The organism is Rhizobium sp. YS-1r, from assembly GCF_000757525.1.
In the GTDB taxonomy this organism is placed as follows: Bacteria; Pseudomonadota; Alphaproteobacteria; order Rhizobiales; family Rhizobiaceae; genus Neorhizobium; species Neorhizobium petrolearium.
Map to the genome: position 1 here is coordinate 57,115 of NZ_JPYQ01000012.1, position 104,545 is coordinate 161,659.

The 104,545-nt window shown below is 59.7% G+C and carries 106 protein-coding genes, 3 tRNA genes and 3 pseudogenes (1 of these 112 cut by a window edge); 47 read left to right on the forward strand and 65 right to left on the reverse strand.

Translation table 11 applies throughout. The features are described from left to right. The 6 genes from JL39_RS11415 to aat all read left to right on the forward strand — a co-directional run. Positions 1-2,123, forward strand: partial view of a ribonuclease E/G gene (locus JL39_RS11415; protein WP_037150076.1) — the 3' portion only. 781 nt of this gene lie to the left of the window's left edge; 2,123 of the gene's 2,904 nt are visible here — the last part of the coding sequence; the start codon falls outside the window, past its left edge; its stop codon occupies positions 2,121-2,123. Between the two features lie 323 nt (positions 2,124-2,446). Then, on the forward strand, positions 2,447-3,208 hold the full coding sequence (locus JL39_RS11420) for a DsbA family protein (RefSeq protein WP_037150078.1): 762 nt from the start codon (positions 2,447-2,449) through the stop codon (positions 3,206-3,208). 130 nt (positions 3,209-3,338) lie between these two features. Then, positions 3,339-3,779: a type II 3-dehydroquinate dehydratase gene (aroQ, locus tag JL39_RS11425; RefSeq protein WP_037150081.1), complete on the forward strand. Its 441-nt coding sequence runs from the start codon at positions 3,339-3,341 to the stop codon at positions 3,777-3,779. 28 nt (positions 3,780-3,807) lie between these two features. After that, the gene (gene accB / locus JL39_RS11430) at positions 3,808-4,275 is read left to right on the forward strand and encodes an acetyl-CoA carboxylase biotin carboxyl carrier protein (protein WP_037150083.1); all 468 of its coding nucleotides are present in this window, start codon (positions 3,808-3,810) and stop codon (positions 4,273-4,275) included. Between the two features lie 5 nt (positions 4,276-4,280). Further along, positions 4,281-5,627, forward strand: coding sequence for an acetyl-CoA carboxylase biotin carboxylase subunit (gene accC / locus JL39_RS11435; protein WP_037150085.1), 1,347 nt, complete (start codon positions 4,281-4,283; stop codon positions 5,625-5,627). A 245-nt stretch (positions 5,628-5,872) separates the two neighbouring features. Beyond that, positions 5,873-6,490, forward strand: a complete 618-nt coding sequence (gene aat, locus JL39_RS11440) for a leucyl/phenylalanyl-tRNA--protein transferase (protein ID WP_037150087.1) — start codon at positions 5,873-5,875, stop codon at positions 6,488-6,490. A 3-nt stretch (positions 6,491-6,493) separates the two neighbouring features. On the opposite strand, the gene JL39_RS11445 is transcribed toward aat, so the two are convergent. The 6 genes from JL39_RS11445 to JL39_RS11470 form a co-directional block, all read right to left on the reverse strand. After that, on the reverse strand, positions 6,494-6,922 hold the full coding sequence (locus tag JL39_RS11445) for a DUF2155 domain-containing protein (protein WP_152601113.1): 429 nt from the start codon (positions 6,920-6,922) through the stop codon (positions 6,494-6,496). A gap of 66 nt (positions 6,923-6,988) precedes the next feature. Then, the gene (locus tag JL39_RS11450) at positions 6,989-7,387 is read right to left on the reverse strand and encodes an NADH:ubiquinone oxidoreductase subunit NDUFA12 (RefSeq protein ID WP_037150089.1); all 399 of its coding nucleotides are present in this window, start codon (positions 7,385-7,387) and stop codon (positions 6,989-6,991) included. Positions 7,388-7,489: 102 nt separating this feature from the next. Continuing rightward, complete coding sequence (locus JL39_RS11455) at positions 7,490-7,951, reverse strand: GNAT family N-acetyltransferase (protein WP_037150091.1); 462 nt, start codon at positions 7,949-7,951, stop codon at positions 7,490-7,492. A 25-nt stretch (positions 7,952-7,976) separates the two neighbouring features. Then, complete coding sequence (locus JL39_RS11460) at positions 7,977-8,483, reverse strand: GNAT family N-acetyltransferase (protein ID WP_037150093.1); 507 nt, start codon at positions 8,481-8,483, stop codon at positions 7,977-7,979. A 60-nt stretch (positions 8,484-8,543) separates the two neighbouring features. Further along, positions 8,544-10,046 carry an Asp-tRNA(Asn)/Glu-tRNA(Gln) amidotransferase subunit GatB gene (gene gatB, locus JL39_RS11465; RefSeq protein ID WP_037150095.1) on the reverse strand — a complete coding sequence of 501 codons (1,503 nt, stop codon included), beginning with the start codon at positions 10,044-10,046 and terminating at the stop codon, positions 8,544-8,546. A 76-nt stretch (positions 10,047-10,122) separates the two neighbouring features. After that, positions 10,123-10,632, reverse strand: coding sequence for a GNAT family N-acetyltransferase (locus JL39_RS11470; RefSeq protein ID WP_037150097.1), 510 nt, complete (start codon positions 10,630-10,632; stop codon positions 10,123-10,125). A gap of 309 nt (positions 10,633-10,941) precedes the next feature. Between JL39_RS11470 and JL39_RS11475 the strand changes: the two genes are divergently transcribed. Continuing rightward, positions 10,942-11,199: a YjhX family toxin gene (locus JL39_RS11475; RefSeq protein ID WP_037150099.1), complete on the forward strand. Its 258-nt coding sequence runs from the start codon at positions 10,942-10,944 to the stop codon at positions 11,197-11,199. 48 nt (positions 11,200-11,247) lie between these two features. Here the strand turns inward: JL39_RS11475 and JL39_RS11480 are convergent, their stop codons facing one another. From JL39_RS11480 to JL39_RS11500, 5 genes are all read right to left on the reverse strand, one after another. Continuing rightward, on the reverse strand, positions 11,248-11,523 hold the full coding sequence (locus tag JL39_RS11480; RefSeq protein ID WP_037150101.1) for a hypothetical protein: 276 nt from the start codon (positions 11,521-11,523) through the stop codon (positions 11,248-11,250). Between the two features lie 26 nt (positions 11,524-11,549). Continuing rightward, positions 11,550-12,020: a GNAT family N-acetyltransferase gene (locus tag JL39_RS11485; protein WP_200883943.1), complete on the reverse strand. Its 471-nt coding sequence runs from the start codon at positions 12,018-12,020 to the stop codon at positions 11,550-11,552. Positions 12,021-12,040: 20 nt separating this feature from the next. Continuing rightward, positions 12,041-13,522, reverse strand: a complete 1,482-nt coding sequence (gatA, locus tag JL39_RS11490) for an Asp-tRNA(Asn)/Glu-tRNA(Gln) amidotransferase subunit GatA (protein WP_037150103.1) — start codon at positions 13,520-13,522, stop codon at positions 12,041-12,043. A 55-nt stretch (positions 13,523-13,577) separates the two neighbouring features. Further along, the gene (gatC, locus tag JL39_RS11495) at positions 13,578-13,865 is read right to left on the reverse strand and encodes an Asp-tRNA(Asn)/Glu-tRNA(Gln) amidotransferase subunit GatC (protein ID WP_037150105.1); all 288 of its coding nucleotides are present in this window, start codon (positions 13,863-13,865) and stop codon (positions 13,578-13,580) included. A gap of 109 nt (positions 13,866-13,974) precedes the next feature. Continuing rightward, positions 13,975-14,676 (reverse strand): metal-dependent hydrolase, encoded by a 702-nt coding sequence (locus JL39_RS11500; RefSeq protein ID WP_037150107.1) that lies wholly within the window; start codon positions 14,674-14,676, stop codon positions 13,975-13,977. A gap of 126 nt (positions 14,677-14,802) precedes the next feature. On the opposite strand from JL39_RS11500, the gene ruvX reads away from it, so the two are divergent. Beyond that, entirely contained in the window at positions 14,803-15,300 is a 498-nt protein-coding gene (gene ruvX / locus JL39_RS11505; RefSeq protein WP_037150109.1) for a Holliday junction resolvase RuvX, read from the forward strand. On the opposite strand, the gene JL39_RS11510 is transcribed toward ruvX, so the two are convergent. From JL39_RS11510 to JL39_RS11520, 3 genes are all read right to left on the reverse strand, one after another. Continuing rightward, the gene (locus JL39_RS11510) at positions 15,234-15,569 is read right to left on the reverse strand and encodes a DUF6105 family protein (RefSeq protein WP_037150111.1); all 336 of its coding nucleotides are present in this window, start codon (positions 15,567-15,569) and stop codon (positions 15,234-15,236) included. The two genes, ruvX and JL39_RS11510, sit on opposite strands and share 67 nt — an antisense overlap. Continuing rightward, on the reverse strand, positions 15,566-15,736 hold the full coding sequence (locus JL39_RS32125; protein WP_037150112.1) for a hypothetical protein: 171 nt from the start codon (positions 15,734-15,736) through the stop codon (positions 15,566-15,568). Before JL39_RS32125 ends, JL39_RS11510 begins: the two co-directional genes overlap by 4 nt. 123 nt (positions 15,737-15,859) lie before the next feature. After that, positions 15,860-16,504: a TetR/AcrR family transcriptional regulator gene (locus JL39_RS11520; RefSeq protein WP_037150113.1), complete on the reverse strand. Its 645-nt coding sequence runs from the start codon at positions 16,502-16,504 to the stop codon at positions 15,860-15,862. Positions 16,505-16,684: 180 nt separating this feature from the next. Between JL39_RS11520 and JL39_RS11525 the strand changes: the two genes are divergently transcribed. After that, positions 16,685-17,620 (forward strand): AEC family transporter, encoded by a 936-nt coding sequence (locus JL39_RS11525; RefSeq protein ID WP_037150114.1) that lies wholly within the window; start codon positions 16,685-16,687, stop codon positions 17,618-17,620. Here the strand turns inward: JL39_RS11525 and JL39_RS11530 are convergent. Continuing rightward, positions 17,602-19,254, reverse strand: a complete 1,653-nt coding sequence (locus JL39_RS11530; protein WP_037150115.1) for an acyl-CoA dehydrogenase family protein — start codon at positions 19,252-19,254, stop codon at positions 17,602-17,604. The genes JL39_RS11525 and JL39_RS11530 overlap by 19 nt on opposite strands. 202 nt (positions 19,255-19,456) lie before the next feature. Here JL39_RS11530 and JL39_RS11535 point away from each other — a divergent pair, with 202 nt between their 5' ends. The 4 genes and pseudogenes from JL39_RS11535 to JL39_RS32485 form a co-directional block, all read left to right on the forward strand. Continuing rightward, positions 19,457-20,398: an aspartate carbamoyltransferase catalytic subunit gene (locus tag JL39_RS11535; RefSeq protein WP_037150116.1), complete on the forward strand. Its 942-nt coding sequence runs from the start codon at positions 19,457-19,459 to the stop codon at positions 20,396-20,398. An 11-nt stretch (positions 20,399-20,409) separates the two neighbouring features. Further along, positions 20,410-21,696 (forward strand): dihydroorotase, encoded by a 1,287-nt coding sequence (locus JL39_RS11540; RefSeq protein WP_037150294.1) that lies wholly within the window; start codon positions 20,410-20,412, stop codon positions 21,694-21,696. Between the two features lie 12 nt (positions 21,697-21,708). Then, positions 21,709-22,326, forward strand: a complete 618-nt coding sequence (plsY, locus tag JL39_RS11545; protein ID WP_037150118.1) for a glycerol-3-phosphate 1-O-acyltransferase PlsY — start codon at positions 21,709-21,711, stop codon at positions 22,324-22,326. Positions 22,327-22,390: 64 nt separating this feature from the next. Beyond that, positions 22,391-22,704 (forward strand): annotated as a pseudogene (locus JL39_RS32485) (DNA-processing protein DprA); the annotation flags it as partial. Between the two features lie 496 nt (positions 22,705-23,200). On the opposite strand, the gene JL39_RS11555 reads toward JL39_RS32485, so the two are convergent. Both JL39_RS11555 and JL39_RS11560 read right to left on the reverse strand, forming a co-directional pair. Next, positions 23,201-24,430, reverse strand: a complete 1,230-nt coding sequence (locus JL39_RS11555) for a type II toxin-antitoxin system HipA family toxin (protein WP_037150121.1) — start codon at positions 24,428-24,430, stop codon at positions 23,201-23,203. Then, positions 24,427-24,666 carry an XRE family transcriptional regulator gene (locus JL39_RS11560; protein ID WP_200883944.1) on the reverse strand — a complete coding sequence of 80 codons (240 nt, stop codon included), beginning with the start codon at positions 24,664-24,666 and terminating at the stop codon, positions 24,427-24,429. Before JL39_RS11560 ends, JL39_RS11555 begins: the two co-directional genes overlap by 4 nt. Before the next feature lie 371 nt (positions 24,667-25,037). Here JL39_RS11560 and JL39_RS32490 point away from each other — a divergent pair, with 371 nt between their 5' ends. The 7 genes from JL39_RS32490 to rpmG all read left to right on the forward strand — a co-directional run bounded on the left by JL39_RS32490 (position 25,038) and on the right by rpmG (position 33,174). Further along, positions 25,038-25,298, forward strand: coding sequence for a hypothetical protein (locus tag JL39_RS32490; protein ID WP_227702556.1), 261 nt, complete (start codon positions 25,038-25,040; stop codon positions 25,296-25,298). Positions 25,299-25,552: 254 nt separating this feature from the next. After that, positions 25,553-28,219 carry a type I DNA topoisomerase gene (topA, locus tag JL39_RS11565; protein ID WP_037150123.1) on the forward strand — a complete coding sequence of 889 codons (2,667 nt, stop codon included), beginning with the start codon at positions 25,553-25,555 and terminating at the stop codon, positions 28,217-28,219. 71 nt (positions 28,220-28,290) lie between these two features. Continuing rightward, positions 28,291-30,582 (forward strand): ribonuclease R, encoded by a 2,292-nt coding sequence (gene rnr, locus JL39_RS11570; protein WP_081952800.1) that lies wholly within the window; start codon positions 28,291-28,293, stop codon positions 30,580-30,582. A 2-nt stretch (positions 30,583-30,584) separates the two neighbouring features. Beyond that, positions 30,585-31,037, forward strand: a complete 453-nt coding sequence (locus JL39_RS11575; RefSeq protein WP_037150129.1) for a DUF983 domain-containing protein — start codon at positions 30,585-30,587, stop codon at positions 31,035-31,037. A 32-nt stretch (positions 31,038-31,069) separates the two neighbouring features. After that, complete coding sequence (locus tag JL39_RS11580; protein WP_227705107.1) at positions 31,070-31,720, forward strand: NUDIX hydrolase; 651 nt, start codon at positions 31,070-31,072, stop codon at positions 31,718-31,720. Positions 31,721-31,730: 10 nt separating this feature from the next. Then, the gene (locus JL39_RS11585) at positions 31,731-32,915 is read left to right on the forward strand and encodes an MFS transporter (RefSeq protein ID WP_037150131.1); all 1,185 of its coding nucleotides are present in this window, start codon (positions 31,731-31,733) and stop codon (positions 32,913-32,915) included. Positions 32,916-33,006: 91 nt separating this feature from the next. After that, positions 33,007-33,174, forward strand: a complete 168-nt coding sequence (gene rpmG / locus JL39_RS11590; protein ID WP_003547442.1) for a 50S ribosomal protein L33 — start codon at positions 33,007-33,009, stop codon at positions 33,172-33,174. Between the two features lie 784 nt (positions 33,175-33,958). Here the strand turns inward: rpmG and JL39_RS11595 are convergent. Then, the gene (locus JL39_RS11595) at positions 33,959-35,329 is read right to left on the reverse strand and encodes a PleD family two-component system response regulator (protein WP_037150132.1); all 1,371 of its coding nucleotides are present in this window, start codon (positions 35,327-35,329) and stop codon (positions 33,959-33,961) included. Positions 35,330-35,345: 16 nt separating this feature from the next. After that, positions 35,346-35,717, reverse strand: a complete 372-nt coding sequence (locus tag JL39_RS11600; protein ID WP_007765577.1) for a response regulator — start codon at positions 35,715-35,717, stop codon at positions 35,346-35,348. A 124-nt stretch (positions 35,718-35,841) separates the two neighbouring features. Here JL39_RS11600 and JL39_RS11605 point away from each other — a divergent pair, with 124 nt between their 5' ends. Further along, positions 35,842-36,150 (forward strand): DUF3572 domain-containing protein, encoded by a 309-nt coding sequence (locus JL39_RS11605; protein ID WP_037150304.1) that lies wholly within the window; start codon positions 35,842-35,844, stop codon positions 36,148-36,150. 1 nt (position 36,151) lies between these two features. Next, complete coding sequence (locus JL39_RS11610; RefSeq protein ID WP_037150134.1) at positions 36,152-36,814, forward strand: hypothetical protein; 663 nt, start codon at positions 36,152-36,154, stop codon at positions 36,812-36,814. Position 36,815: 1 nt separating this feature from the next. On the opposite strand, the gene JL39_RS11615 is transcribed toward JL39_RS11610, so the two are convergent. Next, positions 36,816-37,394: a GNAT family N-acetyltransferase gene (locus JL39_RS11615; RefSeq protein WP_037150137.1), complete on the reverse strand. Its 579-nt coding sequence runs from the start codon at positions 37,392-37,394 to the stop codon at positions 36,816-36,818. Positions 37,395-37,466: 72 nt separating this feature from the next. On the opposite strand from JL39_RS11615, the gene JL39_RS11620 reads away from it, so the two are divergent. After that, positions 37,467-38,759 (forward strand): DNA polymerase IV, encoded by a 1,293-nt coding sequence (locus JL39_RS11620; protein ID WP_037150139.1) that lies wholly within the window; start codon positions 37,467-37,469, stop codon positions 38,757-38,759. A gap of 107 nt (positions 38,760-38,866) precedes the next feature. Continuing rightward, positions 38,867-40,228, forward strand: a complete 1,362-nt coding sequence (locus tag JL39_RS11625) for a L,D-transpeptidase family protein (RefSeq protein WP_081952802.1) — start codon at positions 38,867-38,869, stop codon at positions 40,226-40,228. A gap of 35 nt (positions 40,229-40,263) precedes the next feature. On the opposite strand, the gene dnaE is transcribed toward JL39_RS11625, so the two are convergent. Beyond that, the gene (dnaE, locus tag JL39_RS11630; protein ID WP_037150142.1) at positions 40,264-43,761 is read right to left on the reverse strand and encodes a DNA polymerase III subunit alpha; all 3,498 of its coding nucleotides are present in this window, start codon (positions 43,759-43,761) and stop codon (positions 40,264-40,266) included. A 386-nt stretch (positions 43,762-44,147) separates the two neighbouring features. Between dnaE and JL39_RS11635 the strand changes: the two genes are divergently transcribed. Beyond that, complete coding sequence (locus JL39_RS11635) at positions 44,148-44,711, forward strand: FG-GAP repeat protein (RefSeq protein WP_037150146.1); 564 nt, start codon at positions 44,148-44,150, stop codon at positions 44,709-44,711. 311 nt (positions 44,712-45,022) lie between these two features. On the opposite strand, the gene JL39_RS11640 is transcribed toward JL39_RS11635, so the two are convergent. The 27 genes from JL39_RS11640 to JL39_RS11765 all read right to left on the reverse strand — a co-directional run bounded on the left by JL39_RS11640 (position 45,023) and on the right by JL39_RS11765 (position 69,782). After that, positions 45,023-45,706 (reverse strand): ABC transporter ATP-binding protein, encoded by a 684-nt coding sequence (locus JL39_RS11640; protein WP_037150148.1) that lies wholly within the window; start codon positions 45,704-45,706, stop codon positions 45,023-45,025. A 13-nt stretch (positions 45,707-45,719) separates the two neighbouring features. After that, positions 45,720-47,027 (reverse strand): lipoprotein-releasing ABC transporter permease subunit, encoded by a 1,308-nt coding sequence (locus JL39_RS11645; protein WP_037150151.1) that lies wholly within the window; start codon positions 47,025-47,027, stop codon positions 45,720-45,722. A 61-nt stretch (positions 47,028-47,088) separates the two neighbouring features. Then, positions 47,089-48,414, reverse strand: a complete 1,326-nt coding sequence (gene proS / locus JL39_RS11650; protein WP_037150154.1) for a proline--tRNA ligase — start codon at positions 48,412-48,414, stop codon at positions 47,089-47,091. 529 nt (positions 48,415-48,943) lie between these two features. Continuing rightward, positions 48,944-49,213, reverse strand: coding sequence for a DUF1467 family protein (locus JL39_RS11655; RefSeq protein ID WP_037150156.1), 270 nt, complete (start codon positions 49,211-49,213; stop codon positions 48,944-48,946). A gap of 122 nt (positions 49,214-49,335) precedes the next feature. Continuing rightward, the gene (locus JL39_RS11660; protein ID WP_037150159.1) at positions 49,336-49,719 is read right to left on the reverse strand and encodes a PAS domain-containing protein; all 384 of its coding nucleotides are present in this window, start codon (positions 49,717-49,719) and stop codon (positions 49,336-49,338) included. Between the two features lie 105 nt (positions 49,720-49,824). Further along, positions 49,825-50,229 carry a methylmalonyl-CoA epimerase gene (mce, locus tag JL39_RS11665; protein ID WP_037150161.1) on the reverse strand — a complete coding sequence of 135 codons (405 nt, stop codon included), beginning with the start codon at positions 50,227-50,229 and terminating at the stop codon, positions 49,825-49,827. Between the two features lie 153 nt (positions 50,230-50,382). Further along, a complete protein-coding gene (locus JL39_RS11670; RefSeq protein ID WP_037150163.1) occupies positions 50,383-52,050 on the reverse strand; it encodes a ribonuclease J in 1,668 nt (555 codons plus the stop codon). Positions 52,051-52,058: 8 nt separating this feature from the next. Beyond that, positions 52,059-52,829 (reverse strand): biotin--[acetyl-CoA-carboxylase] ligase, encoded by a 771-nt coding sequence (locus tag JL39_RS11675; protein ID WP_037150166.1) that lies wholly within the window; start codon positions 52,827-52,829, stop codon positions 52,059-52,061. 2 nt (positions 52,830-52,831) lie between these two features. Beyond that, a complete protein-coding gene (gene nuoN, locus JL39_RS11680; protein ID WP_037150169.1) occupies positions 52,832-54,274 on the reverse strand; it encodes an NADH-quinone oxidoreductase subunit NuoN in 1,443 nt (480 codons plus the stop codon). An 18-nt stretch (positions 54,275-54,292) separates the two neighbouring features. Beyond that, entirely contained in the window at positions 54,293-55,804 is a 1,512-nt protein-coding gene (locus tag JL39_RS11685; RefSeq protein ID WP_037150171.1) for an NADH-quinone oxidoreductase subunit M, read from the reverse strand. After that, positions 55,804-57,804: an NADH-quinone oxidoreductase subunit L gene (nuoL, locus tag JL39_RS11690; protein WP_037150174.1), complete on the reverse strand. Its 2,001-nt coding sequence runs from the start codon at positions 57,802-57,804 to the stop codon at positions 55,804-55,806. Before nuoL ends, JL39_RS11685 begins: the two co-directional genes overlap by 1 nt. 7 nt (positions 57,805-57,811) lie before the next feature. Further along, the gene (nuoK, locus tag JL39_RS11695; RefSeq protein WP_037150176.1) at positions 57,812-58,120 is read right to left on the reverse strand and encodes an NADH-quinone oxidoreductase subunit NuoK; all 309 of its coding nucleotides are present in this window, start codon (positions 58,118-58,120) and stop codon (positions 57,812-57,814) included. A 20-nt stretch (positions 58,121-58,140) separates the two neighbouring features. Further along, entirely contained in the window at positions 58,141-58,755 is a 615-nt protein-coding gene (locus JL39_RS11700; RefSeq protein WP_037150178.1) for an NADH-quinone oxidoreductase subunit J, read from the reverse strand. 147 nt (positions 58,756-58,902) lie between these two features. Beyond that, the gene (gene nuoI, locus JL39_RS11705) at positions 58,903-59,394 is read right to left on the reverse strand and encodes an NADH-quinone oxidoreductase subunit NuoI (protein ID WP_037150180.1); all 492 of its coding nucleotides are present in this window, start codon (positions 59,392-59,394) and stop codon (positions 58,903-58,905) included. A 40-nt stretch (positions 59,395-59,434) separates the two neighbouring features. After that, positions 59,435-60,478 carry an NADH-quinone oxidoreductase subunit NuoH gene (nuoH, locus tag JL39_RS11710; RefSeq protein WP_037150183.1) on the reverse strand — a complete coding sequence of 348 codons (1,044 nt, stop codon included), beginning with the start codon at positions 60,476-60,478 and terminating at the stop codon, positions 59,435-59,437. A 7-nt stretch (positions 60,479-60,485) separates the two neighbouring features. Then, complete coding sequence (nuoG, locus tag JL39_RS11715) at positions 60,486-62,567, reverse strand: NADH-quinone oxidoreductase subunit NuoG (protein WP_037150186.1); 2,082 nt, start codon at positions 62,565-62,567, stop codon at positions 60,486-60,488. 57 nt (positions 62,568-62,624) lie between these two features. Further along, positions 62,625-63,323 carry a hypothetical protein gene (locus JL39_RS11720; RefSeq protein WP_052182823.1) on the reverse strand — a complete coding sequence of 233 codons (699 nt, stop codon included), beginning with the start codon at positions 63,321-63,323 and terminating at the stop codon, positions 62,625-62,627. Between the two features lie 4 nt (positions 63,324-63,327). After that, complete coding sequence (gene nuoF / locus JL39_RS11725; protein WP_037150193.1) at positions 63,328-64,632, reverse strand: NADH-quinone oxidoreductase subunit NuoF; 1,305 nt, start codon at positions 64,630-64,632, stop codon at positions 63,328-63,330. Between the two features lie 10 nt (positions 64,633-64,642). Beyond that, positions 64,643-65,791, reverse strand: a complete 1,149-nt coding sequence (locus JL39_RS11730) for an NADH-quinone oxidoreductase subunit E (protein WP_037150196.1) — start codon at positions 65,789-65,791, stop codon at positions 64,643-64,645. A gap of 16 nt (positions 65,792-65,807) precedes the next feature. Next, positions 65,808-66,071, reverse strand: coding sequence for a hypothetical protein (locus tag JL39_RS11735; RefSeq protein ID WP_052182824.1), 264 nt, complete (start codon positions 66,069-66,071; stop codon positions 65,808-65,810). Beyond that, positions 66,071-67,261, reverse strand: coding sequence for an NADH-quinone oxidoreductase subunit D (locus tag JL39_RS11740; protein WP_037150199.1), 1,191 nt, complete (start codon positions 67,259-67,261; stop codon positions 66,071-66,073). Before JL39_RS11740 ends, JL39_RS11735 begins: the two co-directional genes overlap by 1 nt. A gap of 149 nt (positions 67,262-67,410) precedes the next feature. Beyond that, positions 67,411-67,533, reverse strand: coding sequence for a four helix bundle protein (locus JL39_RS32495; RefSeq protein WP_244446875.1), 123 nt, complete (start codon positions 67,531-67,533; stop codon positions 67,411-67,413). Between the two features lie 194 nt (positions 67,534-67,727). Beyond that, positions 67,728-68,330 carry an NADH-quinone oxidoreductase subunit C gene (locus tag JL39_RS11745; protein WP_037150201.1) on the reverse strand — a complete coding sequence of 201 codons (603 nt, stop codon included), beginning with the start codon at positions 68,328-68,330 and terminating at the stop codon, positions 67,728-67,730. 18 nt (positions 68,331-68,348) lie between these two features. Then, entirely contained in the window at positions 68,349-68,930 is a 582-nt protein-coding gene (locus tag JL39_RS11750) for an NADH-quinone oxidoreductase subunit B (protein WP_037150203.1), read from the reverse strand. Beyond that, positions 68,921-69,286: an NADH-quinone oxidoreductase subunit A gene (locus tag JL39_RS11755; RefSeq protein WP_037150205.1), complete on the reverse strand. Its 366-nt coding sequence runs from the start codon at positions 69,284-69,286 to the stop codon at positions 68,921-68,923. Before JL39_RS11755 ends, JL39_RS11750 begins: the two co-directional genes overlap by 10 nt. Before the next feature lie 267 nt (positions 69,287-69,553). Continuing rightward, positions 69,554-69,630: transfer RNA gene (locus JL39_RS11760), tRNA-Asp, on the reverse strand. A 75-nt stretch (positions 69,631-69,705) separates the two neighbouring features. Next, a tRNA-Asp gene (locus tag JL39_RS11765) sits at positions 69,706-69,782 on the reverse strand. A 263-nt stretch (positions 69,783-70,045) separates the two neighbouring features. Here JL39_RS11765 and JL39_RS11770 point away from each other — a divergent pair. The 3 genes from JL39_RS11770 to JL39_RS11780 all read left to right on the forward strand — a co-directional run bounded on the left by JL39_RS11770 (position 70,046) and on the right by JL39_RS11780 (position 72,296). Beyond that, positions 70,046-70,121, forward strand: a tRNA-Val gene (locus JL39_RS11770). A 694-nt stretch (positions 70,122-70,815) separates the two neighbouring features. After that, positions 70,816-71,541 carry a LuxR family transcriptional regulator gene (locus JL39_RS11775; RefSeq protein ID WP_037150207.1) on the forward strand — a complete coding sequence of 242 codons (726 nt, stop codon included), beginning with the start codon at positions 70,816-70,818 and terminating at the stop codon, positions 71,539-71,541. 71 nt (positions 71,542-71,612) lie between these two features. Beyond that, positions 71,613-72,296, forward strand: coding sequence for an acyl-homoserine-lactone synthase (locus JL39_RS11780; protein ID WP_081952803.1), 684 nt, complete (start codon positions 71,613-71,615; stop codon positions 72,294-72,296). A gap of 263 nt (positions 72,297-72,559) precedes the next feature. Here the strand turns inward: JL39_RS11780 and JL39_RS11785 are convergent, their stop codons facing one another. Continuing rightward, positions 72,560-73,072 carry a helix-turn-helix domain-containing protein gene (locus tag JL39_RS11785; protein WP_227702540.1) on the reverse strand — a complete coding sequence of 171 codons (513 nt, stop codon included), beginning with the start codon at positions 73,070-73,072 and terminating at the stop codon, positions 72,560-72,562. A 76-nt stretch (positions 73,073-73,148) separates the two neighbouring features. On the opposite strand from JL39_RS11785, the gene JL39_RS11790 reads away from it, so the two are divergent. After that, positions 73,149-73,451: a hypothetical protein gene (locus JL39_RS11790; protein ID WP_037150210.1), complete on the forward strand. Its 303-nt coding sequence runs from the start codon at positions 73,149-73,151 to the stop codon at positions 73,449-73,451. Positions 73,452-73,634: 183 nt separating this feature from the next. Here JL39_RS11790 and JL39_RS11795 read toward each other — a convergent pair whose 3' ends face one another. After that, on the reverse strand, positions 73,635-74,243 hold the full coding sequence (locus JL39_RS11795) for a hypothetical protein (protein WP_037150212.1): 609 nt from the start codon (positions 74,241-74,243) through the stop codon (positions 73,635-73,637). 151 nt (positions 74,244-74,394) lie between these two features. Here JL39_RS11795 and JL39_RS30950 point away from each other — a divergent pair, with 151 nt between their 5' ends. The 12 genes and pseudogenes from JL39_RS30950 to JL39_RS11855 all read left to right on the forward strand — a co-directional run. Beyond that, the gene (locus tag JL39_RS30950) at positions 74,395-75,351 is read left to right on the forward strand and encodes a lytic transglycosylase domain-containing protein (RefSeq protein WP_081952810.1); all 957 of its coding nucleotides are present in this window, start codon (positions 74,395-74,397) and stop codon (positions 75,349-75,351) included. A gap of 12 nt (positions 75,352-75,363) precedes the next feature. Next, the gene (locus tag JL39_RS11805; protein WP_037150214.1) at positions 75,364-75,705 is read left to right on the forward strand and encodes a TrbC/VirB2 family protein; all 342 of its coding nucleotides are present in this window, start codon (positions 75,364-75,366) and stop codon (positions 75,703-75,705) included. A 3-nt stretch (positions 75,706-75,708) separates the two neighbouring features. After that, entirely contained in the window at positions 75,709-76,008 is a 300-nt protein-coding gene (locus tag JL39_RS11810) for a VirB3 family type IV secretion system protein (RefSeq protein WP_081952804.1), read from the forward strand. A gap of 2 nt (positions 76,009-76,010) precedes the next feature. Continuing rightward, entirely contained in the window at positions 76,011-78,470 is a 2,460-nt protein-coding gene (locus tag JL39_RS11815) for a VirB4 family type IV secretion/conjugal transfer ATPase (protein ID WP_037150215.1), read from the forward strand. Positions 78,471-78,736: 266 nt separating this feature from the next. Beyond that, positions 78,737-79,438 (forward strand): type IV secretion system protein, encoded by a 702-nt coding sequence (locus tag JL39_RS11820; RefSeq protein WP_037150217.1) that lies wholly within the window; start codon positions 78,737-78,739, stop codon positions 79,436-79,438. Between the two features lie 6 nt (positions 79,439-79,444). After that, positions 79,445-79,657, forward strand: a complete 213-nt coding sequence (locus tag JL39_RS11825; RefSeq protein ID WP_037150219.1) for a hypothetical protein — start codon at positions 79,445-79,447, stop codon at positions 79,655-79,657. Between the two features lie 15 nt (positions 79,658-79,672). After that, the gene (locus JL39_RS11830) at positions 79,673-80,701 is read left to right on the forward strand and encodes a type IV secretion system protein (protein WP_037150222.1); all 1,029 of its coding nucleotides are present in this window, start codon (positions 79,673-79,675) and stop codon (positions 80,699-80,701) included. Positions 80,702-80,741: 40 nt separating this feature from the next. Beyond that, positions 80,742-81,440, forward strand: coding sequence for a type IV secretion system protein (locus tag JL39_RS11835; protein ID WP_037150224.1), 699 nt, complete (start codon positions 80,742-80,744; stop codon positions 81,438-81,440). Next, positions 81,437-82,240, forward strand: coding sequence for a TrbG/VirB9 family P-type conjugative transfer protein (locus JL39_RS11840; RefSeq protein ID WP_037150226.1), 804 nt, complete (start codon positions 81,437-81,439; stop codon positions 82,238-82,240). The genes JL39_RS11835 and JL39_RS11840 overlap by 4 nt, the downstream gene beginning before the upstream one ends. Further along, entirely contained in the window at positions 82,240-83,448 is a 1,209-nt protein-coding gene (gene virB10 / locus JL39_RS11845; protein WP_037150228.1) for a type IV secretion system protein VirB10, read from the forward strand. Before JL39_RS11840 ends, virB10 begins: the two co-directional genes overlap by 1 nt. Then, the gene (virB11, locus tag JL39_RS11850) at positions 83,429-84,457 is read left to right on the forward strand and encodes a P-type DNA transfer ATPase VirB11 (protein ID WP_037150231.1); all 1,029 of its coding nucleotides are present in this window, start codon (positions 83,429-83,431) and stop codon (positions 84,455-84,457) included. Before virB10 ends, virB11 begins: the two co-directional genes overlap by 20 nt. Then, positions 84,454-86,130 (forward strand): annotated as a pseudogene (locus JL39_RS11855) (type IV secretory system conjugative DNA transfer family protein); the annotation flags it as partial. The gene virB11 and the pseudogene JL39_RS11855, both read left to right, overlap by 4 nt. 25 nt (positions 86,131-86,155) lie before the next feature. Here JL39_RS11855 and JL39_RS31935 read toward each other — a convergent pair. From JL39_RS31935 to JL39_RS11915, 12 genes are all read right to left on the reverse strand, one after another. Next, a complete protein-coding gene (locus tag JL39_RS31935) occupies positions 86,156-86,305 on the reverse strand; it encodes a hypothetical protein (RefSeq protein ID WP_161784756.1) in 150 nt (49 codons plus the stop codon). A 128-nt stretch (positions 86,306-86,433) separates the two neighbouring features. Then, positions 86,434-87,609, reverse strand: a complete 1,176-nt coding sequence (locus JL39_RS11865; protein ID WP_037150235.1) for a M20 aminoacylase family protein — start codon at positions 87,607-87,609, stop codon at positions 86,434-86,436. After that, a complete protein-coding gene (locus JL39_RS11870; RefSeq protein WP_081952805.1) occupies positions 87,606-88,217 on the reverse strand; it encodes a carbon monoxide dehydrogenase subunit G in 612 nt (203 codons plus the stop codon). Before JL39_RS11870 ends, JL39_RS11865 begins: the two co-directional genes overlap by 4 nt. Before the next feature lie 9 nt (positions 88,218-88,226). Further along, positions 88,227-89,120, reverse strand: coding sequence for an NAD(P)-dependent oxidoreductase (locus JL39_RS11875; RefSeq protein WP_037150237.1), 894 nt, complete (start codon positions 89,118-89,120; stop codon positions 88,227-88,229). Positions 89,121-89,149: 29 nt separating this feature from the next. Beyond that, on the reverse strand, positions 89,150-91,498 hold the full coding sequence (locus tag JL39_RS11880) for a xanthine dehydrogenase family protein molybdopterin-binding subunit (RefSeq protein WP_244446878.1): 2,349 nt from the start codon (positions 91,496-91,498) through the stop codon (positions 89,150-89,152). 5 nt (positions 91,499-91,503) lie between these two features. Beyond that, positions 91,504-91,986, reverse strand: a complete 483-nt coding sequence (locus tag JL39_RS11885; protein WP_037150241.1) for a (2Fe-2S)-binding protein — start codon at positions 91,984-91,986, stop codon at positions 91,504-91,506. Beyond that, complete coding sequence (locus JL39_RS11890; RefSeq protein WP_037150244.1) at positions 91,983-92,861, reverse strand: FAD binding domain-containing protein; 879 nt, start codon at positions 92,859-92,861, stop codon at positions 91,983-91,985. Before JL39_RS11890 ends, JL39_RS11885 begins: the two co-directional genes overlap by 4 nt. A gap of 4 nt (positions 92,862-92,865) precedes the next feature. Continuing rightward, complete coding sequence (locus JL39_RS11895) at positions 92,866-93,963, reverse strand: ABC transporter ATP-binding protein (protein ID WP_037150249.1); 1,098 nt, start codon at positions 93,961-93,963, stop codon at positions 92,866-92,868. A 14-nt stretch (positions 93,964-93,977) separates the two neighbouring features. Then, positions 93,978-94,970, reverse strand: coding sequence for a carbohydrate ABC transporter permease (locus JL39_RS11900; protein ID WP_081952806.1), 993 nt, complete (start codon positions 94,968-94,970; stop codon positions 93,978-93,980). Continuing rightward, complete coding sequence (locus tag JL39_RS11905; protein ID WP_210165750.1) at positions 94,971-95,885, reverse strand: sugar ABC transporter permease; 915 nt, start codon at positions 95,883-95,885, stop codon at positions 94,971-94,973. 163 nt (positions 95,886-96,048) lie between these two features. Beyond that, positions 96,049-97,377, reverse strand: coding sequence for an extracellular solute-binding protein (locus JL39_RS11910; protein WP_037150252.1), 1,329 nt, complete (start codon positions 97,375-97,377; stop codon positions 96,049-96,051). 157 nt (positions 97,378-97,534) lie between these two features. Beyond that, the gene (locus JL39_RS11915) at positions 97,535-98,230 is read right to left on the reverse strand and encodes a TetR/AcrR family transcriptional regulator (RefSeq protein ID WP_200883945.1); all 696 of its coding nucleotides are present in this window, start codon (positions 98,228-98,230) and stop codon (positions 97,535-97,537) included. Positions 98,231-98,413: 183 nt separating this feature from the next. Here JL39_RS11915 and JL39_RS11920 point away from each other — a divergent pair, with 183 nt between their 5' ends. Next, on the forward strand, positions 98,414-98,725 hold the full coding sequence (locus JL39_RS11920) for an NIPSNAP family protein (RefSeq protein WP_037150255.1): 312 nt from the start codon (positions 98,414-98,416) through the stop codon (positions 98,723-98,725). Positions 98,726-99,434: 709 nt separating this feature from the next. Here JL39_RS11920 and JL39_RS31545 read toward each other — a convergent pair. Next, entirely contained in the window at positions 99,435-99,629 is a 195-nt protein-coding gene (locus JL39_RS31545) for an aldo/keto reductase (protein ID WP_348270564.1), read from the reverse strand. Between JL39_RS31545 and JL39_RS31550 the strand changes: the two are divergent. The 5 genes and pseudogenes from JL39_RS31550 to JL39_RS32135 all read left to right on the forward strand — a co-directional run. Beyond that, positions 99,615-100,475 (forward strand): annotated as a pseudogene (locus JL39_RS31550) (metallochaperone AztD); the annotation flags it as partial. The gene JL39_RS31545 and the pseudogene JL39_RS31550 overlap by 15 nt on opposite strands. Before the next feature lie 75 nt (positions 100,476-100,550). Continuing rightward, on the forward strand, positions 100,551-100,964 hold the full coding sequence (locus tag JL39_RS11930) for a Fur family transcriptional regulator (protein WP_037150258.1): 414 nt from the start codon (positions 100,551-100,553) through the stop codon (positions 100,962-100,964). Position 100,965: 1 nt separating this feature from the next. Then, on the forward strand, positions 100,966-101,334 hold the full coding sequence (locus JL39_RS32130) for a TRAP transporter large permease subunit (protein ID WP_200883946.1): 369 nt from the start codon (positions 100,966-100,968) through the stop codon (positions 101,332-101,334). A gap of 4 nt (positions 101,335-101,338) precedes the next feature. Continuing rightward, positions 101,339-101,464 carry a hypothetical protein gene (locus JL39_RS32795; RefSeq protein ID WP_265105673.1) on the forward strand — a complete coding sequence of 42 codons (126 nt, stop codon included), beginning with the start codon at positions 101,339-101,341 and terminating at the stop codon, positions 101,462-101,464. After that, positions 101,464-102,090 carry a TRAP transporter large permease subunit gene (locus JL39_RS32135; protein WP_200883947.1) on the forward strand — a complete coding sequence of 209 codons (627 nt, stop codon included), beginning with the start codon at positions 101,464-101,466 and terminating at the stop codon, positions 102,088-102,090. The genes JL39_RS32795 and JL39_RS32135 overlap by 1 nt, the downstream gene beginning before the upstream one ends. Here JL39_RS32135 and JL39_RS11940 read toward each other — a convergent pair. Together JL39_RS11940 and JL39_RS11945 are read right to left on the reverse strand one after the other, a co-directional pair. After that, positions 102,074-103,111: a zinc-dependent alcohol dehydrogenase family protein gene (locus JL39_RS11940; RefSeq protein WP_037150262.1), complete on the reverse strand. Its 1,038-nt coding sequence runs from the start codon at positions 103,109-103,111 to the stop codon at positions 102,074-102,076. The genes JL39_RS32135 and JL39_RS11940 overlap by 17 nt on opposite strands. Before the next feature lie 272 nt (positions 103,112-103,383). Next, positions 103,384-104,545 (reverse strand): helix-turn-helix domain-containing protein (locus JL39_RS11945; protein WP_210165751.1); only part of this gene is annotated, 1,162 nt, incomplete at its 5' end.

Here is a 104,545-nt window from a genome sequence, read left to right on the forward strand (position 1 = left end):
TCATCAAGCGCCGCCAGATCCTGCTCGTCCAGGTTGCCAAGGAGGAACGCGGCAACAAGGGCGCAGCGCTCACCACCTACCTCTCGCTTGCCGGCCGATATTCCGTACTGATGCCGAACACGGCACGCGGCGGCGGCATTTCCCGCAAGATCACCAGCCCGCAGGATCGCAAGCGCCTGAAGGAAATCGCCCGCGAGCTCGACGTGCCGCAAGGCATGGGCGTCATCCTGCGTACCGCCGGTGCCAACCGTACCCGCGTCGAGATCAAGCGCGACTTCGAATACCTGATGCGTCTGTGGGAAAACGTCCGTACGCTGACGCTCAATTCGACCGCCCCATGCCTTGTCTACGAGGAAGGTTCGCTGATCAAGCGGTCGATCCGCGATCTCTACAACAAGGATATTTCCGAGATCATCGTTTCCGGCGAGGAAGGCTATCGTGAAGCAAAAGACTTCATGAAGATGCTGATGCCGAGCCATGCCAAGGTGGTCCAGCCCTATCGCGACCTGCATCCGATCTTCTCGCGCTCCGGCATCGAAGCACAGCTCGACCGAATGCTGCAGCCGCAGGTGACGCTGAAGTCCGGCGGCTACCTCATCATGAACCAGACCGAAGCGCTCGTCGCCATCGACGTCAACTCCGGCCGCTCGACCCGCGAACATTCGATCGAGGAGACCGCGCTCCAGACGAACCTGGAAGCGGCGGAAGAAGTGGCACGCCAGCTTCGCCTGCGCGACCTTGCCGGCCTCATCGTCATCGACTTCATCGATATGGAGGAGAAGCGCAACAATCGCGCCGTCGAAAAGAAGCTCAAGGATTGCCTGAAGAACGATCGCGCCCGCATCCAGGTCGGTCGTATCTCGCATTTCGGCCTGCTCGAAATGTCGCGCCAGCGCATTCGCGCTTCCGTGCTTGAATCGACGACGCAGATCTGCACGCATTGCGGCGGCACCGGCCATGTGCGCTCACAGTCGTCCGTCGCGCTGCATGTGCTTCGCGGTGTCGAGGAATATCTGCTCAAAAATACCACGCATGACATCAACGTCCGCACTACGCCGGATATCGCGCTCTACCTGCTGAACCAGAAGCGCGCGACAGTGACCGATTACGAGAAACGTTTCGGCGTCTCGATCTTCATCGAATCGGACATCAGCATCGGCTCGAGCCATTTCGCCATCGACCGAGGCGAACCGGTGGAAAACCCGGTCAAGATCGAAAGCCTGATGCAGCTTGCGGCACTTCCCGTCGAAGATGAGGATGACTACGTCATCGAGTCGGACGAGGAAGAGGATGAAGATGAAGAGGTAATCGAAGCACAGGCAGCTTCTCCTCAGGATCGCGCCCAGTCGGGTGAAGAACAGAGTGGACGCAAGCGCAAGCGCCGGCGCCGGCGCCGCGGCCGCAACGGTGACCGTGGCGGCGAGGCCCAGGCCGCACCGACCGGCTCCGAGGACGACGCCATCACCGACGAGGACGAAGGCGACGACGGTGAGGACGATTTGCCCGAAACCACAGCAACGTCGGACGACCAGGGGGACGAAGGCTCACAGCGCAAGCGCCGCCGCCGCGGCAAGCGTGGTGGCCGCCGCAATCGTAACGGCGACGAAATCCCTGAACTGAACGGTTCCGACGAAGGTGCGGAAGCCGATGGATCAGAGGAAGGTGAAACCGTGGGGGCAATGGAAGCTCCCGAGGAAGTCGCTGTGGAAGCCGTGCAGGCATCCCCCGAGACGGAAGAGGCTCCGGCCAGCAAAACCACCGCCAAGCCACGTCGCTCCCGTCGCGGCAAGGCCTCAGCCACGGCAGACACGGAGGCATCCCCTATGGAGGAGGCAACCGCTATGGAGGAGGCAACCGCTCCGGTGGAGGTTGTCGTCGAGCAGGTCGAGGCTGCATTGGGCATGGAGCCTGAAGCTGCCGCTGAAGCGACGGCCGAAGAATCCCCTCTGTCGGAAGTCGAACAGGCCGATGCCGGCGATGCGAAGCCGAACCGCGCCAACCGCGCCTCGAACATCTCTTCCTCGGCCGAGGCCGTCGTGAAAAGTTCCGAGGCGGCAACCTCGAACGGCGAGCCGACAAAGCCCAAGAAAGCCGGCTGGTGGCAGCGCCGCGGCTTCTTCTAAGCCGCGCCCATCGGGTCGGATAGCACAAAACGGTCGCTCGTGAGCGGCCGTTTTTCATTTGGCCTGCCGCCTCTCCCTCGAGGTGAGAAATCGATTCAACGGCCTGCCAGAGAGATTCCGGAAACACCGCCAACTGCTTGAATACGAATCCAATTCAGAGGCATCCAGCGGCTGCAGATCGAACCCGCATACGCAGTTGTGAAGCGCCCGAAACCGCTTGGCAACGATTTTGCAGTTTCTTGAAAGGCCCGACTGGCTTACTTTCAGCGCAAACCGAAACAATGGTGCGCCGGATTCGTGTGCCCCGACCGATGAGGATATGGATGACCCGCCTGTTCAAGACGCTTGCTGCCGGTTCGATGGCGGCCCTGGCATTTTCCACCGCCGTGCCCGCCCTCGCGCTGGATGACCAGCAGAAAAAGGAGATGGGCGAATTCATCCGGGAATATCTGACCCAGAATCCCGAGGTCCTGATCGAAGCACAGAACGCACTGGAGGCCAAGCAGCAGGCCCAGCGCGTCGCACAGTCCACCCAAGCCATCGAGGGAAACAAGACGGAAATATTCTCCTCGCCGGCCGATATCACCCTCGGCAATCCGAAGGGCGACGTCACGATCGTCGAGTTCTTCGATTACAATTGCGGCTATTGCAAGCGGGCGCTCTCCGACATGGACGAGATCCTGGCCAAGGATAAGAATATCCGTTTCATTCTGAAAGAATTCCCGATTCTCGGGCCGGACTCGCTAGCCGCACACCGGGTTGCAAACGCCATCCGCCTGCTTGCACCGCACAAATATGCCGAATTCCATCGAGCGCTCCTCGGCGAGCAGGCGCACGCCTCTGAAGAGACAGCTATCGCCGTGGCAACCTCTCTCGGCATCGACGAGGCGGCGATCCGAAAGTCGATGGTGGAAAACCCGAATGACGACCTGGTGCGGCAGGCCTACCAGCTTGCCAACAGCATTGGCATCACCGGAACGCCTACGTATATCGTCGGCAATGAGGCGGTCTTCGGCGCTGTCGGTCTCGATGTGATAGAGGCGAAGGTCGCCAATGTCCGCGCCTGCGGCAAGGCGACCTGCTGAGGCGGCTTTCGACCCTCCGGTCTTTCGTTGCAGTGGACGCACCGGCTTTCGGCAAGCCGGGGGCTTTTCCTTGCCGTCTCACCGGTCTATAGGTGGCCGCTGAATTTCTGGATGGAACAATAGATTACTGATGAGCAAAACGGTCTTCGTCCTCAACGGCCCCAACCTCAACATGCTGGGAAAGCGCGAACCCGGCATCTATGGCGGAAGCACGCTGAAGGACATAGAGAGCGATTGCATCGCAGCCGGCAGGGAACTGGGCTTCGAGGTCGATTTCCGCCAGAGCAATCACGAAGGTGTCCTGGTCGATTGGATCCATGAGGCCGGCGACAAGGCTGTCGTCGGCATCGCCATCAATGCCGGCGCCTACACCCACACCTCCATCGCACTGCATGACGCCATCCGCGCGATTTCCGTGCCGGTGGTCGAACTCCATATCTCGAATGTCCATGCGCGGGAGGAGTTCCGCCACCATTCGATGATCGCACCGGCCGTGAAGGGCGTGATCTGCGGTTTTGGCACCGCGAGCTACGTACTCGCGCTGCACGCCTTGAAATCCATAACCGCGTGACAAGATAAACAGAACAATAGGGTTTGCCATGTCTGAGAAGAAGAACGGGATCGACAAGGGACTGATCCGCGACCTCGCGAACATCCTCAACGATACCGACCTCACCGAGATCGAAGTCGAACAGGACGATCTGCGCATCCGCGTGTCCCGCGCCGGTGCGATGCAATACGTTCAGGCGCCGATTGCGGCGGGACCTGCCTTCGCTCAGGCACCCGCTCCGGCCGCGGTTGCTGCGCCGGTTGTCGCCGCTCCTCCGGACAACAAGAACGCCGTCACGGCGCCGATGGTCGGCACCGTCTACCTCTCGCCGGCACCGGGTGCCCGGCCGTTCGTAGAGGTTGGCGCAACCGTGAAGGAAGGCCAAACTCTCCTCATTATCGAGGCAATGAAGACGATGAACCAGATTCCGTCGCCGCGATCCGGCAAGGTCACGGAGATCCTGGTCAACGACGCTCAGCCGGTCGAGTATGGCCAGTCACTCGTCGTCATCGAGTAAGCCCCATGATTTCCAAGATCCTCATAGCCAACCGCGGTGAAATCGCACTTCGCGTGCTGCGTGCCTGCAAGGAACTCGGAATTGCGACCGTCGCGGTCCATTCCACGGCAGATGCCGATGCCATGCATGTGCGGCTTGCCGACGAGAGCGTCTGCATCGGCCCGCCGCCGTCGCGCGAAAGCTATCTGAACATCCATCAGATCGTCGCAGCCTGCGAGATCACCGGCGCCGACGCGGTTCATCCCGGTTACGGCTTCCTGTCGGAAAATGCCAAGTTCGCCGAAATCCTCGAAGCGCATGGCATTACCTTCATCGGTCCGACCGCCGAGCACATCCGGCTGATGGGCGACAAGATCACGGCCAAGCAGACGGCAATGGAGCTTGGCATTCCCGTGGTTCCCGGCTCGGACGGCGAAGTCAAGCCGGAAGACGCGCTGGAGACCGCCAGGCTGATCGGTTTTCCCGTTCTCATCAAAGCGACGGCCGGCGGCGGGGGGCGCGGCATGAAGGTCGCGAAGACCGAGGACGACCTTGATGAAGCGGTGAGTACCGCCCGTTCGGAAGCCGCGGCGGCCTTCGGCAACCCTGCCGTCTACATGGAGAAATATCTCGAAAAGCCGCGCCATATCGAAATCCAGGTGGTCGGCGATGGCGAAGGCAACGCCATCCACCTCGGCGAGCGCGATTGCTCGCTGCAGCGCCGTCACCAGAAGGTTTGGGAAGAGGCGACCTCCCCCGCCCTCAATGTCGAGCAGCGCATGAAGATCGGCCAGACTTGCGCCGATGCCATGAAGAAGCTGAAATATCGCGGTGCCGGCACGATCGAATTCCTCTACGAGAATGGCGAGTTCTATTTCATCGAAATGAATACCCGCCTGCAGGTGGAGCATCCGGTCACCGAAGCGATTACCGGCATCGACCTCGTGCATGAGCAGATTCGCGTCGCATCCGGCGGCGGGCTTTCCGTCAAGCAGGAAGACGTGACCTTCCAGGGTCACGCCATCGAATGCCGAATCAACGCGGAAGACCCGCGCACCTTCGTACCCTCGCCCGGCACGATCACGCTCTTCCATGCGCCCGGCGGTCTTGGTGTGCGCGTCGATTCCGGCGCCTATGCGGGCTATCGCATCCCTCCCTATTATGACAGCCTGATCGGCAAGCTGATCGTGCACGGCCGCACCCGCGTCGAATGCATGATGCGGCTTCGCCGCGTGCTCGACGAATTCGTCGTGGACGGCATCAAGACGACGTTGCCGCTCTTCCAGGATCTCGTCTCGAACCCGGATATCGCCAACGGCGACTACGATATTCATTGGCTGGAACACTATCTGGCCGGTGAGCCCACACACTAGGGCGTCTGGACAGTCCCAGGTTTCAGGCCGTCCGGGCGCGCAATCCTCCCCGAAAATGCCGGAGCATTTTCGGGGCTGCGCACGGGAACTGGCTGAATTACCCATACCGCGCGGCTCAAATCCTGATTGTCCACAAGGCCTGACCAGCCGTTTTTTACGGCAGAACAGATGGTTAGTGTTTAATCCCATTTTCAGGCGCAAGATCGGCCACCAATTTTGCCGAGGAATGCTAGAGAAGGGTCTGAATGGCAGGGCGGCGCGGCAGATATTATCCGGCGATTACTCCCCAAACCCTGTTGCGTGCCTATTCCATCGGCCTTTTCCCGATGGCTGAATCCGCTGAGGATCCGGAAATCTTCTGGGTTGAGCCGGAAATGCGCGGCATTCTGCCACTCGACGGTTTCCACGTCTCGAGAAGCCTCGCCAAGGCTATCCGCAGACAACCTTTCGACATCCGCTTCGACACGGCCTTCGAGCAGGTGATTGCGCTTTGTGCGGAACCGGCCGAGGACCGGCCGAGTACCTGGATCAACGATACCATCCGCAAACTGTACAGCGACCTTCACCGCATGGGCCACGCCCACAGCGTCGAGGCATGGGAAGGCGATCAGCTCGTCGGCGGGCTCTATGGCGTGTCGCTTGGCGCGGCCTTCTTCGGCGAGAGCATGTTTTCAAGGCGCACGAACGCCTCGAAGATCTGCCTCGTTCATCTCGTGGAGCGTCTGAAGGCCAAAGGCTTCATCCTTCTCGACGCGCAGTTCACCACCGAGCACCTGAAGACATTCGGAGCCATCGACATTCCAAAGGACGATTATCTCAGGCTGCTCAGGACCGCGGTGGATCTGCCGCACAAGGAATTCTGAAACTCAGTTCGTCGCTTTCGGCGGTGGAACGTCGGAGTTCCCTTTGCATCCCGTCAGCCAGACGTCATAGATCGGATGCTCCACGGCATTGAGGCCGGGGCTGTCAGCGAACATCCAGCCGGTGAAGATACGGCGGATCTTGCGGTCGAGCGTGATCTCGTCCACCTCGACAAAGCCATCGACCTTCTGGGCTTCCGTCTCGTCGCGCGAGTAGCAGACCTTCGGCGTCACCTGCAGAGCGCCATATTGCACGGTTTCGTCGACATAGACGTCGAATGTCGTAATCCTGCCGGTGATCTTGTCGATACCCTTGAAGACGGCGACGGGATTGGAAATCCGCGCGGCCGACACGCCATCCGCCACAAGCACAGCCGCCAGCGCGATCAGGCCACCGACAAACTGCTTGCGTGGAAAAACCGTCATCAATCCCATCATGCTTCCCGCCTCGACAACCCGTAAGAATCGAGACCTAGAGTGCGATTATGGCCAAAACAGGTGTCAGTTGCCGGGCGTCCAGGCGTCATAGTCGCCGGTCACGCGAGGGCGCTCGCCGGTTGCAGCCAGAGAGCCCTTCGGACGATAAGCGAAGGGCGTACCGGTCAGGTTCAGCTTGTGCGGCTTCTGCCATTCGCGCGGCTTGTAGTCTTCCTTCGTCGGCGGAACGTCGGTGCGGTAATGCATCCAGCCGTGCCAGCTCACCGGTATAGCTGAGGCTTCGGCATAACCGTTGTAGATTACCCAACGCCTCGGCTTGCCCCAGGAGGTCATCGGGCCTTCGTAGTAGACGTTGCCCAGTTCGTCTTCGCCGACTTTCTTGCCATGGCGCCAGGTGAAGAACCGCGTGCCCATGGTCTGTCCATTCCACCAGGTGAAGATCTGCAACAGGAGGTTTTTCATGAGCTTTCCGTCGACTTGGCAAACAGGATAGCGGAATTCGCTATATGACCGCTTATGCAATCTGTCGTGCCTGATGTCCAGTGATTCCCGTTGCCGCACCCGTCATTTGAGCTTCATCTTGAAGCCAAAATGGCTTTTGACAAACCCCAGTCGCTCGTAAAAGCGGTGCGCATCCGTGCGGGCCATGTTGGAGGTGAGCTGGACGAGCCGGCAGTCGCGACGTTTCGCCTCCTCGATCGCATAGGCGATCATCTGGGCGCCAATACCTCTGCCGCGCATGTCGGTGCGTGTCTGGACCGCTTCGATGATCATTGACAAGGAGCCGCGCGCCGTCAGCGTGCGGTTGAAGACGATCTGGAAGGTGCCGACCACCTCGCCGCCGAACTCCGCTACGAAAAGCTGCTCGTTCTGAGAGGCGTCGATCACATAGAAGGCTCGAAGGTAGTCCTCGAAGGCCCCCTCGTCGGTCGTATCGCCATGACCACCGATATCGTCTGCCGCAAAAATCGCGATCAGTTGATGAAGATCCGCGTCCCTTGCCCTGCGGATCGTAACGTCAGCCATGTGCCCCCTCTTCCTGATGCCACCTTCAATGCGGCAGCAATCTCTTCTCCATGATGATTGCCGGCAGACCGGAATTAGGTGCGCCCCACTCCTCCATGCGGTCGACTTCTGAAAAGCCGAGCCTTTCATAAAAGGAAAGCGCGCGAGTATTTTTTAACGCCACTTCGACCCGCATGATCTCTGCGTCTGGAAAGCAGGTCTCAAGTTCGGCGAAGATGTCTCGTCCAATACCTTCACCCTGGCAGGACGGCCTGACGTAGAGCTGGTGGAGCATCGCGGTCTTGGCCATCTTCGGATACATGGCGGCATAACCTATGCCGCCGATATCCTTGCCGTTGTCGGCCACCAGGAACTCACCGCCCCTCTTCAGGATACGCGAGCGGATCGCTGCTGGTGAATTCCAAGCATCGACCATCCGCTGCACCTGAACCGCTCCATAAAATGGATCGTAGGTGGCGTGAAACGTCTCTCCGAGCAGAGCGTGGACCTGCTCGACATCCCTCTCGCTCGCAGTGCGGACGAAATAGACCATGGCATTTTCCCTGCAGTCCCGCCTCATCAGAACCGTTCTTTGCAGCTTGATCGAGGATTTTTACTCCTCGATCCCCAGCTTCGTCTTGACGAGTGCCTGGACAGCCTGCGGGTTGGCCTTGCCGCCGGTCGCCTTCATCACCTGGCCGACAAACCAGCCCGCGAGCGTCGGCTTCGCCTTCACCTTGGCGACCTGTTCCGGATTTGCGGCAATGATCTCGTCGACGGCCTTTTCGATCGCGCCGGTGTCTGTCACCTGCTTCATGCCGCGCTTCTCGACGATTTCGGCCGGATCTCCGCCCTCGTTCCAGACGATCTCGAAAAGGTCCTTGGCAATCTTGCCGGAAATCGTCTCGGCCTTGATCAGGTCGATGATGCCGCCGAGCTGAGCGGGAGAAACCGGAGTCTCTTCAATATCTTTGCCGGTTCTGTTCAAGGCACCCAGTAAGTCGTTGATGACCCAGTTGGCGGCCGTCTTGCCGTCGCGGCCTTCGGCGACGGCCTCGAAATAATCGGCAATCGCCTTTTCCGATACGAGAACGGACGCGTCGTAAACGGAAAGGCCGAGTTCGCGCACGAAACGAGCCTTCTTGTCGTCGGGCAGCTCCGGCAGGTCCTTCTTCAGCTCTTCGACAAAGGCGTCGTCGAATTCGAGCGGCAAAAGATCCGGATCAGGGAAATAGCGATAGTCATGCGCTTCCTCCTTGGAACGCATGGAGCGGGTTTCGCCCTTGCCCGGATCGAAGAGACGGGTTTCCTGGTCGATCGTACCGCCTTCCTCCAGAATGCCGATCTGGCGGCGTGCCTCGTATTCGATCGCCTGGCCGATGAAGCGGATGGAGTTGACGTTCTTGATCTCGCAGCGCGTTCCGAAGGGCCCGCCCGGACGGCGCACGGAGACGTTCACGTCGGCCCGCATCGAGCCTTCGTCCATATTGCCGTCACAGGTGCCGAGATAGCGCACGATCGAGCGCAACTTGGTCATGTAGGCCTTGGCCTCGTCGGACGAGCGCATGTCGGGCTTGGAGACGATCTCCATCAGCGCCACGCCGGAACGGTTCAGGTCCACATAGGACATGGTCGGATGCTGGTCGTGCATCGACTTGCCGGCATCCTGTTCCAGGTGCAGGCGCTCGATACCGATCTCGATATCCTCGAACTGACCCTGACGATCCGGACCGAGCGAGATGACGATCTTGCCCTCGCCGATGATCGGATCCTTGTACTGGGAAATCTGGTAGCCCTGCGGCAGGTCTGGATAGAAATAGTTCTTGCGGTCGAAGACAGAGCGCTTGTTGATGTCAGCCTTCAGGCCAAGGCCGGTGCGAACCGCCTGCTTGATACATTCCTCGTTGATGACCGGCAGCATGCCCGGCATCGCAGCATCGACGAGCGAGACGTTGGAATTCGCCGGTTTGCCGAATTCGGTCGAAGCGCCGGAAAAGAGCTTGGAATTGGAGAGAACCTGGGCGTGCACCTCCATGCCGATGATGACTTCCCAATCGCCGGTGGCGCCGGGAATCAAGCGTTTCGGATCAGGCGTGCGGACGTCGACAATGGTCATCGGATGCTCGTGAATGGTCTTGATTGAGTTTTCTGGAGGTAGAGCAAATGGCGGTGCGGTGCAAGCTTAAAGGGGGTCAGAAGCCCGGGCCGTAGGTATCCGGCGCTTCCGCCACGAGCCGCTTCGACAGTCCGACCGACTGGACGTCGCGATCGATCTTCGGGGAATAGACGACCGAGAGCCAGTTGATCGAATAGCCCTGCTTCTCGAAAAAGCCGACGGCCTCCGCATTCTGGGCATGGGTCTCCACCCGGGCAACCTCGAATCCCTGATGGACGATCTCGCCTTCGACCTCCTCCAGCAAAGCCTTGCCGAGCCCGTGGCCCTGGAAGACCGGATCGATCCAGAAATCGGAGATCAGTTCATCGAGGTTTTCGCGCGCGGCCCAACCGGCCACAGTCCCGACCTGTTCGATAACCGTGATGGTGAGCCATGAGGAGCGCGTGAAATGCTGGAATGCCGCCCGTGCGCTCAAGCGCATGTCGGTCATCTCGCCGATGGAGTTCATGGCCTTTTCCCAAGCGCGGAAGCCGATTTCCGCCAGGATATCCACCTCGTCTTCACGCGCATTACGAATAGTGGCCATGTTTTCCCCTGTTGTACGGCAAGTAGAGCACTGAGTCTGCGCTTTTACCAGCACAACCTGTCATCCATCGCCTTGTGGCGCTTGACGCCTGGGGAAAACGGGCTTAGCTGCGATTCCGCAACGAAGCCGCCTCCGCATTTGGGCGATATGCTTCATGGAGTTTTGATGTTCTCTTCGAAAGAGACCCGGTAAGGGGCCGGCCGCCCGAACAGGCGCACCGGCCCAGACAAAAACAAGAGTTCCGACGCCTTTCAGGCGCCGGCATGTTTTTGTGTGCCCTTGAGGGCACTTATCCGGACATCAAAACTCATGGATATTTCCCGCGCCGAACAGCGCATTCTCCATCTGCTCGCCCAGGGCGGCAGGATCGAAATCAGCCGCGACGAGAACCGCAAGATCGAGAAACTTCAGCTCTTCACCCGCGAAGGCTGGGTGTTCTCCGGTATCGACCTCACGACCTTCCGCAAGCTCAAGCAGAAGAAGGCAATCAGATCGGTTGGCGGCAAGCCCTATCGCATCACCGAACGGGGGTTGGTGCTGGTGAGAGCCGAGCAGGACAATCGATGATAGAGGCGGTCGGCCGCGCGTCGTGATCGGCGCGCGGCCGGATATTTATCAGATGAGAGCCGAAAGCTCTGCCTTCATCGCCGACCATTCTTCGGCCACTGTGCCTGCGGCGCGCCTTTTGCCGGCACGGCGGTACCAATAGTCGGCATTCCGGTCGTCGCCTTCGATGCGGTGACAAAGGGCATGGCCCCAATCAAACAACGGTTCGCCTTCGTGGGCCTGGCAGATTTCGTGGACGGCCTGCCATTCCGCACCCATAACGAAACCATTGGCCGCGAGGCTACCGAACGCCTGGACCAATTGTGCGAGATCGTCATTTGCCATGAAACGCCCTCCTCCTCGGCTCCTGCCTATCCGCTGATCAGCGTCTTTTCCAGATGCACCTTTTCGAGCTCGACGCCCATGCTCTTGGAATATTCGCGACCACGCCAGATAATGACGAAGCCGCAGCGCTCGTAAAGCCGGATAGCTCCGGTATTCCGGGCATGCGTATCGAGCCGCGCCGACACCACGCTTTCGGTCACCATCAATTCGCACAGGTGGAGGAGCAACGCCCTGCCGATGCCCTTGCCCTGATGGTCCGGATGCACCCAAAGATCGGAGACATAGTCCGGTGCATTTTCACGCGCCGTCCAACCGACAATCTCGCCGCTCGTCTCCGCGACAAAGATTTCCCCCTCGACCTCAGACGGAAAGATCGCGAACTCGTGTCTGACACGGGCGACCACTTCGGGATCGAGATAGCTATCCTCGAACGCATCGCTCGCGGACCAGGCTGCGAAGCCGACTTCGCCGACCATTTTATGGTCGGCGGCGGCCATCTTTCGGATCGTGAAACCCGTTACCACCACTGGGCCGGCGTGTATTTTCCGGCGGCCTGCTCGATGACATGGGCGGTACGGAAGAGCGTCTCTTCCTCGAACGGCCTGCCGATCAACTGCAGACCGAGCGGCAGGCCCTTGTGGTCGAGACCGGCGGGGACGGCGATGCCCGGCAGGCCCGCCATGTTCACCGTCACCGTGAAGATGTCGTTCAGGTACATCTTGACCGGATCGGAGGCGAGGTTTTCGTCGGCGACGCCGAAGGCCGACGACGGGGTGGCGGGCGTCAGGATCGCATCGACACCGGCTTCGAAGACCTGCTCGAAATCACGCTTGATCAGCGTGCGGACCTTCTGCGCTCTCAGATAATAGGCGTCATAGTAGCCGGCCGAAAGCACATAGGTGCCGATCATGATGCGGCGCTTGACCTCCTGGCCGAAACCGGCGGCGCGGGTCTTCTCGTACATGTCGATGATGTCCTTGCCGTCGACACGCAGGCCGTAGCGCACGCCGTCGTAGCGGGCGAGGTTCGAGGAGGCTTCCGCCGGCGCCACGATGTAGTAGGCCGGCAGCGCGTATTTGGTGTGCGGCAGGGTGATATCGACGATCTCGGCGCCGGCATCCTTCAGCCAGGCAATCCCTTGGCTCCAAAGCGCCTCGATCTCTTCCGGCATACCGTCGACACGATATTCCTTCGGAATGCCGATCTTCATGCCCTTGAGCGACTGTCCGAGAGAGGCCTCGTAGTCCGGCACGGGCAGATCGACGGAGGTCGTGTCCTTCAGATCGACGCTCGCCATCGACTTCAGCATGATCGCAGCGTCGCGCACGTCGCGGGCGATCGGGCCGGCCTGATCGAGCGAAGAAGCAAAAGCGACGATGCCCCAGCGCGAGCAGCGGCCATAGGTCGGCTTGATGCCGACGGTGCCGGTAAACGCGGCCGGCTGGCGGATCGACCCGCCCGTATCGGTGGCGGTGGCGCCGGCGCACAGATGCGCGGCGACGGCCGCAGCCGAACCGCCCGAGGAACCGCCCGGTACGAGCTGCTGGTTGGAGCCCTTGGCGCGCCACGGGTTGATCACCGCACCGTAATGCGAGGTCTCGTTGGAGGAGCCCATGGCGAACTCGTCCATGTTGAGCTTGCCGAGCATGACGGCGCCGTCGTCCCAGAGGTTCTGGGAAACGGTCGATTCATATTTCGGCTGGAAGCCGTCGAGGATATGGCTGCAGGCCTGGGTGTGAACGTCGCGGGTGGCGAAGAGATCCTTGATGCCAAGCGGAATGCCTTCCAGCGCGCCGATCTTGCCTGCGGCGCGGCGCGCGTCAGAGGCCTTCGCCATCTCCAGCGCCTTTTCGGGCGTCACGGCGATATAGGCATTCAGAACCCCATTGGCGGCGTCGATCGCGTCGAGATAGGCCTTTGTCAGTTCGACGGAGGTGAATTCCTTGGCCTTCAGCTTTTCGCGGGCTTCGGCAATGGTGAGGCTGGTGAGTTCGGTCATGGTCTCTTCAGAAGGTTCGAATGCATGGAAAGGGTTCGACAGCGCTATTCAGCGCTCACTCGACGACCTTCGGCACCAGGAAGAAATTGTGGTCGGTGGCCGGCGCATTGGCGACGATATCGGCGGCCTTGTCGCCGTCAGTCACGTTGTCGGTCCGCTTGCGCATCTCCATCGGGGTCACGGAGGTCATCGGCTCGACACCCGTCACGTCGACCCCGGAAAGCTGCTCGACGAAGCCGAGAATGCCGTTCAGTTCGCCAACCATGCGATTGGCATCTTCCTCGGAGACCGCAATGCGGGCAAGGCGCGCGACGCGTTTTACGGTAGCGAGATCGACGGACATGGCATAACTCCGATGGGAAATTTTCCCTCCGCTATAATGGCCATGCCCGCCCTTCGCAACAGGTAGCGCGTCTCTATTTCAAGACGTGTCCGCCGATCGGCGGTGAATATCAATAGCTGAGGCTGCCGCCCGGAGCCGGCGTCTCCACGCGGGTGCGGGCGCCTTCCATGCCCTTGACGAATTTTTCCGGCGTCTGATCGACACCCGGGAGGCCGTAGTGGCAGGGAATGGCGTGCTTGAAATCGAAGAAGCGCTGGCAGGCGAGTGCCGCCACCGCGCCACCCATGGTGAAGCGGTCGCCGATCGGCACGATGCCGATATCCGGCTGGTGCAACTCGTTGATCAGGCCCATGTCGGTGAAGATATCCGTGTCGCCCATATGGAAGACAGATGGCTCGTCATCAAAATGCAGCATCAGGCCGTTGGGATTGCCGAGCGCATGGGAAACACCGTCCTCGGTGATCTGTGCCGAGGAATGCAGCGCCTGCGTGAAAGTGGCGGTGAAGCCGCCGAGATCGATCGTACCGCCGGGATTGCCCATCTCCAGCTTCTCGACGCCCTTCTTCGCCAGCCAGACGCCGAGGTCGTAATTGGCAAGGACGGTCGCGCCGGTTTCCTTGGCGATACGCACCGTGTCGCCCACATGGTCGCCATGGCCATGGGTAAGCAGGATGTGCGTCAGACCTTCGGCCGCGGCCTTGGGATCCTGGCCGGCAAATGCCGGGTTACCGGTCAGGAACGGGTCGATCAGGATCTTCGCCTTGGCGGTTTCAATGCGGAAGGCGGAATGGGCGAGCCAGGTGATCTTCATGGATGGTTCCTCCGATACGGTGTGAAGGTTTTGAGGATGATAAGGACAGATAGCCGATATGAGGCTAAAGGAAAGTGGGACAGAAGGTAGGACAAAACCTATCTCGCTCCAAGGAATGAAGAACACATGACAGTGATGACGATCGAGGAATTGGCCGCGCACCTCCAACCCGGGCAGGCCATTGCAGGCCTGGACCTCGGCACGAAGACGATCGGGCTTGCGATGTCGGATCTCGGCCGGCGCTTTGCGTCTCCGCGTCCGGTCATCAAGCGAATCAAGTTCACCAAGGATGCGGAGGTCCTGCTTACCTTCGCCAAAAAGGAGAAAGTCGCAGCCTTTGTCATCGGCCTGCCGATGAACATGGACGGCTCGGCCGGCCCGCGCGTCCAGGCGACGCGCGCCTTCGTGCGCTCCATGGGTGAAAAGACCGCCCTTCCCTTCGTCTTTTGGGACGAGCGGCTTTCGACGGTCGCAGCCGAGCGGGCGCTTCTGGAAATGGACGTCTCGCGGGCGAAGCGGGCCGAGCGGATCGATTCCGCCGCGGCGAGCTTCATTCTTCAGGGAGCGCTCGACAGGCTCTCGTCGCTCGGCAGCGAAGCGGCGTCGACGGGCCGGGACGACTGACGCCGACGCCACCAGGCGGCAATTGCCTTTCGCTTGCGGAAGCCGATGATCGCGAACACGATCATGCTGTCGAAGGCGATCGCACGAGCGACCAGCGGCGGGATTGTTTCCGGCGGGATGCCGAGTACATGGCCATAGATCTGGAAGACCAGGTCATGTGTGTGGCGGGTCAGCATGAAGAAGCCGAAGCTCATGTCGTAGTAGGAGAGTCCGTACCAGCTCGTCAGCAGCAGGACAGGCCCCGCCCATAAAATCAAAAACCACTTCATGCGGTCTTCCCCCTCGGTTCTGTCGGATAGATCTCCGACGACACGAGCCATCTCGATAGCGCCATGATGCTCAGGACCAAGGCCGGAACGGCGATGTTGAGCGCCAGCACTGCGAAGATCGTCGTCATGACGATCAGCAATGCCGTATCCCTGATTGGGGTTCCCATCTGGAGCGTGTCCGGCCAATTCGTGGTTAACAATGCGTTAATGTCAAATTTAGACGGCCAGGGAATTGCCGCAACGGAAACCGGTCGGCATGGTTAATGAGAGGAGACGGCCTGTGGAAAAGATCAGCCGTAAATCGCGCGGACGAGGCGGCGGATGGCGCTGCCGACCTTGTCCCAGTCCTTGTTCGTGCGCAATGCCACGCCGGCGAACTGACCACTGACGGCGGCGGAGATTACCAGATGCTGGATCGCGGCGAAGAGCACCGCGTTGGTGGTCGCCGCATCGACGCCTTTCGGCGGCGTCAGCGATCCGCGCATCTTTTCCAGCCACTTGCCGAGCGCCTTGGTGCGGGCTTCGGAAAGACGCCGGACCTGCGGCGTATCTTGGGAAACCTCCCAGGCGACGATCTTGCAGACGAGCGGATCGTCGCGCAGCGCTTCCATGAAATAGATCGAGAGCTTCTCCATCAGATCGCCGTAGGTCAGCAGAAACATGCCACCCGTATCCTCCGGGATACGATCCTTGACCCAGGTGCCGAGATCCGCGCCGATCGCCTCGATCAGGCCGTCGAGCCCGCCGTAATAGCGATAGATGAGCTGTTTATCGCAGCCGGCGCGGCGCGCCACGGCATTGATGCCGAACCCTTGAAAACCTTGCTCCGCCAGAAGGTCACGCGCCGCGACGAAAATCGCCCGCTCGGTACCGGCACGGTTACGCACCTTCGCGACCGGACCTTCATGCGCCGTGATTTCGGAGATTTGCAGCATTTTTCGCCTGTATCGATCAAGTTGCCGATTCCGCGATAATGCGAGCAAGGAGGCCCCGCAAGCGGCTTAAAGAATCATGCACAGGAATGCGCGCAGCTCCATTGAATTGACGGACACTCCCTTGCAGTATCGGCATGGGAGGAATAACGAGGTCACACCCTCCAGCCAGATCCCTCTCTGATGCTCGTTGTTTTCCAAAGTATCCTTCCCATTTTCCTGCTCGTTCTTCTTGGCGTGGCATTGAAACGCGCACCCATTATCAATGCCGACTTTTGGGTTGGGCTTGAACAGTGCAGCTATTGGGTGCTGTTCCCTGCCCTGCTTTTTGTAACGATGGTAAAGGCGGATTTCTCGAATACCGAGGATTTGGCGGTCAGTTCGGCAGCGATCATCTCTGTCATCGTCATGTCGGGCGGGCTGCTACTCGCCTGGCCCCTCTTTCACAAATTGCGCGTCGGATCTCCTGCCTTCACCTCGCTGTTTCAGACAGCGACGCGTTGGAACGCCTTCATGGCGCTGGCTATCGCGGCCAAGACCTTTGGTCAGCAAGGACTGACGACGGTCGGCCTTGTCATGGCGGCAATTACCATCCCGCTCAACCTCATCAATGTGACGGTGCTTCTTTGGTTCTCGGGTCGCGAGCGCAATTACAAGGTTCTCGTCTATCGCATCGTCACCAACCCGCTCATCCTTTCGACGGCGCTCGGCATTCTCGTCAACATCGTTGACATTCCGATCTATGAGCCGGTCATGACGGCAGTAGAGTTGTTGTCGCAGGCGTCGCTCAGCCTCGGGCTGATCACCGTTGGCGCGGGGTTGAGGATCATGGATGCGCTGAAGCCGCAACCGATCACACTGCTTGCCGTGTTCCTGAAGCTGATCTTTTTTCCGCTGGTTGCAGTTGGCGTAGGATTGCTCACCGGTATCGAAGGCAATGGCCTTGTTCTGCTGGCGCTCAGCGCCTCCGTGCCGACCGCCATGAACGGCTACCTGCTGGCCAAGCAGTTGAACGGCGACGCAGACCTTTACGCCGCTGCAGCGACCCTGCAGGTCGCAGGCTCGTTCTTCAGCATACCGGTGATCATGACGCTCGTCGCTTACGCCGCGGCGGGATAAAGCAGATCGACGATATAGCGCGCATCGAACCGGGCATCGAGCATGCCGTAGGTCGAGCGCCAACCGCCCGCCAGCCGCGTTTCCAGGAAAGCGTCGGCAATCTTGCCGGCACCGAGTCGCATCAGTTCCGACGCCCCGGCGGCAAGCGCGAGCTGTTCGACCAGGAGCCGGGCGGCCCCCTCGTCCGATTCGCAAAGCGCCATGGCGGCGCGCAGAACCTCGACCGTCTTCCTTCCGGATGCGCCGAGATCGCGTTCGAAGCCGGCAAGCACCGTATTGAACAGGTCTTTGCCACGCGACAGAACCCGCAGCACGTCCAGAGCCATCACGTTGCCAGAGCCCTCCCAGATCGCATTGACGGGTGCCTCGCGATAGTGCCGGGCGATCGGCCGCTCCTCGACGTAACCGTTGCCACCGAGGCACTCCATCGCCTCGTAGATCAGCGAGGGGGCGATCTTGCAGTTCCAGTATTTCACGACCGGGGTCATGACCCGCGCAAAGGCGGCATCGGTCTGGCTTGCCGCGGCACGATCGAAGGCATCGGCAAGCCGAAAGCCGAGAGCGGTCGAAGCCGCGACATCGAGCGCCATATCGGCAAGCACGCGCGTCATCAAAGGTTGGTCAATCAGCTTTTGACCGAAGACGCTGCGACCGCGGCAATGATGCACGGCTTCCGCAAGCGAAGCACGCATGATGCCGGCCGATGCGAGCGCGCAGTCAAGCCGTGTCAGCGTCACCATGTCGAGAATGGTGCGGATGCCCGCGCCGGGATCGCCAAGCAGGTAGCCGAACGCATCGGTGAACTCGACTTCCGAGGACGCATTCGAACGGTTGCCGAGCTTGTCCTTGAGGCGCTGGAACTGCAGGCCGTTCGCGGTGCCGTCTTCCAGCAGGCGCGGCACGAGGAAGCAGCCGATCCCCTCATTGGTCTTGGCGAGCATGACGAAACCGTCGCTCATCGGCGCCGACATGAACCACTTGTGGCCCGACAGGCGATAGATGCCCTCGCCCACGCGCTCCGCCGTCGAGCGGTTGGCGCGCACATCCGTGCCGCCCTGCTTTTCGGTCATGCCCATGCCGAGCGTGACGGCCGTTTTCTGCAGCGCCGGGCGATTGGTGGAATCGTATTTGCGCGAGAGTATTTTTGGCGCCCATTCCTTCTGGACGCGCGGCGAAGCCATCAGCGCGGCGATCGAGGCGCTGGTCATGGTGAGCGGGCACAGATGCCCGCATTCGAGCTGGGCCGTCAGATAAAAGCGTGTCGCGCGCGCCTTGTGCTCATGCCCCTTGGCTTCCGGGATGCTTTCCCAGACGGAGGAATGCAGGCCCGTCTGCATCGAGCGGCGCATCAGCGCATGCCAGGCGGGATGGAATTCGACGACATCCAGACGCTCGCCGCGCGGCCCATGGGTCTTGAGCTTCGGCGGGTTCTCGTTCGCCATGCGCGCCAGTTCCTGGGCCTCCGGAGAGGTCACGTAACGGCCGAGCTGGTCGTATTCCTCGCGGATTGTGCGGGTGAGCCCGCTCGTCAAATCGACGATCAAGGGGTCGGAACGATAGGCATTGATGCCGGACCAGGGTTTGGGCTGGTTCAGCTCGGCAAATTTATCTTCGGCACGCGACATCTGGTTCATGACGCGGTTCTAGCGGAGTTTACCTGGCCTGGGAACGGCGGGAAAAGAGGAATTCGACCATTCTCAACAAAAGGCCGCACCCCCTTCTGGAAAACCATCTCAGCCAAGGACCGGCAAAACAAGCGGCGAGATAGCGTCATGACCGCTTGCGGTGACTTCCGCTAGACCTTATAGACCGCCGAACGCAAGCGGAGACGTTTCCATGGTCTTCTTTCCCCATCGCCATCTCCTCGGCATCAAAGGCCTTACCGAACAGGACATCACCTATCTTCTCGACAAGGCCGACGAGGCCGTGAAGATCTCCCGACAGCGGGAGAAGAAGACGTCCACGTTGCGTGGCCTGACCCAGATCAACCTGTTCTTCGAAGCCTCGACCCGCACGCAATCCTCCTTCGAACTCGCCGGAAAACGGCTTGGCGCCGACGTGATGAACATGTCGGTCGGCAATTCCTCGGTGAAGAAGGGCGAGACGCTGATCGATACGGCGATGACGTTGAACGCCATGCGGCCGGACGTGCTGGTGCTTCGCCACTCCTCCGCCGGCGCGGCCGCACTCCTGGCCCAGAAGGTCGCCTGCTCGGTCATCAATGCCGGCGACGGGCAGCACGAACACCCGACCCAAGCTTTGCTCGACGCCCTGACCATCCGCCGTGCAAAAGGCAAGCTTTCACGCATCATCGTGGCGATCTGCGGCGATGTGCTGCATTCGCGCGTCGCCCGTTCCAACATCCTTCTCTTGAACGCCATGGGGGCAAGGGTGCGTGTCGTCGCGCCATCGACCCTGCTTCCCACCGGCATCCGCGAGATGGGCGTCGAGGTCTTCCACTCCATGGCGGAAGGGCTCAAGGACGCCGACGTGGTGATGATGCTGCGGCTGCAGCGAGAGCGCATGGCCGGCTCCTTCGTGCCTTCGGTGCGCGAATATTTCCGCTTCTACGGGCTCGACGCCGAAAAGCTGAAGGCCGCGAAGGACGATGCGCTCGTCATGCATCCCGGTCCGATGAATCGCGGCGTCGAAATCGCCTCCGAGGTGGCCGACGGGCCGCAAAGCGTCATCGAACAGCAGGTGGAAATGGGAGTCGCCGTGCGCATGGCGGTCATGGAGTCGCTGCTTGTCTCGCATAACCAGGGAGAGCGCGCATGACTGCCGGACATATGACCGCGACCGTCCTCAAGAACCTCCGCATCATCGATCCCTCGCGCCATCTCGACGAGACCGGCACGATCGTCATCGGTGACGACGGCCGTATCCTCGACGCCGGCAAGCAAGCGCAAAACCAGGGCGCTCCGGAAGGCGCCACCATCAAGGATTGCAAGGGCCTCGTCGCCACACCGGGCTTGATCGACGCGCGCGTCTACCTCGGCGAACCGGGTGCGGAACACCGCGAGACGATTGAATCGGCCAGTCGCGCCGCGGCGGCGGGCGGCATCACCTCCTTCATCATGATGCCCGATACCGATCCGGTGCTGGACGACATCGCGCTCATCGAGTTCGTTCAAAAGACCGCCCGCGACAAGGCGGTCGTCAACGTGCATCCGGCGGCGGCGCTCACCAGGGGGCTTGCCGGCGAGGAGATGACCGAGATCGGCCTGCTGCAACAATCGGGCGCCGTCGCTTTGACCAACGGCCGCCGCGCGCTCTCCGATACGCTGCTTCTGCGCCGGATCATGACCTATGCGCGTGAGTTCGACGCGGTAATCTCACTGGAGCTGCGTGAAAAATACCTCGGTAATGGCGTGATGAACGAAGGCCTGTTTGCGAGCTGGCTCGGCCTGTCCGGCGTTCCCAAGGAAGCCGAGATCATCCCGCTCGAACGGGATCTCAGGATCGCCGGCCTGACGGGCGCGAAATACCATGCGGCCAAGATCTCCGTGGCGGAATCGGCCGAGGCCATGCGGGTGGCGCGCTCCCGTGGAGCCAATGCCACCTGCGGCGTATCGATCAACCACCTGTCGCTCAATGAGAACGACATCGGCGAGTATCGCACCTTCTTCAAGCTGTCGCCGCCGCTACGCGCCGAAGACGACCGCGTGGCGATGGCCGATGCGGTTGCCGACGGTACCATCGACATCATCGTCTCCTCGCATGACCCGCAGGACGTCGATACCAAGCGCCTGCCGTTTGCAGATGCCGCCGACGGCGCGATCGGGCTCGAGACCATGCTTGCTGCGGCGCTGCGCCTGCATCACGACGGCCGCGTGCCGCTGATGCGACTGATCGACGCGATGTCGACCCGGCCCGCGCAGATCTTCGGCCTCGATGCCGGCACGCTGAAACCCGGTGCAAAAGCCGATATCACGCTGATCGATCTCGATGAACCTTGGATCATCGCCAAGGATATGCTTCTGTCCCGCTCGAAGAACACGCCGTTCGAGGACGCGCGTTTCTCGGGTCGGGCCGTCGCGACCTACGTGGCGGGCAAGTGCGTTCATTCGCTTTGATGGGGAAAAGGCGTGAGTGAGCTTTTCAACTGGCAGATCACCCTGCCCATCGCGCTTGCCGCGCTCGTCTTCGGCTACCTGCTCGGCTCGATCCCCTTCGGGCTCCTCCTCACCCGTGCTGCAGGGCTCGGCGACATCCGCTCGATCGGTTCAGGCAATATCGGCGCAACCAATGTGCTGAGGACCGGCAACAAAAAGCTCGCCGCTGCGACCCTGCTGCTCGACGCGTTGAAGGCCACCGCCGCGGCGCTGATTGCCTGGTACTTACTCGGCAAAGAAGCGGGATTGCTTGCCGGCTTCGCCGCATTTCTCGGCCATCTCTTTCCGGTCTGGCTCGGCTTCAAGGGCGGCAAGGGTGTGGCGACCTATATCGGCACGCTTCTGGGTATCGCCCCATGGATGGTCCTTATCTTCGCGGTCCTCTGGCTGTCAGTTGCCAAGCTCAGCAAATACTCATCCCTCTCCGCTCTGGTTGCAACTCTTGTCATACCGGTTGTGCTGTGGTTCATAGGTGAACCAAAGATCGCGCTCGTGATGGCGATCATGACCTTGATCTCCTGGTACAAGCACAAGACCAACATCGAACGGCTGATCGCGGGCACGGAAAGCAAGATCGGTCAAAAGGGGTAGAGGACCAACCGACATGCCGGACGACAGCGCAAGACGGATGGGAATTGTGTTGAAATGACAAAGGATCGCCTGGTTGAGGCTGATCCGTTCCGACAATGTCGAACCTGCAACCTTGCGTGATCTTACCAATCATTGCGGCTCGGCCGAAAATGCGCTCGCCAAGCTGCCGGAACTGTCCGCCCGCAGCGGCGCCACGCGCACGATCCGAGCAACACCTCGATCGCTGGCGCCAAATTTGCGGCGACGATGGCCCGGGAGTGCGGCCGCGCCGGCTATACGGTCACCTCCGGCCTTGCCCGGGGGATCGATACCGCCGCCCATCGCGCCAGCCCGGAGACGGGCACGATCGCCGTGCTCGCGGGCAGCCGCGACCGACCGAACAGTTCCGTCTGGCAGTGCGCCACCTATTCGAATGGCAAGGAATGGCGCGTCAGCACTAAAACCGACAGCCTGTCCCAGGCGAAGGAGTTTGCCGAGGATTGGTATTTCGAACTCAGGGGCAAGAGCCGGGCTGGTCAGTTGAAGAAGGAACGGACCTTCGCCGGCGCCGCCAAACAGTTCTTTCTGGAATACGAGTCGATTACCAACGGCGAGCGGAACCCCCGCTATGTGAAGGACCACGAGGCGCGGCTGACAAATCACCTCATTCCCTACTTCGACGACAAGGGCCTGAGCGCCGTGACCGCAGGCATGGTGCAGGAGTATCGCGTGATGCGGCTGCGCGCCAACCCGGACACCGGTAAGGTGCCGTCGCGCAGCACGCTGCACCATGAAACCGTCACCCTCCGCCAAGTGATGAAAACCGCCCTGCGGGAGGCCGTTGGCGGGGATGAGTTATAGAACAACATCCTATAACTCACCCAGTTGCTGCGGCTCAGGCTATCGCCTTGCCGATTTGCTGGATGGTCATCTTGCCGACCCCATGCTCCCGCGCCAATTCGGGCCACCGCGCCAGGGCCTGACGCGTCCGTTCAACCGTGTCGGCGACCGCCTTCTTGTTCAGCTTGGCGGCCGCGCCCAGCTTCAGCAGGTGTTCGGCGGCGGGGCTGCGCCCTTCCCCCATGACCATGGTGCTTTGTTCCCCGCGTGGCCCATTGGAGAACGTAAGGTCATAGGCCGGTGACAATCGCCACTGGCCGGTCTCGTCCATCAGGAACGAGAAATTCTTGCTGTGATCGTCGCGGTTATGGGCCAGCACGTTAAACACGGCCAGCCGGAACATCTTTTCGATTTCCCGGACATCTTTCGTCAGCAGGCCCGTCAGGGCAATCAAGTCCTCGTAATCGAGCGCCGGAACGCGGAAATCAGAGTGCAGCAGGCCGCACGCGGTGTGCATATGCAACCGTTTCTCCCCCTCCCGGTCGAACCGTTTGGTTGCGAAATACCCCGCACTCCTCAGGGCTGGAAAGAGATGGACATCAGGCACTTCCACACCGGCTTGCCGCGCCATGAGGGCGTAAACATATTCGACCGCCCCGGCATCGCTGCCATCCTGCGAATTGGCGAACTTCACCAGCCAGTGCTCAAATCCGTCCGGCAACCGGGCCACGCCGTGCGAGATGCGCCGGCGCCCGGCATTCACGCCGATCAACGCCTTGGGACGCGCCCCGGCGGAGGAGCCGTTCAGGAGCAACAGTTCCTTAAGAACTCCTTCCGACGCCCCTTCCAACACCTCCTGCGCCTGCCGGGCCAGTTCGTCGAGGTTAATGGCGTGTTCCGCATCCTCGGCGCTGTAATCCGGTTCGTAGACCAGGGCACCCATGCCGGTGCGACCGACATGCGCCAACCTGTCCAGAGGGGTAAGCGTCTCCGGCGCAACGCCCTGGGAGCGCGCAAAGCGGTCGAATAATAGCCGTCCCCAGCCGTCGGGGAGGCTGTCGCTGAAAACGCCCGGCAGGCCCTCGAACAGCATGCTGTCAAAGCTCATAAGCCCAGGCTTCAGGGGCAGCCGGAGCGGGGAAATCTCTAATCCCTTCCGGATAAACGAGGCATCGTACTGGAAATAGACCCGGCGCTCGCGGGTCGCCAGCCTGCCGACCGGGATGACTTTGCCGTCGAAATCTAGACCCACCCTGATTTCCGTTGCGGACGGGTGGTTTTTCATGAGCGACGACCCCGTTTGCGGATAACCTTGTTACCGTCGGCCTTGAGGACATCGTCGATGGAGGCAAAGGATGTCTCTTGCAGTGCCACAGCTTGCACGACCTCTTCCATCCCGCCGACAACCATGAGAAGCTTCAGGAAAGCCTCCAGCGAGATTATGCCGGTCTGCTCGAATTTGCGGAGGCTCGGCAAAGGCACACCCGAACGCCGGGAAAGCCCTTCCTGTGTCAATTCCATGGCCAGTCGCCGGGCACGGACGTGCCCAGCCAGCCTCCGCTGGGCATGAGACGACGTTATAAGTAATACCATAATGTTATTAATATCCATATTTATGTTATTTCTAACACTATAGTGTTAATAATAGAGGTGGCAAGCTGCATCAATCAGCCCGCTTTCGTCGTATCTCAAAGCCGTCCTCCGAATGTCTCCTTGAAAACGATCAACGCAAGCGTTTAGGAATGCGTACCGCGTACCTACGCATCGCCCAAAGCGGACACATTGAGCTATGGGCGATACTCTGCGAGGTTTCCTGACCGGCCGCACGGCGTCCGGAGAAACCGCTAGGTGCGCCAGGCCCCCTGGACCCCGTGCGTGCCGAGGAGAGGCTGGTGGCCATCTACCACCTCAATGTTAAAAACATCAGCCGGGGTGACGGGCGTTCCGTTGTCACCGCTGCGGGCTACCGCGCCTGGGAAACGCTGCCGAACGAAGCCGAGGAACGAATGTCAGACTTTGCCGTCAGCAAAATGTCCCCTGCGGATCGCCGCCCCTCGCTCGGCGCTAACTGCAGCAAGTCTGCGAGCATCTGCCGTATATTGGCGATGTTTTGTCTGGTTTTGTCCTCGCGCCGACCGTGCGCCTCATATTGAGGGACGATGCTTTACTCCTATGGAAAAACGCGGCCGCGTGTCACATATGGTGAATATCTCCCGTATGCGACGGGCCATCTCGCATTCACTTATAATTGTAACCAATTGCAAAACGCCTTTAGATTGCAATTTGTGTAACCCAGAATTTGACGCTAGCCTCTTGACCGCAGCGCAAACGCCCTCCATGTCGGGAGGCTAAGTTTCCGCCTGGAAGCCTCCGCCTCCGGGCTAATCCTCTTTTGCAGAGAAGCAAGATGAAAGTTGTCGTCGTAGAATCTCCCGGGAAAATTAAGAGCATCAACAAGTATCTCGGCCCGGGTTACAAGGTTCTCGCCTCTTTTGGTCACGTCCGCGACTTGCCGGCCAAGGACGGTTCGGTCCTACCCGATCAGGATTTCGAAATGTCCTGGGAGGTCGACAGCGCGTCGCAGAAACGCATCAAGGATATTGCGGACGCCGTAAAAAACTCGGACGGCCTCATCCTCGCGACCGACCCGGATCGCGAAGGGGAAGCGATTTCCTGGCACGTGCTCGACGTGTTGAAGAAGAAGCGCGTTCTGGGCGACAAGCCGGTGGAGCGCGTCGTCTTCAACGCCATCACCAAGAAAGCCGTGCTCGATGCGATCGCAAGTCCGCGCGATATCGACGTGCCGCTGGTGGATGCGTATCTCGCCCGCCGCGCGCTTGATTATCTCGTCGGCTTCAACCTCTCGCCGGTGCTATGGCGCAAGCTGCCCGGTGCCCGCTCGGCCGGCCGCGTGCAGTCGGTCGCGCTACGCCTCGTCTGCGACCGAGAAACGGAAATCGAGCGTTTCGTCTCGGAAGAGTACTGGAACCTTTCGGCATTGCTGCGGACCCCGCGTGGCGACGAGTTCAAAGCGAAACTGGTTTCCGCCGACGGCAAGCGGCTGCAGGGCCGCGCGATCAAGAACGGCGAGGAAGCCAACCGGCTGAAGACACTGCTCGATGGCGCCGCCTATACGGTCGATACCATCGAGGCGAAGCCGGTCAAGCGCAATCCCGGCCCGCCCTTCACCACGTCCACGCTGCAGCAGGCCGCCTCCTCCAACCTCGGCTTCAATGCCTCGCGCACGATGCAGGTGGCGCAGAAGCTTTATGAAGGGGTGGATATTGGTGGCGAGACAGTCGGTCTCATCACCTATATGCGTACCGACGGCGTGCAGATGGCGCCGGAGGCGATCGACGGTGCCCGCCACGCTATCGCCGACCAATTCGGCGACCGCTACCTGCCGGAAAAGCCGCGCTTCTATTCCACCAAAGCGAAGAATGCCCAGGAGGCCCACGAGGCGATCCGGCCGACCGATTTCAACCGCTCGCCGGACAAGGTGCGCCGCTATCTCGATGCCGACCAGGCCCGCCTCTACGAGCTTGTCTGGAAGCGCGGCATCGCAAGCCAGATGGCATCCGCAGAGATCGAGCGCACTACGGTCGAGATTCTGGCGGACAATAACGGCCAGAAAGCCGGCCTGCGAGCAGTTGGCTCGGTCATCCGCTTCGACGGCTTCCTCGCCGCCTATGTCGACAGCCGTGAAGATGCCGATAAAACCGAGGAGGATGAAGAAGATGGCCGCCTCCCCGAAATCAATGCGCGCGAAAAGCTCGACAAGCGCAAGGTGGATGCAAGCCAGCATTTCACCGAACCGCCGCCGCGCTATTCGGAAGCCTCGCTGATCAAGAAGATGGAGGAGCTTGGCATCGGTCGCCCCTCCACCTATGCCGCGACGCTCACGACGCTGCGCGACCGCGAATACGTGACGATCGACAAGCGAAAGTTGGTGCCGGAGGCCAAGGGCCGGCTCGTGACGGCCTTCCTCGAAAGCTTCTTCACGAAATACGTGGAATACGATTTCACCGCCGATCTCGAAGAAAAGCTCGACAAGATTTCCGCCGGCGAGCTCGACTGGAAGCAGGTGCTGCGCGAATTCTGGCAGGACTTCTTCGCCCAGATCGAGGATACCAAGGAGCTGCGCGTCACCAACGTGCTCGATGCGCTGAACGAGGCGCTGGCACCGCTCGTCTTCCCGAAGCGCGAGGACGGCAGCGATCCGCGCATCTGCCAGGTCTGCGGCACCGGCCAGCTTTCGCTGAAGCTCGGCAGGTACGGCGCCTTCGTCGGTTGCTCCAACTATCCGGAATGTAACTATACCCGCCAGCTTTCCTCCGAAGGGGGCGCGGAGGCAGAAGCGAACGGCCTCAACGAACCGAAGGCGATCGGCGCCGATCCGCATACCGGCGAACAGCTCACGTTGCGTTCCGGCCGCTTCGGACCGTATATCCAGCGCGGCGACGGCAAGGACGCCAAGCGCGCCTCGCTGCCAAAGGGCTGGAAGCCAGAAGACATCGATTACGAAAAGGCGCTCGCGCTGATCAACCTGCCGCGCGACGTGGGCAAGCATCCGGAAACCGGCAAGATGATCTCGACCGGCATCGGGCGCTACGGTCCCTTTGTGCTGCATGACGGCACCTATGCCAACCTGGAAGCGGTCGAGGACGTGTTCACCGTCGGCCTCAACCGCGCCGTCACCGTTCTCGCCGAAAAGCAAAGCAAGAACGGCGCGAGCGGCCGGACCCGCGGCACGCCGACGGCGCTGAAGGAACTCGGCGACCATCCGGACGGCGGAGCTATCACCGTGCGCGACGGACGCTACGGCCCCTATGTCAACTGGGGCAAGGTCAATGCCACGCTACCGAAGAGCATGGACCCGCAGAGCGTGACGATGGAACAGGCAATCGCCCTCATCGTCGAAAAGGGCGGCAAGGCTTCGGCCGGCAAGACGAAGCCGAAAAAAGTCGCAGCCAAAGCCGGCGGCGACACAAAAAAGACTGCGACGAAGGCCAAGACGGCAGCCAAGGCCACAACAAAGAAGGCGGCACCCAAGGCGAAGAAGACGGGAACGTGAGAGAACCGCACGACAGATCGAGACCTTCAGGCAGACGCCCCGACAGAACCGTGCGCGGGAAAACCTCTTCGATGAGCGAGAAGCCCGTCATTGTTCAAGGCGCGGTGCCGCCACGCGAAGTCCTGCTTGACTTCATCGCCGAAAACCCCGATCGCGCCTCCAAGCGCGAGATCGCCAAGGCCTTTGGGCTCAAAGGGGAGACACGGGTTGAGCTCAAGGACCTGCTCAGGACGCTGGAAGAGGAAGGCCTCCTCACCAAGAGCCGCAAGTCGCTTTCGCGTCCCGGCGCCCTGCCGCCGGTCACCGTGCTCGACATCACGACCCGTGACAAGGACGGCGACCTGATCGGACGCCCGGCGGAATGGGACGAAGAACTCGGCGTGGCTCCAGCCGTACTCATCCGGCAGCCGTCGGAAGGCCGGGGCAAAGCCAAGGTCCCGGCTGCTGGCCTAAACGACCGGGTTCTGGCGAAAATCTTCCCGAACAAGGACCGCACCGGGCCAGCCTATACCGCCAGAATCATCAAACTCATCGACCGCCGTACCAATGCCTCGCTCGGTGTCGTCAAACAACTTGCCAGCGGCGAAATCCGGCTGCTGCCGACTGACCGGCGCGGCGAGGAAATGGTGATCGAGCGCGAGGATCTCGGCGAGGCGAAGGATGGCGACCTGGTCGAGACGGAAGTCGCCCGCTCCGGCCGCTTCGGCCTGCCGCGCGCGCGCGTCCTCTCGGTCATCGGCTCCGTCGCTTCGGAAAAGGCGATCTCGATGATCGCCATCTATGCTCACGGCATCCCGCATGTCTTCTCGAAGGCCGTGCTCGACGAGGCGGCCGCGGCAAGACCCGCCACCATGGCGAAACGGGAAGATTGGCGCGACCTACCGCTGATCACCATCGACCCCGCCGACGCCAAGGACCATGACGATGCGGTCTATGCCGAACCGGACCGCTCGCCCGACAATCCGGACGGCGTGATCGTCACCGTGGCGATCGCCGATGTCTCGTGGTACGTGCGCACCGGCTCCCCTCTCGACCGCGAGGCGTTGAAGCGCGGCAACTCGGTCTATTTCCCCGACCGCGTCGTGCCGATGTTGCCTGAACGCATCTCCAACGACCTCTGCTCGCTGCGCGAAGGCGAAGACCGGCCGGCAATCGCCGTGCGCATGGTGTTCTCAAAGGAAGGCCGCAAGGCGGGTCACACTTTCCATCGCATCATGATGAAGAGCGCGGCCAAGCTCTCCTACCAACAGGCGCAGGCCGCGATCGACGGCCGGCCGGACAACAAGACCGGGCCGCTGCTCGAACCAATCCTGAAACCGCTCTGGCATGCCTATTCGGTGCTCAAACGCGGGCGCGACCGCCGTCAGCCGCTCGAGCTTGACATGCCGGAGCGCAAGATCGTTCTGAAGCCCGACGGCACCGTTGACCGCGTCTTCGTGCCCGATCGGCTCGACGCCCACAAGCTCATCGAAGAGATGATGATCCAGGCGAACGTCGCCGCCGCCGAAACGCTGGAGAAGAAGCGCCAACCGCTGGTCTACCGTATTCATGACACGCCGGCGCTTTCCAAGCAGGAAGCGCTTCGGGAATTTCTGGCGACGATCGGCATCTCGATGGTCAAGGGCGGACAGCTTCGCGCCAATTCCTTCAACGGCATCCTCGCCAAGGCGCTCGACACCCCACACCAGACCATGGTCAACGAAATGGTGCTGCGCTCCCAAAGCCAGGCGATCTACAGCCCGGAGAACATCGGCCATTTTGGCCTCAACCTGATGAAATACGCGCATTTCACCTCGCCGATCCGCCGTTATGCGGACCTGATCGTGCACCGTGCGCTCGTCGGATCATTGGGGCTTGGCGAAGGCGGCATCAGCGCGGAAGAGGAAGCCCAGCTCGACGACATTGCCGCCGAGATTTCGACATTCGAACGCCGCGCCATGGCGGCTGAACGCGATACGATCAACCGTCTGATCGCCCACCATCTTTCGACCCGCATCGGCGAGGAATTCGAAGGCCGCGTTTCCGGCGTGACCAAATCGGGACTATTTGTCTCGCTTCCGACCTATGGCGCAGATGGTTTCATCCCTATATCCACGCTCGGCAACGACTACTTCATCTACGACGAAGCGCATCAAGCGCTGTCCGGAGAGAAAACCGGTCTGGGCTATCAGCTCGGCGATGCGGTCGATGTGCGGCTTGCGGAGGCAATTCCGCTTGCCGGCGCGCTACGGTTCGAAATGCTGAGCGAGGGCAAGAAACTGCCAACCGCGATCCGCTCCTTCCACAAATCGGGGCGGCGCGGCCGATCCACCGGCCGGGCAAAACCCGGAACCCGGCCGCCGCGCAGCGGCCGAAGGAGATAGGAATGGTACAACAGGGCGAACAGGCGATCCGATACGGCGGAGCACGGGAGCCTGAACGGCCGCTGGGACGCTCGATCAGGCGAGGCATGCTTTGCCGCTGTCCTCATTGTGGAGACGGCCGTCTGTTCCGGGCCTTCCTAAAGCCGGTCGATGCGTGCGCCGTCTGCGGCGAGGAAATCTTTCACCACCGCGCCGACGACCTGCCGGCCTATCTCGTCATCCTCGTGGTCGGCCACGTGCTTTTGACTGGCTACATGCTGACCGACATGGCCTTCCGCGTCTCGCCCTGGGTGCATCTTGCCATCTGGGTGCCGCTCGCGATTCTTGCCGCGATTCTTACGATCCAGCCGATCAAGGGCGGCGTCATCGGCCTGCAATGGGCGCTGAAGATGCACGGCTTCGGAGGCACGGACCACGAGGCCACCGATCCCGGTCGAGGCGGGCCGATCTCATGATTTCATCCGCCGAGGAAGACGCGCCATCCGCCATGGACGCGCTGAAACATGCCCGGATTGCGGGCGTGAGACCCAAGGATGCTGCGTCGCTGATCCTGATCGATCGTTCTGCGGAAAGGCCGCGGGTGCTGATGGGCCGGCGCGGCAGTGGACATGTCTTCATGCCGGATGTCTATGTCTTTCCCGGCGGGCGGCGCGATGCCGGAGACCATACGCTCCCGTTCAGCGCCGATCTCGACCCGCTCGTCTCCGAAAAGCTGCTTGCCGGCACCTCAGCCCGCATGACATCAAGGCGAGCGCGGGCGCTGGCGCTGGCGGCCTTGCGGGAACTCCATGAGGAAACCGGTCTCGCAGGGGTTGCGGCTGCGGATCTTTCGCGGCTGCGCTATGTCGCCCGTGCGATCACGCCGCCCGGCAACGTGCGACGCTACGACACCCGCTTCTTCCTCGCCTTTTCGGACGAGACCCTGTTCGACATGAGGCATCTCAAGGATTCCAGCGAACTTCAGGATGTGCGCTGGCTTGACATTGCAGAGCTTTACGGTCTGAAACTCCCGCGCATCACGCAGGCGGTATTGGAGGATGTGCGAAACCTGATGGCTACCGATCCATCTTTACCGTTTGGCAGTCCGGTCTCCTTCTACTTCATGCGTCACGGACGATTCGTCCGCAGCCGACTGTAAGGAATAATGAATGCCTCAGCCGACGACTGACGCCAACGGCCATGTCGAGGAAATACACTGGCCGTCGCTGATGGCCGCCATTTCCGCCATCAGCGCGGTCGGCATCGCCATCGGCCTCGGTTTGCCTCTCCTCAGCATCATCCTTGAAAAACGTGGCATACCGTCGACCTTGATCGGACTGAACGCGGCCATGGCCGGCATCGCCTCCATGTTCGCCGCTCCCGTCACCACCAAGCTGGCGCATGACCACGGCGTCGCAAAGACCATGATGCTGGCCGTGCTGATCGCGGCTTTGAGCGCTATCGGCTTCTATTATGCAGATGACTTCTGGATGTGGTTTCCGCTCCGCTTCACCTTCCATGGCGCGACGACGACGCTCTTCATCCTGTCGGAATTCTGGATCAACGAAGCGGCTCCGCCGCGCCGCCGCGGCCTTGTGCTCGGCATCTATGCGACCGTGCTGGCGATCGGCTTCGCGATCGGCCCGCTGCTCTTCTCTGCGCTGGGCAGCGACGGTGTCCTGCCTTTCCTGGTTGGCGCAGGCGTCATTCTGCTCGCCGTTATCCCGATCTTCATTGCCCGGCATGAAAGTCCCGTGCTGGATACGAAGCCGGATCGGCATTTCTTTCACTATATCTTCCTGGTGCCAACGGCGACCGCGGCAGTCTTCGCCTTCGGTGCGGTCTCGGCAGGTGGCCTGTCACTCTTTCCGATCTATGCGCTTCGCGAATCTCTCACCGAGCCCCAGACGGCCGTGCTATTGACCGTAATGGGTATCGGCAACATGGCCTTCCAGATCCCGCTCGGCCTTTTCTCCGACAAACTCAAGGACCGGCGCCCTCTGCTGACTGCCATGGCGGTCCTCGGCGTCATCGGTTCGCTCGCACTGCCCTTCCTCATCCAGAACTGGCTGATGATGGCGGTCGTCCTGTTCTTCTGGGGCGGCTGCGTGTCCGGCCTCTATACGGTAGGACTTGCGCATCTGGGAGCGCGTCTCAGCGGGCCGGATCTCGCCGCCGCCAATGCTGCCTTCATCTTCTGTTATGCCGTCGGTACGGTGGCAGGTCCGCAGGGGATCGGGGCGGCCATCGATGTCGCCGGCAATGACGGTTTTGCCTGGGCGCTTGCGGGATTCTTCGGCTTCTATGTCGCTGTTTCCGCCTGCCGGATACTTTTCCGGTCAAAACGGAGTTGACTTTTCGGGCGCGATTTGTAATTTCGCGCCAGATTTTGCCGTGGAGCTTACCCGCGTCCACGGCTTCATTTTTCTCAGAGGCAGAACCACCATGGCGAAAGCTACGACCATCAAGATCAAGCTGCTGTCGACGGCTGACACCGGTTTCTTCTACGTCACGACGAAGAACAGCCGTACGATGACGGACAAGATGACGAAAACCAAGTACGATCCGGTTGCCAAGAAGCACGTCGAATTCAAGGAAACCAAGATCAAGTAAGCTTGATCGTATGGTTGTCGGAAGGCGCTGGCCGACAGGCCCAGGCGCCTTTTCTTTTTGTCTTTTTTCCGAAAACTGTGCTCAGGATGTGGCAGGCTGCCCGGAAACGGAAAGGCGCCGCTCCATGGCCTTGGAGCGGCGCCTTCAAACGGGGGTCGACCAGCCTGCAATCACGGCACGAGGAACCGCTTTGGCATGCCTGCCGGTCGACCGACCCCACGACCCAGGAGATGCGGCGGACCTGAGCATCATGGGGTATTGATCTCCCCTTCGGGAGTTCTTTCTTTATTGCGGTCAAAATTGCGCAAAATGGGAAGAAAATCAACAGATTCTTAATTCGGAATTTGATCTGTTTTGGTTGTTGGTTAAAATCGGCGCCGAAAGAACACGCTGCTGAGTGCTTTCGAATATTCATCAAAAAACATATCCATGATATCTTGTTTCCCGATGGTTCTGGAATCTTAGAAATTGGCCGACAGTGCCTAAGAATATCTTGAACAGGCGCTGTCTATCCCTCCAAGACCGACAAAACCTGAGAGCCAATTGGCTTATCTATTCTCGTGCAACTGATCTGAAGACACCTTGGATACATCCGCAGCCACCCGGATGCTGCACTGCAGCTGGATTTCCCGACTACTATTCATAAAAATTCTTACACCAATTCCGACCCGCAAAAAATTGGTCTGGCCTATAAAAATTGATAGATCAAATGGCTTTTTCCACAGCGCCCAACTCGCGCGCATGGCTGCATTACCGTCCGCAAGACAATTCTCTTATACAGCTCTTACGCAGCAGCCGCGACCACTCTGTTACGGCCGCCGGACTTGGCTTCGTAGAGTGCGCGGTCGGCCTGCTTCAGGAGCTGCTCCGGGGTCTCCGCGCCGTAAGTGTTGCAGGCAATCCCAAGCGAGGCCGTTATATTGAGCGTGGCGCCGGCCGCCTTCAGGGCAAAGGGCTGGCTTTCGATGATGCCGCGAAGACGCTCGGCAATTGCGGCCGCCGCAACCGCGTCCGTATCGGGCATGACGACCACGAATTCTTCGCCGCCGTAGCGGCAGGCAAGATCGGCTCCCCTCACCGTCGAGCGGATACGCGCGGCGAATTCCTTCAGCACTTCGTCGCCCGCATCGTGTCCGTAGGTGTCGTTGACCGATTTGAAGCGGTCGATGTCGGTGATGCAAACGGACAACAGGCGGGACCGCGCGGCTGCCCGGTTGAACAGCACTTTCAGATGATTGTCGAGATAACGGCGATTGTTGAGGCCAGTCAGCCCGTCGGTCACGGCAAGCTCGATCGTCTGACGGACGCTCATGCGCAGACGGTCATTGTAGCGCTTGCGCTTGATCTGCGTGAGCACGCGGGCAAGAAGTTCGTTCGGATCGATCGGCCGGACGATGTAGTCATTGACGCCGAGATCGAGCGCGCGGACGACGACATCGTCGGCGCCCAGGTCCGTCACCAGAAGCAGCGGCAGGAAGCGGGTGCGCTCAATAGAACGAAGCTGTGAGCAGAGACGCAAGGGGTCGTATTCGTCGAAATTGGCGTTGACGATCACGAGATCGATCGGATTTTCCGCCGCCTCGAAAAGTGCTGCCTGCGGATCCGACATGGCGATCACGTCCGCCACCGGCTTCAGTGCCTTGATGATGCGCTCCTGCGAACTCGCGCGGCCATCGACAAGCAATACCTGGGCCGGTTCGTCGCGACCGTCCGTGCCCTTCAGGATGTCCTCGAGCGCAAGATTATGTGCAGTGTCGGCCCGAATGCGCAATTCGTCGCTCAGCGTCTTCAACCGCACCAGGCTTTTCACCCGCGAGATGAGCTGCAGGTCGTTGACCGGCTTGGTCAGGAAATCGTCGGCACCGGCCTTCAGGCCGCGCACACGGTCAGACGGCTGATCAAGCGCGGTCACCATGACGACCGGAATATGGGCGGTGCGCGGATTGGCTTTCAGCCGCTCGCAGACCTCGAAGCCATCCAGGCCTGGCATCATGATATCGAGCAGGATCAGGTCAACGTGGGTACTGTCGCAAATCGCCAGCGCCTTGTAGCCATCATCTGCCGTCAGCACGTCAAAATACTCCGCGAGAAGTCGGGCTTCGAGCAGCTTCACGTTTGCCGGAATATCGTCGACTACCAAAATGCGCGCGGTCATGACGCCCGTCCCGATCTCATGCGTCGCCCAGATAAGTCTTGATGGTTTCGATGAATTTTGGCACCGAGATGGGCTTGGAGACATAGGCTTCGCAGCCGCCCTGGCGGATGCGTTCCTCGTCGCCCTTCATGGCGAAGGCGGTCACGGCGATGACGGGAATTACGTGAAGCTCGTCGTCTTCCTTCAGCCACTTCGTGACTTCGAGACCGGACACTTCCGGAAGCTGGATGTCCATGAGAATGAGATCAGGACGATGCTTGCGGGCAAGATCGAGCGCTTCCATTCCGTTGCGGGTCTGGATCGTGTCATATCCCGATGCTTCGATCAGGTCGCGGAAGAGCTTCATGTTAAGCTCATTGTCCTCGACAATCATGACCCGTTTGGGCATGGCGATCCGTTCCTGTCTTGCAAGCGTGCCTTCAGTATATAAGCTCCCGGAACGGTCGATTCCACAGAGCCCCATTCAGGCACGGTAAGGCCATTTGGTTGAGAAAAAGGTAACTTGGCAGATGATGCGGCGCGAAACCGAATATAGCCGAAGCAATTCGGCCGATGCCGAGGAAACGGCGGCCGCCATTCTAGGCTGGCTTGCCAACGAGCCGGAGATGCTTGGCCGGTTCCTGGCGCTTTCCGGCCTGCAGCCGAACCAATTGCGGGGTGCTGCAAACGATCCAGGCTTTCTGGCCGGCATGATCGATTTCCTGATGGGCCATGAGCCGACGCTGCTTGCCTTTTGCGAAGCAACGGGCACAAAACCGGAAACCGTGGCTGCCGCCTGGCGCCACTATTCCGGCCCAGGACCTGATTCCGGCGAATATTGAGATGACCGAGATTTTCGACCTCCGCACCGATCTTTCCCATGTACGCCTTCGCGATCGCCCACTCATCGTCTGCGATGTCGACGATGTCGTGCTGCATTTCGTGGCTCCCTTTCAGGATTTCCTGCGGGGCGAAGGCCATCAACTTTTGCCGCGCTCCTTCCGGCTTACCGGCAATATCATCTCCACCCAGACCCGGATTGCCCTCGAACAGGGCGATGTCCGCCGGCTGGTCGAAGCCTTCTTCGAGGCACAGGAAAGCTGGCAGTTCCCCTTCGATCTCGTCGTCCAGACGCTCGAAACGCTCGGCCGTGACGTCGACGTCGTCTTCCTCACCGCGATGCCGCCGCTTTACCAGGAACATCGTCGCCGGCTTCTCGACCGTCTCGGGCTCGCCTTTCCGCTGATTGCCAGCGAAGAGCCCAAGGGACCGATCGTGCAAAGGCTGCATGCGGAACGCCCCTTGCCTTCGATCTTCATCGACGACATGGCGCATAACCTTCATTCGGTGCGGGATCATCTCGCACAATGCCTCCTCCTTCACATGATGCCGGACTCGCCGCTGCATGTCCTTGCTCCGAAGCCTGCTGGAAACATCGTACGGGCGACAGACTGGCCACATGCCGCACAACTCATCCGGGCTCATATCCGTTCCGGCGCTGCCTAAGCTAGAATTCGAGCCGCATCAACGGCCGCCCCTCCTTGCGGCGTGCCACCTCCCTAAACCCGGCCGCCTCGAAGACTCTCATCGAGCCGACATAGAGACCAAGCGATTTCGACGTCTTTGCCTGCTCCATGGGACAGGCTTCGATGCTTCTGGCCCCGCTCTCTCTCGCAAATCGGATCGCCGCATCCAAAATCCGGTGGCTGTTGCCCTTTCTACGATGGCGACTGCCGATGAAGAAACAGCTTACCGCCCAGACCAACGGGTCCCCGGCATCCGCAGGGTCCAACGGTCGAGATACCGTACGGGGCGAATTCCATTGCGGAACATCGGCGCGCGGCCCCACCTGCACCCAGGCCATCGGCTGGCCTTCCACATATCCGAGCACACCGGGCGGCGGGCCTGTCTCGATGCGGTTGCGAATGAATTCCTTCTTGGCCGAGCCGTCCAGCACTTTCCGTTCCGCGGCGGGCATCCGGAAATAGGTGCACCAGCAGCCGTAACAGGCGCCGCTCGGTCCAAACAGCGTTTCAAAATCATCCCATCGCTCAGGTGTCAGTGGATAGGCTGCGAAGACTTCCATGCCGGCTCGCTTCTCTCTTGAGAGTCGCAAGCTTAGGGCTTATCGTCGCGGCGTTCAACCTTTGTTCTCATCATGACGCCCGCGCCTGACAAGACACCCGGCTTCTGTCGCGACTGCCTTGCTGAGCAGAAGGCAGAGGTGCGCCGCTGCCGCGCCTGCGGCAGTCCCCGCCTCGTCTATCACAGGGAACTCTACGATCTCACGCTGGCGCATATCGATTGCGACGCCTTCTATGCGACGATTGAGAAGCGCGACGCCCCGGAACTCGCAGACAAGCCGGTCATCATCGGCGGGGGCAAACGCGGTGTCGTTTCGACCGCCTGCTATATCGCTCGCATCAACGGCGTACGATCGGCCATGCCGATGTTCAAGGCGCTGGAGCTTTGTCCCGATGCCGTCGTCATCCGGCCGAACATGGAGAAATATGTGTCGGTCGGTCGTCAGGTGCGGCAGATGATGATGGACCTGACACCGCTCGTGCAGCCACTTTCCATCGACGAGGCCTTTGTCGAACTCGCTGGCACCGAACGCCTGCATCACGATCGGCCTGCGCGCATCCTCGCCAAACTGGCCACCCGTGTGCAGAGTGAACTCGGTATCACCATCTCCATCGGGCTGTCCTACTGCAAATTCCTCGCGAAGGTCGCCTCCGATCTCCAGAAACCGCGGGGGTTCTCGGTGATCGGCCGGGAGGAGGCGCTGGAATTTCTGGCCGCCCGCCCCGTCACCACGATCTGGGGCGTCGGGAAGGCCTTCAACGCGACGCTGGAAGCGGACGGCATCCGCACCATCGGCCAGCTCCAGACCATGGAGGAAGGCGATCTGATGCGCCGCTACGGCACGATGGGCCAGCGGCTCTACCGGCTTTCGCGCGGCATCGACGATCGCGAGGTGCATCCGAACGAGGCGGCCAAGAGCGTTTCGGCCGAAACCACGTTCTTCGACGATATCTCGCGCCATGACGACCTCGTGCCGATCCTGCGCCGGCTCTCGGAAAAAGTATCCGCGCGGCTGAAGAAGCACGGCATTGCCGGCAGGACCGTGGTGCTCAAGATGAAGACCGCCGACTTCAAAAGCCGTACCCGCAACAGGCGGCTCGAAGATCCGACCCAGCTTGCCGACCGCATCTTCCGAACCGGACTTGCGCTGATGGAGCACGAGACCGACGGCACGAAATTCCGCTTGATCGGCATAGGCCTCACCGACCTCACCGATCCGGCGCTCGCCGATCCGCCGGACCTCGTCGACACGCAGGCCGGGCGCCGCGCCGCGGCCGAGGCGGCGATGGACAAGCTGCGCGACAAGTTCGGCAAGGCGGCGGTCGAAACCGGCTACACGTTCGGGGATCGCCGGCGCGATCCATGAAAGGTGATCCGTTCTTAACCATGATCTTAAGATTATCCCCGCCGCCGAAAACCTTCTTTAACCTCATGCGCTAATATACGGGTCATGTATTGCGTATGGGGTCGGTTATGTTGCGTCACCTGATGTTCGGGTTTGGTTTTCTATCTGCGACCATGCTGTCGCATGCAGCCTTCGCGGAAGGCGCCCGCACGCTGCAGATCATCGTTTCCAAGGATAAGCAATCCCTCACGGTCTATGATGGCGACACGGTCGTTGCGACCTCGAATGTTTCCACCGGCAAGGCGGGACACTCGACGCCGAGCGGCATCTTCTCGATCCTCGAGAAGCGCAAATATCACGAATCGAACATCTATTCGAACGCACCCATGCCCTGGATGCAGCGGCTGACCTGGTCAGGGATTGCGCTTCACGAATCCAGCAGCGTGCCGAACTATCCAGCCTCGCACGGCTGCGTGCGTATGCCGGGCGCATTCGCGAAATCGCTCTACCAGATGACCGAGCGCGGCGCCCATGTGATCATCATCGATGCACAGATCGCGCCGGAACGGATCGAGAGCACGAATCTCTTCATGCCGCGCAAACCCCTGCCAGCCGGGCCGCTCTTTCCGGATGTCGAGCTCAGGACCTCCTCGATCCGAGGGGATTCCAAACCGGTCGAGGTGGCAATGAATGTCGTTCCGGACAATCCTTCGCTCGCTCGTCCGGCCATTGTGACGGATGCGCGGAGCGCGGCGGCCGCAGACGAAGATGCAGCACCGTTGCGTATCCTCATCACCCGTCGCAGCGAGCGCGAAATGCTGATGGATGTGCAGGTGATCCTGCAGGATCTCGGCTTCGAGACCGGCGGCGCCGACGGCTTCGCCGGCCCCCTGACCCGCAGCGCCATTGCCGGCTTCAAGCGCTGGAAGAACCTTTCCCTCAAAGGGCCGCTGATGACGCCGGAATTCCTGAATGCGCTCTATGAGACTGCCGGCAAGCCGCAGCCGCCGGCCGGCCAGATCATGGTGCGGCAGAATTTCGAATCGCTGTTCGAGGCGCCGGTCGGCATCAAGGACCCGCAAATTGCTCTCGGCACGCATTTCTTCACTGTCGACAAAGTCGAGCACAGCGCCGAGACTGCCGAGTGGCTTGGGATAACTCTGCCGAACCAGCTGAGCGATGCAACGATGAAGCGGCTCGGCATCGCAGTCGCCGATGACCCCAATGCCCCGGATGCCACCGCCCGCGCGTTCGACCGCATCGAAATCCCGGCCGATATCCGCGACCGGATCGAGACGCTGATGACCGATGGCACGTCGGTGACGATCAACGACCAGGGCCTTGGACCGGAAACCGGCAAAGGCACCGATTTTGTAACCATCACGCACTCTCAACCCACGATTAGCCAAGCCAAAAATTCCGTGACCAAGCCTCGGCCCGTTCGCCAATCGCAAGCAAGAGCGCAATATCGTTCGATCGGTCTCTATTAAAGGTACGGCGCGCGATCGAAACCGCCGAGCCGGCTCTATACCAGTTCCACGTCGAGGACGCCCGGCGCCGCGCGCAATGCTGCGGCGATTTCCGGCGAGATGCGATATTTCTCTGTCAGTTCCACCTCGATCTCGCGTTTGCCATCATCCTTGATGACGACGAAAGAGACCAGTCCGTCGCCTCGGGCATTCAGATGCCGGGCTACCATCCTCAAAGGCCCTGAATCTCGAACATAGACGCGCAACGCCTTCTGCATCTGCACGGATTTCTCCTCCAGCGACTGGGCCGTCTGGATGCGAAGCCCGATGCCTTCCGGCCGCTCCTCCGCCTGCACGGTAATAAGCAGCGATTTGCCGGGTTCAAGGAGATCGCGGTATTGCGCAAGTCCTTCCGAGAACAGGACGGCCTCGAACTGGCCGGAAGAATCCGAAAACGCCACGATGCCCATCTTGTTGCCGGTGCGGGTCTTGCGCTCCTGGCGGCTCGTCACGGTGCCCGCGAGCTTTCCGAAACTTGCCCCTCCCTTCACCGAGACGGAGAATTCCGCAAAGGTCTGCACCCGCATCTTGGCAAGAATATTTGCATAAGAATCGAGAGGATGAGCAGAGAGATAGAAGCCGAGAACTTGGTACTCGCGCATCAGCTTTTCCGACGGCGTCCACGGATCGAAAGGCGGCAGAACGAGCTTTTCGGGGCCAGAGCTCGCCGACGAGCCGAAGAAATCCGACTGGCCGCTGACTTTCTCCTCCTGGGCGCGCTGCGCATAACCGATGATGCGGTCAAGCCCGCCGATCAATTCGGCACGATCGATGCCGAAGCAATCGAAGGCGCCCGCCGAGATCAGGCTTTCCATGACGCGCCGGTTGATCTGCTTCGGATCGATCCTGAGGCAGAAATCCTCGATGCTCCTGAATGGCCGGTCGCCGCGCACGGCCGTGATATGTTCCACGGCCGAGTCGCCAACACCCTTAATGGCGGCCAGCGCATAAAAGATCTTGTTCTCGCCCGTCTCGAAATGCCTGTAGGAGGTCTGGACGGACGGTGGAATGACGGCAATGCCGAGGCGCCCGGCGTCCTGCCGGAAGTCGTTGAGCTTCTCGGTGTTCGCCATATCGTAGGTCATCGACGCGGCGAGGAACTCGACCGGGTAATGCGCCTTCATATAGGCGGTCTGGTAGGAGACGATCGCGTAGGCCGCCGCGTGCGACTTGTTGAAGCCGTAGTTCGCGAACTTTGCAAGCAGTTCGAAGATGTTGTCGGCCTGCGCCTTGGAGACGCCGTTCTTCACCGCGCCGTCGACAAAGCGCTCGCGCTGCTGGTCCATCTCGGCTTTGATTTTCTTGCCCATGGCACGACGCAAAAGGTCGGCCTCGCCGAGCGAATAGCCTGAGAGCACCTGGGCGATCTGCATGACCTGTTCCTGGTAGACGATGACCCCTTGGGTCTCCTTGAGCAGATAATCGATCATCGGGTGGATCGATTCGATCTCCTCCTCGCCGTGCTTGCGGGCATTATAGGTTGGGATATTCTCCATCGGACCGGGGCGGTAGAGCGCGACCAGCGCGATGATGTCCTCGATGCAGTCCGGCCGCATGCCGATCAGCGCCTTGCGCATGCCGGCACTTTCCACCTGGAACACGCCGACCGTTTCGCCGCGGGAAAGCATCTCATAAGTCTTCTGGTCGTCCAGCGGTATCTTGGCGAGATCGATTTCGATATCGCGCTTCCTGCAAAAATCGACGGCAGTCTTCAGCACCGTCAGTGTCTTCAAACCGAGGAAGTCGAACTTCACCAGGCCCGCCTGCTCCACCCATTTCATGTTGAACTGGGTAACCGGCATGTCCGAACGCGGGTCTCGATACATCGGCACGAGCTTCGAGAGCGGCCGATCGCCGATCACTATGCCAGCGGCATGGGTCGAGGCGTGGCGGTAAAGGCCCTCGATCTTCTGGGCGATGTCGAGAAGGCGCTGGACGACGGGCTCCTTGTCCGCCTCTTCCTGCAGCTTCGGCTCTTCCTCGATCGCCTTCGACAGCGGCGTCGGGTTGGCCGGGTTGTTCGGCACGAGTTTGCAGATCTTGTCGACCTGGCCGTAGGGCATTTCCAGCACACGACCGACGTCGCGCAGCGCGGCGCGCGCCTGCAGCGAACCGAAGGTGATGATCTGCGCCACCTGCTCGCGGCCGTATTTGGCTTGCACGTAGCGGATCACCTCTTCACGGCGGTCCTGGCAGAAATCGATGTCGAAGTCGGGCATCGAGACGCGTTCCGGATTGAGGAAGCGCTCGAAAAGCAGCGAGAAGCGCAACGGGTCAACATCGGTGATCGTCAGCGCGTATGCCACCAACGAACCGGCACCCGAACCGCGGCCCGGGCCGACTGGAATATTGTGCTGCTTTGCCCATTTGATGAAGTCCGACACGATCAGGAAGTAACCCGGGAACTTCATGCGCTCGATAACGCCAAGCTCGAAGTCCAGACGCTCGCGGTAGTCCTGTTCCGTATAGCCGCTCGTCATTCCAAGCGTTGCAATGCGGTTCTCCAGCCCCTCGATCGCCTGACGGCGCAGTTCCGCCGCCTCGGCCCGTTCGGCCTCTTCCGGATCTGCCGTCGCCCCGGTAAAGCGCGGCAGGATCGGCTTTCGCGTCTTCAGGATGAAGGAGCATCGTCGGGCGACCTCGACCGTGTTCTCCAGCGCTTCCGGCAGGTCGGCAAACAGGGCTGCCATTTCAGCCCGGCTTTTCAGATAATGATCAGGCGTCAGACGGAAGCGGTTATCATCCGAAACGATCGCATTATGGGCGACCGCCATCAGCGCGTCATGGGCGTCGTAATCCGCCTTCGACGGGAAGAAAGCCTCGTTCGTTGCGACCAGCGGCAGGTCATGGTCATAGGCAAGAGTCACCATCTTCTGCTCATGCCGCCGGTCAAATGAACCGTGGCGCTGCAGTTCGACATAAATCCGGTCGCTAAAGATTTCCCTCAGCTTCAGCAGCCGCGCCTCGGCAAGCACCGCATTCCCATCCTTCAAGGCCATGTCGACCGGCCCGCCCGAAGCTCCGGTAAGCGCGATCAACCCTTCGGTGCCGCCCTCCTCCAGCCAGGAACTGCAGATATGCACGGCGCCGTGTCCCTCGCCGCTCAGATAGGCGCGGCTGATAAGGTCGACCAGCCTTTCGTAGCCCGCAGCCGTCGCCGCAAGCACGACAATCGCCGGCAGCTTGGCAAGCTGCTGATGGCCGGCGCGTCGCTCTTCCGACTGGTCTTCCATATCGATCGAAAGCTGACAGCCAATGATCGGCTGCAGCCCTTCATCGATCGCCTTCTGGGCAAATTCCAGCGCAACGAAGAGATTGTTCGTGTCGGTGATCGCGATCGCGGGCTGATGATCCGCAACCGCCTTGGAAAGTATCTTCTTGAGCGGCAGTGCCCCTTCAAGAAGCGAATAGGCGGAGTGAACGCGAAGGTGAACGAATTGCGGGCTATCGCCCAACGATTCCGATCCCAATTTTACGTTCGCCGTATCTGCCATGTCCGCGCCTTACCCACTTCATGAATCGGGCTATTTTCCGGTGCGGCTTGCCGAGAGTCCAGTTCAGATTTCCTCGCTCAACGTCTTTCGGATGACGAGGCCTTAAGCGAGACTTCGAGACTTCCCTCACATGGCCATGACGAGCATGGACAGGCTTGCCACGAAGGTGGCGATGGAAGCGAATGCGGCAATGTCACGAAGAATGTCAGTCATCGTCGTCTCCCGTGTTCGTTATGTTTTCAATTTGTTCTCTTTTTGTACAAAAGTCAACAGAAGAACAAAAGGAGAAATCCGGTTTCGGGATTATGGTTAAAATTGGAGAAAAGCCTTTTTCCAAGAGGTTTTGGTGGGCTAGGATTAGCACAACAGACGCAGGAACCTTCCACATGAGAAAACTTGCAATTCTTGTCGCCTATCTCCTTGCCAGCCCGGCGATGGCCGAAGAGGTGATCGATCCCAGCCGAATCGCCGCCGTCGCGACGGGAGATTTTGACCGGGATGGCGACAGCGATCTCGCCATGATCGTGCGTCCGCCACCGAAACACGGCGCGGACGGCAATGGCATCTACATCTATCTCGCCGAACCCTACGAAGGACGGATGACGCTCAAGGCAGCTGCCGCGAACAAAGTGCCCGGCTCGTTTATCTATGCGGGAGAATCGGTTGCAATCGCCGCCTTGCAGAACGGATCAATTCTGGTAACGGCGAAAAACGATACGCCCGGGCAGCGGCATTACGAGATCAGGCTCACGCTTGCCTATCGGAACTCGGATTTCCTGGTGGCGGGCTTCAGCTTTTCGGAGGACGTGCCGGACCCGATCGAATGCGACGTCAACTTGCTGACAGGCAAAGGCAAAGTGAACGGCCAGCCGATCGCCGGCACGCCAGGCGCGGCTCCGGTCGCTCAATGGGAGAACGAGATCGGGCAAGACATCTGCAAGGGGCGATAAGCCGTCTGCCAGCATATTTGCATAGGGGAAACGAGGGGAAGTCCCCCTTGGCGATCACGGTTGTTTTCAGGAGCGGTCGGGACACATCGAGTGCCCCGTATTGAAATTTACAAATGACACGTGACGTATCCCGTTCAGCCAAGTTTTTCCGCGCAACTCCGGTTCCTCTGCGGCGATATGGTCTTACGTCCTTGCACGATGCCCCACGGGGTTGTGTGCGACACACGCGCGACCGACGCAGCGCTGCCGGATCTCTGTGACCGGCACAGGGTAACGGGAATATGGCGCCAATCGCCGGCGCCTAACCGGCCTCACATCTCCACGACCTTGCCGCCCTCAATCGTCACGCGGCGGTCCATGCGGCCGGCAAGTTCGTGGTTGTGGGTGGCGATCAGTGCCGCAAGGCCTGACTGGCGTACCAGCGCCTCCAGCGCATCAAAGACATAGGATGCCGTCTTGGGGTCGAGGTTGCCGGTCGGCTCGTCTGCGAGAAGCACGCGCGGCGCGTTGGCGACCGCGCGGGCGATCGCCACGCGCTGCTGTTCGCCGCCCGACAATTCGGCCGGGCGATGCTCGGCCCGAGGGCCGATGCGCATGTAGTCGAGAAGTTGGGCTGCCCGTTCCTTCGCCTCTGCCTTCGAAAGGCCGGCGATCAGTTGCGGCATCATGATGTTCTCGATCGCCGTGAATTCCGGCAGGAGATGGTGGAACTGGTAGACGAATCCGATCTCCGAGCGGCGAATCGCGGTGCGCTCGTCGTCAGACAAATCGTTACAGGGGCGCCCGCCGATGAAGACCTCGCCGTCATCCGGATGCTCAAGCAGGCCGGCAAGATGCAGCAGCGTCGACTTTCCCGTACCGGACGGCGCGACCAGCGCCACCATTTCGCCGCGCACCAGCTCGAAATCCGCGCCCTTCAGGATCGAAAGCGTGGTGTCGCCCTGGCCGTAGTGACGCTGGACGCCCGAAAGCTGCAAGACAGTTTTGCGTGCCATAAAGGATCGGGACCTATTCGTATCGGAGGGCTTGGACAGGATCGAGCTTCGAGGCCCGCCATGCCGGGAAGATGGTGGCGAGGAAGGAAAGCCCCAACGCCATGACGACCACCGACAACGTCTCGCGGAAGCTCATCTCCGCCGGCAACTGGCTGAGGAAATAGAGTTCCGGATCGAAGAGGACTGTGCCGGAAACCCAGGAGAAGAACTGCCGGATCGATTCGATGTTGAGGCAGACGATGACGCCGAGCACGACGCCGGCGAGCGTTCCGACGATGCCGATCGCGGCCCCGGTCATGAAGAAGATGCGCATGATTGCGCCGGCGCCGGCTCCCATGGTGCGCAGGATCGCAATATCGCTGCCCTTGTCCTTCACCAGCATGATGAGGCCGGAAATGATGTTGAGTGCGGCCACCAGCACGATCAGCGTCAGGATCATGAACATGACGTTGCGTTCCACCTGGAGCGCGGAAAAGAAGGTCTGGTTGCGCTGCCGCCAGTCGGAGATGAATATCTGCCGGCCGGCCGCGGCCTCCACCAATGGCCGGATGCCGTCGACATTGTCGGGATTGTCGACGAAAAGCTCAATCGACTGCACGAGGCCATCGGCATTGAAATAGAGCTGCGACTCTTCAAGCGGCATGTAGATGATCGTCGCGTCATATTCCGACATGCCGATCTCGAAAATGCCGGAGATCGGATAGGATTTCACCCGTGGATTGACGCCCATGGGTGTCACGTCCCCTTCCGGCGAAATCAACGTGATCTGGTCGCCGGCATTCAAGCCGAGCTGGGCCGCAAGCCGCGAGCCGACCAGGACGCCCTGCCCTGAAGCGAAACCGACCAGATCGCCGGACTTGACGTTGCCGGCGACCTCGGTGAGCTTTTCGAGATCTTCCGGACGAACGCCGCGCACAAGCGCGCCTGAACCTGCACCACCGCGGCCGGAAGCCAGCGTCTGGCCTTCCACCAACGGAAGCGCCATCCTGACGCCGGGAACAGCCGCGAATTTCTTGGTGAGCTCGGCATAATCGGTGAACGGCCCGTCGATCGGCTGGACGATCATGTGACCGTTGATGCCGAGGATGCGCGAGATGAGCTCGGTGCGGAAACCGTTCATCACCGCCATGACGATGATGAGGGTGGCGACACCCAGCATGATACCGATGAAGGAAAAGCCGGCAATGACGGAGATGAAGGCCTCGCGGCGGCGCGAACGCAGGTAACGCCAGGCAACCATGCGCTCAAAGGCCGAGAAAGGGCCAGCCGAGGGCGAACGCTCCGCCTTTTCCGCCTCACCATTCGCCGCGACGCTCGCCATGCCGTTTCCTCAATGCCTGACGGTCAAGCCCGCCTTATCCTTGTTCACCGGACCCGCCGGCTTATCGGCCGGCAAGTCTGTTCATCGCCGCTTCGACGGTCAGCGTCTCGCGCTCACCGGTTTTGCGGTCCTTGACCTCGACTTCGCCACCTGCGGCGGAACGGGGTCCGACGATCACCTGAACCGGCACGCCGATCAGGTCGGCGGTCGCGAACTTGGTGCCGGCGCGCTCATCCGTATCGTCGTAGAGCACGTCCTTGCCGACGGTCGTGAGCCCGCCATAAAGCGTCTCGCAGATGCGGTCGCAGGCCTCGTCGCCGGGCTTCATGTTGATGACCACAACGTCGAAGGGCGCGACGGACGCCGGCCAGATGATTCCGTTCTCGTCATGCGATGCTTCGATGATGGCGGGAACAAGGCGGGTCGGGCCGATGCCGTAGGAACCGCCGTGAATAAGGTGTTCCTTGCCATCCGGACCCTGCACCTTTGCCCCCATGGGCTCGGAATATTTCGTGCCGAAATAGAAGATATGGCCAACCTCGATGCCGCGGGCGGACATGCGGTCGGCTTCGGGAATGGCTTTAAAGGCCGCCTCATCGTGCATTTCGGACGTCGCGGCATAGACCGAGGTCCACTTGTCGAAGATCGCCTTCAGCGAGTCGACGTCATTGAAATCGGTGTCGATGCCGGGGATTTCGAAGTTCACGAAATCCTTGTGGGAGAACACTTCCGACTCGCCGGTATCGGCCAGGATGATGAATTCGTGGCTGTGGTTGCCGCCAATGGGGCCGGTATCGGCACGCATCGGGATCGCCCGCAATCCCATGCGCGAGAACGTGCGCAGATACGCGGCGAACATGCGGTTATAGGAGTGGATCGCGTCTTCCTTCGTCAGGTCGAAGGAATAGGCGTCCTTCATCAGGAACTCACGCGAGCGCATGGTGCCGAAGCGCGGGCGGATCTCGTCGCGGAACTTCCATTGGATGTGATAGAGGTTGAGCGGCAGGCTCTTGTAGGACTTGATGTAGGAACGGAAAATATCCGTCACCATCTCCTCGTTGGTCGGCCCAAAGAGCATGGCGCGGTCTTGCCGGTCCTTGATGCGCAGCATTTCGGCGCCGTAGTCATTGTAGCGACCGCTTTCGATCCACAGGTCAGACGACTGGATCGTCGGCATCATGATTTCAAGCGCCCCTGCCCGGTCCTGCTCCTCCCGGATAATCGCGCAGACCTTGTCGAGCACACGTTTTCCCAGCGGCAGCCAGGAATAGATCCCTTGGCTCTGCTGGCGGATCATGCCCGCACGCAGCATCAGCCGGTGGGAGACGATTTCCGCTTCCTTGGGATTTTCCTTCAGGATGGGCATGAAATAACGGGTGAGGCGCATCGAAATTTCCGAGGGTTGCCAGCCTATCCCTTGTCTGATCAGGAATCGGCCATTTCTGGAGTAATATTGCGAGGGTACATAGCCGTTCCGCGTTCTCAAGGGAACCCGCCCCCGCATGAATCGCCTGGATGTTCGCGATTGTGCGCCTGCCACTGCAGATCGCCCAAAAGTGGGGATTTCGTGGCAAGCGTGCGACATTTTTGTCAACTGAAAAATTTTACCCGACTGTGTCAAAAATACAAAAAAATCGGATGACAAAGCCCAACCTTTGAGCTAGGTTCAGCTCACAAAAGAGGCAAGGAGTTCAAATTCTTGCCATTTCGCGGTCAAGTCTTGGGAGGATCAGATCTTAGGCGCGCTTGTTCGCTGCCCCGGCAACGGTGAAGGATCACGCGGAACTAAAACAAGGCTTAACCGCCTTGTTTTTTTTTGCTTTCTCGAAGCCCTGCCTGTTTTGGCCCCGACGGACTGCGCCTCCTATGCCCGCCCAGCATGACAGGAAGATGACAGGTTCCCGTGCTTTTCTGTCCTATTCGAAACTCGGCACGATGACCGGGATATCGGCAATGCCGAAGCCGAAATATGCCGAGACGAGGTGATAGGCCGCATAGAGCACGGCGGAAATCACCGTCGTCAGCAGGATGACGCGGCCGCCGCGGAATTTCGCCGGCGCGCTTTCGACCGTTCCGGTCGTCACCTCGCCCTCCTCCTGCTGGCTGCGATAGCCGAGCGGCAGAACAATGAAGAGCACGGTCCACCAGAGAATGAAATAGATGGCGGCGACCGTCAGGAGGGACATGAGTTGATTTCCGGTTTCAGTTCAGAGAGCGGCGTTATAGGCTGAAAGACAGCAAAGCTCAAACGGGGGCCCGGGGACGCGATGCCGCACCGGATAGTCCGGAGGCAACCTGCCCTCGCTCCCTAAAGGGGCAATTCCACTGTAATCTTTCCCGATGTGATAATGCCGCCGATCAGCGTTGGCAGGCCATTTTGAATGCGGCAGGGCCGACTGTGCACAGTCACCCAAACGGGAGCGGAGTTCTTACGAAGAAGTCTGTGAGAACTCTGGAACGGCGAAGCATTGAGTATCGACTTGTGCTTCTTCTCAGCAAATTCCGGAAGGTCATCAGGATGAACAAGGCTTACATATTCCAACAACCTGATCCCGTCATTCATTTCCTCCTTTGGAAAACCCATGATATTTGCCGCCTTGACATCACCCCACAACAGATCCAGCGCCACATCATAAGTAAAAATTCCACTCTCCAGTAAAGTATCATATTTTCTGCGGGATAATTGGTCCATGAGGTGTCCCTACTCATGACAGGCGATTTATAAATACTATAACGGGCTTCAGGATAAAGGAAGGCAGAGCCAGCCGGGGACAATCAGCTGCGGTTCGTCGCAAGATCAGACCTGTTCGAGCTCAACCAAGGTGCCGTTGAAATCCTTGGGGTGTAGAAACAACACCGGCTTGCCGTGGGCGCCTGTCTTGGGATTGCCGTCGCCGAGCACGCGGGCACCGCCGGCTTTCAGTCGATCCCGGGCTGCGATGATGTCCTCCACCTCGTAGCAGATATGGTGCATGCCGCCTGACGGGTTCTTCTCCAGAAAGGCGGCAATCGGGGAATCCGCCCCCAACGGTTCGAGCAGTTCCACCTTGGTGTTCGGAAGCTCGACGAAGACGACAGTCACGCCATGTTCCGGCAGCGCCTGGGCCTGCGAGACGCGGGCACCGAGCGTATCACGGTAGGTGGTCGTGGCCGCCGCCAGATCCGGCACGGCGATGGCGATATGGTTGACGCGTCCGAGCATGTGGTGTCCTCCGAGTTTGGTGTTGCGAGCCCCTCACTTTCGATTTCTGAAACTTAGCCTTCGGCTAAGATTTTGAAATCGCTTTCTCTCCCGCAAGGAGAGAGATAACCGTGCCGCGCCGATTTTTCAGGAGAGGGGCAATCCGCCCACCCCTCACAACCTCGTCACGAACACCGTCACGACCGGCTTCTTGCCCCAGGCCTCGTTGGCAGCGGCGCGCACCGCGCGGCGAACCGCCTCCCGCAACATATCGAGGTCCTTGCGACGGCCTCGCGGAATGCTCTCGACCGCGCCGAGCACCGCGTCATAGAGCGTATCCTCCATTGCCTCCCCTTCGTCGTCGAGTTCCGGCAGGCCGAAGGCGACGACATCCGGATCGGTCAGGAAATCGTAGCGGTTGTCGAGCAGCACATTGACCGAGACATGTCCGACATAGGAGAGCTTGCGGCGATCGCCAATTCCCATTTCGTCGAAGTCGCCAATCAGCTTGCCGTCCTTGAAGATGCGGCCATGCGGCGCCTCGTCGACCACCTCCGCGGGACCCGGCGCAAGCCGCAGAATATCGCCGTTCCGAACACGCGGGATCGTTTTGATGCCGGCGGATGCCGCAAGCTCGGCCTGCGCCATCAGGTGAGCTGCCTCGCCATGCACCGGCACGAGGATCTGCGGCCGGGTCCATTCGTACATCTTCAGGAGCTCATTGCGGCGCGGATGACCGGAGACATGCACCAGCGCATCCGAATCCGTCACCACGTTGATGCCTTGCTCGATCAAGCCGTTCTTGATCTCGATGATCGCCTTTTCGTTGCCGGGAATGGTGCGCGAGGAGAAAACCACCGTGTCGCCGGATGCCAGCGCCACGTTACGCATCTCGTCGCGGGCGATCTTGGCAAGTGCGGCGCGCGGTTCGCCCTGGCTGCCGGTCAGGATGACGACGATCTTGTCGCGCGGGATATAGCCGTACTCGTCCTCGGCGATGAAGGGTTTCAAGCCCTCCATCAGGCCGACATCGCGGGCGACGTCGACGACACGCTTCAGAGAGCTGCCGAGCAGCAACACCTCGCGACCGGCAGCTTCGGCGGCCTGGGCGACCGAACGGATGCGGCCGACATTCGAGGAGAAGGTGGTGATCGCCACCCTGCCCTCGGCTCCCTCGATGATCTTGCGCAGGCCTTCCGAAACTTCTTCTTCCGACGGAGACACGCCATCGCGCATGGCGTTGGTCGAATCGCACATCACAGCCAGAACGCCTTCGTCGCCAAGCGCACGGAAGCGAACCTCGTCTGTCAGCGGGCCAAGCGAGGGAGCATAATCGATCTTCCAGTCGCCGGTGTGGACCACATTGCCGAGCGGCGTGCGAATGACAAGCGACATGGGCTCGGGAATGGAGTGGTTGACGCCAACCCCTTCGATCTGGAACGGGCCGACCGTGATGCGGTCGCCTGCTTTGAAGATCGTTACCGGAATATCGGCCCGCGACCCCTCGTAATTGCGTTTCGCCTCCAGCATGCCGGCCGTAAAGGGCGAGGCATAGACCGGCACGTTGAGGCCCGGCCAGAGATCGTTCAGCGCGCCGTAGTGATCCTCGTGCGCATGGGTGATGATGATCGCCTTGAGGTTATGGCGCTCGCCGGCGAGATAGCGGATGTCCGGCAGAACGAGATCGACGCCCGGCAGGTCCGGCCCTGGAAAGGTGACGCCGCAATCGACCATGATCCACTGGCGCTTCTGCGGCGTTCCATAGCCGTAGAGGGCGAGGTTCATGCCGATCTCACCCACGCCGCCAAGCGGCAGAAACACCAGTTCTTCCTGTTTTGCCATTTCTTCTCTTATTCCGTTCTCTCGAAAAATACATCACCTGCGGCGATCGGAAGAACTCCGCCCGCGCCTGTATCAAGCATCAAAAATCCCTTGTCATCGATACCTGCGAATGTTCCAACAAGCGAGCGGTCGGAGAGGTTGACGGTGATTTTTTCGCCGATGCCGCAGGCGATCTGCCGCCAGCGCTCGCAGATGATCGTTATGCCGCCCCCCTCATCCCACGCTTCAAGAATACTTGCCATCTCTCTGTAAAGATGCGCAAAAATCTCTTCCGGTGAAATTCCGGCGCCATGATCGACAAGGCGTGTGACGCCATAGGGCGCGCTATCCGGCATGTGGCGGATGTTGATCCCTATGCCGATGACCACCGCGCGGCGGCCATCCGGCAGGCTTTCACCTTCCAGAAGAATGCCACAGGTCTTCCTGCGGCCGATCAGGATGTCGTTCGGCCATTTGACCTCGAGGGCTTCGCTGCCGGGCGGCAATACGGCCTTCACGGTCGCATGGACGGCGACGGCGACCGCAAGCGGCAGAGATGCAAGCCGCTCAGGTGGTGCCGGGTCGATCAGCAGCAGTGAAGCATAGAGATTGCCGGGCTCCGAAGTCCATGCCCGTCCGCGTCGGCCCCGGCCGGCCGTCTGGCGTCTTGCCGTGATCCATAACAAACCGGAATCGCCCGCGCGGGCGCGGGCGAGACATTCGCTATTGGTGGACCCTACCTCGCTCAGTGCCTCATGGCGAAACGCGTCGAGCGAGAAGCGTCCAGTCCTGCGAGCCATCCTCAGAAGAAGGACTTGGCGGCAGCGTTCGCCGCACTGCCGATCGGCCCGCCGAACAGCACATAGGCCGTGACGAAGAGGCCGGAGAGACCGAAGACCAGGCGCAGTTCACCGGAGATGCGGGCGAATTCGCCCTTGGCTTCATCGAACCACATCAGCTTGACGATGCGCAGGTAATAATAAGCGCCCACCACCGAGGTCAAAACGCCGATGACTGCCAGCGCATAGAGCTTGGCTTCGATCGCCGCCACGAAGACAAAATACTTGGCGAAGAAGCCGGCCAGCGGCGGAATGCCCGCCATCGAGAACATCAGCGCCGTCAACACCACCGCCATGAAGGGCTTGGTCGATGCCAGGCCGGCGAGATCGTCGACGTTCTCGACGCTGTCGCCTTCCTTGCGGCGCATTGCCATGATGCAGGCGAAGCAGCCGAGCGTCATGACCATGTAGATCGCCATGTAGAGCGTCACGCCGGAAACGCCGGACTCGGTGCCCGCGGCAACGCCGACAAGCGCATAACCCATGTGACCGATCGAGGAATAGGCCATCAGCCGCTTGATGTTGCGCTGGCCGATCGCCGCGAACGAGCCGAGCAGCATAGAGGCGATCGACACGAAGACGATAATCTGGCGCCAATCGGCGACGATCGGCAGAAAGGCGTCGGAGACGATACGCACGAGGATCGCCATCGCCGCAACCTTGGGGCCGGCAGCGAAGAAAGCCGTGACCGGGGTCGGCGCACCTTCATAAACGTCCGGCGTCCACATGTGGAACGGCACGGCCGAGATCTTGAAGCAGGCACCGGCGAGCACAAAGACCATGCCGAAGACGAGGCCGAGGTGCCGCGTCTCGGAAGAGAGAACACCAGCGATCTGGTCGAAGCCGGTATTGCCGGTAAAGCCGTAGACCAGCGACATGCCATAGAGCATCATGCCGGAGGAAAGCGCGCCAAGCACGAAATATTTCAGGCCGGCTTCCGTCGAGCGCAGGCTATCGCGATTGATGGCGGCGACGACATAAAGCGCCAGCGACATCAGTTCCAGCGCGAGGTAGAATGCGATGAGGTCGTTCGCCGAGATCAAGAGCAGCATGCCGAGAGTGGAGAGCACAAGCAGAACCGGAAACTCGAAACGGTCGAGTTGTTCGGAGCGGGCGTGTCCCACCGACATGATCATCGCGACGAGCGAACCGATCAGGGCAAGGACCTTCATGAAGCGCGCGAACGGATCAAGCTTGAACGCGCCGCCATAGGCTTCGCCGTCGGCCGGCATGAAGATGAGCCAGAGGCCGGCAACGGCAAGCAGTGCCACCGCAAGTCCCGTCACCGTCGGCGCGGACTTCTCGCCGGAGAAAACGCCGATCATCAGGAGAGCGAGCGCACCCACGGCCAGAATAATCTCCGGCATGGAGAGCTGCAGGCTTAGGGAGAGTGTTTCAGCGGTCATGTCCAGTCGTGTCCCGTCTCAGTGCACGTTCAGTGCAAGGTCTTTCGCCGCCTGCAGGGCTGCGGAATAGTTGTTCACCATCAGGTCCACGGAAGCTCTCGTCGCATCGAAGATCGGCGCGGGATAGAAGCCGTAGAAGATGGTAACCGCGATCAGCGGATAGAGGATGAGCTTTTCGCGGGCGGAAAGGTCAAGGAGCGCCTTCAGGCTTTCCTTTTCCAGTGCTCCGAAGATCACCCGGCGATAGAGCCACAGTGCATAGGAAGCCGACAGGATGACGCCGGTCGCCGCAAACAGCGCAACCCAGGTATTGACCCGGAAGACGCCGATGATCGTCAGGAATTCGCCGATGAAGCCCGACGTGCCCGGTAAGCCGACATTCGCCATCGTGAAGATCATGAAGGCGACGGCATATTTCGGCATGTTGTTGACGAGGCCGCCATAGGCCGCAATCTCGCGGGTGTGGAGCCGGTCATAGACAACGCCGACGCAGAGGAAGAGCGCGCCGGAGACGATGCCGTGCGACAGCATCTGGAAGAGCGCGCCCTGCAGGCCCTGAACATTCGCCGCGAAGATACCCATGGTGACGTAGCCCATGTGGGCGACCGACGAATAGGCGATCAGCTTCTTGATATCGACCTGCATCATCGCCACCAGCGAAGTGTAGATGATCGCCAGCACCGACAGCGTAAAGACGAAGGGCGCAAAGTATTCGGACGCCAGCGGGAACATGGCGAGCGAGAAGCGCACGAAGCCGTAACCGCCGAGCTTCAGCATGACGCCAGCCAGGATGACCGAGCCCGCGGTCGGTGCCTGAACGTGTGCGTCCGGAAGCCAGGTATGCACCGGCCACATCGGCATCTTGACCGAGAAGGCTGCGAAACAGGCGAGCCAGAGCCAGGTCTGCATACCGGCCGGGAAGCCGTATTTCAGGAGCTCGGTGATGTCGGTCGTACCGGCCTGCCAGTACATGGCGATGATGGCGAGCATCATCAGCACCGAACCCAGCAGCGTATAAAGGAAGAACTTGTAGGATGCGTAGACGCGATCCTTGCCGCCCCACACACCGATGATGACGAACATCGGGATGAGCGTCGCTTCGAAGAAGACGTAGAAAAGCACGACATCGAGCGCGACAAAGACGCCGACCATGACCACTTCCAGAAGCAGGAAGGCGATCATGTATTCCTTGAGGCGCTTTTGGACCGACTCCCAGCTCGCGAGCACGCAGAACGGCATCAGGAAGGTCGTCAGGATGACGAAGAGCATGGAAATGCCGTCGACGCCGAGATGATAGGAAATGCCGGTGCCGAGCCAGGCATGCTTCTCGATCATCTGGAAACCGGGATTCGAGTTGTCGAAGCCGAACCAGATGAAGAGCGAGACGACAAACGTGAAGATCGTCGTGAACAGCGAGACGTTCAGGATGTTGCGGCGGCCGTAGGGGCCGTCCTCCCGCGTCAGCAACAGGAGAAGAACGCCGACCAGCGGCAGGAAGGTGACCGTCGAGAGAATTGGCCAGTCGGTCATTAGATTGAGCTCCCGAGCATCATCCAGGTGACGAGGGCGGCAATGCCGATCAGCATCGCGAACGCATAATGATAGAGGTAACCGGATTGCAGCTTGACCACCCGGTTGGTGACGTCGACCACGCGGGCGGCAATCCCGTTCGGGCCGTAGGTATCGATGACGCCGATATCACCCTTCTGCCACAGGAACCGGCCAATCGCCTTCGCGGAACGGACGAAAAGGAAATCGTAGATCTCGTCGAAATACCACTTGTTGAGCAGGAACTCGTAGAGGACCTTCTGCGATTCGGCGAGGCGGCGCGGCAGCGACGGCGACTTGATGTAGAAGTACCAGGCGGTGACGAAGCCGATTGCCATGGCGATGAAGGGGCTCCACTTCACCAGCGTCGGCACGTGATGGAACTCCTCCAATATCTCGTTTTCCGGCAGCGTGAAGATCGCGCCCTTCCAGAACTCGGCATATTCGTGGCCGAAGAAGTAGCCTTCGAAAAGCACGCCGGCGAGAACCGCGCCGATGGCGAGCACGTAGAGCGGCACCAGCATCACGCTCGGTGATTCATGCACATGGTGCATGACGTCGGCGGATGCGCGCGGCTTGCCGAAGAAGGTCAGGAAGGCCAGACGCCACGAATAGAAGCTCGTGAAGAGTGCCGCGATCACCAGAAGGGCAAAGGCGAAGCCGGAAACCACCGAATGGGAAGCATAGGCGGATTCGATGATCACGTCCTTGGAGAAGAAACCGGCGAAACCGAACATGGTGCCGGGGATGCCGACACCCGTCAGCGCCAGTGTGCCGATCGTCATCATCCAGAAGGTGATCGGGATATGCGTGCGCAGACCGCCCATGTAGCGCATGTCCTGCTCGCCGTCGACGGCATGGATGACCGAACCTGCGCCGAGGAAGAGCAGCGCCTTGAAGAAGGCGTGCGTGAAAAGGTGGAAGATCGCCGCGCCATAGGCCCCTACCCCGAGCGCCACGAACATGTAGCCGAGCTGCGAGCAGGTGGAATAGGCAATCACGCGCTTGATGTCGTTCTGGACGAGGCCGACGGTCGCCGCAAAGAAGGCAGTGATCGCGCCGATGAGCGTCACGACAGTGAGCGCATCGGGCGACAGTTCGAAAAGCGGCGACATGCGGGCGACCAGGAAGACGCCGGCGGTGACCATCGTGGCAGCATGGATGAGGGCCGAGACCGGAGTCGGGCCTTCCATGGCGTCCGGCAGCCAGGTGTGCAGCAGGAACTGCGCCGACTTGCCCATGGCGCCCATGAACAGCAGCAGGCAGACGGCGGTGATTGCACCAGCCTTGTCGAGCGGCATGCCGAAGAAGTTGACGATGACCTCAGTCGCCTCCGGCGAGCCTTCCGGCGGCAGGTAGGTGGCAGCCGCAGCGAAGATCGTTTCGAGATTGATCGAGCCGAAAAGCACGAAAACGCCGGCAATGCCGAGCACGAAGCCGAAGTCGCCGACGCGGTTGACGATGAATGCCTTCATCGCGGCAGCCGAAGCCGACGGCTTCTTGTACCAGAAACCGATGAGCAGGTAGGACGCCAGACCTACGCCTTCCCAGCCGAAGAACATCTGGGCGAGGTTGTCCGACGTGATCAGCATCAGCATCGCGAAGGTGAAGAGCGAGAGATAGGCAAAGAAGCGCGGCCGGTGCGGATCATGATGCATGTAGCCGATCGAATAGACATGCACGAGCGACGAGACCGTGTTGACGACCACGAACATGACCGCCGTCAGCGTATCGACACGGAAGGCCCATTCGACATCGATGCCGCCGGACTGGATCCAGCGCATCACCGGAACCTTGATCACCTCGCCCGCCTCGCCATGCGCGAGCGCCACATTGAAGAAGACGATCCAGGACAGAGCGGCCGCGATGAGCATCAGGCCGGAGGTGATGTATTCGGAGGCCTTGGCACCGATCTGGCGGCCGAACAGGCCGGCGATCAGGAAGCCGATCAGGGGAAGGAAGACGATTGCCTTGTAGATCATAACCTGATCAGCCCTTCATCATATTGACGTCTTCAACGGCGATCGAACCGCGGTTGCGATAGAAGACGACGAGAATTGCAAGACCGATCGCAGCCTCCGCGGCCGCGACGGTCAGGATGAACAATGCGAAGACCTGGCCGACGATGTCGTTCAGGAAGGAGGAAAAGGCCACCATATTGAGGTTGACCGAAAGCAGTATGAGTTCGACCGACATCAAGATGATGATGACGTTCTTGCGGTTCAGGAAGATGCCGAAGACGCCAAGCATGAAGAGGATGGCGCTGACCGTGAGATAATGGGAAAGTCCGATTTCCATTTTTCTATTCCTTTTCCGCCTCAGACGCCCTGACCCGACTTGACCTTGACCACCTCGACGCCAGTGGCGGGCGTGCGGCCCACCTGCTTCGAAATATTCTGCCGCTTGATGTGGGTGCGGTGACGCAGCGTCAGCACGATCGCGCCGATCATCGCGACCAGAAGCACCAGCCCGGCGATCTGGAAGAAGTAGACATAGTTCGTATAAAGCACGTCGCCGAGGGCCGCTGTGTTGGTGCGTTCGGCCGGGTTCGGGATCGGCATGGTGATCGCCTTGGCTGCATCCGGGGTCAGCACGCTGCCGCCGATGACCACGATCAGCTCTGCCGCCACGATGAGCCCGATCAGGATGCCGATCGGCGCATATTGCAGCACGCCGGAGCGCAGTTCCGAAAAATCGATGTCGAGCATCATGACGACGAAGAGGAACAGGACCGCAACCGCGCCGATATAGACGACCAGCAGGATCATCGCCAGGAATTCGGCACCGGTCAGCAGAAAGAGGCCGGCCGCGTTAAAGAAGACCAGGATGAGGAAGAGCACCGAGTGAACCGGGTTCCTGGCCGAGATGACCATGAACGCCGACGCCACCGCGACGAACGCGAAGAGATAAAAGAAGATAGCCTGCAGACCCATCGTGGTGCCTTTTCGTCCCTCACCGGAAGCAGGGCGGAGGCCCCTTCCCGTCGAAACCCGACGGCATGACACGCGCCGGGCATTTCATCCAGATGTCACCGGCACATTGCCCGTTGGTTGGGGCGGTCCCGGTCGAATGCGCCCGCCTTAACGGTAGGGCGCATCCATTGCGATATTGCGGGCGATCTCCCGCTCCCAGCGGTCGCCGTTTTCCAGAAGCCGCGCCTTGTCGAAATAGAGTTCTTCGCGCGTTTCGGTCGAGAATTCGAAGTTCGGCCCCTCGACGATCGCGTCGACCGGGCAGGCCTCCTGGCAGAAGCCGCAATAGATGCACTTCACCATGTCAATGTCGTAACGCACCGTGCGGCGGGTGCCGTCGTTGCGGCGCGGACCCGCCTCGATGGTGATCGCCTGGGCAGGACAGATCGCTTCGCAGAGCTTGCAGGCGATGCAGCGCTCTTCGCCGTTCGGGTAACGGCGCAGCGCATGCTCGCCGCGGAAGCGCGGGGAGACAGGCCCTTTTTCAAACGGATAATTGATCGTCGCCTTCTGCTTGAAGAAGTAACGCATCGACAAGAAGAAGGCGCCGACGAACTCCTTCAGGAACAGGGAATTCACGGCTTGTCCGAGACCTGCCATCTTTATTCTCCAATGGTGCCAAAAGCTTGGATGGTCATCTTCATGCCCATCCCGTCAGCTTCAGCACGAATGCGGTGATGACGACCATGGCGAGCGACAGCGGCAGGAAAACCTTCCAGCCGAGGCGCATAAGCTGGTCGTAACGGTAGCGCGGCACAAAGGCCTTCACCATGGCGAACATGAAGAAGACGAGCGTTGCCTTCAGCACGAACCAGATAATGCCCGGCACCCAGTTGAGGATCGCGATATCGACCGGCGGCAGCCAGCCACCCAGAAACAGGATGGTCGTCAGCGAGCACATCAGCACGATCGCCGCATATTCGCCGAGCATGAACATCATGTATGGGGTCGAGCCGTATTCCACCATGAAGCCGGCGACGAGTTCCGATTCCGCTTCGGGAAGGTCGAAGGGAGGACGATTGGTTTCCGCCAACGCCGAGATGAAGAAGACGATGAACATCGGGAAGAGCGCCAGCCAGTGCCAGTCCAGGAAGGAGTTGGGCAGGCCGATCATCGTGCCGAGGCCGTCCTTCTGCGCATAGACGATATCCGAGAGGTTCAGCGAGCCGACGCAGAGCAGCACGGTAACGATGACGAAGCCGATCGAGACTTCGTACGAGACCATCTGCGCGGCCGAACGCAGCGCGCCAAGGAACGGATATTTTGAGTTCGATGCCCAGCCGCCCATGATGATCCCATAGACTTCGAGCGAGGAGATCGCGAAGACGTAAAGGATGCCGACGTTGATGTTGGCGATAACCCAGCCGTCCGCGAGCGGGATGACCGCCCAGGTAGCGAGCGCCAAGGTCACGGCGACCAGCGGAGCGAGCAGGAAGACGCCCTTGTTGGCACCGGCCGGAATGATCGGCTCCTTGAAGACGAATTTCAGAAGATCGGCAAAGGACTGGAAGAGGCCGAAAGGACCGACGACGTTAGGCCCGCGGCGAAGCTGCACGGCCGCCCAGATCTTGCGGTCGGCAAGCAGGATAAAAGCGATGAAGACGAGCAGGCAGACCAGCAGCAGAAGCGACTGCCCGATCATGACGATCGCCGGCCAGACGTAGATCGAAAAGAACGGATCCATGTTCAAATTACTCCGCCGCAGCCTGGAAATTGTTGCGAGCCAATGCCGAGCATTCGGCCATGACCGCCGAAGCGCGGGCGATCGGGTTCGTCAAATAGAAGTCTTTGATCGGAGACGCAAACCCCGACTTCGACATCTCACCTTCTTTTTGGCCGAGTGCGGCAATTTCGTTCACGGAACCCGGCGCGATCTCGTCGATAGCGGCGAAATGCGGATAGGCTTCATAGAGCTTCGCACGCAGTGCGGAAAGCGCGTCGAAGGGCAGCTTCTTTCCGAGCACGTCGGACAGCGCACGCAGGATCGCCCAGTCCTCGCGGGCCTCACCCGGCGCGAAACCGGCGCGAGTGCCCATCTGCACACGGCCTTCAGTGTTGACCCAGGTGCCTGACTTTTCCGTATAGGCGGCACCCGGAAGGATGACGTCGGCATTATGGGCGCCTGCATCACCATGGCTGCCGATATAAACGGTGAACCTGGCGCCCTTCTTCGAGAAGTCGAGCTCATCGGCGCCGAGCAGGAAGAGGACATCCATGCCGGCCAGCATCTTTGCCGCATTCGCGCCGTTGGCGCCCGGCACGAAGCCGAGGTCGAGACCGCCGACGCGAGCGGCCGCGGTGTGCAGCACGGCAAAACCGTTCCAGTCTTCCGTCAGCGCGCCCACAGAGCCAGCGAGCTGTGCGGCAGCCGCGAGGACCGCCGCGCCATCCGGGCGGGCCAAAGCCCCCTGCCCTACGATGATCATCGGGTCCTTGGCATTGCGCAGCTTGTCGACGAAGCTGTTGGCACCCGTTTCCAGATCACGCAGCGTTTCCGGACCGGCGCCGAGATAATCGTAGACATAGCGCAGCTCACTCACCTCTCCGATCACGCCGATCGGGAAGTTGCCGCGGCGGAAGCGCTTGCGGATGCGGGCGTTGAGCACGGCCGCTTCGAGGCGCGGATTGGCACCGATGAGGAGCAGCGCGCCGGCCTGTTCGATACCCTCGATCGTGGGGTTGAAGATGTAGCTTGCACGGCCGAGCGACGGATCAAGCGCCGTCCCGTCCTGCCGACAGTCGAGGTTTTCCGATCCGAGCGAGCGGATCAGCTCCTTCAGCGCATACATTTCCTCGACAGATGCCAGGTCACCGGCGATCGCGCCGATCTTGTCGGCGGAGGTTGCCGACACCGCGGCTTTGATCGCGCCGAAGGCTTCGCTCCAGGAGGCCGCCGCCAGACGGCCGTTCTTGCGGACATAAGGCCGGTCGAGGCGCTGCGTCTTCAAACCGTCCCAGATGAAGCGGGTCTTGTCGGAGATCCACTCCTCGTTCACCTGCTCGTTGACACGCGGCATGATGCGCATGACTTCACGACCGCGGGTATCGACACGGATCGCCGAACCGACCGCGTCCATCACGTCGATCGATTCCGTCTTGTTCAATTCCCAGGGACGGGCCGTGAAGGCGAAGGGCCGCGAGGTGAGCGCACCGACCGGGCAAAGGTCAATCACATTGCCCTGCAGCTCAGAGGTCATCGCCTGTTCGAGATAAGTGGTGATCTCGGCATCCTCGCCGCGGCCGATAAGGCCGAGCTCCGAAATGCCGCCGACTTCGGTCGTAAAGCGGACGCAGCGCGTGCAATGGATGCAGCGGTTCATCACCGTCTTCACGAGCGGGCCGATATACTTGTCCTCGACGGCGCGCTTGTTTTCCGTATAGCGCGAGCTGTCGATACCGAAGGCCATGGCCTGGTCCTGCAGATCGCATTCGCCGCCCTGGTCGCAGATCGGGCAATCGAGCGGATGGTTGATCAGCAGGAATTCCATCACGCCTTCGCGGGCCTTCTTGACCATCGGCGTGTTGGTGAAGACTTCCGGCAATTCGCCGTTCGGGCCGCCGCGGACGTCGCGCACGCCCATGGCGCAGGAGGCTGCCGGCTTCGGCGGGCCGCCCTTCACCTCGATCAGGCACATGCGGCAATTGCCCGCAACCGAAAGACGCTCGTGGAAACAAAAGCGCGGAACCTCGGCGCCGGCTTCCTCGCACGCCTGGAGCAGCGTGAAATGATCCGGGACCTCGATTTCCTTGCCGTCTACCTTCAGCTTTGCCATCGTATCACTTACGTCCTCAGTTCCATCCCTCGGACCCGAAGGTCGGGGACATATCTCTTATTTCAACAGGGCTTTCGCCTGGCTGACCCAATCGTCCCGCCTGATGCGTCCCTCGAAACCCAATTCCTTGTCGAAGCGGGCGATATCGGCATCCGTCCAGGCAGCAATCTGCGCCAGGCTCGTGACACCCATGCCCTTCAAAACCCCTTCCAGCTTCGGCCCGATGCCGGAAATCCGCTTCAGATCGTCGGCACCGGAAACGGCGACCGCCTTCGCTGCCGGCTTGCGTTTCGCCGCAGCCTTGGCCGGTGCCTTCGCCGCAACCTTGGGCTTTTCCGGGGGCTCCACCGCAACCGGCTTCACAGCCGGCTTCTTCGCGGCGGCGGGCGCCGCCCCCTTGCGGACCGGCTTTGCCTTCGGCCTGGTGGCGGCCGGCGCAGATTCGGTAACGGCAGGAGCGGTCGGCTCGGCGACGGCGGAGGCTTTTTGCGGGGCCGACGCTTCGGCCGGCGGAGGCTCCTGTGGCGTCGCCTGACGATTGGCCGCTTCCATCGCGCCCTGCAGCGTACCGAAGAAGGCGCTCGCCATCTGGCTGGCAAGGCCGAAACCGATCGCAGTCGCGGCCGCCATTGCTGCGGCCGATTGTGCAAACAGCGGATTGAGCTTCAGCGCCTCGGAAAAATCAGACAGGCGCGCAGGATCATGCGCCGGATGATCCGCCGCCTTCCGATCCTGATCCTTGTCCGTCTTCGTCACGTTCTTACTCCGCAGCTTCCATGACTGCGCCATGATCCATGGCGTTATAAGTATACTGATCGATGCGTGCCTCGATCTCCGCGCGGAAGTTGCGGATAAGGCCCTGGACCGGCCAGGCGGCCGCATCGCCCAGCGCACAGATGGTGTGGCCTTCGATCTGTTTGGACACTTGGAAGAGCATGTCGATCTCGCGCTTCTGCGCATTGCCCTTGACCATGCGCTCCATGACGCGCCACATCCAGCCGGTTCCTTCGCGGCAGGGTGTGCACTGGCCGCAGCTTTCGTGCTTGAAGAAGGCAGAAAGGCGGGCGATCGCCTTGATGATATCGGTCGACTTGTCCATGACGATGACGGCGGCCGTGCCGAAGGACGACTTCTTGTCGCGCATGCCGTCGAAGTCCATGATCGCGTCGTCCATGTCCTCGCCCCTGATGACCGGGCAAGATGCACCACCTGGGATGACGCCGAGCAGGTTGTCCCAGCCGCCGCGGATACCGCCGGCATGTTTTTCGATCAGTTCGCGGAACGGTATGCCCATCGCCTCTTCGACCGTGCAGGGCTTGTTCACGTGGCCCGAGATCATGAAGAGCTTGGTTCCGACATTGTTCGGGCGGCCGATCGAGGAGAACCAGCCGGCGCCGCGGCGCAGGATGGTCGGCGCGACAGCGATCGATTCGACGTTGTTGACCGTCGTCGGGCAGCCGTAGAGGCCCATGTTGGCCGGGAACGGAGGTTTCAGGCGCGGCTGCCCCTTCTTGCCTTCCAGGCTTTCGAGCAGCGCGGTCTCTTCGCCGCAAATATATGCGCCGGCACCGTGATGGACATAGATGTCGAAATCCCAGCCGAGCTTGGTGTTCCTGCCGAGCAGGCCAAAATCATAGCACTCGTCGATCGCCGCCTGCAGCGCTTCACGCTCACGCATATATTCGCCGCGCACATAGATATAGGCTGTATGGGCACCCATGGCGAAACCGGCGATCACGCAGCCTTCGATCAGCGTATGCGGATCGTGGCGCATGATTTCGCGGTCCTTGCAGGTGCCGGGCTCCGATTCGTCGGCATTGACCACGAGATAATGCGGCCGGCCGTCGCTCTCCTTCGGCATGAAGGACCATTTGAGGCCGGTCGGGAAGCCGGCACCACCACGTCCGCGAAGGCCGGACGCCTTCATCTCGTTGATGATCCAGTCCCTGCCCTTTTCGAGGATCTCCTTGGTGCCGTCCCAATGGCCGCGGCTCATCGCGCCTTTGAGCGACTTGTCCTTGAGGCCGTAGATATTGGTAAAGATGCGATCCTGATCCTTAAGCATGTCTCACCCCTTACCGCGGCTTCTTGCCGAAGACCTTAATGTATTCGGCTTCGCCGCCCTTGGCGAGCGCCTTGGCCTGTTTGACCCAGTCGTCGCGTTCGATGCGGCCCTTGAAATTCAGGTATCCGTCGACCCATTCGCGCTCCGCCTTCTTCCATGCTGCGACTTGCGCGAAGGTGAAGATGCCGAGCTCGTTGAGAATGCCCTCTATCTTCGGGCCAACCCCGGAGATCATCTTGAGGTCGTCCGGTTCGGCCGGCTTGTCGATCCCTTTCGGGCGATTCTTGTCCTCCAGGGACGGCTTTTCCGCCTTGGTAGTGGCCGGCTTTGCAGCATCGGACGCGGCTGCTTCGCTCTTGGCAGTGCCCGAAAGCGGCTGAATTTCGGCTGCTTTCACATTGTTCGCGGCAGCCTTCGGCGCGGTGGCCGGCGTCTTCAGTTTCTGATCGGTTTCCGGCGCCGTATCCTTGGGACGTGCCGCATCAGCCGGCGGAACCGGCGCGGCATCGGTCGCTGGCTGCGCATCGAGGTTGGTCCGGACGGGTTTCACATCTTCGAGAAGCGTCTGAGGGCCGCCTTCGGGTGCGGAAAAATAGCGGTCGATCTGCGGACCCGGCTTGATCTGATCGCCCTTGCCGGCTTCGAATGCATCGATGATCTCTTCCAGGCGCTCAGGCGTCAGGTCCTCATAGGCATCCTTGAAGATGATGACCATCGGCGCGTTGACGCAAGCGCCCTGACATTCGACCTCTTCCCAGGAGAGCGTGCCGTCGGCATTGAGCTCGAAGGGATCGTGATGGATCTTGTGCTGACAGACCTTCATCAGGTCTTCGGCGCCGCGCAGCATGCAAGGCGTCGTGCCGCAGACCTGGATATGGGCGCGGGTGCCGACAGGCTTCAACTGGAACTGGGTGTAGAAGGTCGCGACTTCGAGGACACGGATATAGGGCATGTCCAGTTTGTTGGCGACATGCTCGATCGCCGCGCGGGTGACCCAGCCATCTTGTTCCTGCGCACGCATCAAAAGCGGAATAACGGCGGATTGCTGCCGGCCTTCCGGATATTTCCTGATCGTTGCCTCGGCCCAGGCGGCATTCTCCTCGTTAAAGGCGAATACTGCCGGCTGGACGCTATCTTCGGCTAATCGACGAACGGACATTCTTTTCCACGCCTTATCAGTTTATGGATCCACACCGCGACCGCGTGAGCGACACGAACTCGCAGGCATAGGCAGACTTGTCTTTCTGCATGAACACTATGAACTTTGTCCCATTGGGAACGGAGGTTTTGATCTCATATCCTTCCGACAGGAGATCACCCATCGATTTCGATCCGCCGGAAGCTGTCGAACCGCCGAGCTGATCGGCCGACTGGTCCTGCTGCGCAAGAGCAGCCGGGCCAGCCAGCAAAAAGCCAGCGAATACGACGGCGCGGATCATCAGCGGTCTACCTCGCCGAACACGATATCGAGCGAGCCCAGCACGGCAGCCATGTCGGCCAGCATATGCCCGCGCCCAAGGAAATCCATCGCAGCCAAATGTGCATAACCCGGCGCGCGGATCTTGCAGCGATACGGCTTGTTGGTCCCATCCGCGACCAGATAGACCCCGAACTCCCCTTTCGGAGCCTCCACGGCGGCATAAACCTCACCGGCCGGCACGCGATAACCTTCGGTATAGAGCTTGAAGTGATGAATCAACGCTTCCATCGACCGCTTCATCTCGGAGCGCTTTGGCGGCACGACCTTGCCGTCCAGCGAAGAGACCGGGCCGGTCCGCGCATCGCCCTTGAGGCGCGAAAGAACCTGACGCATGATGCGAACCGACTGCCGCATCTCCTCCATACGGACGAGATAGCGGTCATAACAGTCTCCGTTCTTGCCGATGGGAATGTCGAAATCGAGATCGGCATAACATTCGTAAGGCTGCGACTTGCGCAAATCCCAAGCCAGACCGGAACCGCGCACCATCACGCCTGAAAAGCCCCAGGACCATGCGTCATCGATCGATACGACACCGATATCGACATTGCGCTGCTTGAAGATGCGGTTGCCGGTCAGGAGCTTGTCGATGTCGTCGAGCGCGACCATGAAGGGATCGCACCACTTTTCGATGTCGTCGACCAGTTCTGGCGGCAGATCCTGGTGCACGCCTCCCGGCCGGAAATAGGCAGCATGCATACGGGCTCCGCAGGCCCGCTCATAAAAAACCATCAACTTTTCGCGCTCTTCGAAGCCCCAGAGCGGCGGCGTCAAAGCACCGCAGTCCATGGCCTGCGTCGTCACATTCAGGAGATGGTTCAAAATACGGCCGATCTCACAGTAGAGCACGCGGATCAACTGGCCGCGGATCGGAATATCGATGCCCAGCAGACGTTCTACCGCCAGGGCGAACGCGTGTTCCTGGTTCATCGGCGCGACATAGTCCAGGCGATCGAAATAGGGGACTGCCTGCAGATACGTCTTCGTCTCGATCAGCTTTTCGGTTCCGCGATGAAGAAGGCCGATATGCGGGTCTACACGCTCGACGATTTCTCCATCGAGCTCCAGAACAAGGCGCAATACGCCGTGGGCAGATGGATGCTCAGGCCCAAAGTTGATGGTGAAATTGCGGACGTTATGTTCAGTCATATGCGCGCTCCGCGCTTGGAGGATTTAGCGAATAGCTGTTTCAACTTGATCATGTCTTTTCCTGCAGACGTCTGATCAGTGCATGGACCATCCGACAATCTCATCGCGCTGCTCCATCAGGCTCCGAAACTGCCGTACCGGAAGGCTCTTCACCTTCCCGGCGATGACCATATGCGCCCCAACTCCTTCAAAGAACCTTGAGCAACCCCGAGAAACTGGATGAAATTACTGGTGTTTTCCCGCCTGCGACTTTCCGCAATACTCGCCGCCACCGAAGCAGCGCCCCTGCGAATTCAAGCGTCTTAACCGTGTATCTCATCCCTCGGAAATCCATCCGTCGCGCGATAGAACTGAACTGCACGCTCAATTGCCCGCGGCCACACGTTGAGATCCTCATGGGAGTTGTTCGTCTGCGTCTTCCTTTCGTTTGGCGACAACTATCCGCTATTCGCCCTGTTTATTTCACCTAAGTCTTGGCCTTCTCGTCTCCCGGCAGCACGTAATCCGTGCCCTCCCATGGAGACAGAAAGTCAAAATTACGGAATTCCTGGCGTAACTCGACAGGTTCGTAGACAACCCGCTTGGCATTGTCGTCATAGCGGACCTCTACATATCCCGTCGTTGGGAAATCCTTGCGCATCGGATGCCCCTCGAAACCGTAGTCCGTCAAGATGCGACGAAGGTCCGGGTGGCCGGTGAAGGGAATGCCATACATGTCCCACGCTTCACGCTCGAACCAGTCGGCCCCCATGTAGACGGCAGTCGCCGAGGGGACGGCCTCGCCTTCGCCGACGGCGAGCTTCACGCGAATGCGTTGGTTCTGCCTCGGCGACAGAAGATGGTACACCACGTCGAAACGCTTTTCACGCTGCGGCCAATCGACGCCGCAGATGTCGACAAAACATATGAAACCACACTGTACATCATCCCGAAGGAAGGTCAGCAGCGGCACGATGTTTTCAACGGTCGCCGTAAGCGTCAATTCGCCAAAGGCGATCGTCGCATCTTCCACGAGGGCGGAGCGCGCCTCGCGGATATAGGTTGCAAGCTCGGTCAGGGCTTCGCTCATCGTCTTGTCCTCAGGCCCTCAGCGCTCGATCGTACCCGTGCGCCGGATCTTCTTTTGCAGCAGAAGCACACCGTAAAGCAGCGCCTCAGCCGTGGGAGGACAGCCCGGAACATAGACATCCACCGGCACGACGCGATCACATCCGCGAACCACGGAATAGGAATAATGGTAATAACCACCACCGTTGGCGCACGACCCCATCGAGATGACGTAACGCGGCTCCGGCATTTGGTCATAGACCTTGCGGAGCGCCGGGGCCATCTTGTTGGTTAGCGTTCCGGCGACGATCATGACGTCCGACTGACGCGGCGATGCACGGGGAGCAAAGCCAAAACGCTCCATATCATAGCGCGGCATCGAGGCCTGCATCATCTCTACGGCGCAACAGGCCAGGCCGAACTGCATCCACATCAGCGAACCCGTGCGGGCCCAGGTGATCAGATCGTGGGTCGACGTCACCAAAAAGCCCTTGTCGGCCAGTTCGTCGTTAACCCCTCCCAAAAAAGCATCGTCACTACCGACCGGCTTACCAGTACTCGGATCGATAATACCCTTCGGTTTCGGCGCAACGAGAGTGCTGCCGTTGTCGACTACTCCCATTCCAGCGCTCCTTTCTTCCACTCATAGATGAAGCCGACCGTCAGGACGGCAAGGAAAACCATCATCGACCAGAAACCGAACCAACCCATATCACCAAAGGAGACAGCCCAAGGGAACAGGAAGGCCACCTCAAGGTCGAAAATAATGAAGAGAATCGAGACCAGATAAAATCGAATGTCGAACTTCATGCGCGCATCGTCGAACGCGTTGAAACCGCATTCGTAGGCCGACAGCTTTTCCGAATCGGGCGCCTTATAGGCCACAGCGAAGGGGGCGACCAGAAGCGCGATACCGATCACCAGCGCAATACCGATGAAAATCGCGATCGGGACATAGGAAGTGAGGAGTTCACTCATGGTATTCGATCCCAGCTTGCCTGAAGCGTCGAGCGACGCTTTAAAGTCAATACACGGGCCAAGCGAACGTGCATTGCAACAAGCCGTGACTAGCGCAGCCGAAGCCCCGGCGCAAGCCTTTTGAGCGCGGCATCCTGTACCTAAATGAAGCAGTTCGGACGAACACCTACGACTTGGTCTCCGCGAGAACCGCAAGCCTGTTTCGCAGGAAACATTCCGCAATCAAATCGGTTTAAGACCGATCGGAAAAATAAAAGAAATCGTGAATGGCGCGAGTGACGGGGCTCGAACCCGCGACCTCCGGCGTGACAGGCCGGCACTCTAACCGACTGAGCTACACCCGCGCATGATGCCGACTTGCGGCATTGAAAAATCTGCCCCTCGCATACTGAAGCGCCAGCAAATTTTCGAGGAAGAGATGGCGCGAGTGACGGGGCTCGAACCCGCGACCTCCGGCGTGACAGGCCGGCACTCTAACCGACTGAGCTACACCCGCGCATTACTCGTGAGGTGTGACACCTCCCGGCCGGCGGCCTCGACCGCTCGGTTGAGCGGCTAACTAAGAGGTTCGTGTTCGGGTGTCAAGCAGGTTTCAAGACAAAAGGATGACGACCCGGTTCTTTCCCTCCCCTGCCCTCCCGGCGATCGCAGCTTCCCCAAAAATTTCAAAAAAACATCATGAAAGCTCTTGCGGTTTTTCCGCGATCCGCATAGATCACGGCCACCGACGCGGCGGGCGTATCTTCTGCAGCCGCGAAAGGGCGATTAGCTCAGTTGGTAGAGCGCCTCGTTTACACCGAGGATGTCGGGAGTTCGAGTCTCTCATCGCCCACCATTTTCTTAAAGATTTCAGGGGCCTGCAGGCAGCGGAAAACGGGACTGCGTAGCGGGTCAGTGTGCGCTCCTTGTTTGGCTGGCGAGACGTTACCGGGCAGCTTTCCGATAAGCACGCTGTTACCCTCATTGTTCCCGCAAGCACACCGAAGCTTGTCTGGCAGGTGCATGAGATATTGATTCCCTTGCCGTCCGGCGCTGGCGATCAACACGCGCCCAATACGCATCACTTGCCCGCGTCTGCTCGTTTCTTCTAACTCGCCTGCTGGCGCTTATCCTTCTCGCGTGCCTTCTTTTCCGTCGCGGTCTCCCGCTTCCGGCTCCTTGTCGACAGATTTGTCATCGGCCTTAACCAACGGTAATCCTTGTGTTTTCCTTTGCTGCATTTCAACCTAATTGCCTCGCCAATCGTCTTCTCTTATGCTTCCATTCCGTGCGACTGGACAGGCTCGACGCGGGGGGCAATTTGGAAAACTTTGTTCAACGGCCACCGCTTTCGAATAGCTTGCGAAAGTTCACGTTAATCAGGTCACACACCTGATCGGATCGTTGCATTTTGATAACAGGAGCATTTCGTCCTATCCAAAAGCCAGAATTGGCCGCTGATCTTCATCTCACAAGTATTTGGGCTCAGCAGGCGTGACCTAAAGGCCATCGTCAGCGGCTCGGCATAACCGTGATAATGGAGCAAAAGGTTGGACAAGTTAGCCTATTTGATGCTTCAGTTTTCTGAGGCTTGCATTTCGACACGAACTGTCGCGGAGGTTTGCGAACTCGTTGAGCGCATAGTGGTATCTTTGGGCGTTGAGCGATTTGCCTTGGCAGGACTTCCACTCCCCCATGAAAGCCTGGAGAGCTACTTCCATCTCAACGGTTGGCCACCAGCATGGTTTGAGCGGTATCTGAGGAAAAATTACTTCCGAGACGATCCCGTTGTGAACCTCGTTCGTCGAGCGGACCGGGCAATCGTATGGTCCGAAACGATTGACAATCAGGCTCTGCCGCCCAAAGCCCGCCAAGTCATGCGCGAAGCTGCCGATTTCGGGCTGGTGGACGGCATCACGATCCCGATCTTCACACGATCAGGCTTTGCGGGCATCTTCTCCGTTGCTGGAAAGAAGGTCTCGTTGCCGGCGCCCCATAGGGACCTCCTTCACATCATAGCAATCAGGGCTTACACCCGACTGCGAGACCTGAACGCTGCGGGCAGCGACATTACCGAAGACGTCATGGTCACCCGCAGCGAAAGCGAATGCCTGACCTGGTGTGTTGAAGGCAAGAAGGATTGGGAAATCGGTGAAATGACCCGGCGTTCGCCGCGGACGGTCCAAACTCACCTTACCAATCTGCAGCAGAAGTTGAACGCAAGAAATCGAGCACATCTGATTGCAGAGGCGTTTCGACGCGGACTGCAACGGTAAAATACGACAATTTACGAATAGTTTTTCCTTACCTCCGGTTGCACATTACACGTGTACAACGGAGGCAATCGATGCTGGAGATTATACGAGGCAGACAAGTCCCGCAAAAACAGTCCATCATGGAGGCGGTTTGGCGTTTCCGCCATCAGTGTTTTGTCGACGAGCTCGGCTGGGAGGCGCTTCGACAAAGCGACGGCCGCGAACGGGACGCGTTCGACACGCAGTCCACCATTCACCTGGTACTGACAGAGGAAAACGAAGTGGTCGGCTATTCGCGTCTGCTGCCGACGATGAAACCACACCTTCTGTCCCATCTTTATCCAGAGCTGATCGGTGAAGAAAGTTATCCAAGAGGGCGCCAGGTCTTCGAATGGGGACGATGTGCAACCGCAAGACACGTAAGGCACGTCCGTGGCATTGCAACTGCAGACGTATTGATGACAGCCGTTCTCGAGTTCCTCGTCTTTTCCAAGATCGAGACCGTCATTATACAGACAAACCCTGCGCTCGTGAAAATGATCCGCAGGAGAGGCTATCGATTGGAGGTTCTGCGTGAGCCCATACTTTATGAGGGAGAACCGGTCATGGTCATTGCAGCCTACCCCTCCTTTCGCCTGCTTCAACAGCATCGCAAGGCCTATGGTATAGATCAGTCCCTGCTTTCCGTGCCGTCGCGCCCATCGCGATCCTCTGCGATCACGGATACCAGCCAGCGCACGGAAGAAGGTTCAGGCAGTTGGGCCGGAGCTGAATAACGGTGATGGAAATCGGAGGCGCAGGACTATGACGAAACTTCATGGAAGGGCTTCGGCTGCCATATTCATCAGGAAGCGACCTCCCTGGGCATGGCGCCTTGACAAGTGAAAGCCGCGGAAAGGCGCCCGCAACGATGTCAACAAACGACCGCTTTGGGCTTTGTCTCGATGTTCTTTTCGCTTGCGAGCTGCAGTGGCAATGTCCGCCGGTCTACACCGTTTGGCGTGCAAGATCTCTTTCATTGAGGTGCGCCCACATCCAATCAGCCGCCATTTGCAACGTCCGCTGATCGCACTTTGATCATCGCATCGACCAGCGACAGCAAGGAATTCACAGCGTCGGCCGGCAGCGCCTCAACGATCTTGATCAGTTCGCGACGTCTGTCGGCTTCGTCTTTTGTCTTTCCAAACCGATAAGGCGCAGCAGCCATGATGACATCGATTGGCGAAAAATCCAGAAGCTCGCTCAGATGAATGAGCCTGGTCACGGTCATCTTCGTTTCGTTGCGCTCGTATCGCCCATAGACTTGAGGATGAAGCGCGAGCAGAGGTGCGACATCAGCATGCGTGAGCCCGGTGCGTTCTCGCGCCTGCCTGAGCGCGTCTGCAATTCGGTTATCAAGTTCGGAAAACTCCGCGATCCCCTCATATCCAGGGCATCGGTAAACCGGCTTGTCGGCTTCGGGACCTTTATGTTCGACGAGACCCTTCTCTTGGATGTGTTTGTCTACTCTGCTTGTCATGAAAGGTGGCCCGCCATTGTTTCTTATCCTCATACATCAACAACGCTTCTTATGACCAGAAGCGAGCTTTCCGCTTTGTGTGAACGGAATAATAATCGAGGGGGCCATCATGGACGACTACGAGGTTCCTCAAGACCTCACCACTCTCCTCTCACGTCATCGCACGCTGCTGCTGGAGTTAAGGCGGCGAGGCGAGACGGTTCGAGTACATTCGTTCTTCGACGAGCTTGAGCTGGAAGAACGCCTGGTTTGCAATCAGATTATTGCATGGCAGCCGGCCGACAGGCGCGAGGCGTTGCAAAAGCTCACGCATTTGGCGGGCTACGTACTGGCCACAGGGATACCCCTTGATGCTGCAACAATTTGCCATTCGGTTGAACCGTTCTTCTACCCCCCGGGCTCTGTCTCATGAACGATATCGCCGACACCGATCGCCCTTGTGATACTCTTTCCGACCAAGCGAACATGCGCGACAGATGCGGGCGCACGCCGAAACGATCGAGACGTGAACCGACCCGGTTTCCTGAATTTTTATCCGCCGCAACACTCAAATCGGATCGCACCACCAAAGGACCGCATCGTCGCAGTTGGGCGGTCATCGCCCCCTCACCCTCGGATCTGCCCACATGCCGAACGACGCCTTTTTGCCAACCTCTTCGGCTTTCGACAGATCCGGGCGAGCCAAAGTACCATCGGGCTTTGTCGAGAGACGAAGGGCGCCAAGCGACACAAGCTGTTCTTCGAACATTTCGACAGCGTCGAGGCTGCCCGGAAAATAATAGTAGCCATAACAGGTTGCATTGTGAACCGGCGACTTCTGCTCGCTGGTAAACGCCCGGCAGAATATCACCTTTGGATTGTTCAGCATGACTTGCAGCTGTTCTTGCGCATAGTCGCGGCAACGTCCTATGAACCCATCCCGTCGACTGACCATTTCGCCCTCGCACGGTTCAACGCCGTAAAGGCGAACCACAGTGTCGTCAGTGACACGAAAGTCGGTCGCCGACAGCGCTTCGAAGGCATTCGTGGTCGCATAACCCTTGCGCTCAGCCACCTCACCACGCCCGTCGTAATATTCCATCACAAGGACGATTTTCCCCGATACCGCCAGGGATCGAACATAGTCCTCATTGATCGGTTGCGCGGCGAAAGCAGGCGCCGCGAGCACGCAAATGCCAAGCGCTGCATAAATTCCACGTCTCATCACCCACCTCCATAACTTAACTCGTATCGTTATTTTATCGACAGGGGTTGAAATCAACCAAATTCTCTGTAGACCTATACGTATTGCGTATTATTTCACTCCAAGAGCAGTCAGTCGTCGAAAATGCTCAGCCACCGATATGAGGGAATCGATGCACACTTACGGTGAACTTTCCCGACTGAAAATCCCTACGTTGATCACTCTTCTGGTGACCTTGATCATCACCGAAGGGGAGGCGAAAGCAAGAGATGAGTATGACAAAACAAATGGAATTTCAATTTCTTATGAAATCGATCTTCCTGCTTTGGAGGAGCCTTCATCATCGGATGCCTTGGGGCGCAGGAAGATTTCGCAGGCAAGCTTCGATGAAACACCGGGGCCGAGATCAGGACCGCGGACAGCACATGAAACATCGGAAAACGAAATTAACTTATTTCGTTACTTTTCCCTTGCAAAGTCGGCGACATCCGCATGGCCGAACAGAATTTACTACGATACTAAAATCGCTACATCATCTCAAAGGCCTGACAGCTCAAGGAAAGCACCTCCCGCCACAATTGCGCGAAAGACTGATGAATGCGCGCCCTCACCGCTTACGCCGGAAAGTGTCAGGCGCCTGGTGGTCCAATCCGCCAGGCGTCATCAGGTCGATGAGGTTTTTGCAGAAGCAATCGCCTGGGTCGAGAGCGACTTCGACAGGCGGCGCAATTCACCAAAAGGTGCGCGTGGCCCGATGCAGTTGATGCCCGATACTGCGGCTCGTTTCGGCGTTCACGATATCTGCGACCCCGCCCAAAACATCGACGGTGCGATGAGATACCTGCGGGTGCTCTTCGACGAGTTTCAGAACCCCCTTCTCGTCGCGGCCGCCTACAACAGCGGCGAGCGGCGCGTCTACGAACATGCGGGCATTCCACCCTTTGCTGAAACCGTCAGATACCTCGCAAAAGTCATCAACTACCGACTTGGCCTGCCGATGCCGTCGGCAAAGACAGGCCCGATGCGCGTCCTGCAAACCCCAATCGAAGGCCCAGCTCCCGGCAACGAGGCTGGCGTTATCGCTGTGCAACAACGCCGCCAATTTGTCGGCGGAGTGATGCATTTTTGAAGGAGAAACTCGATGGAACACGAATGGCAGAACATCGGATTGCGGGTGCTGAAGCTTACGACCCTGATAGGCGTCATGGCCGCTGTTCAGGTCATAGCTCCAGACGCTGCCCTGGCTCAGACAAATGGTGGTGGAGCATTTGCGCCGTTAGAAACGGCGGTTCAGATGATCGTCGACTTCATTACCGGCCCCTTCGGCCGGCTTCTGGCGATCATTGCGGTCATCGGTCTCGGCTTCCTCGCGTTTGCAGGCCGCCTTTCCTGGTTCACGGCGGGCGCGGTCGTCATCGGAATCGGGCTGGTGTTTGGTGCACCCGCCATCGTCGATCAAATGATATCAGCCGTCGGACAATGACCAATGACCGGGTTTGAGCGTGAAGGACCGACTTTCATTCCGCTTGTCATCGGCTTGACCAGGCCGCCGACGCTTTGGGGTGTGCCCTATATGGCGGTCGTCGTCACCTTTGGCATTACCGTCATTGGCTGGTTGGCGACGAACGACCTGCTGGCACTCTTGATCGCACCTGTCACCTATCTCGTCTTGTTTTCGCTTTGCGCCCGCGACAGCAAAATCCTCGACGTGCTGCAGGTGGCCTCCCGCAAAACTCCCCGAACGCCTAACATGCACCTTTGGGGCACGAATTCGTACGGACCATAGCCATGCGGAAAGTGATCAGCCAGGAGCTCGGTCTTGGTCGGTTTTCCGGCCGCGAGCGGCCCATGTCTCGGCATATCCCATATCTGCGGCATGTATCCGATACGGTGATCGGGCTGGAGAATGGCTCCCTCTTAAGCGTCATCAGACTGCACGGCTTGTTTTTTCAGACGGAAGATCAGGCAGAACTCAACATGCGCGCTATAGTCCAAAACACGATGATCCGCGCCCTCGGCTCCAGCCGTTATTCGCTGTGGTCTACGGTCGTGCGTCGAGAAGTCGAAGCGCAAATCGGCGGCACGTTCGACAATCCATACTGCGATCTTCTAAATTCCCGCTATATGGAGCAGTTGCGTCACAAGCGCATGTTTCGAAACGAGATCTATCTCACCATTGTGCAGTCGGGAATGCGTGGCGTCCTCGGCGTTGGCGATTCCATTAAACGGATGTTCGCACGAGCAGATCGAGGTGCCGGGCTAAAATACACCCGCGATGACGTCACGGAACTCGAGGAACTCGTCGGAAACCTCGTGCAGGATCTGACCAAATACGGCGCGCGCACGCTCGGTATTACCTACCGGAAGCGTGATGATGATCCGGCGGGAAACGAAGAGCAGTTAAATGCGGCAAAGGTCGAGCCTTACTCTGAGCCTTGCGAATTCTTCAACACGATCCTGACCTGTGGAATACCGCGAAAGATGCGTCTGCCGCGGATGGGAATCTACGGCTTCGTCGGCACGTCGCGGTTGCATTTCGCCAAGCGAACGATGCAGGCTCAAGCAGCCGTCGATGAAGACACCCGTTACGGAGCGATGCTGTCTATCAAGGAATATCCCCCGTTCACCGGTCCGGGTTTACTGGACAGCCTGTTGCAGGTGAACCACGAATTCATCCTCACCCAGTCCTTCTCCATAGCCGACAAGCCGATTGCACAGGAGCGGATCAGCCGGCTGCAGCGGCAGATCAGGGCGTCGGACGGTTCCGGCAGCGCGGTTGAACAAGACATCGACTACGCGCTCAATAGCCTGATGAACCAGGAAGCCGTATTTGGTTTCCATCATCTTTCGCTTCTTTGTCTGTCTCGCGATCTGGAAGGTGTCAGCCGCAGCGTGACAGAACTCGGCGCCAGTCTGACAAACATGAACATCAATTGGCTCAGAGAGGATCTCAACCTCGAAGCGGCTTTTTGGGCGCAACTGCCGGGAAACCACGCTTACATCGCCCGCAAGGCAATGCTGTCGAGTGCAAATTTTTCCGGCCTGTCATCGATGCACAATCTCGCTACGGGAGAGGCTGATCATACCCATTGGGGTTGGCCGATCACCATTCTCGAGACGACATCGCAAACACCTTATTGGTTCAATTTCCATCGTCGTGACATCGGCCACTTCCTTGTCACGGGACCGACCGGATCGGGCAAGACGGTTGCTTTGACATTCCTGTTGGCTCAGGCGATGCGGGTCTCGCCCACACCAAAAGCCGCATTCTTCGACAAAGATCATGGCGCCGAAATATTTGTCAGGGCGATCGGCGGCTCCTATGAGGTATTGTCGCCCGGAACACCGACAGGTTTCAACCCGCTCCAGCTGGAAAACACCGGAACCAACCGCGAATTTTTACTGCGGCTCGTCAAGGCGATGCTGCGATCTGGTGATGGCAGCGCGCTCAGCCAGGAAGACGAAGATACGTTAGAGCAAGCGATCCCCCGCCTGATGCAGGAGCCGAGATCGGAACGAAATCTTTCAAATTTGGCAGACCTTCTCTCGGGCCGGTCGCGGGCCAACGCCAACGATCTTTGTTCTCGCCTTCGCGCTTGGATCGACGGCGAAAAGGCATGGCTCTTTAATGCCGCAGAGGACGTACTTTCTTTCTCGTCCCATCGCGTCTTCGGTTTCGATATGACCCACATCCTCGCCAACGAGGAACTGCGTACACCGGCGCTGATGTATCTTTACCACCGCCTCGATGAACTGCTCGACGGAAACCCCGCCATGTTCTTCATGGATGAGGGCTGGCAGCTCCTAATGGACGAAACTTTCAGCAACTTCATCGTTGACAAGATGAAGACCATCCGAAAGCTGAACGGCATTGTCGGCTTCGGGACACAATCTGCAGCCGATATCGCCAAAGCAAAAGCCTCCCATACGCTGATCGAGCAGGCGGCGACCCACATCCACTTCCCGAACCCGCGGGCCGACGAGGAAAGCTACATAAAACGCTTTGGTCTGACGATGAGGGAATTCAGCTTCATCAAAACGACACCCCCTGAAAAGCGAACCTTCCTGATCAAGCACGGCAATGACTCCGTCATCGCTAGGCTTGATCTCACCGCAATGCCCGATCTCATCAAAGTGCTTTCCGGGCGCAAGGAAACGATCGAGGAATGCGCGCGCTTGCGCGAACGCTATGGCGAACAACCAGAACATTGGCTTGCCCGGTTCTGCGGATGGGAGACAGGCGAATGAAGCAAGGTCGTCTCTTATGGCTTCTAAACCTATCGCTGGCAGTCGGCGTCTCCGGTCCGGCGATGCCAAAAGTGCCCGTTGTCGGTCGCGTCAACCCTGCTTTTGGCACTGCCCAAAATGGTGAGGAGGTTAAGATCGCGTCTCGGGTGGCGTCTGCAATCTCCGACAAGGGCTTGAATGGAGCCGAACCGAAAGGCCTGCGCACAGAGGCGCGAACGCGAGGCCGATATAGCGCTGATATTGAACGCTGAATGAGGAAAACGACCATGGAGAAATTCTTATTCATCGCATGTTTACTGCCGGCTGCATCCACCGCGTTCGCTCAGGTGCCAGTCATCGACAACGCAAATCTCGATGTCGCGAGAAGAACCGCCCAGACGACGGGCGAGATCTTGGAGACGAACAGGCAAGTCCTGAAAACAACCGAAGAAACGCTCGACGCTGTGACCGGCGATCGCGCCGGTGACGCAAACCGCATGCAAAACCTCGCGGTCGGCAATGGCTTCAGCGCGTCGCAGATGCCTTCATTCGACAAATTGTTATCGGGTGGAGTCGCAAACTTTGGGAGCGTAAGCGGAGACGTCTCGCAGGTCGCAACCACATTTCTCAACAGCCTAGAACTGGTAAGGACCCTCTCCGGCAAGGAAAGCAGTTCGTTTTCCGGCGACAAGTCCTATGAGGAGATGGTGAAGACGGTGCTCGGCGTCGCCGCACTCGTTACCGGTTCCCAAAAAGCCGTTCAGACCCGCCGCGCATCGTTCGAACAGGCCGGCTCCAGCATCGGTCAGGCCAAGGACATCAAAGGCTCGATCGACCAAAACACCCAGCTTCAGGTCGAAGCGGGCCTGACCATCAACGAGCTGATTGGCGTCATGAACGGCGCTGTGTCCTCGCTGCAGGCAGATAATCAACGCCGGCTCACGGATATCTCGAACTCCCAAAAAGCGCTCAGCTATAGTGACGAGTAACGCACCATGAGCGGCAAGGTATTTCTTTTTTTCATGGTTTCGGTCGGTCTTGTCGGTTGCGGTACTGCCTACAAAGAAAAGACCGCACCTTGCAAGAGACCGAAGCACCTGACCGGATTGGCTCCCGATCCGAGACAGGAATGTGGACCGATGACCCGGGTCAACAGCGACACCTCGGCTGCCGCCCTGGCGGCCATCGATGCAGTGTTGGCAAAATAGCAAAGGTCGGAGGCCATGCACGATTTCCTTGGCGACGTTCTTGAAAGGGTCGAGCAAACAGGATCAAACTTTTCCGAAGAAGCCTTCGGTATCGTTGGTCAACAGCTGATGCCGCTGCTGACAATCCTGTTTGTCGCCTATGTGAGCTACTACGGTCTGCAACTCGTCATGGGAACGGCGCGCGTCAGCGTCAGCGAGATCATCGGCCGCGTCGTGCGCATGTTGGTCATCCTGACCCTCGTCAGCAAGTGGGAGAATTTCAATAGCCTCTTTTATGCCTGGCTGAGCGATACGCCTGAAGAGGTTGGCCGCGCGATCTTGACCGCAACCGGAACCGGCATCACCGAACCCACGAATGGGTTGTCCTTAATCTGGAAGACGGCCAACGAGGCGGCTTCCGCATTCGCGGAACAATCGGGCTACTTCTCCATCCTGCCATCCATGGTCGGCTTTCTGATCATGCTTTGCGTCGGCGTTTTCATCGCCGTGGCGCTGGCGATCCTTCTGCTTGCCAAAGTGATGATGTGGATGCTGATTGGCACCGCTCCCATCTTCATCGCCTGCATGCTCTTTGAACGATCCCGCGGCCTTGGCGCTGCTTGGTTTCAGCAGGTGCTGATGTATGCCCTCATTCCCCTCTTCGTCTACGTGGTTGCAGCCTTCCTCATTGCGGCAATGGACCCGGAATTGACAAAGGTGACGAATGCCGCAGCCCAGAGGCGCCTTCAACTCAGCGATATCTCCGCCTTTCTTTTGCTCTGCTGCGCGGGTGCATTCGTCCTGTTCAACATTCAGATACTCGCCCAGGGCATCACCGGTGGCATTGCGGCCGGTATCGGCAGGATCGCGCGTGACGCCGGACATCTGGCGGGAGTGACCGTCCCGAAAGCGACGTTCGGCGCGGCTCGCTCCTTGGCAGGCACGATCGGCGATCATGGCATGCAAGCAAGGACGCGGACCATGGAAAACATGAGGGCAAATATTCGAAATGCCACCGCCCGAGCGATGCAGAACCGAATCAGCAGCAACAGCCTGCCAAATTGAGTGAACCGTTCGAGGGAAGTGTCTTTAAGGATGCGCGCGAATGAGCAAATCGCATGATGCTGCTCTTGAAAGCTATTTTCAGGATGGCGACCGCTGGGAACAGGAAATCTTGAAGAGCGCCAAGCGATCGCGAGCGATCGCCTGGTTCATCACCATGGTCTTCGGCACCATCACGCTGCTATCGCTGACAGCACTCATCCTGCTGGTGCCACTTAAGAGCTTCGAGCCCTATATCATCGAGGTCGACAAGAATACAGGCTATCTGGAGGTCAAATCCGGCCTTACCAAATCGGTCAAACTAACCGATCTGCAAGCCATCACTCAGGCCAATGTCGTGCGCTACATCCGATCCCGCGAGGGGTACGATCCCTTTGCGGTGACCGAAAATTTCGGCATCGCGGCGCTGCTTTCCACCAATGACGCCGCGCGCGAACTCCAGGAGCTTTATAGCGCGGCAAACCCGGACAATCCCGCGAGAATCTACGGAAAGGATAAAAAAGTCACCGTCGACCTCAAGTCCGTCACCTTCTCAAACCCCAGCACCGCCCTCGTTCGGTTTTCCACGACGGAGAAATCGGACACGGGTCAGATCACCCGCCACTACATTTCCGTTGTCCGCTATCGCTATACGGAATCGCCAGCAACCAATGCGTGGCGCTTCGAAAATCCGTTGGGCTTCCAAGTCTATGACTACCGTCGCGATCAGGAAACGGTCACGCCAGGAGATGCCGGACAATGAGGTTGCTTCTTCTCCCGGCTTTTGCAGTCCTCATCACGGTGGAGGCGTTCGCAAGTCAGGCGCCACGGCCAGGATCGCTCGACCGGCGCGTTACAAGTGTCGTCTATCAGGCGAACAACGTGCTGGAAGTGCCCGCAACCTACGGCATCTCCACCATGATCATCTTCGACGAGGATGAGGAATTCGAAACGATCTCGCTTGGAGATACCGACAGCTGGCAGGTCGCCCCCTCAGAAAAGGGCAACATCCTCTTCGTAAAGCCCATCGCACGAAACGTCGACACCAACATGAACATCGTAACGACCAAGAGGATCTATTTCCTCGAGCTCAATGATCACGCTCCGGACGATGGTAAGCAGGTATTTGCCATTCGCTTCGTCTATCCCGACAAGGACCTGAACGCGCGATGGCGCCAGGAGGCCAAGGATCGGGCCGCCTATCCCAATATCGCCAATATCGACAGGGCAAACGTCAATATCGATTATTCGTTTTCCGGCGATCCGGCCCTGAAACCCAGCATGGTCTTTGATGACGGCAAGAAGACCTTCTTTCGGTTTGAAAAGGCTGTCCCCGCGATCTTTGCCGTCCAATCCGATTTCTCCGAGACCCTGCGCAACTTCCGTAAAGAGGGCGATTACATCGTCGTCGACGGTATCGCCACGCAATACACGCTTCGCGACGGCAACCAATGGACCTGCATCTTTAATCTTGAAAGGCCTGACTTCGGCGTCCCGAACCCTGATTTTTTCGGGCCGGCTTTGGACAGGAATGCGACGAAGCGGCGAAGGAGCGGCAACTGATGAAGTTAAGCCCGGAACTAGAGGCGATGGCCGCGGCCGACGACACGCCGGTCCAGGATCGAAACGCTCGACGAGACCAAAGGCTTGGAGCAATAGCCCTGTTTCTGGGCGGGATTGCCGCCGCGTACCTCGTCGTCACGACCTCCGGCGAAAAAAACACCGAGAACATCCAGAGCGACGAGGAATTTCAGACGACGACCTTCAGGCCGCCGTCCTTTCTGAGGGAAACAGAAAAGCCCTCGCCCGCCCCCGAGCAGCCTGTCATCAATCTGCCGCCACCCGCTCCCCCGGAAAAACCGCCTCCCGAGACGACGACCTTTGACGTACCTCCGCCGAAAGAGGTGGCTCAGCCGCCAATGCCCCCTTCACCTATCGAGGAGGCTTTTCCGAAACGGTACATGTCAAAGCTGATTGCAATGGATGAAATCGCCGGCGGCAATGATGGTCGTAGCCTCCGCAACGAAGGCAGTTCAGGCGTGACGGTCGCCGGCGCCGATCGCAACAGCACATATCTCAATGCAGCCTCCAATCTGGCCAGCCGTAGCGCCAAGGCCCGCCGGATCGAGCGGATCGATGCCATGATTACCGAAGGAACGTTGATCCCCGGCATTTTGGAAACGGCGATTAATAGCGATCTGCCCGGCCAAATCAGGGCCATTACGTCACAAGACGTCTATTCTTTCGACGGTCGACGCATCCTAATCCCGACCGGCACGCGCCTCATTGGAGAATACCAGTCAGAGATCACGCGTGGTCAAAAGCGCATTTTTGTCATCTGGACCCGTCTCATCCGCGACGATGGCGTCTCCGTCAGACTTGATTCAATTGGCACCGACGGGCTGGGAAGGTCTGGATTGACCGGCCATGTCGACAACAAGTTCCGTGAACGGTTCGGCGCCTCGATCATGTTGTCGATCGTCGGTGCTGGCGCAAGCTATCTGACGGGATACGGCAGCGAACGGGCTTCTGGCAACGGCGATGACGCAGAGCGTGGCGCAGAGCTCGCGCGAGAAACGATCGCTGAGACCTTCAGCAATATGGCGAATACCGTTCTTTCGGAAAACCTGCGCATCGCGCCGACGATCAATGTTCCTCAAGGCGAGCGCATCTTTGTCTATGTGCGCCAAGACCTCGACTTCAGCGCCCTTTATGACGATCCGATCACCGAAGCAATGAAGGAGATCCGACGTGAACGTCGCGACAGGTAATGTCATGTCGACCAGGCGCGATCGTTATTATTTCCTCAATCGCGCCCTCGAACCGCTTCGGCGGTTCCTTGACGATCCGGCGGTCATGGAGATTGCCGTCAACGGGCCTGGCCATGTCTATATCGAGCGACGTGGTGCCGAATATATGGAGCATCATCACATCAGCAGCCTAACGGCTGACGAAATCCAGAATATAGGCGAGCGGGTTGCAGCGGCGACCGACCAGTTTGTCAGCCGTACAAAGCCGATCCTCAGCGCCTCACTACCGACCGGCGAACGCATCCAGATCGTCTTGCCGCCGGCTGCATCCGGCGGCGGTTCGGTCTCTATCCGCAAACAGGTGATCAATGATTTTACGCTCGAGGAATATCGGGACAACGGCTCGCTGGACAAGGTGTCGGTTGCCGTCGGCGACCTCAGCGACCTCGATCACACGCTGGTTGGGCATCTGCGAACAAACAGGATTTACGACTTCATTCATACGGCCATCAGTCAGCGGGTCTCCATCCTGATCAGCGGCGGCACGTCCTCCGGCAAAACGACATTCCTCAACGCCTGCCTGAAGAGTATCCCCCAACATGAGCGGATCATCACGCTCGAAGACACACGAGAACTTTTCCCTCCCCAGCCGAACACGGTCCACCTGGTTGCCTCAAAAGGTGACCAGGGTACGGCCGATGTATCGATCCAAAGTTTGCTCGAAGCCTCATTGCGCATGCGCCCCGATCGGCTGTTCATGGGCGAAATTCGCGGAAGTGAAGCTTTTTCCTTCCTTCGCGCCATCAACACCGGTCATCCCGGCAGCATGTCCACGGTCCATGCCGATACACCCTTGGGCGCCTACGAACAGCTTGCAATGATGATCCAGCAGGCCGGTATCTCTTCAGGCTTCTTAAAGCACGACCTCATGTCCTACATCCGGATGGTCATCCCGGTCGTCATCCAGTTGCGCCGCGAAGGCGGCAAGCGGAGCGTCTCTGAGATTTTCTTTGCGCGAGACGAGCCGTGATCAGACAGTTCCAAAGCTTCTACTTGTGCTTCTGCGCCGCGATCGCATTGTTTGTCTGGCTGCTCGCCTACGGCCTGGGGCTTCAGCTTTTCTACGAGGATGGACGGATTCTCAAGGCCACGATCACGAGCAATCCCTTTTCGCCGATCCAGCAGTTCTGGTTCTATCCGACCGACCCTGTCCTACAGAAAGTCGCACTTTGGGCAGCGGTGCCAGCCACGCTGGTCGCCGGTCTCATGGCCCATCTTGGTCTAAAACCGACCACGAACCCTTTAGGCGACGCGGCATTTCAGGACAGGGCTTCGCTTCGACGTGGCAAATGGTTTCGCAAAAAGGGCCATATCTTCGGCCGGCTGGGATCAAGAATTCTAAGGGTCAAGGACGATCGGCACCACGTCATTATCGGCCCGACACGCTCGGGCAAAGGTGCAGGTTACGTCATTCCCAATGCCCTGATGCACCAAGGTTCGATGATCGTCACCGATCTGAAAGGTGAGATTTTCAGGGCAACCGCCGGATATCGCCGTCGAGACGGCAGCGAGGTATTTCTGTTCGCACCGGGGGCGGTAACGACAAACTGCTACAACCCCCTCGATTTCGTTCGCACAGAACGCGGTGACCGCACCGCCGACATTCAAAACATCGCCAATATACTCGTCCCTGAAAATATCGACTCTGAAAATTCGATCTGGCAAGCGACCGCGCAACAGGCGCTTGCCGGCGTCATCAGCTATGTGCTGGAAAGCCCGTTTTATAAAGACCGTCGCAATCTCGCAGAGGTCAATTCCTTTTTCAATACGGGCCTCAATCTTCAGGAGTTGATGAAATGCGTCAAGGAGAAAGAACCTGGCCTTTCGAAGTTCACGATGGAGAGCTTCAATTCCTTTATCGCGCTTTCCGACCGCGCCGCCGCGTCCGCTCTTCTCGATATCCAAAAGGCCATGCGCCCCTTCAAGAATGAACGGGTCGTTGCAGCGACACGCGTTACCGACATGAACTTCCATGCCATGAAGCATCGGCCGATCTCCATTTATCTAGCGCCAAGTCTGAGGGATATCACGCTGTTGCGCCCCCTCCTTACTTTGTTCGTGCAACAGGCCATGGATATTCTCACGCTCGAGCACGATCAGAATTCGCTGCCGGTCTATTTCCTCCTCGACGAGTTCCGTCAGTTGAGGCGGATGGATGAGATCATGATGAAGCTGCCTTATGTCGCCGGCTATAACATCAAACTCGCCTTCATCATCCAGGATTTGAAGAACCTCGATGAAATCTATGGCGAGACCTCGCGTCACTCCCTGCTTGGTAATTGCGGCTATCAGCTCGTCCTCGGCGCCAACGACCAGGCGACGGCTGAATACGCGTCGCGGGCGCTCGGCAAACGCACAATCCGCTATCAATCGGAATCGCGAACGATCGAATTTTTCGGTTTACCGCGACGGACCAAGGTCGAACAGATCCGAGATCGTGATCTGATGATGCCTCAGGAAATCCGACAAATGCCGGAAGATAGGATGATCCTCCTCACCGAAGGACAACGCCCGATCTTCGCGGAGAAACTCCGCTTCTTTCAAACGCAGCCGTTCAAATCGGCGGAAGCTTATTCGCAGGCCAACATTCCACGGGTACCGCAGGTCGAATATCTCCCGCCCAAGCCCGTTCCGGCCACAACCGCCAGCTACCAAGACGCGGTTAACCTCACTTCGGCTCCGCGCTCATGATGATCGCCTCCCCAAGTGGAGCCCGGTAAAGAATGATGCGGCCGGTCGGTATGACCCGCAAGAGCCCGGCGAGCGTTGGGATGCCCGCCATCGCAATGATCAAGCCGCGCTTACGGACCGGAGACATACTTGCACCCGACCCGCCAACCTCAACCATCTCGGAAGTCACCTTACCAAGCGGGCGCCATCCAGACATGACGATGCCGAGCATCGGCTCCGGCTGCTTTGCGACAAGATCCGCGGAGCACGGTCCGGTCAGGAAGCGAGACTATTGAGTGCAAGCGCGCGATGGGCGACTTGCATCCAGTATTGAACACCGAGCGTGAGAGCCTCGTCGTTGAAGTCATAACCCGGACTATGGAGATTTCGCCCACAGTCCGCACTGCCATTTCCGATCCAGATGTAGGCCCCCGGTTTCTTCCGAAGCATGAACGAAAAGTCTTCTGCGCCCATGCTCGCCGGCATATCCTGATAAACCAAACCCTCCTTGGACACGGTTTGCGCAGCCGCCCTGGCGATGTCGGTTTCCGCCTCTGTGTTGATCGTCGCCGGATAACGCCTCTGATAATCCAACTCAGCTCGAGCGCCGAAAGTCTCCGCCACCAGCCGCGCGCGATGCGCCATCTCGGCCTCAAGCCGGTCGCGCACCTCCAGCGTCAGCGATCGCGCCGTGCCCCGAATTAATACCGTGTCCGGAATGATGTTCCAGGTATCGCCTGCGTGGATCTGCGTAATACTGATCACCGCTGCATCTGCCGGGCTCAGCGTGCGGCTGACGATTGCCTGCCAGGCCGTATTGATCTGGCCGGCGACAAGGATCGGGTCGATCCCCTGATGCGGCATGCCGGCATGGGCGCCCTTTCCGATGATCTTCAGTTCGAAATTGTCCTGGGCCGCCATCATCGGGCCGGGATGGATTGCAAATGTGCCTACCGGCAGACCGGGCCAGTTGTGCATCCCGAAGATGCGGTCTACCGGGAAGCGATCGAACAAGCCGTCCTCGATCATGACCATGGCGCCGCCATGGTTCTCCTCCGCTGGCTGAAAGATGAAAACGACCGTTCCGCGGGGAGGATTGGCCGCCATCAGACGGGCGGCGCCGAGCAGCATCGCGGTATGGCCGTCATGACCGCAGGCGTGCATTTTGCCGGGCACCTTCGAGGCATAGGGCAAACCCGTCGCCTCGGCGATGTCGAGAGCGTCGATATCGGCCCGCAATGCAACAGAGGGCCCTTCCCCGTTGCGCAATACGCCGACAACGCCCGTGCGCCCGATCCCTTCGTGTACCTCCAGGCCGGCATCCCGTAATTTTTCTGCAATGAAGGCCGCTGTTCGATGCTCTTCAAAGGCCGTTTCCGGGTGCTCGTGCAATTGACGGCGCCATTCGATCAGCTTCGGCTCCAGGGACTTGATGCAGTCTGTAATATTCATTGCATGACTCCCGACACAAGCGTACCCGCCACGCCGATTGCCATACCGACCAGCAACCAGGCGATCCGGTCGATCAACGGTATATGAGCGGTCGCCGATGTCGGGCCTGGGGGCGAGTGCTCATGCCCGTCGGAAGAACCATTTGGCTGCTCGCCGGTCTGGCCCGTTCCGCCGGAAAGCACGGCGGAAAAACTGGAAAAGAAATCCTCCGCATTTTTCTTTGCGATGCTCTGGATCAGCCTCCCCCCGACGCTTGCGAGTTTGCCGCCGATGTCGACATCTGCAACATAGGCGAGTAGCGTGCGGTCTCCCTGCGGCGTCAGCCTGATCCTCGCCGAGCCTTTCGCAAAGCCTGCCGGGCCTCCCTGACCTCGCCCCGATAGTATATAGCCGAAGGGCGGATCAAGGTCGCTCAATTCCACCTTACCCTTGAACGTGGCGGAAACCGGCCCGACTTTCGCGACCACCGATGCCGTGAATTCCCTGTCTCCGGTCTGCAGCATCTCAGAACAGCCCGGAATGCTGCGCCGGAGGGTTTCGGGATCGTTCAGCCCAACCCATACCTTGTCGATCGGCGCAGGGATGACATGTTCACCAACAAATTCCATTGCCGTTTCCTATTTCCCGGCGTGCTGTTCGTAGAGCCTGTAGATCGCCTGCGTTCCCTCCTCACCGAATCCGCTCGATGCGAGCGTCTCATAGAGCCGCTTGGCCAGCGCGAGGCCCGGCAGGTCGAGCTTCATCCGCTCTGCTTCAGCGATGGCGATCGACATATCCTTGATGAAGTGATGCACGTAAAAGCCGGGAGCATAGTCGTCGGCCAGCATCTTCGGGCCGAGGACATTCAAGGCGAAGCTGGACGCGGCTCCGGTTCCGATCGAAGACAGGACCCGTCCTGCATCGAGCCCGGACGCCTTGGCATAGGCGAGGCTCTCGCTGACGGCGATCATGGTAGAAGCGATGGCGATCTGGTTGCTCATCTTCGTGTGCTGTCCCGCCCCCGGCCCACCTTGCAGGACGATGTTTTCGCCCATCAGCCTGAGGAGGGGCAGAGCGACGTTGAACGCAGCTTCGTCCCCCCCGACCATGATCGAAAGTTTGCCCGCCTTCGCACCGACGTCCCCCCCGGAGACTGGCGCATCGAGCGTCCTAACGCCTTTTTGCGCCGCTTTCGCCGCAATCTCGACGGCGAGCGTAGGGCTGGAAGTGGTCATGTCGATGAGTACCGCCCCCGCTTTTGCCCTCTCTACGATCCCGCCAGCGCCGAGGTAGGTTTCCTCGACATCCTTGGGATACCCGACGATGGTGACAAGGATGTCGCACGCCGCCGCCACCTCTCCTGCGCTGTCGTGCCAGACGGCGCCCCTGGCAACCAATTCGGCTCCCTTGCCTTTTGTCCTGTTGTAGACATGCAGCTCGTGCCCGCCGTCGAGAATGTGGCCCGCCATGCTGCGCCCCATGATTCCCAGGCCGACGAAGCCGACTTTCTTCCTGCTATCTGTACTGTTCATCTCGGTTCTGTCCTTTCAGCCAAGCGGGCTCACATGTGCTCGCGCAACAATGACCGCAGGTATTGCGGGGAAAGCGGCTGGCGGTCCGCCACCACGCCGAATGGCGCCAGCGCGTCGTTGACGGCATTGGTCAACGACGCGATCGATCCCATCACACCGCCTTCGGCCATGCCTTTGATGCCGGCCGGCGTACGCTTGTTCGGCGTGTGGTTGTGGAGAATTTCGAAGTTCGGCAGCTCGCAGGCCGTCGCCACCAGGTAGTCGGCGAACGTGGCGGAGAGATTTTGCCCGTTCTCGTCGTAGACGACTTCCTCAAGCATGGCCCCGCTCAGTCCCATGGCGATGGCGCCCTGCTGCTGGCCACGCACGACGATCGGGTTGATGACGGTCCCGCAATCCTCCGAAACCACGTAACGGGAGATGCTGAGCATTCCGGTGCGGATATCCACCTCGACTTCGCAGGCGTGCGAAGAGTTGGAATAGGTCATCGGCGGGGGATCGTAGGTCAGCGAGAAATCAAGCCCCGGCGCGATCCCTTCCGGCAGGTTTGTCGGGTCGAGATAGGCTGTCCTGGCGATGTCGGCGAGGCTGATCCCCGTTGCGTTCCATTCGCCATTGAGGAGCCTTTCCACCCGGCCGTCCAGGAGGCGGAGGTCGGATGCCGAATTCAGGCCGAGCTGGTGCGCGGCGATCCGCAACACGTGGTCGCGGGCTTTTTGCGCGCACAGATACAGCGAACCGCCGCCCGCCGTGCCGCCTCTCGCGCCACGGCTGCCCATGCCGTAGGGAGCCACATCGGTATTGCCGATATGAATCCGAATGCAGGAAGGGTCCACGCCCAATCCCTCGGCAACGGCCTGCGACATCGCCGTCTCATAGCCCTGGCCTGTTGCGCCGAGCCCGACCGAGGCGTTCACGACCCCGCTCGGTTCGATCCTGACCCACGCAGCCTCGTGCCCCGAACCGGGAATGCCGGTCGATTTGTAGAACGCGGAGCCGTAGGTGGTGGATTCGACGACAGTGCAAAGGCCGAGCCCGATATAACGTCCCTCGTTCCGCAAAGCCTGCTGGCGATTGCGGAAGGCGTCGTAGCCGACGGCATCGACCACGCTGCGCAATGTCTCTGCCGGCGTGATGTCCTCCAGCAGTTCGCCCGTGGGCATTCGATAGGGCAGGTCTTCCGCCCCGATCATGTTGGTCCGGCGGACATCGAGGGGGTCGAGACCGAGCTGCCGAGCGACGGCGTCGATCGTTCCGTCCATCACCCAACTCGTGATGGACATGGGTGCCCGCATCGGGCCGTTCCCGCACTTGTTCGTCAGTGCGATCTTGACGTCGAAAGCATAGTCCTCGATCCGGTACGGGCCGGTCAGGATCATCGCTACGACGCGTGACATATAGTTTGCCGGATAGAAACAATAGGCTCCGAAATCCTCGGTGATTTCCAGTTCCAGTCCGAGAATTCGCCCTTCCGCCGTGACCGACGCGCGCGTGCGGCAGAAGTTTTCGCGCGCGTGGCTTGCTGCCATGAGGTTCTCGCTCCGGTCCTCGCGCCAGCGCACCGGACGGCTCAGATGACGCGCCAGGGCGGCGACCGTCAGTTCCTCCCGGTAAAGCGCGATCTTCTGTCCGAAGCCGCCTCCGACGTCGAGGGATATGACGGCGACCTGGCTTTCGGAAAGTCCAAGGCGGACCGCAAGCTGGCTGCGCAGCGGATGCACGACCTGACTGCCGGTATGGAAAGTAAGGTGCTCCCGCCCGGCGTCCCAGACAGCCACACAGCCCCGCGTTTCCATAGGCACGTGGGTCTGGCGATGCTGGTAGAACGAAGCCTCGACGACCGCGTGTGCCTCCTTGCGGCGCCGACCAACATTTCCGGCGGAAAAGCTCTGATGCGAAACGAGATTGGAAGGCAGCGTCTCGTCGACCAGGACCGCATTGCCGACAAGCGCATTTTCCAGCGAGGCGATCGCCGGCAGCAGTTCGTATTCGACGTCGACAAGTTCGGTGGCGTCCTCGGCGACGTACCGGTCCTTCGCTACCACAACGGCCACCGGATCGCCGTGAAACCGGACCTTATCGATCGGCAACGTCGAAATCTCGGTCGGATGAAGGCCCTCGATCGGCGGCGCCACCCGCAACCGGTTTGTCCATCTGTCGAGGTCTTCACCGGTAAAGACGCCGATTACGCCGGGCAGGTCGCACGCCGCTTCCGTTGAAATCTTCAGGATGCGCGCGTGAGCATGCGGCGAGCGCACGAAGCATGCGTGCAGAGCGCCGGGTACCACGATGTCATCAACATAACGCCCCCGCCCATTGACGAGACGCTTGTCTTCCTTTCGCGCCAGCGGTTTGCCGATGTAGTGGAAGCCATCCATTTCGCTCACGGCCGCTCCTCGCGAATAGTTCTCGCCGCCTTCAAAACGGCGGCAACGATGTTCTGATAGCCCGTGCAGCGGCACAGATTGCCCGACAGGACGTCGCGCACGTCGTCCTCGCTAGGATCGGGCGTATCACGAAGGAAGGCTTCGAAGGTCATGATGATCCCGGGCGTACAAAAGCCGCACTGGAGTCCGTGCTCCTCATGCAGCGCCCGCTGCAGCGGGCTTAAATCTGTCCTTCCGACGGCCTCGATCGTCGTGATCTCGTGCCCTTCCATCTGGATGGCATAGGTCAGGCAGGCGCGTGCCGGTTGATCGTCGATCAGCACCGTACAAGCCCCGCAAACGCCGTGTTCGCAGCCGATATGCGTCCCGGTGAGCCCGAAATCCTCGCGCAACACGTCGGCGAGCAATTTGCGAGGTTCTACCGTCGCCTCCAGGGTTTCACCATTTACCGTGAGCGAAATCATCCGCGCGACGCTCATGCAGACGCCTTCCGCGAACGCGCCAACGCCGTCGCGAGCGCCTTTTGCGTCAGGGACGCAGTCACCTCGCGACGAAAGACCGCCGGAATCTGCACGGTGTCTTCAGGCGCGATCGATTGCGCCGCGAATTCGGAGACCGCCTCGATCCAAGTGTCCTCCGGGATCACGCCGGAAGGAGCGACTGCCGACAGGTCGAGCCGGAGGGGCACGGGCGCGACACCCCCGAGCGCAACGTGCAGGTCCCCCAGCCTGCCGGCGTCATCGAGCGTCAGGAGCACCGCGACGGCGACCACGGCAAAATCGCCGCGACGGCGGCTGAACAACTCGAATGCCCAACCGGCGTTGATTGGCAGGCGTGGATAGAGAACCGAGGTCACGAGCTCGCCCTCTGCGAGATCGACTGTCATTACCGACTTGAAGAAATCGCCCGCAGCAATTTCCCTCCGTCCGGAGAGTCCGTGCAAGACCAGTCGCGCGCCGCCGAGCACCGCGACCAGCGGCATCTGCGCGGCCGGATCGGCATGGGCGAGGCTGCCGCCAAGCGTGCCGCGGTGACGGATCGCATAATGGCCGATTGTCGCAGCCGCCGCCGCCAGCAACGGATGCGACCTCGCCACTTCCGGCGCGGTCGCCACCCGATGGTGCCGCGTCATCGCGCCCACCTCCAGCATGGCATCCGAAACCCTGATGAAATCGAGCTCCACCAGATCGTTCAGGTCGATCAGGTGCTCGGGACGGGCGAGCCTCATGTTCAGCATCGGACCGAAGCTCTGGCCGCCGGCGATGGGCTTTGCCCGTTCTCCGAAACGGGCGAGCAAACCCAGCGCAGCATCGAGCGTCTGCGGCCGATGGTAATCGAATGATGCGGGTTTCATTCTATCATCCGATCAGGCTCATTTCGCTCGCCGCATCGAAGACATGCAGCCTGTGGGCGTTCGCCGACAGCTTGATCACGTCTCCGTAGCTGTGGCGCAGGTCCTTGTTGACGCGGAAGAAAAGTTCCTCGCCCTCCACTTTCATGCCGAGGAACTGATCGGAACCGACCGGAAGGACGGAGGTTACCGTACCGGCGATGACTTCGCCGTCTGCGGGCGTATCCCGTTCGTCGACATCCTCGGCGCGAATGCCGAGTTTCACCTTGCGGCCATTATGCGCCAGAAGCTGGCTTGCCCGTTCCGGCGCGAACGACAGCCTTGTCTCGCCCCGCACGAAGGTGACCTTTTGTCCTTCGACCACCAGCTCGCCTGTGAGATAGTTGATGGGCGGGCTTCCGAGGAACGAGGCGACGAAGGTGTTGGCGGGATGTTCGTAGATCTCGTCGGGGGTTCCGATCTGCTGCACGTGTCCGTTGCGCATGACGACGATCCTGTCGGCCAGCGTCAATGCCTCGGCCTGGTCATGGGTCACGTAGACGAAGGTCGTCTGCATCGAACGATGCAGTTCCTTGATTTCCGCCCGCATCGAAATGCGCAGCGCCGCATCGAGGTTCGACAGCGGCTCGTCCATGAGGAACACCGCCGGGCGGCGCACCATGGCGCGACCGAGCGCTACGCGCTGGCGCTGGCCGCCCGACAGCTGGCCCGGACGCCTGTCGAGGAGAGAGGTGATTTCCAGGCGCTGGGCCGCATCCCTCACCCGACGATCGATGTCGTCCCTGGGATGCTTGCGCATAATCAGGCCGAAGGCGATGTTCTCGTAGACCGTCTTGTGCGGATAGAGCGCATAGCTCTGGAAGACCATGGCGACGTCGCGATGATGCGGGGGCGTGAAATTGACGGTTTCATCGTCGAAGTAGAGGTTGCCCTCGGTCACTTCCTCCAGGCCGGCGATCATGTTCAGCGTGGTGGACTTGCCGCAGCCGGAGGGACCGAGCAGAACCACGAATTCCTTGTCATTGATCTCGAGATTGAGATTTTCGAGGGCGACATAACCGTTCGGATAACGCTTGGAGGCATTTTCAAATTCGATGCGAGCCACTGGCAAACTCCCTGTTACCCTTTCACGGCGCCGGCCGTGAGGCCGGAGACGATGTAACGTTCAAAGACGATGGCGATGATCACCGGCGGCACGATCGCAAGAAGACCCGCCGCGTTGATGAACGAGAAGCTTATGGTGAAATCGGACGTGAACGACGCCAGGACGATCGGCAGCGTCTGGGAGGAGACCGTCTGGGTGAACATCAGCGCCAGGAGGAACTCGTTCCAGCTGGTCAGGAACGCAAACAGGATCACCGCCACAATGGAAGGCAGCGACAACGGCAGATAGACATGCGTCAACGTCTGCAGGCGTGAGCAGCCATCGACGCGCGCCGCCTTGTCGAGCTCGTCCGGCAGGCTCTCGAAATACTGGATCAGGATGAACACCGTGAACGGCACGGTGATCGCCAGATAAGTGAAGACGAGCGACAGGATGCTATCGAGCAGCCCGAGATTCTTGATGACCAGGAAGAAGGGAACGACGAGGGCGATATCGGGAATGACGCGGGTCGCGAGGATGAAATAGACGGACCCCGTCCGCCCCCGGAAGCGGATCTTCGCCATCGCATAGGCCGCGGGAAGCCCGACCAGCAGGTTCAACACGACAACGAGGGTCGCGACGGCGAAGCTGTTGAACATGGCCGGCAGCAGGTTTTTGGCCGTCGACGGGATGAAGCTTCCCGAGGCCGGGTCCTGCCTGTTGCGGGTCTCATAGCTCACCGGGCCTTCGTCGGCCGTAAAGATCGCCTTGAAATTCCTGAGCGTCGGTTCGTCCGGTATCCAGTGCGGCGGCACCGAAACGATCTCGGCTTCGGTCTGCAGCGAGGACGATACCAGCCATGCGACGGGCATCAGGACGACCAGCATGATGGCAAGCGAGCCGGCGAATATGACCCCGCGGTGGAGCCACCTGTAGATCTCACCGCGCCGCTTGTAGTTGATCGAGCGCGGCGGGACGGGTCGCCCGGCCCGGCTCCCGTTGTCCGGGAGGTCGTGAAGGCTGGCCATTTACACACTCCTGCCGAGAATCTTGATGACGAAGTAGGCGAGCGCAAAGGTCACCAATGCCAGGACGTAGGACATCGCGGCGCCGGAACCGAAGGACAGGTTGCGGAACGTCTCGATGTAAATTTCCCACGACAGCACATGGGAGGCCGTGCCGGGACCGCCTTCCGTCAGAACGAAGAACAGATCGAAATGCCGGATGGAAATCATCGTCTCGTAGAGGATGACCAGCATGAAACCCGTGCGCATGGAAGGCAGCGTTACGTGAAGGAAACGCTGCAGGAGCGGCGCCCCATCGACTCGGGCCGCATTGTAGAGATCCTGTGGAATGGATTTCAGCGACACCAGCAGCAGGATCGTTGCCAAGGGGACTTCTTTCCAGACGAAGGCATTGGCGATCAAAGGCAGCGTTTTTTGCTGGTCACCGAGCCAGACCAGGTATTTTTCGATGAAGCCGAGCTGGTAGAGCAAGCCGTTGAGCGCGCCGTAGCCGGAATCGTAGATCCACTTCCACATCAGGGCGTCGGCGACATAGGGAATGGCCCAGGGAATCAACAGGATCGTGCTGACCAGGCGCCGTCCAGGGAACTTCTCGTTGAGGAGCAGGGCGGCCAGGAGCGCCAGCACCGTGATCGCCGTGACGGACATCACGGTGAAGGTGACGGTCCTCAACACCGCGGTCCAAAAAAGGTCATCGCCGAACAGCTGAATATAGTTGTCCAGCCACACGAACGGCGTCCGGTTGGGACGCGTCAACTTGATCTGGAAGAGGCTTATATAGAAGGAATAGCCAATCGGGAAAACCGCCACCAGCCCGAGGACCGCCATGACCGGCGCGATGAAAACAAGTGCTGTACGGTCGTCATACGTAAAACGCCGCATCACCTTCGCGCCTATTCCGCCTGCCGTATTTGACATGTCGAGAAGTTCCACCAGATTCCGATATCGATGAGCCAACTGAGATCGATCCCGCCTAGACCTGATCGCGCTTCGCCCGAAACGTGTCCCCAAACCAGATACGGTGCCCCAGATCCCGCTTCCCGGCCGGCCACCCAGCCAGGAAGACTATCTGTCGATGTTATCAGGACTGGGACTTGAGATCGTCCCACTCCTTCCCCGACTTCTTCAACGCATCAGCGGCCGAGGCATTGCCGAGAACCGCCGACTGCCACGCGGAGCCGTTGACCTCGTTCCAGTCGCCGAACCAGGGCGTTATCACGTCCTTCTTGCGGGCGAGCGCCTGCTGTTTCTGGATCAGTTCCACATCGCCATATTTGTTGTAGGCGGCGCGCACGTCGGCATCCTGGAACAGCGGCTTGACGCCGAAACTCGAACCCAGATCGAGGAAAAGCAGCTTCTGGAATTTGTATTCGCCGTCCGCCTTGCCGCCAAACCATTCGATCAGCTTCGCGGCGTTTTCGGCACGGGCCTTGTCGGCGGCAGCCTGCGTCGACATGCCATGGAAACGCATCCAGCCGACCGTCGCGTGCGACCCGTCCTTGCCCTGCGGCATCAGCGCCTGCTTGGCGCGGCCCGCAATCTTCGACTGAGCCGGATCGTTAAGCATGGCCAGGCGATATTTCGGCAGAAGTGCAAAGGCATGGTTGCCGGCAGCAAACGCCTTGAGGCCGTTGAGCTCCCCCGTTTCCAGGCAGGCGGAGGAGACGATCTTATGCTTGTTGACCGCATCGACGATCCACTGGAGGGTCGTCAGGGCGCCGCCCTTTGCCTCCTGCATGACCGAATTGCCCTTGTCGTCGGTGAAGGCGCCGCCCTGCGAAAAGACCATTGCCGACATGAACTCGATGAGCCAGCTTTCCTTGGCTAGCGCCAGCATCAGCGGAAAATCGGAAAGGCCTTTCTGCTTCATCACCAGCGACTGCTCGACGACTTCGTCCCAGCTCGTCGGCGGCGCGGAAAACCCTGCAGCGGAAAGCTTTTCGGCATCGTACAGGAAGCCCATGTAGTCAGTGTAGTAGGTCAGGCCGTACTGGCGTCCGTTATAGGTCATCGAATCCGTACAAAACGGTTCGGCGTCGCCATTATAGGCCATCAGATTGTCGAATCCGTCGATCGGGGCGATCCAGTTGGCTTCGGCCCATTGCGGCAGCCAGCCGTCCGAAACCCACAGGACGTCCAGGGGGGCGCCGCCGGCAAATTTCGTGACCATAGCATCGGGATACTGTGCCCATGGCGCATTCGCGTAATCGACGGTCAAGCCCGTCTTCTTCTCGAATGCAGCGACATGGCTCTTGACCAGATCGACCGCAGCCGACCAGGTCTGCAGGTTGATGTTGCTACCTGCGGCACGCGCAGTCACGCCCGGCAGAGCCAGCGCGGCGCCACCGACCAAGGCCGAAGCCTTGAGAAATTCGCGCCGTCCGAAGGCGCGCCCTAATCCAGTTTTCATCTTTTTATCCCCTCGAATGCGCGACTGTGTCGCGTAACCGGCCCAAGGCCGCGGAAGCCGTCGGCCTCACGGGGAAAAGCTAACAACGTCTGAATAAGTCGTCAACTGACGACTTCAATAAAATGAATCGACCGTCGTACCAAGCGGCAGGGAAAAATCAGGCCTCGATTTTCGCGTACTGGGCAATCATGGCGTCGAAACCGCTCAAGAACAGGCTGACATGCATCTCGACGACCTGCTCCTGCGGGATGACCTGGCTCGCGTGGTAGATGTGCCTGCGAATCCCGTAGTGTGATATCGCACCGTGGATGATCCAGCCGATCTCGTGGATCGCCTCCGGTTTGACGTTAAGGGGCCTGCCCCGCTCATGGGCAGCTTCCGCCACGATCGTCTCCATGAGCTTCGTGATGATCGATGAAATATAGCTCGGCGCCATGTCCGCTTCGGCCAGCGAGGAGTACAGGAAAAGACGCAGCCAGCGCCGGACGAGCACCGCGTCCAGATATTCGTTATAGAAATCGCACAGCCGGTCGTGCATAGGCCGCGAACGGTCGCTAAGTTCAGCAAACCAGACGGCCTGAAAAGGACCGAGGATCGCCGTATCGTAGACCTCTCTGAGCAAATCTTCCTTGGTCGGGAAGAAACGATACAGAAGACGTTGGGAAATGCCGCAGTCAGCCGCCAGGGCGCGGGTTTGCGCCGTCAGTCCATACTCGGAGAACAGTTCCGTAGCCTTCTCCAGGATCTGGGCACGTCGCTCCATATAGGGCAGACGTTTTCCCTTTTTCTTCGAGGTACCAGGTTTCTTGGCAACAGCCTGGTTGCCTCGCAGATTGGTGGACTTGGCTTTCAACAGACCGTCGCTCCCCGCGATAAATGCATCGTGATTCTCGCCCTTTCTTAGCACGAGCAGGGCCGCAGCGATAAATCGAGCCTATTTTATCGTCAATTGACGAATTACTGTCCACTGTGCATTGTCAGAAGCAGGCTTCCACCGAAACATATCGAGCCGGTCTCCAGGAGAAGGACGTCGCTAATGATTTATGAGCAGCGCATCTATCAAGTAACGCCAGGCACCACCGGCGCCTTTCTGAAGGTATACGAAGCCGAGGGGCTTGGCATCATAACGCAATATGCCAAACTGGTCGGATGCTGGACGACCGAAAGCGGCACGCTGAATTCTGTTGTTTTCATTTGGGCCTACGACGATTTCGGCCATCGTTCGGCACAGCGCGCAAAGTTGGGAGCCGATGCCGCGTGGCAGGCGTTCGTGCCCAAGATTCTTCCCTTCCTTGTCCACCAGGAAAGCCGTTTCTTGCTGCCGACCGCATTCTCGCCCTTGAATTAACCTGTAAACTTAGAGATGCGGCCAAGGCGCCGGTGCGCATTTGCCCTCTCGGATGGCGGCGCGGAGGCGTGCGCAAGCGCCCCGTCGGATCTTCTAGATATGAAACGAAGCAAAGATGCTTGCACCGGAGCCAAAGATTACTGCGATTGGTAGGACGCCCGATATCAAAAATGGCCGGATAAACGACTATTGTGTATGGTTTTGACGATCTGAACCTTCCACCTTGTGCGCGACAAACAGCAAACCACTGAACCTACTGAAGAAAGCGCGTGCTCTCGCTTTCACTGGTTGCCTCTCGATGATCGCGTTCAAACCGCGACTTTTTATTCCTGTATGGTCGCGCCAGCCATCGAGATGGATTTTCGAGGACGCACCTGTCGGGCAACCGGCAGGCGCAACTGCGTCAAGCAGTCTTCTGCCACATATGGCTGACTGTGAGCCAAACCGCTGAGACAAGAAAATGAGGAGCACCGAGGCCAGCATAAAGTTCAATTTCTGAAGCCAATGCATTGAATTCATGTACATTCTCGCTTACGTGCATGAGCCGCGCTCTGCCGCTCGCAAAAGCTGCGAAGTTCTATGCCCCGCGAGCCGGTGTCGGGCACAATGTCGTCTCGTCAACTTGTCTGGAAATGCTCTGGAGTTCATCGAGATAGAATTGAAATGGCTCATTGCCGACCCAACCGACCAGAGCTCGGACCACCGCCGACTACACATGGCCGGCGATCGGTTTCGGCAGATAATGTTGTTCGAGCTCGGCCACGTCCTCTGCGGTCAGGCTGATCTCCAGTGCCTTGACCGCATCCTCAAACTGTTGCGGCTTCGAAATGCCCACGACGGGCGCGGTAATGGCTGGACGGGTTGCGACCCAAGCATAGGCAACCTGCGCCATCGGCTGCCGCATGATGATCACGTCGTCCTGTTTTACGATCGCTCCGACAAGGCAGAAATCATCGATGAAGCCGACATCCTCGACGGAAAGGTCGAGAAGCGAATTGTCGATACGGTCAAGCCGCACCATGGCGTGGCAGTAACAATGGGCCGCTACGTGCTCGTCTCGGTCCCAAATACAGAGATTGAAACGAAGCCAGATGAATTGCCGCCGCGCATTGGTCTTCGCGTCGTGGATGAAAAGGGCGAGCAGGTTGGCGAGACAGCCACATGCACCGACCTTCACGGTGAGGCGACCTCGGCCCGCCTCGTCGCGTTTGGCTGCAAGGAGGGCGTCCTTGTTGTCCGCCCGGGCGGACTTGATGGGCCGAAGCTGACGATGCTGCCCTATCCGGCCGATTTCGCGAAGGCCCACACCGGCACACTCCTCGGCGGCAAGGCGATGCAATTCTTCCTCGGCAACTATGGCGATGACAAGCTGGTGCTGATCGACGCGGATGCCGAACAACCCTACAAGCTGATCGAGCTGCCGACACGACGCGTCGATTTCCAACTCGATCCAGCAGAACCGCGCAACGCCTATATCCTGACAGAAGACGGCGACCTGCATGTTCTCAATGTCGTCAAGGGCGAAATCGTCAATAAGGTGAAGGTCACAGAGCCTTACAGCAAGGATGGCCATTGGCGCGATCCGCGCCCGCGCCTTGCTGTCGCCGATGGCCAGATCGCAATTACCGACCCGCGCCATTCTCTCGTTCGCGTTGTCGATGCCGAGACACTGAGGGAAACGCGCACCATCGCGGTCGAGGGGCAGCCCTTCTCAATCGTTGCCGTCGGCGGCTCGGGCGCTCCGCACTGATACGATGAAACCTCTGCCCGGAACTACAGCGCAGTTCCGGGCACACCCTCAAAACCGCACCTTCCGGAGATGAGTATGTTGCAGGCAGTCCATTCCGACGATTTGAAACTGACGAGGAACCAGAGCCTCGTGCTCTCGGTGCTACAATCGTCCGGTCAGCCACTAAGCGCCTATAGCATCTTGGACCGATTGCGCGATGCCGGATTACGGGCGCCGCCGCAGGTCTACCGGGCGCTTGAAAAGCTTATGGAAGCTGGCCGCATCCACCGGCTGGAAAGCATGAATGCCTTCGTCATCTGTTGTCATTCAAAGCATGGGCAGATCCATCCACGGACCACCACCTTCGCGATTTGCGAAGCCTGCGGCAAGGTCAACGAATTCCACGATGCGAAGATCGAGGATGCGCTTGGAAGGCGCGCCAAGGGTAGCGGCTTTAAGATGCGCTCCACCACGATCGAGGTCCACGGCCTCTGCGCCGAATGCCACTGAATTGAACGATCAACGCCCTACCGCTCTTGCCTTCGCAATGCTGGCCTGGCCAGTTAACCCCGCGGGCTTTGCCGCCACCTCCGGCTCCCCCGTCGCCACCGCCGCCGCCGTCGGGGCGGTCGCCATTCCGGAAATGAAGAAGGCTGGCTACGATTCGCGCCTTGCCGCGGGATCGGTCGCCGCCAGCGGCGTGCTTGACGTTCTCATTCCTCCTTCGGCGCTACTGATCTTCTCCGCCGCGCTGACCGAGGTCTCCGCCGGCAAGATGCTGATCGCCGGCTTCATATCCGGCATGCTCACTACCGTCGTCTTCATGGCGGGCGTCGCACTTTTCGGGCACGTCATTGCGAACAGGGCGGCTCGCCGGTGACCGCATGCGGGCCACCGGCCAGGCATGGCAGGTGCTGATCCTGTTCCTGCTCGGCTTTGGCGGCGTCTGTCTCGGACTGCTGGCGCCAACAGAAGCGGCGGCCATCGGCGCGCGCCGGCGGCGTTCCTGATGCTGCGTTTGTCCCGGTCCGACAGGGCCCAATTGGTACCGAACCTGCTCTTCAGCTTCAGCTCCACCGCGACGACCACCGTAATGATCCTGTTCATTATCATCGAGGTCGGTATCTTCAGCTACTTCCTGACGCTCGTGCAAATCCCACAGATCGTGGCCAAAGCCATCGTCGAACTGCCTGCCGCCGCATGTCTTTGTCCATCCCGCCATTGCTCTATATCCCGCCCGACATGTTTCTCGATGCCTTCTCCATGCTGGCCATCATCCTGCCGATCGTCTTCTCGACCGTACCGGTCTGGGCTTCGATCCGATCTGGTTCAGCATTCCGTGTGTGAAAATGCGCGAAATCGGATTGATGCCCCCGCGGTCGGACTGAACTGCTTGGTCATTGCCGGTATTGATCGCGACACGTCTCTCTCCGACGTTTTCCGCGGCGCCCAGTGGTTCGTGGTCATGGAAATGTTCACGATCGGGCTGATCTTCTTCTTCCCGATGATCGTCACATGGTTGCCGGACACCATGATGGGCCGCGGATCCTTGCACAAACGAAATCCACCGGATTCACGATCGAAACCCGGTGGCCTTTGCATTCGAAGCCTCTACGTGTTCAGGCGGCGAGGATGACCTTCATGGCCTTTTCGCGCGCGGCATTGCCGAACACCTCGTAGGCATCGAGAATCTGGTCTAGCTTGAAGCGGTGAGTAATCAGCTTGCTCGGGTCGAACCTGCCGGCCGCTACCGTCTTCAAGAGCATCGGCGTGGTGTTGGTGTTCACCAGTCCCATCGAGATGTTGATGTTCTTGATCCAGAGATCCTCGATATGAAGTTCCACCGGCTGGCCGTAAACGCCGACATTGGCGATCTTTCCACCCGCCGAGACGATTTTCTGGCAGATGTCGAAGGTGGCGGGAACGCCGACGGCTTCGATCGCCACATCGACGCCGCGTCCGTCGGTCATCTCCATGACCTTCAGAGCGGCATCTTCCGCGCCGACCTGAACCGTATCGGTGGCGCCGAACTGCCGGGCAAGGGCCAGACGCGAGGGGTCCATGTCGATCATCACGATCTTGCCCGGTGAATAGAACTGTGCCGTCAGGAGCGCGGACATGCCCACCGGACCGGCGCCGACGATGGCAACGGTGTCGCCGGGCTTCACGCCACCCGCCTGCACGCCGATTTCCAAGCCCGTCGGCAGGATGTCGGAGAGCATGACCAGCGCTTCCTCGTCCGCCCCGGCCGGGATCGGGTAGAGGGAGTTGTCGCCATGGCGGATGCGGACATATTCGGCCTGCGTGCCGTCGACCGTATGGCCGAGTTGCCATCCGCCGTCGTCGCAATGGGAATAAAGCTGCCGCTTGCAGTTCGGGCATGAGCCGCAGGACGTAATGCAGGAAATCAGGACGGGATCGCCCTCCTTGAAGTTGCGCACCGCGCTGCCTACCTCATCGACCACGCCGACGCCTTCATGGCCCAGCGTGCGTCCCTCGGTAACGGTTGGCACATCGCCCTTCAGAATGTGCAGGTCGCTGCCGCAAATGGTCGTCTTTGTGATTTTGACGATGACATCGGTCGGCTCCTGCACGGCCGGCTTGGGTTTCTCGACCCAGTCTTTCTTGCCTGGCCCGTAATAGACAAGCGCTTTCATCAGATCCTCCCTAGGGGGTATCCCCCTCAGCATGATGTTACAGAGATCGCACAAACCGGCCTCCTGTCCGGGTAGTGAGGTGTGAACCAACACCTATGGCGACATTAGAACAACAAGGAGAGCAGGCGCAGGCCGGGCTTTGATCTATTTCGGAAGCCGATGATCCGAATGAGAAGTAAACCGCAACATGGGAAAGTCGCCTGCCGAAACGGATCGGCAGTCACGGCTCCGGTTGGAATCCTCAGGCGCCAAAGGTCATGACTGGCGGGTCGTCATGCCCTTGCCAGACGATTGCGCAGAGTCTGGTAAGGGCTCTCGCCGAAGCGCTGCCGATAGCTTGCGGTCATCGCGGTGAGGTTGACATAGCCACGCGTGGAAGCGATCGAAGAGACAGTCTCGCCGGGCGGCGCGTCTTCCAAGGCTTTGCGAAGGCCCTCGAGACGCCGTGCCGTCAGATAGTCGTGCGGAGTAATGCCGCGAAACCGCCTGAAACCCTCGGACAGGCTGCGCGCGGAAATGCCGAGCTGTACAGCGATCTCGGTAATCGACGGCGCCTCGTGCGCACGCTCCTCCATCAGCCGCTCCGCTTCGCGCACATATCGCGGCGCTGCACCCCGCGCGCCGGTTTCCAGATTGAGTCCGGAGCATTCGGCCCAGCCGCGCAATAGTTCCAGGCAGAGGGTTTCCTCGATCCGCTTCTCCATCAACGGACTGGCAACGCCATCACTCCGGGCATCGACGGATCGTGTGGCATAATCCAAAAGGGAGAGCCAGGCGGAGTGCCCGCGCCCGAAAACCAGCCGCTTTTTCCAGAGATCGTCCTCGGGCACGAAGCCGTACCATCGCTGCGCCGTTTCCTCCATCAGCCTGTGGGGAATGGTCAGGTTGAATTGCAGGTCATCCCCGTTCGCGACATTCCAGTAATCCGTACGGCTGCAATCGACCACATAGCTGTCTCCGGGCTGCGTATCGATGGTGGCACCGCCCATGAGCGGATGGCACACGCTTCCTCGCATGGTGTTCACGACGATGATGTTTCCCGAGGAGGGGTCAAACTCGTCAGCCTTCGTCGGCACGCCGAAACAGAAGCGACTGAGCACGATTCTGCCGATCGACAGGGTGCGCAACGTGGCATTCGGATCCGCTCCCTGGACGAGTGGTTTCGTGGCAAGCGGCATATAGACCCGATTGCAGAACGCATTGACCTCCGCCCACTCACGGGAAGCATTCAGTTTTCCGCTCAGGAGCGGCTGGCCTTGCGCATCAAACAGCAGCGCATGTTCCAGCACGGTGGCATCCTCCTGCAAATCCCGCCGATATTGTGCCCGGAAGTATGGATATTGCAACAAGCAGATTGGATCGCGCGCCCACAGCAGGAGCTCTAGTGTGACGTCCCAGAGATTATGACTCGTTGAGCAAAGGTGTTGGATAAGA

Coding starts and splice junctions, on each gene's coding strand:
- JL39_RS11420 (WP_037150078.1), top strand. CDS start 2,447: ATGACCCGCCTGTTCAAGACGCTTGCTGCCGGTTCGATGGCGGCCCTG.
- aroQ (WP_037150081.1), top strand. CDS start 3,339: ATGAGCAAAACGGTCTTCGTCCTCAACGGCCCCAACCTCAACATGCTG.
- accB (WP_037150083.1), top strand. CDS start 3,808: ATGTCTGAGAAGAAGAACGGGATCGACAAGGGACTGATCCGCGACCTC.
- accC (WP_037150085.1), top strand. CDS start 4,281: ATGATTTCCAAGATCCTCATAGCCAACCGCGGTGAAATCGCACTTCGC.
- aat (WP_037150087.1), top strand. CDS start 5,873: ATGGCAGGGCGGCGCGGCAGATATTATCCGGCGATTACTCCCCAAACC.
- JL39_RS11445 (WP_152601113.1), bottom strand. CDS start 6,922: ATGGGATTGATGACGGTTTTTCCACGCAAGCAGTTTGTCGGTGGCCTG.
- JL39_RS11450 (WP_037150089.1), bottom strand. CDS start 7,387: ATGAAAAACCTCCTGTTGCAGATCTTCACCTGGTGGAATGGACAGACC.
- JL39_RS11455 (WP_037150091.1), bottom strand. CDS start 7,951: ATGGCTGACGTTACGATCCGCAGGGCAAGGGACGCGGATCTTCATCAA.
- JL39_RS11460 (WP_037150093.1), bottom strand. CDS start 8,483: ATGGTCTATTTCGTCCGCACTGCGAGCGAGAGGGATGTCGAGCAGGTC.
- gatB (WP_037150095.1), bottom strand. CDS start 10,046: ATGACCATTGTCGACGTCCGCACGCCTGATCCGAAACGCTTGATTCCC.
- JL39_RS11470 (WP_037150097.1), bottom strand. CDS start 10,632: ATGGCCACTATTCGTAATGCGCGTGAAGACGAGGTGGATATCCTGGCG.
- JL39_RS11475 (WP_037150099.1), top strand. CDS start 10,942: ATGGATATTTCCCGCGCCGAACAGCGCATTCTCCATCTGCTCGCCCAG.
- JL39_RS11480 (WP_037150101.1), bottom strand. CDS start 11,523: ATGGCAAATGACGATCTCGCACAATTGGTCCAGGCGTTCGGTAGCCTC.
- JL39_RS11485 (WP_200883943.1), bottom strand. CDS start 12,020: ATGGCCGCCGCCGACCATAAAATGGTCGGCGAAGTCGGCTTCGCAGCC.
- gatA (WP_037150103.1), bottom strand. CDS start 13,522: ATGACCGAACTCACCAGCCTCACCATTGCCGAAGCCCGCGAAAAGCTG.
- gatC (WP_037150105.1), bottom strand. CDS start 13,865: ATGTCCGTCGATCTCGCTACCGTAAAACGCGTCGCGCGCCTTGCCCGC.
- JL39_RS11500 (WP_037150107.1), bottom strand. CDS start 14,676: ATGAAGATCACCTGGCTCGCCCATTCCGCCTTCCGCATTGAAACCGCC.
- ruvX (WP_037150109.1), top strand. CDS start 14,803: ATGACAGTGATGACGATCGAGGAATTGGCCGCGCACCTCCAACCCGGG.
- JL39_RS11510 (WP_037150111.1), bottom strand. CDS start 15,569: ATGAAGTGGTTTTTGATTTTATGGGCGGGGCCTGTCCTGCTGCTGACG.
- JL39_RS32125 (WP_037150112.1), bottom strand. CDS start 15,736: ATGGGAACCCCAATCAGGGATACGGCATTGCTGATCGTCATGACGACG.
- JL39_RS11520 (WP_037150113.1), bottom strand. CDS start 16,504: ATGCTGCAAATCTCCGAAATCACGGCGCATGAAGGTCCGGTCGCGAAG.
- JL39_RS11525 (WP_037150114.1), top strand. CDS start 16,685: ATGCTCGTTGTTTTCCAAAGTATCCTTCCCATTTTCCTGCTCGTTCTT.
- JL39_RS11530 (WP_037150115.1), bottom strand. CDS start 19,254: ATGAACCAGATGTCGCGTGCCGAAGATAAATTTGCCGAGCTGAACCAG.
- JL39_RS11535 (WP_037150116.1), top strand. CDS start 19,457: ATGGTCTTCTTTCCCCATCGCCATCTCCTCGGCATCAAAGGCCTTACC.
- JL39_RS11540 (WP_037150294.1), top strand. CDS start 20,410: ATGACCGCGACCGTCCTCAAGAACCTCCGCATCATCGATCCCTCGCGC.
- JL39_RS11555 (WP_037150121.1), bottom strand. CDS start 24,430: ATGAAAAACCACCCGTCCGCAACGGAAATCAGGGTGGGTCTAGATTTC.
- JL39_RS11560 (WP_200883944.1), bottom strand. CDS start 24,666: ATGGAATTGACACAGGAAGGGCTTTCCCGGCGTTCGGGTGTGCCTTTG.
- topA (WP_037150123.1), top strand. CDS start 25,553: ATGAAAGTTGTCGTCGTAGAATCTCCCGGGAAAATTAAGAGCATCAAC.
- rnr (WP_081952800.1), top strand. CDS start 28,291: ATGAGCGAGAAGCCCGTCATTGTTCAAGGCGCGGTGCCGCCACGCGAA.
- JL39_RS11575 (WP_037150129.1), top strand. CDS start 30,585: ATGGTACAACAGGGCGAACAGGCGATCCGATACGGCGGAGCACGGGAG.
- JL39_RS11580 (WP_227705107.1), top strand. CDS start 31,070: ATGGACGCGCTGAAACATGCCCGGATTGCGGGCGTGAGACCCAAGGAT.
- JL39_RS11585 (WP_037150131.1), top strand. CDS start 31,731: ATGCCTCAGCCGACGACTGACGCCAACGGCCATGTCGAGGAAATACAC.
- rpmG (WP_003547442.1), top strand. CDS start 33,007: ATGGCGAAAGCTACGACCATCAAGATCAAGCTGCTGTCGACGGCTGAC.
- JL39_RS11595 (WP_037150132.1), bottom strand. CDS start 35,329: ATGACCGCGCGCATTTTGGTAGTCGACGATATTCCGGCAAACGTGAAG.
- JL39_RS11600 (WP_007765577.1), bottom strand. CDS start 35,717: ATGCCCAAACGGGTCATGATTGTCGAGGACAATGAGCTTAACATGAAG.
- JL39_RS11605 (WP_037150304.1), top strand. CDS start 35,842: ATGCGGCGCGAAACCGAATATAGCCGAAGCAATTCGGCCGATGCCGAG.
- JL39_RS11610 (WP_037150134.1), top strand. CDS start 36,152: ATGACCGAGATTTTCGACCTCCGCACCGATCTTTCCCATGTACGCCTT.
- JL39_RS11615 (WP_037150137.1), bottom strand. CDS start 37,394: ATGGAAGTCTTCGCAGCCTATCCACTGACACCTGAGCGATGGGATGAT.
- JL39_RS11620 (WP_037150139.1), top strand. CDS start 37,467: ATGACGCCCGCGCCTGACAAGACACCCGGCTTCTGTCGCGACTGCCTT.
- JL39_RS11625 (WP_081952802.1), top strand. CDS start 38,867: ATGTTGCGTCACCTGATGTTCGGGTTTGGTTTTCTATCTGCGACCATG.
- dnaE (WP_037150142.1), bottom strand. CDS start 43,761: ATGGCAGATACGGCGAACGTAAAATTGGGATCGGAATCGTTGGGCGAT.
- JL39_RS11635 (WP_037150146.1), top strand. CDS start 44,148: ATGAGAAAACTTGCAATTCTTGTCGCCTATCTCCTTGCCAGCCCGGCG.
- JL39_RS11640 (WP_037150148.1), bottom strand. CDS start 45,706: ATGGCACGCAAAACTGTCTTGCAGCTTTCGGGCGTCCAGCGTCACTAC.
- JL39_RS11645 (WP_037150151.1), bottom strand. CDS start 47,027: ATGGCGAGCGTCGCGGCGAATGGTGAGGCGGAAAAGGCGGAGCGTTCG.
- proS (WP_037150154.1), bottom strand. CDS start 48,414: ATGCGCCTCACCCGTTATTTCATGCCCATCCTGAAGGAAAATCCCAAG.
- JL39_RS11655 (WP_037150156.1), bottom strand. CDS start 49,213: ATGTCCCTCCTGACGGTCGCCGCCATCTATTTCATTCTCTGGTGGACC.
- JL39_RS11660 (WP_037150159.1), bottom strand. CDS start 49,719: ATGGACCAATTATCCCGCAGAAAATATGATACTTTACTGGAGAGTGGA.
- mce (WP_037150161.1), bottom strand. CDS start 50,229: ATGCTCGGACGCGTCAACCATATCGCCATCGCCGTGCCGGATCTGGCG.
- JL39_RS11670 (WP_037150163.1), bottom strand. CDS start 52,050: ATGGCAAAACAGGAAGAACTGGTGTTTCTGCCGCTTGGCGGCGTGGGT.
- JL39_RS11675 (WP_037150166.1), bottom strand. CDS start 52,829: ATGGCTCGCAGGACTGGACGCTTCTCGCTCGACGCGTTTCGCCATGAG.
- nuoN (WP_037150169.1), bottom strand. CDS start 54,274: ATGACCGCTGAAACACTCTCCCTAAGCCTGCAGCTCTCCATGCCGGAG.
- JL39_RS11685 (WP_037150171.1), bottom strand. CDS start 55,804: ATGACCGACTGGCCAATTCTCTCGACGGTCACCTTCCTGCCGCTGGTC.
- nuoL (WP_037150174.1), bottom strand. CDS start 57,804: ATGATCTACAAGGCAATCGTCTTCCTTCCCCTGATCGGCTTCCTGATC.
- nuoK (WP_037150176.1), bottom strand. CDS start 58,120: ATGGAAATCGGACTTTCCCATTATCTCACGGTCAGCGCCATCCTCTTC.
- JL39_RS11700 (WP_037150178.1), bottom strand. CDS start 58,755: ATGGGTCTGCAGGCTATCTTCTTTTATCTCTTCGCGTTCGTCGCGGTG.
- nuoI (WP_037150180.1), bottom strand. CDS start 59,394: ATGGCAGGTCTCGGACAAGCCGTGAATTCCCTGTTCCTGAAGGAGTTC.
- nuoH (WP_037150183.1), bottom strand. CDS start 60,478: ATGGATCCGTTCTTTTCGATCTACGTCTGGCCGGCGATCGTCATGATC.
- nuoG (WP_037150186.1), bottom strand. CDS start 62,567: ATGGCAAAGCTGAAGGTAGACGGCAAGGAAATCGAGGTCCCGGATCAT.
- nuoF (WP_037150193.1), bottom strand. CDS start 64,632: ATGCTTAAGGATCAGGATCGCATCTTTACCAATATCTACGGCCTCAAG.
- JL39_RS11730 (WP_037150196.1), bottom strand. CDS start 65,791: ATGTCCGTTCGTCGATTAGCCGAAGATAGCGTCCAGCCGGCAGTATTC.
- JL39_RS11735 (WP_052182824.1), bottom strand. CDS start 66,071: ATGATCCGCGCCGTCGTATTCGCTGGCTTTTTGCTGGCTGGCCCGGCT.
- JL39_RS11740 (WP_037150199.1), bottom strand. CDS start 67,261: ATGACTGAACATAACGTCCGCAATTTCACCATCAACTTTGGGCCTGAG.
- JL39_RS11745 (WP_037150201.1), bottom strand. CDS start 68,330: ATGAGCGAAGCCCTGACCGAGCTTGCAACCTATATCCGCGAGGCGCGC.
- JL39_RS11750 (WP_037150203.1), bottom strand. CDS start 68,930: ATGGGAGTAGTCGACAACGGCAGCACTCTCGTTGCGCCGAAACCGAAG.
- JL39_RS11755 (WP_037150205.1), bottom strand. CDS start 69,286: ATGAGTGAACTCCTCACTTCCTATGTCCCGATCGCGATTTTCATCGGT.
- JL39_RS11780 (WP_081952803.1), top strand. CDS start 71,613: ATGCTGGAGATTATACGAGGCAGACAAGTCCCGCAAAAACAGTCCATC.
- JL39_RS11785 (WP_227702540.1), bottom strand. CDS start 73,072: ATGAGGATAAGAAACAATGGCGGGCCACCTTTCATGACAAGCAGAGTA.
- JL39_RS11790 (WP_037150210.1), top strand. CDS start 73,149: ATGGACGACTACGAGGTTCCTCAAGACCTCACCACTCTCCTCTCACGT.
- JL39_RS11795 (WP_037150212.1), bottom strand. CDS start 74,243: ATGAGACGTGGAATTTATGCAGCGCTTGGCATTTGCGTGCTCGCGGCG.
- JL39_RS30950 (WP_081952810.1), top strand. CDS start 74,395: ATGCACACTTACGGTGAACTTTCCCGACTGAAAATCCCTACGTTGATC.
- JL39_RS11805 (WP_037150214.1), top strand. CDS start 75,364: ATGGAACACGAATGGCAGAACATCGGATTGCGGGTGCTGAAGCTTACG.
- JL39_RS11810 (WP_081952804.1), top strand. CDS start 75,709: ATGACCGGGTTTGAGCGTGAAGGACCGACTTTCATTCCGCTTGTCATC.
- JL39_RS11815 (WP_037150215.1), top strand. CDS start 76,011: ATGCGGAAAGTGATCAGCCAGGAGCTCGGTCTTGGTCGGTTTTCCGGC.
- JL39_RS11820 (WP_037150217.1), top strand. CDS start 78,737: ATGGAGAAATTCTTATTCATCGCATGTTTACTGCCGGCTGCATCCACC.
- JL39_RS11825 (WP_037150219.1), top strand. CDS start 79,445: ATGAGCGGCAAGGTATTTCTTTTTTTCATGGTTTCGGTCGGTCTTGTC.
- JL39_RS11830 (WP_037150222.1), top strand. CDS start 79,673: ATGCACGATTTCCTTGGCGACGTTCTTGAAAGGGTCGAGCAAACAGGA.
- JL39_RS11835 (WP_037150224.1), top strand. CDS start 80,742: ATGAGCAAATCGCATGATGCTGCTCTTGAAAGCTATTTTCAGGATGGC.
- JL39_RS11840 (WP_037150226.1), top strand. CDS start 81,437: ATGAGGTTGCTTCTTCTCCCGGCTTTTGCAGTCCTCATCACGGTGGAG.
- virB10 (WP_037150228.1), top strand. CDS start 82,240: ATGAAGTTAAGCCCGGAACTAGAGGCGATGGCCGCGGCCGACGACACG.
- JL39_RS31935 (WP_161784756.1), bottom strand. CDS start 86,305: ATGTCTCCGGTCCGTAAGCGCGGCTTGATCATTGCGATGGCGGGCATC.
- JL39_RS11865 (WP_037150235.1), bottom strand. CDS start 87,609: ATGAATATTACAGACTGCATCAAGTCCCTGGAGCCGAAGCTGATCGAA.
- JL39_RS11870 (WP_081952805.1), bottom strand. CDS start 88,217: ATGGAATTTGTTGGTGAACATGTCATCCCTGCGCCGATCGACAAGGTA.
- JL39_RS11875 (WP_037150237.1), bottom strand. CDS start 89,120: ATGAACAGTACAGATAGCAGGAAGAAAGTCGGCTTCGTCGGCCTGGGA.
- JL39_RS11880 (WP_244446878.1), bottom strand. CDS start 91,498: ATGGATGGCTTCCACTACATCGGCAAACCGCTGGCGCGAAAGGAAGAC.
- JL39_RS11885 (WP_037150241.1), bottom strand. CDS start 91,986: ATGAGCGTCGCGCGGATGATTTCGCTCACGGTAAATGGTGAAACCCTG.
- JL39_RS11890 (WP_037150244.1), bottom strand. CDS start 92,861: ATGAAACCCGCATCATTCGATTACCATCGGCCGCAGACGCTCGATGCT.
- JL39_RS11900 (WP_081952806.1), bottom strand. CDS start 94,970: ATGGCCAGCCTTCACGACCTCCCGGACAACGGGAGCCGGGCCGGGCGA.
- JL39_RS11905 (WP_210165750.1), bottom strand. CDS start 95,885: ATGTCAAATACGGCAGGCGGAATAGGCGCGAAGGTGATGCGGCGTTTT.
- JL39_RS11910 (WP_037150252.1), bottom strand. CDS start 97,377: ATGAAAACTGGATTAGGGCGCGCCTTCGGACGGCGCGAATTTCTCAAG.
- JL39_RS11920 (WP_037150255.1), top strand. CDS start 98,414: ATGATTTATGAGCAGCGCATCTATCAAGTAACGCCAGGCACCACCGGC.
- JL39_RS31545 (WP_348270564.1), bottom strand. CDS start 99,629: ATGCGGCAGCCGATGGCGCAGGTTGCCTATGCTTGGGTCGCAACCCGT.
- JL39_RS11930 (WP_037150258.1), top strand. CDS start 100,551: ATGTTGCAGGCAGTCCATTCCGACGATTTGAAACTGACGAGGAACCAG.
- JL39_RS32795 (WP_265105673.1), top strand. CDS start 101,339: ATGCGGGCCACCGGCCAGGCATGGCAGGTGCTGATCCTGTTCCTGCTC.
- JL39_RS32135 (WP_200883947.1), top strand. CDS start 101,464: ATGCTGCGTTTGTCCCGGTCCGACAGGGCCCAATTGGTACCGAACCTG.
- JL39_RS11940 (WP_037150262.1), bottom strand. CDS start 103,111: ATGAAAGCGCTTGTCTATTACGGGCCAGGCAAGAAAGACTGGGTCGAG.